The sequence below is a fragment of the Streptococcus sp. AS14 genome (genome assembly GCF_000286495.1).
In the GTDB taxonomy this organism is placed as follows: Bacteria; Bacillota; Bacilli; order Lactobacillales; family Streptococcaceae; genus Streptococcus; species Streptococcus sanguinis_P.
Window position 1 is genome coordinate 1 of the sequence record NZ_ALKI01000001.1, and the last position, 99,851, is coordinate 99,851.

96 protein-coding genes, 1 tRNA gene, 2 rRNA genes, 1 other RNA gene and 2 pseudogenes are annotated in these 99,851 nt (G+C 43.9%); 84 read left to right on the forward strand and 18 right to left on the reverse strand.

Features of this window, described 5'->3' with window-relative positions; genetic code table 11:
• The 3 genes from HMPREF1150_RS0111020 to HMPREF1150_RS11010 all read left to right on the forward strand — a co-directional run.
• Positions 1 to 839, forward strand: a 23S ribosomal RNA gene (locus HMPREF1150_RS0111020); the annotation flags it as partial.
• Positions 840 to 955: 116 nt separating this feature from the next.
• Positions 956 to 1,071: ribosomal RNA gene (rrf, locus tag HMPREF1150_RS11015) — 5S ribosomal RNA — on the forward strand.
• 5 nt (positions 1,072 to 1,076) lie between these two features.
• A tRNA-Asn gene (locus tag HMPREF1150_RS11010) sits at positions 1,077 to 1,150 on the forward strand.
• Positions 1,151 to 1,381: 231 nt separating this feature from the next.
• Here the strand turns inward: HMPREF1150_RS11010 and HMPREF1150_RS11005 are convergent.
• A complete protein-coding gene (locus HMPREF1150_RS11005) occupies positions 1,382 to 2,746 on the reverse strand; it encodes an aspartate kinase (RefSeq protein WP_009659040.1) in 1,365 nt (454 codons plus the stop codon).
• Between the two features lie 250 nt (positions 2,747 to 2,996).
• On the opposite strand from HMPREF1150_RS11005, the gene HMPREF1150_RS11000 reads away from it, so the two are divergent.
• From HMPREF1150_RS11000 to HMPREF1150_RS10925, 16 genes are all read left to right on the forward strand, one after another.
• A complete protein-coding gene (locus tag HMPREF1150_RS11000; protein ID WP_002908889.1) occupies positions 2,997 to 3,788 on the forward strand; it encodes an enoyl-CoA hydratase in 792 nt (263 codons plus the stop codon).
• 141 nt (positions 3,789 to 3,929) lie between these two features.
• A complete protein-coding gene (locus tag HMPREF1150_RS10995; RefSeq protein WP_002901186.1) occupies positions 3,930 to 4,364 on the forward strand; it encodes a MarR family winged helix-turn-helix transcriptional regulator in 435 nt (144 codons plus the stop codon).
• The gene (locus HMPREF1150_RS10990; protein ID WP_002908891.1) at positions 4,364 to 5,338 is read left to right on the forward strand and encodes a beta-ketoacyl-ACP synthase III; all 975 of its coding nucleotides are present in this window, start codon (positions 4,364 to 4,366) and stop codon (positions 5,336 to 5,338) included. The genes HMPREF1150_RS10995 and HMPREF1150_RS10990 overlap by 1 nt, the downstream gene beginning before the upstream one ends.
• 55 nt (positions 5,339 to 5,393) lie before the next feature.
• Positions 5,394 to 5,618, forward strand: a complete 225-nt coding sequence (locus HMPREF1150_RS10985; RefSeq protein WP_002893611.1) for an acyl carrier protein — start codon at positions 5,394 to 5,396, stop codon at positions 5,616 to 5,618.
• Positions 5,619 to 5,753: 135 nt separating this feature from the next.
• On the forward strand, positions 5,754 to 6,728 hold the full coding sequence (gene fabK, locus HMPREF1150_RS10980; RefSeq protein WP_002896881.1) for an enoyl-[acyl-carrier-protein] reductase FabK: 975 nt from the start codon (positions 5,754 to 5,756) through the stop codon (positions 6,726 to 6,728).
• Positions 6,721 to 7,641 (forward strand): ACP S-malonyltransferase, encoded by a 921-nt coding sequence (fabD, locus tag HMPREF1150_RS10975; protein ID WP_009659042.1) that lies wholly within the window; start codon positions 6,721 to 6,723, stop codon positions 7,639 to 7,641. The genes fabK and fabD overlap by 8 nt, the downstream gene beginning before the upstream one ends.
• Positions 7,642 to 7,653: 12 nt before the next feature.
• Positions 7,654 to 8,388 carry a 3-oxoacyl-[acyl-carrier-protein] reductase gene (fabG, locus tag HMPREF1150_RS10970; RefSeq protein ID WP_002896883.1) on the forward strand — a complete coding sequence of 245 codons (735 nt, stop codon included), beginning with the start codon at positions 7,654 to 7,656 and terminating at the stop codon, positions 8,386 to 8,388.
• Between the two features lie 64 nt (positions 8,389 to 8,452).
• On the forward strand, positions 8,453 to 9,685 hold the full coding sequence (gene fabF, locus HMPREF1150_RS10965; protein ID WP_002927619.1) for a beta-ketoacyl-ACP synthase II: 1,233 nt from the start codon (positions 8,453 to 8,455) through the stop codon (positions 9,683 to 9,685).
• A 6-nt stretch (positions 9,686 to 9,691) separates the two neighbouring features.
• Complete coding sequence (gene accB, locus HMPREF1150_RS10960) at positions 9,692 to 10,180, forward strand: acetyl-CoA carboxylase biotin carboxyl carrier protein (RefSeq protein ID WP_009659022.1); 489 nt, start codon at positions 9,692 to 9,694, stop codon at positions 10,178 to 10,180.
• Complete coding sequence (gene fabZ / locus HMPREF1150_RS10955; protein ID WP_002896886.1) at positions 10,177 to 10,599, forward strand: 3-hydroxyacyl-ACP dehydratase FabZ; 423 nt, start codon at positions 10,177 to 10,179, stop codon at positions 10,597 to 10,599. The genes accB and fabZ overlap by 4 nt, the downstream gene beginning before the upstream one ends.
• Positions 10,600 to 10,617: 18 nt before the next feature.
• The gene (accC, locus tag HMPREF1150_RS10950; protein WP_009659062.1) at positions 10,618 to 11,985 is read left to right on the forward strand and encodes an acetyl-CoA carboxylase biotin carboxylase subunit; all 1,368 of its coding nucleotides are present in this window, start codon (positions 10,618 to 10,620) and stop codon (positions 11,983 to 11,985) included.
• Positions 11,986 to 12,084: 99 nt separating this feature from the next.
• Positions 12,085 to 12,948, forward strand: coding sequence for an acetyl-CoA carboxylase, carboxyltransferase subunit beta (accD, locus tag HMPREF1150_RS10945; RefSeq protein ID WP_002901174.1), 864 nt, complete (start codon positions 12,085 to 12,087; stop codon positions 12,946 to 12,948).
• Positions 12,945 to 13,715, forward strand: a complete 771-nt coding sequence (locus HMPREF1150_RS10940) for an acetyl-CoA carboxylase carboxyl transferase subunit alpha (RefSeq protein WP_009659018.1) — start codon at positions 12,945 to 12,947, stop codon at positions 13,713 to 13,715. Before accD ends, HMPREF1150_RS10940 begins: the two co-directional genes overlap by 4 nt.
• 200 nt (positions 13,716 to 13,915) lie before the next feature.
• Complete coding sequence (locus HMPREF1150_RS10935; protein WP_009659051.1) at positions 13,916 to 14,464, forward strand: carboxymuconolactone decarboxylase family protein; 549 nt, start codon at positions 13,916 to 13,918, stop codon at positions 14,462 to 14,464.
• A gap of 18 nt (positions 14,465 to 14,482) precedes the next feature.
• Positions 14,483 to 15,547: an acyl-CoA dehydrogenase family protein gene (locus HMPREF1150_RS10930; RefSeq protein ID WP_009659063.1), complete on the forward strand. Its 1,065-nt coding sequence runs from the start codon at positions 14,483 to 14,485 to the stop codon at positions 15,545 to 15,547.
• Positions 15,548 to 15,619: 72 nt separating this feature from the next.
• Entirely contained in the window at positions 15,620 to 16,537 is a 918-nt protein-coding gene (locus HMPREF1150_RS10925) for a TDT family transporter (protein WP_009659049.1), read from the forward strand.
• 119 nt (positions 16,538 to 16,656) lie between these two features.
• Here the strand turns inward: HMPREF1150_RS10925 and serS are convergent, their stop codons facing one another.
• Positions 16,657 to 17,934, reverse strand: a complete 1,278-nt coding sequence (gene serS / locus HMPREF1150_RS10920; protein WP_009659002.1) for a serine--tRNA ligase — start codon at positions 17,932 to 17,934, stop codon at positions 16,657 to 16,659.
• A 311-nt stretch (positions 17,935 to 18,245) separates the two neighbouring features.
• On the opposite strand from serS, the gene HMPREF1150_RS10915 reads away from it, so the two are divergent.
• The 3 genes and pseudogenes from HMPREF1150_RS10915 to HMPREF1150_RS0111025 all read left to right on the forward strand — a co-directional run bounded on the left by HMPREF1150_RS10915 (position 18,246) and on the right by HMPREF1150_RS0111025 (position 20,021).
• On the forward strand, positions 18,246 to 18,803 hold the full coding sequence (locus HMPREF1150_RS10915) for a TetR/AcrR family transcriptional regulator (protein WP_009659007.1): 558 nt from the start codon (positions 18,246 to 18,248) through the stop codon (positions 18,801 to 18,803).
• The gene (locus HMPREF1150_RS10910; protein WP_009659058.1) at positions 18,796 to 19,374 is read left to right on the forward strand and encodes an NAD(P)H-dependent oxidoreductase; all 579 of its coding nucleotides are present in this window, start codon (positions 18,796 to 18,798) and stop codon (positions 19,372 to 19,374) included. Before HMPREF1150_RS10915 ends, HMPREF1150_RS10910 begins: the two co-directional genes overlap by 8 nt.
• Positions 19,375 to 19,387: 13 nt before the next feature.
• Positions 19,388 to 20,021: pseudogene (locus HMPREF1150_RS0111025) on the forward strand (GNAT family N-acetyltransferase).
• Between the two features lie 186 nt (positions 20,022 to 20,207).
• Here HMPREF1150_RS0111025 and HMPREF1150_RS10905 read toward each other — a convergent pair.
• From HMPREF1150_RS10905 to HMPREF1150_RS10880, 6 genes are all read right to left on the reverse strand, one after another.
• Positions 20,208 to 20,570: a DUF956 family protein gene (locus tag HMPREF1150_RS10905; RefSeq protein WP_002908911.1), complete on the reverse strand. Its 363-nt coding sequence runs from the start codon at positions 20,568 to 20,570 to the stop codon at positions 20,208 to 20,210.
• 70 nt (positions 20,571 to 20,640) lie between these two features.
• Positions 20,641 to 21,660 carry a PTS system mannose/fructose/sorbose family transporter subunit IID gene (locus HMPREF1150_RS10900; protein WP_009659011.1) on the reverse strand — a complete coding sequence of 340 codons (1,020 nt, stop codon included), beginning with the start codon at positions 21,658 to 21,660 and terminating at the stop codon, positions 20,641 to 20,643.
• Positions 21,661 to 21,678: 18 nt separating this feature from the next.
• Positions 21,679 to 22,482, reverse strand: coding sequence for a PTS mannose/fructose/sorbose transporter subunit IIC (locus HMPREF1150_RS10895; protein ID WP_002908109.1), 804 nt, complete (start codon positions 22,480 to 22,482; stop codon positions 21,679 to 21,681).
• A gap of 44 nt (positions 22,483 to 22,526) precedes the next feature.
• Entirely contained in the window at positions 22,527 to 23,522 is a 996-nt protein-coding gene (locus HMPREF1150_RS10890) for a PTS sugar transporter subunit IIB (protein ID WP_002893577.1), read from the reverse strand.
• A 461-nt stretch (positions 23,523 to 23,983) separates the two neighbouring features.
• Positions 23,984 to 25,003, reverse strand: coding sequence for an alcohol dehydrogenase AdhP (gene adhP, locus HMPREF1150_RS10885; protein ID WP_002901354.1), 1,020 nt, complete (start codon positions 25,001 to 25,003; stop codon positions 23,984 to 23,986).
• A 217-nt stretch (positions 25,004 to 25,220) separates the two neighbouring features.
• Positions 25,221 to 26,033 (reverse strand): Cof-type HAD-IIB family hydrolase, encoded by an 813-nt coding sequence (locus HMPREF1150_RS10880; protein WP_002908111.1) that lies wholly within the window; start codon positions 26,031 to 26,033, stop codon positions 25,221 to 25,223.
• 96 nt (positions 26,034 to 26,129) lie between these two features.
• Here HMPREF1150_RS10880 and HMPREF1150_RS10875 point away from each other — a divergent pair, with 96 nt between their 5' ends.
• The 5 genes from HMPREF1150_RS10875 (at position 26,130) to HMPREF1150_RS10855 (ending at position 30,666) form a co-directional block, all read left to right on the forward strand.
• Entirely contained in the window at positions 26,130 to 26,759 is a 630-nt protein-coding gene (locus tag HMPREF1150_RS10875) for a DUF1361 domain-containing protein (RefSeq protein ID WP_083842606.1), read from the forward strand.
• Between the two features lie 145 nt (positions 26,760 to 26,904).
• The gene (locus tag HMPREF1150_RS10870; RefSeq protein ID WP_009659041.1) at positions 26,905 to 28,326 is read left to right on the forward strand and encodes an NCS2 family permease; all 1,422 of its coding nucleotides are present in this window, start codon (positions 26,905 to 26,907) and stop codon (positions 28,324 to 28,326) included.
• Between the two features lie 139 nt (positions 28,327 to 28,465).
• Positions 28,466 to 28,906, forward strand: coding sequence for a tRNA (adenosine(37)-N6)-threonylcarbamoyltransferase complex ATPase subunit type 1 TsaE (gene tsaE, locus HMPREF1150_RS10865; protein ID WP_002896905.1), 441 nt, complete (start codon positions 28,466 to 28,468; stop codon positions 28,904 to 28,906).
• A complete protein-coding gene (locus HMPREF1150_RS10860; RefSeq protein ID WP_009659005.1) occupies positions 28,899 to 29,420 on the forward strand; it encodes a GNAT family N-acetyltransferase in 522 nt (173 codons plus the stop codon). The genes tsaE and HMPREF1150_RS10860 overlap by 8 nt, the downstream gene beginning before the upstream one ends.
• Positions 29,421 to 29,427: 7 nt before the next feature.
• Positions 29,428 to 30,666, forward strand: coding sequence for an LCP family protein (locus HMPREF1150_RS10855; protein WP_002893568.1), 1,239 nt, complete (start codon positions 29,428 to 29,430; stop codon positions 30,664 to 30,666).
• Between the two features lie 117 nt (positions 30,667 to 30,783).
• Here the strand turns inward: HMPREF1150_RS10855 and HMPREF1150_RS10850 are convergent, their stop codons facing one another.
• Positions 30,784 to 31,074, reverse strand: a complete 291-nt coding sequence (locus HMPREF1150_RS10850) for a hypothetical protein (protein ID WP_009659025.1) — start codon at positions 31,072 to 31,074, stop codon at positions 30,784 to 30,786.
• Between the two features lie 9 nt (positions 31,075 to 31,083).
• Entirely contained in the window at positions 31,084 to 31,494 is a 411-nt protein-coding gene (locus tag HMPREF1150_RS10845; RefSeq protein ID WP_002920089.1) for an HIT family protein, read from the reverse strand.
• Positions 31,495 to 31,562: 68 nt separating this feature from the next.
• Here HMPREF1150_RS10845 and HMPREF1150_RS10840 point away from each other — a divergent pair, with 68 nt between their 5' ends.
• The 23 genes and pseudogenes from HMPREF1150_RS10840 to HMPREF1150_RS10730 all read left to right on the forward strand — a co-directional run bounded on the left by HMPREF1150_RS10840 (position 31,563) and on the right by HMPREF1150_RS10730 (position 57,915).
• A complete protein-coding gene (locus HMPREF1150_RS10840; protein WP_009659036.1) occupies positions 31,563 to 32,294 on the forward strand; it encodes an ABC transporter ATP-binding protein in 732 nt (243 codons plus the stop codon).
• Positions 32,291 to 33,337 (forward strand): ABC transporter permease, encoded by a 1,047-nt coding sequence (locus HMPREF1150_RS10835; protein WP_009659034.1) that lies wholly within the window; start codon positions 32,291 to 32,293, stop codon positions 33,335 to 33,337. The genes HMPREF1150_RS10840 and HMPREF1150_RS10835 overlap by 4 nt, the downstream gene beginning before the upstream one ends.
• 50 nt (positions 33,338 to 33,387) lie before the next feature.
• Positions 33,388 to 34,182, forward strand: a complete 795-nt coding sequence (gene ccrZ, locus HMPREF1150_RS10830; RefSeq protein WP_002893562.1) for a cell cycle regulator CcrZ — start codon at positions 33,388 to 33,390, stop codon at positions 34,180 to 34,182.
• Entirely contained in the window at positions 34,179 to 34,817 is a 639-nt protein-coding gene (gene trmB, locus HMPREF1150_RS10825) for a tRNA (guanosine(46)-N7)-methyltransferase TrmB (RefSeq protein ID WP_009659027.1), read from the forward strand. Before ccrZ ends, trmB begins: the two co-directional genes overlap by 4 nt.
• A 198-nt stretch (positions 34,818 to 35,015) precedes the next feature.
• Positions 35,016 to 35,504, forward strand: coding sequence for a ribosome maturation factor RimP (rimP, locus tag HMPREF1150_RS10820; protein ID WP_032905327.1), 489 nt, complete (start codon positions 35,016 to 35,018; stop codon positions 35,502 to 35,504).
• A gap of 59 nt (positions 35,505 to 35,563) precedes the next feature.
• Positions 35,564 to 36,820 carry a transcription termination factor NusA gene (gene nusA, locus HMPREF1150_RS10815; protein ID WP_223321919.1) on the forward strand — a complete coding sequence of 419 codons (1,257 nt, stop codon included), beginning with the start codon at positions 35,564 to 35,566 and terminating at the stop codon, positions 36,818 to 36,820.
• 10 nt (positions 36,821 to 36,830) lie between these two features.
• Positions 36,831 to 37,127, forward strand: coding sequence for an RNase P modulator RnpM (rnpM, locus tag HMPREF1150_RS10810; protein WP_002893558.1), 297 nt, complete (start codon positions 36,831 to 36,833; stop codon positions 37,125 to 37,127).
• Positions 37,120 to 37,416 (forward strand): YlxQ-related RNA-binding protein, encoded by a 297-nt coding sequence (locus HMPREF1150_RS10805; RefSeq protein WP_002893557.1) that lies wholly within the window; start codon positions 37,120 to 37,122, stop codon positions 37,414 to 37,416. The genes rnpM and HMPREF1150_RS10805 overlap by 8 nt, the downstream gene beginning before the upstream one ends.
• Before the next feature lie 19 nt (positions 37,417 to 37,435).
• Positions 37,436 to 40,228: a translation initiation factor IF-2 gene (gene infB, locus HMPREF1150_RS10800; protein WP_009659028.1), complete on the forward strand. Its 2,793-nt coding sequence runs from the start codon at positions 37,436 to 37,438 to the stop codon at positions 40,226 to 40,228.
• A gap of 176 nt (positions 40,229 to 40,404) precedes the next feature.
• Positions 40,405 to 40,755 (forward strand): 30S ribosome-binding factor RbfA, encoded by a 351-nt coding sequence (gene rbfA, locus HMPREF1150_RS10795; protein WP_002908125.1) that lies wholly within the window; start codon positions 40,405 to 40,407, stop codon positions 40,753 to 40,755.
• Between the two features lie 240 nt (positions 40,756 to 40,995).
• Positions 40,996 to 42,147: an N-acetylglucosamine-6-phosphate deacetylase gene (gene nagA / locus HMPREF1150_RS10790; protein ID WP_032905336.1), complete on the forward strand. Its 1,152-nt coding sequence runs from the start codon at positions 40,996 to 40,998 to the stop codon at positions 42,145 to 42,147.
• A gap of 158 nt (positions 42,148 to 42,305) precedes the next feature.
• On the forward strand, positions 42,306 to 42,500 hold the full coding sequence (locus HMPREF1150_RS10785) for a hypothetical protein (protein WP_002903311.1): 195 nt from the start codon (positions 42,306 to 42,308) through the stop codon (positions 42,498 to 42,500).
• Positions 42,501 to 42,576: 76 nt separating this feature from the next.
• Positions 42,577 to 43,422: an aldo/keto reductase gene (locus HMPREF1150_RS10780; protein WP_009659033.1), complete on the forward strand. Its 846-nt coding sequence runs from the start codon at positions 42,577 to 42,579 to the stop codon at positions 43,420 to 43,422.
• Positions 43,423 to 43,784 (forward strand): annotated as a pseudogene (locus tag HMPREF1150_RS10775) (acetyltransferase).
• A gap of 530 nt (positions 43,785 to 44,314) precedes the next feature.
• Complete coding sequence (locus HMPREF1150_RS10770; protein ID WP_002908133.1) at positions 44,315 to 45,472, forward strand: toxic anion resistance protein; 1,158 nt, start codon at positions 44,315 to 44,317, stop codon at positions 45,470 to 45,472.
• A gap of 5 nt (positions 45,473 to 45,477) precedes the next feature.
• Positions 45,478 to 46,167: a hypothetical protein gene (locus tag HMPREF1150_RS10765; RefSeq protein WP_032905330.1), complete on the forward strand. Its 690-nt coding sequence runs from the start codon at positions 45,478 to 45,480 to the stop codon at positions 46,165 to 46,167.
• A 13-nt stretch (positions 46,168 to 46,180) separates the two neighbouring features.
• Entirely contained in the window at positions 46,181 to 47,836 is a 1,656-nt protein-coding gene (locus HMPREF1150_RS10760) for a VWA domain-containing protein (protein WP_009659013.1), read from the forward strand.
• Between the two features lie 63 nt (positions 47,837 to 47,899).
• On the forward strand, positions 47,900 to 48,577 hold the full coding sequence (locus tag HMPREF1150_RS10755; protein WP_009659035.1) for a hydrolase: 678 nt from the start codon (positions 47,900 to 47,902) through the stop codon (positions 48,575 to 48,577).
• Positions 48,578 to 48,886: 309 nt separating this feature from the next.
• Positions 48,887 to 53,407, forward strand: a complete 4,521-nt coding sequence (locus HMPREF1150_RS10750; protein WP_009659008.1) for a S8 family serine peptidase — start codon at positions 48,887 to 48,889, stop codon at positions 53,405 to 53,407.
• A gap of 313 nt (positions 53,408 to 53,720) precedes the next feature.
• Positions 53,721 to 54,482, forward strand: a complete 762-nt coding sequence (locus HMPREF1150_RS10745; RefSeq protein ID WP_009659017.1) for a peptidase MA — start codon at positions 53,721 to 53,723, stop codon at positions 54,480 to 54,482.
• A 195-nt stretch (positions 54,483 to 54,677) separates the two neighbouring features.
• Positions 54,678 to 55,595 (forward strand): glycine--tRNA ligase subunit alpha, encoded by a 918-nt coding sequence (gene glyQ, locus HMPREF1150_RS10740; RefSeq protein WP_009659044.1) that lies wholly within the window; start codon positions 54,678 to 54,680, stop codon positions 55,593 to 55,595.
• Between the two features lie 2 nt (positions 55,596 to 55,597).
• A complete protein-coding gene (gene glyS / locus HMPREF1150_RS10735; protein ID WP_009659064.1) occupies positions 55,598 to 57,637 on the forward strand; it encodes a glycine--tRNA ligase subunit beta in 2,040 nt (679 codons plus the stop codon).
• 20 nt (positions 57,638 to 57,657) lie between these two features.
• A complete protein-coding gene (locus tag HMPREF1150_RS10730; protein ID WP_009659009.1) occupies positions 57,658 to 57,915 on the forward strand; it encodes a DUF896 family protein in 258 nt (85 codons plus the stop codon).
• 57 nt (positions 57,916 to 57,972) lie between these two features.
• Here the strand turns inward: HMPREF1150_RS10730 and HMPREF1150_RS11440 are convergent, their stop codons facing one another.
• From HMPREF1150_RS11440 to HMPREF1150_RS10715, 3 genes are read right to left on the reverse strand one after another with little or no spacing between them, the layout of a single operon-like run.
• Positions 57,973 to 58,149, reverse strand: coding sequence for a hypothetical protein (locus HMPREF1150_RS11440; RefSeq protein ID WP_009659056.1), 177 nt, complete (start codon positions 58,147 to 58,149; stop codon positions 57,973 to 57,975).
• Positions 58,146 to 58,688, reverse strand: a complete 543-nt coding sequence (locus HMPREF1150_RS10720) for a DUF3278 domain-containing protein (protein ID WP_009659023.1) — start codon at positions 58,686 to 58,688, stop codon at positions 58,146 to 58,148. Before HMPREF1150_RS10720 ends, HMPREF1150_RS11440 begins: the two co-directional genes overlap by 4 nt.
• Before the next feature lie 47 nt (positions 58,689 to 58,735).
• The gene (locus tag HMPREF1150_RS10715) at positions 58,736 to 58,951 is read right to left on the reverse strand and encodes a helix-turn-helix transcriptional regulator (protein WP_009659010.1); all 216 of its coding nucleotides are present in this window, start codon (positions 58,949 to 58,951) and stop codon (positions 58,736 to 58,738) included.
• 200 nt (positions 58,952 to 59,151) lie between these two features.
• Between HMPREF1150_RS10715 and rsmH the strand changes: the two genes are divergently transcribed.
• From rsmH to pepC, 13 genes are all read left to right on the forward strand, one after another.
• Positions 59,152 to 60,102, forward strand: a complete 951-nt coding sequence (rsmH, locus tag HMPREF1150_RS10710) for a 16S rRNA (cytosine(1402)-N(4))-methyltransferase RsmH (RefSeq protein ID WP_009659053.1) — start codon at positions 59,152 to 59,154, stop codon at positions 60,100 to 60,102.
• Between the two features lie 7 nt (positions 60,103 to 60,109).
• Positions 60,110 to 60,433 carry a cell division protein FtsL gene (ftsL, locus tag HMPREF1150_RS10705; protein WP_009659000.1) on the forward strand — a complete coding sequence of 108 codons (324 nt, stop codon included), beginning with the start codon at positions 60,110 to 60,112 and terminating at the stop codon, positions 60,431 to 60,433.
• Positions 60,423 to 62,714 carry a penicillin-binding protein PBP2X gene (gene pbp2X, locus HMPREF1150_RS10700; RefSeq protein WP_009659030.1) on the forward strand — a complete coding sequence of 764 codons (2,292 nt, stop codon included), beginning with the start codon at positions 60,423 to 60,425 and terminating at the stop codon, positions 62,712 to 62,714. The genes ftsL and pbp2X overlap by 11 nt, the downstream gene beginning before the upstream one ends.
• A 1-nt stretch (position 62,715) precedes the next feature.
• Entirely contained in the window at positions 62,716 to 63,699 is a 984-nt protein-coding gene (gene mraY, locus HMPREF1150_RS10695) for a phospho-N-acetylmuramoyl-pentapeptide-transferase (protein WP_002911286.1), read from the forward strand.
• A 104-nt stretch (positions 63,700 to 63,803) separates the two neighbouring features.
• Positions 63,804 to 65,147 carry a DEAD/DEAH box helicase gene (locus HMPREF1150_RS10690; RefSeq protein ID WP_009659060.1) on the forward strand — a complete coding sequence of 448 codons (1,344 nt, stop codon included), beginning with the start codon at positions 63,804 to 63,806 and terminating at the stop codon, positions 65,145 to 65,147.
• A gap of 246 nt (positions 65,148 to 65,393) precedes the next feature.
• On the forward strand, positions 65,394 to 66,203 hold the full coding sequence (locus HMPREF1150_RS10685) for an amino acid ABC transporter permease (protein ID WP_312023384.1): 810 nt from the start codon (positions 65,394 to 65,396) through the stop codon (positions 66,201 to 66,203).
• Positions 66,203 to 66,946: an amino acid ABC transporter ATP-binding protein gene (locus HMPREF1150_RS10680; protein WP_009659004.1), complete on the forward strand. Its 744-nt coding sequence runs from the start codon at positions 66,203 to 66,205 to the stop codon at positions 66,944 to 66,946. The genes HMPREF1150_RS10685 and HMPREF1150_RS10680 overlap by 1 nt, the downstream gene beginning before the upstream one ends.
• Before the next feature lie 171 nt (positions 66,947 to 67,117).
• The gene (locus HMPREF1150_RS10675; protein ID WP_002896945.1) at positions 67,118 to 67,342 is read left to right on the forward strand and encodes a DUF4059 family protein; all 225 of its coding nucleotides are present in this window, start codon (positions 67,118 to 67,120) and stop codon (positions 67,340 to 67,342) included.
• A 65-nt stretch (positions 67,343 to 67,407) separates the two neighbouring features.
• Entirely contained in the window at positions 67,408 to 68,322 is a 915-nt protein-coding gene (trxB, locus tag HMPREF1150_RS10670) for a thioredoxin-disulfide reductase (RefSeq protein WP_002926539.1), read from the forward strand.
• A gap of 107 nt (positions 68,323 to 68,429) precedes the next feature.
• Entirely contained in the window at positions 68,430 to 69,890 is a 1,461-nt protein-coding gene (locus HMPREF1150_RS10665) for a nicotinate phosphoribosyltransferase (RefSeq protein WP_009659050.1), read from the forward strand.
• A complete protein-coding gene (nadE, locus tag HMPREF1150_RS10660) occupies positions 69,887 to 70,711 on the forward strand; it encodes an ammonia-dependent NAD(+) synthetase (RefSeq protein ID WP_009659054.1) in 825 nt (274 codons plus the stop codon). Before HMPREF1150_RS10665 ends, nadE begins: the two co-directional genes overlap by 4 nt.
• Positions 70,712 to 70,758: 47 nt before the next feature.
• Complete coding sequence (locus HMPREF1150_RS10655; RefSeq protein ID WP_009659038.1) at positions 70,759 to 71,319, forward strand: GNAT family N-acetyltransferase; 561 nt, start codon at positions 70,759 to 70,761, stop codon at positions 71,317 to 71,319.
• Between the two features lie 78 nt (positions 71,320 to 71,397).
• Positions 71,398 to 72,732, forward strand: a complete 1,335-nt coding sequence (pepC, locus tag HMPREF1150_RS10650; RefSeq protein ID WP_009659021.1) for an aminopeptidase C — start codon at positions 71,398 to 71,400, stop codon at positions 72,730 to 72,732.
• A gap of 77 nt (positions 72,733 to 72,809) precedes the next feature.
• Here the strand turns inward: pepC and pbp1a are convergent, their stop codons facing one another.
• Positions 72,810 to 74,948, reverse strand: a complete 2,139-nt coding sequence (gene pbp1a, locus HMPREF1150_RS10645) for a penicillin-binding protein PBP1A (RefSeq protein WP_009659029.1) — start codon at positions 74,946 to 74,948, stop codon at positions 72,810 to 72,812.
• Positions 74,941 to 75,543 (reverse strand): Holliday junction resolvase RecU, encoded by a 603-nt coding sequence (gene recU / locus HMPREF1150_RS10640; RefSeq protein ID WP_009659046.1) that lies wholly within the window; start codon positions 75,541 to 75,543, stop codon positions 74,941 to 74,943. The genes pbp1a and recU overlap by 8 nt, the downstream gene beginning before the upstream one ends.
• A gap of 67 nt (positions 75,544 to 75,610) precedes the next feature.
• Between recU and HMPREF1150_RS10635 the strand changes: the two genes are divergently transcribed.
• The 5 genes from HMPREF1150_RS10635 (at position 75,611) to HMPREF1150_RS10620 (ending at position 79,880) form a co-directional block, all read left to right on the forward strand.
• Positions 75,611 to 76,138, forward strand: a complete 528-nt coding sequence (locus tag HMPREF1150_RS10635; protein ID WP_009659061.1) for a DUF1273 domain-containing protein — start codon at positions 75,611 to 75,613, stop codon at positions 76,136 to 76,138.
• A gap of 71 nt (positions 76,139 to 76,209) precedes the next feature.
• On the forward strand, positions 76,210 to 76,572 hold the full coding sequence (gene gpsB, locus HMPREF1150_RS10630) for a cell division regulator GpsB (RefSeq protein WP_009659012.1): 363 nt from the start codon (positions 76,210 to 76,212) through the stop codon (positions 76,570 to 76,572).
• Positions 76,573 to 76,593: 21 nt separating this feature from the next.
• Positions 76,594 to 76,961: RNase P RNA component class B (gene rnpB, locus HMPREF1150_RS11445), an RNA gene on the forward strand.
• A gap of 285 nt (positions 76,962 to 77,246) precedes the next feature.
• Positions 77,247 to 78,401, forward strand: a complete 1,155-nt coding sequence (locus HMPREF1150_RS10625; RefSeq protein ID WP_032905333.1) for a class I SAM-dependent RNA methyltransferase — start codon at positions 77,247 to 77,249, stop codon at positions 78,399 to 78,401.
• A gap of 12 nt (positions 78,402 to 78,413) precedes the next feature.
• On the forward strand, positions 78,414 to 79,880 hold the full coding sequence (locus HMPREF1150_RS10620) for a cell division site-positioning protein MapZ family protein (RefSeq protein WP_009659052.1): 1,467 nt from the start codon (positions 78,414 to 78,416) through the stop codon (positions 79,878 to 79,880).
• Positions 79,881 to 79,983: 103 nt separating this feature from the next.
• Here HMPREF1150_RS10620 and HMPREF1150_RS10615 read toward each other — a convergent pair whose 3' ends face one another.
• Positions 79,984 to 80,466, reverse strand: coding sequence for an S-ribosylhomocysteine lyase (locus HMPREF1150_RS10615; RefSeq protein ID WP_002893508.1), 483 nt, complete (start codon positions 80,464 to 80,466; stop codon positions 79,984 to 79,986).
• 365 nt (positions 80,467 to 80,831) lie between these two features.
• Here HMPREF1150_RS10615 and HMPREF1150_RS10610 point away from each other — a divergent pair, with 365 nt between their 5' ends.
• The 13 genes from HMPREF1150_RS10610 (at position 80,832) to HMPREF1150_RS10550 (ending at position 95,250) form a co-directional block, all read left to right on the forward strand.
• The gene (locus HMPREF1150_RS10610; protein WP_009659039.1) at positions 80,832 to 82,445 is read left to right on the forward strand and encodes a ribonuclease Y; all 1,614 of its coding nucleotides are present in this window, start codon (positions 80,832 to 80,834) and stop codon (positions 82,443 to 82,445) included.
• A gap of 186 nt (positions 82,446 to 82,631) precedes the next feature.
• A complete protein-coding gene (gene gmk / locus HMPREF1150_RS10605) occupies positions 82,632 to 83,264 on the forward strand; it encodes a guanylate kinase (protein ID WP_002893505.1) in 633 nt (210 codons plus the stop codon).
• Between the two features lie 25 nt (positions 83,265 to 83,289).
• Positions 83,290 to 83,604, forward strand: coding sequence for a DNA-directed RNA polymerase subunit omega (gene rpoZ / locus HMPREF1150_RS10600; RefSeq protein ID WP_002893503.1), 315 nt, complete (start codon positions 83,290 to 83,292; stop codon positions 83,602 to 83,604).
• Between the two features lie 60 nt (positions 83,605 to 83,664).
• Positions 83,665 to 86,052 carry a primosomal protein N' gene (locus HMPREF1150_RS10595; RefSeq protein WP_009659059.1) on the forward strand — a complete coding sequence of 796 codons (2,388 nt, stop codon included), beginning with the start codon at positions 83,665 to 83,667 and terminating at the stop codon, positions 86,050 to 86,052.
• 83 nt (positions 86,053 to 86,135) lie between these two features.
• Positions 86,136 to 87,071, forward strand: a complete 936-nt coding sequence (gene fmt, locus HMPREF1150_RS10590) for a methionyl-tRNA formyltransferase (protein WP_032905334.1) — start codon at positions 86,136 to 86,138, stop codon at positions 87,069 to 87,071.
• On the forward strand, positions 87,061 to 88,377 hold the full coding sequence (gene rsmB / locus HMPREF1150_RS10585; protein ID WP_009659069.1) for a 16S rRNA (cytosine(967)-C(5))-methyltransferase RsmB: 1,317 nt from the start codon (positions 87,061 to 87,063) through the stop codon (positions 88,375 to 88,377). Before fmt ends, rsmB begins: the two co-directional genes overlap by 11 nt.
• A gap of 18 nt (positions 88,378 to 88,395) precedes the next feature.
• Complete coding sequence (locus HMPREF1150_RS10580; RefSeq protein ID WP_009659003.1) at positions 88,396 to 89,136, forward strand: Stp1/IreP family PP2C-type Ser/Thr phosphatase; 741 nt, start codon at positions 88,396 to 88,398, stop codon at positions 89,134 to 89,136.
• Positions 89,133 to 90,980: a Stk1 family PASTA domain-containing Ser/Thr kinase gene (gene pknB / locus HMPREF1150_RS10575; RefSeq protein WP_009659016.1), complete on the forward strand. Its 1,848-nt coding sequence runs from the start codon at positions 89,133 to 89,135 to the stop codon at positions 90,978 to 90,980. Before HMPREF1150_RS10580 ends, pknB begins: the two co-directional genes overlap by 4 nt.
• 146 nt (positions 90,981 to 91,126) lie before the next feature.
• Positions 91,127 to 91,822 carry a cell wall-active antibiotics response protein LiaF gene (gene liaF, locus HMPREF1150_RS10570; RefSeq protein WP_002893496.1) on the forward strand — a complete coding sequence of 232 codons (696 nt, stop codon included), beginning with the start codon at positions 91,127 to 91,129 and terminating at the stop codon, positions 91,820 to 91,822.
• On the forward strand, positions 91,819 to 92,838 hold the full coding sequence (locus HMPREF1150_RS10565) for a sensor histidine kinase (RefSeq protein ID WP_002893495.1): 1,020 nt from the start codon (positions 91,819 to 91,821) through the stop codon (positions 92,836 to 92,838). The genes liaF and HMPREF1150_RS10565 overlap by 4 nt, the downstream gene beginning before the upstream one ends.
• Positions 92,816 to 93,448 (forward strand): response regulator transcription factor, encoded by a 633-nt coding sequence (locus tag HMPREF1150_RS10560; protein ID WP_009659067.1) that lies wholly within the window; start codon positions 92,816 to 92,818, stop codon positions 93,446 to 93,448. Before HMPREF1150_RS10565 ends, HMPREF1150_RS10560 begins: the two co-directional genes overlap by 23 nt.
• Before the next feature lie 39 nt (positions 93,449 to 93,487).
• Positions 93,488 to 94,888: a bifunctional Cof-type HAD-IIB family hydrolase/peptidylprolyl isomerase gene (locus HMPREF1150_RS10555; protein WP_009659048.1), complete on the forward strand. Its 1,401-nt coding sequence runs from the start codon at positions 93,488 to 93,490 to the stop codon at positions 94,886 to 94,888.
• The gene (locus HMPREF1150_RS10550; protein WP_002901252.1) at positions 94,888 to 95,250 is read left to right on the forward strand and encodes a S1 RNA-binding domain-containing protein; all 363 of its coding nucleotides are present in this window, start codon (positions 94,888 to 94,890) and stop codon (positions 95,248 to 95,250) included. The genes HMPREF1150_RS10555 and HMPREF1150_RS10550 overlap by 1 nt, the downstream gene beginning before the upstream one ends.
• Before the next feature lie 107 nt (positions 95,251 to 95,357).
• Here HMPREF1150_RS10550 and cysK read toward each other — a convergent pair whose 3' ends face one another.
• Together cysK and HMPREF1150_RS10540 are read right to left on the reverse strand one after the other, a co-directional pair.
• Positions 95,358 to 96,287 carry a cysteine synthase A gene (cysK, locus tag HMPREF1150_RS10545; RefSeq protein WP_009659037.1) on the reverse strand — a complete coding sequence of 310 codons (930 nt, stop codon included), beginning with the start codon at positions 96,285 to 96,287 and terminating at the stop codon, positions 95,358 to 95,360.
• Between the two features lie 100 nt (positions 96,288 to 96,387).
• Positions 96,388 to 97,020 (reverse strand): YigZ family protein, encoded by a 633-nt coding sequence (locus HMPREF1150_RS10540; RefSeq protein WP_032905335.1) that lies wholly within the window; start codon positions 97,018 to 97,020, stop codon positions 96,388 to 96,390.
• 56 nt (positions 97,021 to 97,076) lie between these two features.
• On the opposite strand from HMPREF1150_RS10540, the gene HMPREF1150_RS10535 reads away from it, so the two are divergent.
• The 3 genes from HMPREF1150_RS10535 to raiA all read left to right on the forward strand — a co-directional run bounded on the left by HMPREF1150_RS10535 (position 97,077) and on the right by raiA (position 99,661).
• Complete coding sequence (locus tag HMPREF1150_RS10535) at positions 97,077 to 98,375, forward strand: DEAD/DEAH box helicase (RefSeq protein WP_009659043.1); 1,299 nt, start codon at positions 97,077 to 97,079, stop codon at positions 98,373 to 98,375.
• Positions 98,372 to 99,037, forward strand: a complete 666-nt coding sequence (locus HMPREF1150_RS10530) for a ComF family protein (protein ID WP_009659032.1) — start codon at positions 98,372 to 98,374, stop codon at positions 99,035 to 99,037. Before HMPREF1150_RS10535 ends, HMPREF1150_RS10530 begins: the two co-directional genes overlap by 4 nt.
• An 81-nt stretch (positions 99,038 to 99,118) precedes the next feature.
• Positions 99,119 to 99,661: a ribosome-associated translation inhibitor RaiA gene (gene raiA / locus HMPREF1150_RS10525; protein WP_002893481.1), complete on the forward strand. Its 543-nt coding sequence runs from the start codon at positions 99,119 to 99,121 to the stop codon at positions 99,659 to 99,661.
• Positions 99,662 to 99,851 lie beyond the last annotated feature (190 nt).

The window sequence follows — 99,851 nt, forward strand, 5'->3', positions numbered from 1 at the left end:
GACCCCATGGAGCTTTACTGCAGTTTGATATTGAGTGTCTGTGCCACATGTACAGGATAGGTAGGAGCCTATGAAATCGGGACGCCAGTTTCGATGGAGGCGTTGTTGGGATACTACCCTTGTGTTATGGCCACTCTAACCCGGTAGGTTAATCATCTACGGAGACAGTGTCTGACGGGCAGTTTGACTGGGGCGGTCGCCTCCTAAAAGGTAACGGAGGCGCCCAAAGGTTCCCTCAGACTGGTTGGAAATCAGTCGCAGAGTGTAAAGGTATAAGGGAGCTTGACTGCGAGAGCTACAACTCGAGCAGGGACGAAAGTCGGGCTTAGTGATCCGGTGGTTCCGCATGGAAGGGCCATCGCTCAACGGATAAAAGCTACCCTGGGGATAACAGGCTTATCTCCCCCAAGAGTTCACATCGACGGGGAGGTTTGGCACCTCGATGTCGGCTCGTCGCATCCTGGGGCTGTAGTCGGTCCCAAGGGTTGGGCTGTTCGCCCATTAAAGCGGCACGCGAGCTGGGTTCAGAACGTCGTGAGACAGTTCGGTCCCTATCCGTCGCGGGCGTAGGAAATTTGAGAGGATCTGCTCCTAGTACGAGAGGACCAGAGTGGACTTACCGCTGGTGTACCAGTTGTCTTGCCAAAGGCATCGCTGGGTAGCTATGTAGGGAAGGGATAAACGCTGAAAGCATCTAAGTGTGAAACCCACCTCAAGATGAGATTTCCCATAACGCAAGTTAGTAAGAGCCCTGAGAGAAGATCAGGTTGATAGGTTAGAAGTGGAAGTGTGGTGACACATGGAGCGGACTAATACTAATCGCTCGAGGACTTATCCTAGAATAAGAAATTCATCAGAGTGCAGCGGATGGTTTAGAGAATTGTGAGATTTGATATTGTATTCAATTTTGAGTTGACAAGGCTTGTCTGAGAGGACAGGACAGTTAATTCAATAGTTAAGTGACGATAGCCTAGGAGATACACCTGTACCCATGCCGAACACAGCAGTTAAGCCCTAGAACGCCGGAAGTAGTTGGGGGTTGCCCCCTGTGAGATATGGAAGTCGCTTAGCGTTTATCCGCCATAGCTCAGTTGGTAGTAGCGCATGACTGTTAATCATGATGTCGTAGGTTCGAGTCCTACTGGCGGAGTTTGAAAGAGGTTTTACCTCTTTTTTTGTACTTTTTGGTATTATTTACAATGGGAGATAATTCTATGATTGTGAGTGGTAGTGTTAAAAGCTATTGTTTTTCAGATAGTCTGTGAATTAAATGACAGTATTTAGCAGTTAAATCAAAAAGGCAGAAGTTAGTGCGTAACTAACTTCTGCCTTTTTCGATTATCGAGTGATTGTATGATAAAAATGCTTCTGAGATTTGCATTTATGATTCTGTATTGACTTCAAAGAAGGCTCTGTATAAAGCACGAATGGCCGCTTTTTCTTGATTTTTTTTAACAACAAACATGATAGATACTTCGCTTGAGCCTTGGGACATCATTTGAATGTTGATATTGTTTTCTGAAAGAGCTTTAGTTGCAGTGGCAGTTACACCAATATGGCTTTTCATTTTTTCACCAACAATCATTATAATGGAAAGGTCGTGTTCAATTTCTGCATGATCAACCTCTGCTTTTTGGACAAGCTGACGAAGGATTTCTTCCTCTTTGATAGGAGTTAATTCGCGTTCCCGCAAGATAATGGAGAGGTCATCAATTCCTGTAGGCATATGCTCCCAACCAATATTCAAATCTTCTAGAATTTGAAGGACGCGTCTACCAAAACCGATTTCTCTGTTCATCAGGTACTTAGACATGTTAATACTGACAAAGCCTGCATCTCCAGCAATACCAACGACCGGTAAGTGATCCTTACTGTGTTTATGAACAATTTTAGTACCTGGATGTTCTGGGTTGTTGGTATTTTTAATAACCAGTGGGATTTTGCCGCGGTATGCTGGAAGCAGAGCTTCATCATGGAGAACAGTAAAGCCTGCGTAGGCTAATTCACGCATTTCACGATAGGTTAGCTCGGGAATGGAATGCGGTTTGTGGACAATGCCGGGATGGGCTGCAAAAATTCCATCAACATCGGTAAAGTTTTCATAAATATCTGCTTTAACACCCGCAGCAATGATAGAACCTGTAATATCGGAACCACCACGGGAGAAAGTACAGATTTGACCATCTTGAGTAACACCAAAGAAACCTGGGATAACTAGAACTTCGTCAGAATTGTTGAGTTCTTCAATCTTATCATAGCTGGAAGGAAGAATTCTTGCATTGCCAGGCTCACTGGAAACGACGAGTCCTGCTTCTCTCGGATGAACGTAGCTAGCTGGAATGCCATTTTGACTGAAATAAGCTGCAATTAATTTGGCGTTGTTGTTTTCTCCTGCAGCAAGAAAAGTATCATAAAGAAATGCGTTATCTTCAATTGGCAAGGTTGCAAGGCTTGTGATGCTTTTGGAAATTTTCTCCAGAACTTTTGGTTTCAAACCTAATTCTGCAATCATATCTGCATAGCGATTGATAATCCACTGTTGGTTAGGTGTGACATCATTTCCTGCAATATATTCTCGGTAATATTTAATCAGGGCATCGGTTACTTTGATATCGTCATCATGGCGTTTTCCTGGCGCTGATACTACAACAAATCGGCGTTCAGGATCAGATTTGACAATGTTCAAAACTTTTTCTAATTGAGTCGCAGAAGCCAGTGAACTTCCACCAAATTTTACAACTTTCATTGGTTCTCCTATCTTATTTTAAAAATTATAACAAAATTCTGAAAATTATTCAAACGCAGTTTTTATACTATTTTTATCCAAATTACTACTTTTACACTTCAAATTTGAAGAACATCTAATTTTTCCCATTTTTTATTTTCTTTCTTTTATATTTTATGATAAAATATAAGTTGTTTATAATTTGAATATCAAATTATTTAAGAATAAAACAAAACGGCTGATTTGAGATCGGGTCGGGAATGGAGCTGAAATGACATTTAATGGAATTCTCTATCATGTAGCAGATGAGGTAGCAACGATTACTTTCAATCGTCCTGAAGTTTCAAATGGCTTTAATATCCCTATGTGTGAGGAAATTTTAGAGGCTATTGAACTTGCTGCTAAGGATGAGTCCGTCAAATTTTTAGTTATCAATGCGAATGGTAAGGTTTTTTCAGTGGGTGGTGACTTAGCTGAGATGCAGAGAGCTGTCAGTGATGATGACGTCCAATCCTTGGTGAAAATCGCTGAATTGGTCAATGATATTTCTTTTGCTATGAAACGTCTTCCTAAGCCTGTCATCATGAGTGTTGATGGTCCTGTTGCTGGTGCGGCTGCTAATATGGTCGTTGCAGCTGATTTCTGTATTGCCACTGAAAAATCCCGCTTCATTCAGGCCTTTGTTGGGGTCGGTCTGGCGCCAGATGCTGGTGGTCTTTACTTACTGACTCGTGCTATCGGGGTGACTCGGGCGACCCATCTGGTCATGACTGGGGAAGCTCTGACTGCAGAGAAAGCTCTGGATTATGGCTTGCTTTATAAAGTCTGTGAAGCAGAGAAATTGGAAAAAACAACGGAACAGTTACTGAAGAAACTGAAACGAGGCTCTCTGAATTCTTACAGAGCCATGAAAGAAATGGTCTGGAAGAGTTTGTTCAGCGGCTGGTCTGAGTATGCTGAGCTAGAGTTGGAACTGCAGAAATCGCTGGCTTTCACAGAGGATTTCAAAGAAGGGGTTCGGGCTTATTCTGAGAAGCGTCGTCCAAACTTCACAGGTAAATAATGTATTGGTTCAAGGTTGCTTATTTTGCAAGTTGTTTACAAAAATATTTGAAAATCAAATTAATTTTCAAAAAAGCTTGCAAATTACTTTTCTATCTGATAAAATTTGATTGTCAAAGTATTTTCTTAAGGAGGTCTGGTTTTGAATTTTCAGTTAGTAAATGATTACTTAACGTCTATTTTCAATAATGTCTTGGTTATTGAAGAATCGAGCCTAAGAAGCAGTCGCTTCAACGATGTCTCCATTAAGGAAATGCATACAATAGATGTTATCGGCACAACCCCAAATGCTACTCCAAGTGATATATCACGAGAATTGATGGTGACTTTGGGAACTGTTACGACTAGTTTGAATAATCTGGAGCGTAAGGGTTATATTGAGCGGCGTCGGTCGGAAGTTGACCGTCGCGTGGTGCATCTGAATTTGACAAAGAATGGGCGGCTTTTGTATCGTCTTCACAAGCGATTCCACAACCGTATGGTCATGCAGGTAGTGGATGGGATGAGTCCAGAAGAGAGACAAGTGATGCAAAAGGGCCTGCAAAATTTATATAGTTTCCTAGAGGATTTGAAATAATGAACTATGCTAAGATTAGCCAGGTGGCTCATTATGCTCCCCGTCAGGTTGTCAGCAATGATGATCTGGCCGAGATTATGGATACCAGTGATAAGTGGATTTCAAGTCGAACTGGGATTAAAAACCGCCATTTATCGTCAGATGAAACGACCAGTGATTTAGCTACAAAAGTAGCAGAGAATTTGCTGCAAAAGTCAGGGATTTCTGCTCAAGACCTAGACTTTATCATTGTTGCCACCATTACGCCGGATTCTTTAATGCCTTCAACGGCTGCGAGAGTACAGGCCAATATTGGTGCTAAGAATGCATTTGCCTTTGATTTGACGGCGGCCTGCAGTGGCTTTATCTTCGCCTTATCGACTGGAGAAAAATTAATTTCTTCAGGTCGTTATCAAAAAGGTCTGGTTATAGGAAGTGAGACGCTCTCTAAGACTGTAGATTGGTCGGATCGTTCAACGGCTGTTCTCTTTGGAGATGGCGCTGGCGGTGTCCTGTTGGAAAGTGCTTCAGAACAGCATTTTTTGGCAGAAAGTCAGTTTACGGACGGATCTCGCGGAGATAGTCTGACCTGCGGAAAAATTGGTTTGTCTTCACCTTTTTCTGAAAAGGGTGAGAATCAGCCTTATCTGACAATGGACGGTCGAGCTATTTTTGATTTTGCTATTCGTGATGTTGCTCGTTCTATCAAAGAAACCATTGAAAGCAGTCAGCTTTTAGCGGAAGATTTGGATTTTCTGTTGTTGCATCAGGCCAATATCCGTATTTTGGATAAAATGGCTAAGAAGCTTGGTGTTGCGCGGGAGAAGCTTCCAGCCAATATGATGGAATATGGTAATACTAGTGCAGCTAGCATCCCGATTTTATTATCTGAGTGTGTGGAGCAAGGACTAATCAAACTGAACGGAAATCAGACAATTTTGATGTCAGGTTTTGGTGGGGGTTTGACATGGGGCACGCTTATTGTTACAATTTAGTTAATCAAGTGGAAACACATGATAAAAAATATTTTATTTTTAAAGGAGTCTATCCATGGCAGTATTTGAAAAAGTACAAGAAATTATCGTTGAAGAACTTGGCAAAGAGCCATCAGAAGTTACTCTTGAGTCAACTTTCGATGATCTTGAAGCAGATTCATTGGACTTGTTCCAAGTGATTTCAGAAATTGAAGATGCATTTGACATCCAAATCGAAACTGAAGAAGGTTTGAACACAGTTGGTGATTTGGTTGCTTATGTAGAAGAAAAAACTAAATAAGCAAGTAACTGAGAGTATCGAAAGATATTCTCTCTTGTTTAGGTAATAGTTTGACTGTCAAAGTAAAGAAAATACACCAGTATGTGATAGTTTGAGATCAAGCTATTACTTAAGCAATGATAAAAGGAAGGTATTATGCAAACACGTATTACAGAATTATTGAATATTGATTATCCTATTTTTCAAGGCGGGATGGCCTGGGTTGCTGACGGTGATTTGGCTGGTGCAGTTTCAAAAGCTGGTGGTCTTGGTATCATCGGTGGCGGAAATGCACCTAAGGAAGTAGTAAAGGCTAATATTGATAAGATTAAGTCCTTAACAGACCGTCCTTTCGGTGTTAATATCATGCTCCTGTCTCCTTTTGCGGACGATATTGTTGATCTCGTCATTGAAGAGGGAGTAAAAGTAGTAACAACTGGTGCAGGTAATCCAAGCAAGCACATGGCTCGTTTCCATGAAGCGGGGATTACAGTTATCCCTGTTGTGCCAAGTGTGGCCTTGGCTAAGCGGATGGAAAAAATCGGTGCGGATGCAGTCATTGCAGAAGGTATGGAAGCCGGTGGCCACATCGGGAAATTGACTACCATGTCCTTGGTTCGTCAGGTTGCAGAAGCAGTCAGCATCCCGGTTATTGCTGCCGGTGGTATTGCGGACGGTTCTGGGGCTGCAGCTGGATTTATGCTGGGAGCCGAGGCCGTTCAGGTCGGAACTCGCTTTGTCGTCGCTAAGGAATCTAATGCCCATCAGAACTACAAGGACATGATTTTGAAGGCTCGCGATATTGATACGACTATCTCTGCCCAGCATTTTGGTCATGCGGTTCGTGCTATCAAGAATAAGCTGACGCGTGATTTCGAAAAGGCAGAAAAAGAAGCCTTCAAGCAAGAAAATCCAGATTTGACTGTTTTTGAAAATCTTGGAGCTGGTGCGTTAGCCAATGCGGTTGTTCGCGGAGATGTGGAAAATGGTTCCGTCATGTCTGGTCAAATTGCTGGTTTAATCAGTAAGGAAGAAACAGTCGAAGAAATCCTCAAAGATATCTATTATGGTGCTGCTGAGAAGATTCAGCAGGAAGCAAAACGTTGGGCAGGAGTAACTAGAAATGACTAAAAGAGCCTTTCTCTTTGCCGGTCAGGGAGCGCAGTACCTTGGAATGGGGCGTGAGCTTTATGATCAGTATGAGCTTGTGCGGTCAACTTTTGATGAGGCTAGCCAAGTTCTAGGCTATGATGTCCGAGCTTTGATCGATCAGGATGAAGAAAAGCTCCATCAAACTCGCTACACGCAACCGGCTATTTTAACGACTTCAGTAGCTATTTATCGCCTCTTAGCTGATAAGGGAATAGAGCCTGACATGGTAGCTGGTCTCTCTCTTGGAGAATATTCTGCTTTGGTGGCTGCGGGCGCCCTTGATTTCAAGACGGCGGTGGCCTTGGTTGCTAAACGCGGTAGCTTTATGGAAGAGGCAGCTCCAGCTGGTTCTGGGAAAATGGTCGCAGTTTTAAATGCAGAAGTTTCTCTCATTGAAGCAGTCTGTCAAGAAGCAAGTGCTATTGGTGTAGTCTCACCAGCCAACTATAATACGCCTAGTCAGATTGTTATTGGCGGAGAAGTGGCAGCGGTGGACAAAGCTGTGGAGCTTTTGAAAGATGCCGGTGTCAAGCGCTTAATCCCACTTAATGTATCTGGACCATTCCATACGGCGCTTTTAAAGCCAGCCAGCGAGCGATTGGCAGAAGTCTTGGAAACAGTTGAGTTTTCAGATTTTGTCCGGCCATTAGTCGGAAATACAGAAGCAACTGTGATGGAAAAAGAGAGAGTCAAAGAGCTTTTGACTCGTCAGGTAATGGAGCCAGTGCGTTTCTATGACAGCATTGCTAAAATGCAGGAAGCTGGTGTGACTGAGTTTATCGAAATTGGTCCTGGCAAAGTTCTGTCTGGTTTTATTAAGAAAATTGATAAGTCTGCGGATGTCCGCCAAGTTGAAGATGTAGAAAGTTTAAATGCTCTTCTAGAAAAATAATGAGGAATCATCATGGAATTACAAAACAAGAATGTATTAATTACTGGGTCCGCTCGCGGAATTGGATTGGCAATTGCGCATAAATTTGCTAGTGTCGGTGCCAATATCATCTTAAACGGACTAGCGGAGATTTCTGATGATGTTTTGGCTGGATTTGCCGGCTATTCTGGGAAAGTTGTGACTGTTATTGGAGATGTTTCCAAAGCTGAAGATGCCCAGCGAATGGTAGAAGAAGCCGTTGCAGCTTTGGGATCTGTTGATGTACTGATCAATAACGCTGGTATTACACGTGATAAGCTAATGCTGAAAATGACGGAAGAAGATTTTGAGCAGGTGCTGAAAGTGAATCTTACTGGGGCATTCAATATGACACAATCAGTCCTGAAACCGATGACAAAAGCTCGTCAGGGTGCTATCATCAGTCTGTCAAGTGTCGTTGGTCTGGCAGGGAATGTAGGTCAGGCTAACTATGCTGCTTCCAAGGCTGGTCTGATTGGTTTTTCTAAATCAGTTGCCCGTGAGGTAGCAGCGCGTAATATCCGTGTCAACTGTATTGCCCCTGGCTTTATCGCATCTGATATGACAGATGTACTTCCAGAAAAAGTAAAGGCTGCGTCTCTGGCACTCATTCCAATGAAGCGTTTTGGTACTCCAGAAGAAGTTGCAGATGTTGCGCTCTTCTTGGCAGGTCAAGAATATCTGACGGGACAAGTCCTCACGATTGATGGCGGCTTTACAATGCAGTAAGTCACAGTTTTTGAATATTAACGAGTATAAAATCAGTTGATTCATCTAAATAAAGGAGCTCAATATGAAACTTAATCGAGTTGTTGTAACAGGATACGGTTTAACTTCACCTATCGGGAATACTCCGGAAGAATTCTGGAATAATTTAAAAGAAGGCAATATTGGAATCGGTCCAATTACTAAATTTGATCATAGTGAATACAGTGTTCACAATGCGGCGGAAATTCAGGATTTTCCATTTGATAAATATTTTGTCAAAAAGGATACCAACCGTTATGATAATTACACTCTTTATGCGCTTTATGCCTCTCAAGAAGCAGTGAATAATGCTCACTTAGATGTAGATGCGTTGGATAAGGATCGCTTTGGTGTCATTGTGGCTTCAGGTATCGGTGGGATTCAGGAAATTGAAGAGCAGGTTGTTCGCTTGCATGAAAAAGGTCCTAAACGTATCAAACCTTTGACCTTGCCAAAAGCTCTGCCAAATATGGGGGCAGGAAATGTGGCTATGCGCTTTGGAGCCAATGGTATCTGTAAGTCTGTCAATACGGCCTGTGCCTCAGCCAACGATGCGATTGGTGAAGCTTTCCGCTCAATTAAGTTCGGTTATCAAGATGTGATGCTGGTTGGTGGTTCAGAAGCTTCTATTACACCATTTGCGATTGCTGGTTTCCAAGCTCTGACTGCTCTTTCTACCACAGAAGATCCTAAGCGTGCTTCTATTCCTTTTGACAAGGACCGCAATGGCTTTGTCATGGGTGAAGGTTCTGGTATGCTGGTCCTGGAAAGTTTGGAACATGCTGAGAAGCGCGGAGCTACTATCTTGGCTGAGGTGGTAGGATACGGTCATACTTGCGACGCTTACCATATGACTTCTCCGCATCCAGAAGGTTTGGGAGCTATCAAGGCTATCAAACAGGCGGTTGAAGAAGCTGAAATTGAGCCAAAAGATGTGGCTTATGTCAATGCTCACGGTACATCAACCCCTGCTAACGAAAAAGGCGAAAGCGGAGCCATTGTTTCTGTCTTTGGTAAAGACGTAGCGGTGTCTTCTACTAAATCCTTTACAGGACACCTGCTCGGTGCAGCGGGCGCGGTTGAGGCTATTGCAACGATTGAAGCAATGCGTCATAGCTATGTGCCAAAAACAGCTGGTACAACAGAGCTGCCAGACTATATTGAAGCCAACGTTATTTACGGTCAAGGTAAGGAACAGGAAATCCCTTATGCGATTTCCAATACATTTGGCTTTGGCGGCCACAATGCCGTTCTTGCCTTTAAACGCTGGGAGGCTTAAAAACCTATGAATATCAATGAAATTAAAGATTTAATGGCACAGTTTGACCAGTCTAGTCTGCGTGAGTTTTCTTACAAAAATCAGAGCGATGAGCTAACTTTTAGTAAGAATGAAGGTCAGGTTGCAGTTCCAACAGCCAGTGCAGCTCCAATTGCTGCACCTTTGCAGGCTGCAAGTTCGCCTGTGATTGAGCCAACTCCTCAAGCAGCTCCGTCTGCAGAGCCAGAACCAGCTTCAGAAGTTCCGGCACCTGCTGCTGAAGGTGATGTAGTGGAAAGCCCTTTAGTTGGTGTGGCTTACTTAGCAGCAGGTCCAGACAAACCACCGTTTGTATCTGTTGGAGACCAAGTTAAAAAAGGTCAAACCCTGATGATTATTGAAGCAATGAAAGTCATGAATGAAGTTCCAGCACCTAAAGATGGTCTGGTTACAGAAATTCTGGTTCAGAATGAAGAAATGGTTGAATTTGGGAAAGGGCTGGTACGCATCAAATGATTGATATTAATGCAATAAAAGAAGCACTTCCGCACCGCTATCCGATGCTTTTGGTAGACCGCGTTTTGGAAGTTAGTGAAGATGAGATTGTTGCTCTGAAAAATGTGACAGTCAATGAGCCTTTCTTTAATGGACATTTTCCTCAATACCCTGTTATGCCAGGTGTCTTAATCATGGAAGCTCTGGCTCAAACGGCTGGAGTGCTGGAATTGTCTAAAGAAGAAAATAAGGGCAAATTGGTCTTCTATGCTGGCATGGACAAGGTTAAGTTCAAGAAGCAAGTTGTACCAGGTGACCAACTGATTATGACAGCTAAGTTTGTCAAGCGCCGCGGAACGATTGCGGTTGTAGAGGCGAAAGCAGAAGTTGACGGAAAGCTTGCAGCCAGCGGTACCTTGACCTTTGCGATTGGCCAGTAGATAAAAGGAGCTTTCACCATGTTTCGTAAAATTTTAATTGCTAACCGTGGGGAAATTGCGGTCAGAATCATTCGTGCAGCCCGCGAGTTGGGAATTGATACGGTAGCTGTTTATTCAACAGCTGACAAGGAAGCACTCCATACCCTACTGGCTGATGAGGCTGTCTGTATCGGTCCAGCCAAGTCAACTGATTCTTATCTAAATATGAACGCTGTCCTGTCTGCTGCTGTTCTGACAGGTGCAGAAGCCATTCATCCTGGTTTTGGTTTTTTGAGCGAAAACTCTAAATTTGCGACCATGTGCGAAGAAGTCGGCATTAAATTTATTGGGCCTTCAGGTGCTGTTATGGACATGATGGGGGACAAGATTAATGCTCGGGCTCAGATGATTAAAGCGAAAGTACCAGTTATCCCAGGTTCTGATGGAGAAGTTCATACCTCTGAAGAAGCTTTGGAAGTTGCAGAAAAGATTGGTTATCCAGTCATGCTTAAAGCTTCTGCTGGAGGCGGCGGCAAAGGCATTCGTAAGGTTGAAAAGGCTGAGGATTTAGTAGCTGCCTTTGAGTCTGCTTCTAGCGAAGCCAAAGCGGCCTTTGGTAATGGTGCCATGTATATGGAGCGAGTCATCTATCCAGCGCGCCATATTGAAGTGCAGATTTTAGCTGATCAGCAGGGGCATGTAGTCCACTTGGGCGAGCGGGATTGCTCTTTGCAGCGTAATAATCAGAAAGTACTGGAAGAAAGTCCATCTGTGGCAATTGGGAAAACCTTGCGTCAGCAGATTGGTGAAGCAGCTGTTCGGGCTGCTCAGTCTGTCGGCTATGAAAATGCTGGTACAATTGAGTTTCTGCTTGATGAAGCCAAGGGTGAATTCTACTTTATGGAGATGAACACTCGGGTGCAGGTTGAGCATCCAGTCACCGAGTTTGTTACCGGTGTGGATATTGTAAAAGAGCAAATCAAGATTGCAAACAGTCAAGAACTGTCCTTCAGTCAGGATAATGTTGAAATCCGAGGGCATGCAATTGAGTGTCGGATCAATGCTGAAAATCCAGCCTTTAACTTTGCGCCGAGTCCTGGTAAGATTTCAAATGTTTATCTGCCAAGCGGTGGAGTGGGGCTGCGCGTGGATTCAGCCGTCTATCCTGGCTATACCATCCCGCCTTACTACGATAGCATGATTGCGAAGATAATTGTTCATGGGGAAAATCGCTTCGATGCTCTGATGAAGATGCAACGTGCACTCTATGAACTAGAAATTGACGGTGTTGTGACCAATAGTGGCTTCCAACTGGACTTAATCTCAGATTCTAATGTAATTGCTGGTGATTATGACACAGCCTTTCTCATGGAGAAGTTCCTTCCGGCTTATCAAGAGAAACAATAGATACGACATGTAAGAGCTGCTCTGTAAACTCGAAAGACAGTGGCTCTTGCAGTTTGATGTGCCTGAGTATAAAATCTTGCAAAGGAGAAGACGTAAACGATGGCTTTGTTTTCAAAGAAGGATAAATATATCCGTATCAATCCTAATCGAGCGAGTCGGGAAAAGCCTCAAGCAAAGCCTGAGGTACCAGACGAACTCTTTTCGAAATGCCCAGGTTGTAAGCATACCATTTACCAAAAAGATCTTGGAAATGACAGTGTGTGTCCTAACTGTGGCTATAATTTCCGTATTTCTGCTCATGAGCGCTTAAACCTAACCGTAGATGAGAATAGTTTTGAGGAGATGTTCACTGGAATTGAAACCAAGGATCCTCTGAACTTCCCTAATTATCAAGAAAAATTGGCTCTTACCCGAGAGAAGACAGGCTTAGATGAGGCGGTTCTGACTGGAACAGCTAGTATCAAGGGGCATAAAACGGCTCTTGGAATCATGGATTCAAACTTTATCATGGCTTCTATGGGGACAGTTGTGGGTGAAAAGATTACCCGTCTCTTTGAGTATGCAACAGAGCATAAATTGCCGGTCGTTCTGTTTACGGCTTCTGGCGGTGCCCGCATGCAGGAGGGCATTATGAGCTTGATGCAGATGGCTAAGGTCTCTGCGGCTGTTCAGCGGCACTCTGCAGCAGGTCTCTTCTATCTGACCGTCTTGACAGATCCGACGACTGGTGGTGTTACAGCCTCTTTCGCAATGGAAGGTGATATTATTCTGGCTGAAACACAGGCTCTGGTTGGATTTGCGGGGCGTCGGGTTATTGAATCCACGGTTCGTGAGAAGCTGCCAGATGATTTTCAAAAGGCTGAATTTCTCATGGAGCATGGTTTTGTAGATGCCATCGTCAAGCGTGGGGACATGAGAGATACACTTGCTACCTTATTAGCATTCCATGGAGGTCAAGCATGACAAAAATCACTCGGATTATTAAAGAAGCGCGTGATCAGGCTCGTTTGACTGCGCTGGATTTTGCACAAGGAATTTTTGATAACTTCGTTGAGCTGCATGGAGATCGCTCTTTTCGAGATGACGGTGCGGTGATTGGAGGTATCGGGACGCTAAACGGTCAGCCTGTAACGGTGGTCGGTATTCAAAAGGGACGCAATTTGCAGGACAATCTGCGCCGAAACTTTGGACAGCCACATCCGGAAGGCTACCGTAAGGCCCTGCGCCTCATGAAGCAGGCGGAAAAATTTGGCCGTCCTGTGGTAACTTTCATCAATACGGCTGGTGCCTACCCTGGTGTCGGTGCTGAGGAGCGCGGTCAAGGGGAAGCCATTGCCCGTAACTTGATGGAAATGAGCAATCTCAAAGTACCGATTATTGCCATCATCATTGGTGAAGGTGGCTCTGGTGGGGCTTTGGCTTTAGCTGTAGCAGACAAGGTCTGGATGCTGGAAAACTCTATGTATGCAGTTCTCAGTCCAGAAGGCTTTGCTTCTATCCTCTGGAAAGACGGCAGCCGCGCTATGGAAGCGGCAGAGCTGATGAAAATTACTTCACACGAGCTCTTGCAGATGGAAGTGGTGGATAAGGTTATTCCTGAAAGAGGATTTAACAACCATGAATTACTGGCTGCAGTGAAAGAAGAAATCGCAACGGAGTTGGATAGTCTGTCTCAGCTTCCTTTGGAGCAATTATTGGAAAATCGCTACCAGCGATTCAGGAGATATTAAAAAAATCGAAGCCAGAAGGCTTCTTTTTCTCGTTTCGGATTCTTATTTGGAATTGATGTGGAGCTACCTCACGAGGGAAATATATTTTAGTTTGAAAAATCGCATTATATTCTCTTTATAGGACTTATATAAAATATATATTATACAAGCCATTGATCCTATGTTAAGATAGTTTCTAATTAAAAGAAATGAGGTTTCATATGTCAGAATTTACTATCCACACGATTGAGTCCGCACCAGCTGAGGTAAAAGAAGTCCTGGAAACTGTTCAAAAAGATAATGGTGGCTACATTCCCAATCTTATCGGTCTTTTGGCCAATGCACCAACTGCCTTGGAAACGTATCGGACGGTTGGAGCCATCAATCGCCGTAACAGTCTGACACCGACTGAGCGTGAAGTAGTGCAGATTACGGCTGCAGTTACCAATGGCTGTGCTTTCTGTGTGGCGGGTCATACAGCCTTTTCAATCAAACAGATTCAAATGAATGATGATCTTTTGGAGGCTCTGCGCAATCGTACTCCGATTGATACAGATCCGAAGCTAGATACGCTTGCTAAATTTACCATTGCTGTCATTAATACTAAGGGACGGGTCGGAGACGAGGCTTTGGCAGACTTCCTAGAAGCAGGCTATACACATGAGAATGCTCTAGATGTAGTTCTGGGTGTCAGCCTTGCGACCCTTTGCAATTATGCCAATAATTTGGCCAACACGCCAATTAATCCGGAATTGCAACCTTATGCTTAGTCTTTGAGGAGGTGGCAAATGACATTTTTTTCAGAAGAGTTTATCAACTGGTTGGATAATCACGCTGACCAAATTGACAAAGAATCCTGTGCAGCGGGTAACCAACTGATTGAGCGTATCGCCGCTGAAGGAGCCTTTAGGGTTGGCGTTCCAGAAGAGCTGGGAGGCCGAGGTGGCAATGATACGGATGTGATTGAAGTGCTCAAGGAGCTGGCTCACCATTCCTTGACCGCTTCCTTTATCTCTTGGGGACAAAGGACCTTTATTGATAACATTTTAAAATCTCCTAATCCCTACTTTAGAGACCCCTATTTGGAAGGGCTCCTGTCAGGGGAATATGCAGGTGCGACAGCCCTGTCCAATGCTGTCAAATTCCTGTCGGACCTAGAGGAGTTAAATGTCTCTATTGTGGAGGAAGACGGGCAGCTTTATCTCAAGGGGCGTCTGCCTTGGGTAACCAATGCTCGAGCGGATCGCTTCCTCAGTATATTTGTTGCCGGTTTCGAAGACGGGAGCCGCCAGCCTCTGGTTCTGGCTGTGCCGTCTGACGCAGAGAATTTCTCCCGTTCAGCGGATTTAGAGTTTGTATCCTTGCAAGGGGGAAATACAGCTGCCCTGACCTTTAACCATGTGCCTTTGCAAGAGAAATGGATTCTCGCTCGAGATGCCCAGACCTTTTTGGCAGAAAATCGCCCAGCTTTTCTAGGTTATCAGTTTGGTCTGGCTCTTGGCCTAGCGGAGAAATCGCTGGCGGAGGTCGAAGCTAATCTGTCAGTCCGCTCTATTTTGAGAGAGGAGTGGGAGGAGCAAGTGGCTGCTCTGACTGCGATCCAGGATCAGCTCTATAGAGGTCTTCTTCAGCCTGGTTATTTTGTTGAGCGTCCTAAGGAGCTCTTCCAGCTGCGAATTGATATAGTTGATGTGGTGGCCCAAAGTCTGCTCTTAGAGCTGCAGGCTAGTGGAGGCAGAGGATATTTGAGTAATTCGACTTCTGGCTTTATTCGCCGTTGGAACGAAGGAGCTTTTCTTCCCATTGTCTCACCGAGTGCAGTCCAGCTACGGCATATTTTAGAAGTTTCATAGAAATGATAGCAAACAAACGTTTGATTGTCATTGAAAAGGGACTTCAAGACATTACTATAAAGGAGTTGCATCGTGAACAGCAAACGACCGCCCATTCTCTTATCCGGGTTGATTCTTGGCCTATTTGGTTTAGCTAATCTTTTACTGAACTACCATTCTATCTTTTTCCACTTCTTGAATGGTCTGGCTTTGATACTTTGGCTTTATCTGACACTGGCTTTAGTGCTGTCATTTTCGTACTATCGACAGGATTTGCAAAAGGCCCCTTTCTTATCGAGCTTTGCGACTTATCCTATGGCTAGTATGCTCTTAGCTGCTTACCTAAGCAAGCTTGGCTTATTTTGGGTGAGTCAGTTGCTTTGGTACATGGCCTTGCTGCTGCATGTTTTTCTAATAGTTATCTTTACTTGGAAGAATGTGTTTAAGGCCGAAGGATTATCTTTAACCCCGAGCTGGACGGTCCTATATGTTGGATTAGCCATGGCAAGCTTGACTCAGGGTGTAGTTCATCAGCCGCTTTTGGGCTATTTGGCTTGGTTTTTTGCTCTGCTACTGAGTTTGCTTCTCTATCCCTTGTTTTACAAGGTTAGGCGGACACAAAGGCTGCCAGATACTTTAAAGCCACAGTGGGCCATTTACTGTGCGCCTTTCTCGCTCCTGCTGGGAAGTTATATCCGTCTGGCTGGTTCTGATGCTGAAGGTTGGTTTGTTGCCTTGCTGCTCCTCTTATCGCAGGCCTTTTATCTCTTGGTCCTATGTCTTTTACCTCGCATTTTCCGACTGGGGCCTCAGCTTAGCTGGTCAGCCTTGACCTTTCCTCTTGTCAATACAGCTTTTGCCCTGAAACTGGGACTTGATTATCTAGGTTGGACCTGGCTTGTTTGGCTAAGTCATGCAGAAGCTCTGCTAGCTTTCGCAATCGTCCTCTATGTTTGTTTTTACTATACAGTCTCATTGCGAGCTAGAAAGATAACAAAAAATCCGAGATGATACTCTTTGAAAATCTGTTTTTGATTTTCTCTGAGTTGATCTCGGATTTTTTAATTTTAGCAAAATAAGTCTTTGTATAGACCTAATGATACAGGTAAAGTATCAGGATGATCTGATTTTTATTTTGGCGCGATGACTTCTAATCCACCCATGTAAGGACGCAGAACCTCTGGGATAGTTACAGAACCATCTTCGTTTTGGTAATTCTCTAAGATAGCTGCCACCGTACGTCCGACAGCCAGTCCAGAACCGTTGAGAGTATGAAGGAGTTTGACCTTACCATCTGCTTCATCACGGTAGCGGATTTGAGCTCGACGAGCTTGGAAATCTTCTGTGTTAGAGCAGCTAGAGATTTCACGGTAGGTGTTTTGAGCCGGAATCCAAACTTCCAAGTCGTAGGTCTTAGCAGCTGAGAAGCCCATATCTCCAGTACAGAGTGCTACAACGCGGTAAGGCAGATTCAGCTTTTGCAGGATGTTTTCTGCGTTGGCAGTCATCTTTTCCAGCTCTTCATAAGATTCTTCTGGCTTGGCAAATTTCACCATTTCAACTTTGTGGAACTGGTGCAGACGGATTAGACCGCGCGTGTCACGACCAGCAGAACCCGCTTCAGAGCGGAATGATGGGCTCATAGCCGTGAAGTAGATTGGCAATTCTTTTCCGTCGAGAATTTCGTCTCGATAATAGTTGGTCAGTGGAACTTCAGCAGTCGGAATCAGAACGAAGTTGGTATCGCTTAGCTCAAACGTATCTTCTTTGAACTTAGGATATTGCCCAGTCCCAAACATGGAATCGTGGTTTACCATATAAGGAGTGATGACTTCAGTATAGCCTTCTTTGCCATGCTCGTCCAGCATAAAATTGTAGATGGCACGCTCAAGTCTTGCTCCCAGCCCCTTATAGAAGAGGAAGCGAGCACCAGTAACTTTTGCCCCACGTTCCCAGTCTAAGATGTCCAAATCCTCACCCAAATCCCAGTGAGCTTTGGCTTCAAAGTCAAATTGGCGCGGTGTGCCCCAGCGACGAACTTCAACGTTTTCGTCTTCATCCGCTCCGACAGGAACACTTTCGTGCGGGATATTAGGCAGAGTGGTAGTGAACTCGGTCAACTTAGCGTCTAGCTCAGCCAAGGTTGCGTCTAAGTTCTTGACTTCAGCAGAAAGTTTTTGCATAGCAGCAATCTTGTCATCAGCATTTTCTTTGTTGCGTTTAGCTTGGGCAATTTCAGCAGAAACAGTATTGCGCTCTGCCTTGAGTTCTTCGACCTTGACTAACAAATTCCGGCGTTCTTTGTCAATGGTTTTCATTTGGTTGAGTGTAGCAGCGTCAACACCTCGCGTAGCCAATTTTTCAGCGACAGAATCAAAATCTGTACGGATGCGTTTTAAATCTAACATAAGTACCTCCAAAAATAAAAAGCGCTTTATGAAACTGTTGGAGCGGCATAACCGCGGTTCCATCCAACTTCACAAAAGTGCACTTGCTTAATTATTCATTTTTAAAACTAACGGTAGAATTTCCTATTTTCTCCCTATCTGCTCACAGCCGCCGCAGACTTTCTGAAAAGTGCCCAATAGTACTTATCCGTTTCGACTATTATACAGGATTTTCCGGAAAATGTAAATCCTAGGATAGGAAAAATCTTGACAGAAAAAGATAACTATGTTATCTTTAGATAAAGGTAACATAGTTATCTAAAGGAGTTCTTATGGTAAAACAAACAACGCGCGACCGTATGATTGAGAAGGCAAGCCAGCTTATCAGAGAGTATGGCTATCAGAATATCCCCCTGAGAAAACTGGCATCTCTGCTGGGGGTTACGACTGGTGCTTTTTACAAGGCTTTTGAGAATAAGGAGGATATTTATTATCAGGTCTGTCTTTTGGAAAACCAGAGCCAGCTTAGACGTTTAGAGGAGCAGTATCTTGACGGAGTATCTGATCCTTTGGATTGCATTTGGCAGATAGGACTCTTTCTTTTATCAGAATATGAGACCAACAGTCGGATGATGGATTTTCTCTTTTTCAGTCCTGTGGCGATAGAGGCTTACCGGAAAGGTGAGCTTCTGGAAATCGGGAACAAGACGGTGGTTTATCTGGATCAGCTGCCTATTGAGAGTCAGAAAGAGAAAAAGATTCTTTTGCTCAAGCTGGACACCTTCATCACAGGCTATGGGCATTTTATTGCCAAAGGTTTGGAGCCTTTTGATGAGGAAGTCTATCGCTCAATGTTCAATGATTTACTAGGAGGTTACAAATATGAGTAAAAATCTCATTGTTTATGCACATCCCTATGATAAAAGCTTTAACCATGCTATTTTAGAGCAGGTTCAGGACTTGTTGGAGAAGAAAGGTCAGACCTATGAACTGATCGATCTCTATGAGGATGGTTTTAATCCTGTCTATACCAAGGAAGAGCTAGCGCTTTTTAATAAAGGTCAGGCACTAGACCCGCTGGTTTTAAAATATCAGGAAGCTCTTGCGTCCTGTGACCGCCTTATCATGATTTTTCCTATCTGGTGGGCGGATATGCCAGCTATTGTCAAGGGCTTTGAAGATAAGGTCTTTTTGAAAAATAAGATTTACGAGGAGACGAAGACTCGCCAGTTAGTTGGTCGTTTGACCAATATTAAAGAGGTATTGGCTATTACTACCTCTGCAGCACCGACCTTCTATCTTAAATATTTCTGTGGTGATGTCGTCAAGAAAGCTATGTTGGGCCATACCTTTAAGTCTATCGGTGCTAGACAGCGCCGTTGGATGAATTTCGGGAATATTTCTCAGTCTACAGCTGAAAAACGTCAAGCTTTTTTAGAAAAATTAGCAGAAAAGATTTGAAGAGGTAGCTATCATGATTCGTTTTAGAAGAGCAGATGAAAGGGATCTTGCTGCTGCGGTCTCGGTTTTAACTGCTGCTTTTGCGGAGCATGAGGTCTACAGAGAAAAATTCCGTCCTCTCTTTGGCAGCAGCTGGTCTTATATTGATTTTCTAAATAGATTGCATGCAGTTATGGTTAAGGCGGCGATGCGTCATCATATTTGCCTGCTTGCTGAAGTGGACGGGCGTCTTATGGCGGTCGCTACTATTCATAAGCTCGGTAGCCATCCTGTCGGTATACTTTCTTTTTTGCGGGCAGGAGCATGGAGGATGTGGCAATATATTCCCCAGCTTTTAGCCTTTCAAAAAGTCTTTGGGGAGGGGAGTAAAGAAGCTAAGAAAAAGGGGGGGGTCAACTCTATATCTTGAACTGCTGGGTGTGCTGCCTGATTATCAAGGACAGGGAGTTGGCGGTCTTTTTATCTCAAAGGGACTTGAACTACTTGCCAAAGAAGAGAAATGCCAGCGGCTTACTTTGATTACTCATACAGAAAGCAACTGTCGTTTTTACAAAAAGAACGGATTTAAACAACTAGATGTCCGTGATGTTGAAGGTGTTAAGACATGGACTTTCGAGAAAAATTTAGCTGATGTTTATACTTTTTAAAAATCTAATGATGCGGTTTTGCATTGATAATGTTAGCTTACCCCACCCTATCATTTCAAGGGGCTGAAATAGTGCATTCTCAGATTGTTTCACTTTCCAATTTTTTGTGCTAGCTCCATCTTGCTGATACAAGCAGCTTTTATCTTAGTCGAAAATATAAAAAATAAGGTTGAAACTTTTTCAACCTTATTTTTTCTTCTTAAAGATTCCAGCAATTTTTTGTAACAGAGTCGGCAATCTAACGACCTTGTCATTACCAATATGCTCCCGCGCAATTTTGAGTATCTTACCAGAGTCTTTGGAGGCAAAGAGAAACTTTCCTTTATCAGTCCAGATTTCAAAGTGGCGGCTGACTTTCTTACCAGAAACATTAGCACCGATAGCAGTGATGCTAGTCCAAGGCAGCTGGATATAGTCTTCTACATTGGCATCAGCGTAAAACTCCAGCGCTGTCTCGCCGATTAAAAATTTCCCAACCTTTCCGCCTAATCCAAGATAGGATACGCCAGTAGTATTAAACTCAACTGTTTTGTTTTGTGACTGTGCCATAGAGTAACTCCCTTTTAAATAATATAGCTATTATACCACAATAAAAAGAAGGCCGAAACCTTCTTTTTGATTACATCAAACCAACTACATGAGCTAGAATGCCGACTACGAAGAGAGCAACGATGATAGTGATTGGTGAAACTTTCTTCTTAAGCAACCACATGCAGAGGAAAGTCAGAATCAATCCCATTAAACCTGGAATCAAAGAGTCTAAGTTTTGTTGGAAAGTTGTGACCTTTTCAGGAGTTTGAGAAGCCCCCTCAGCTACTTGTTTAAAAGCACTGTGTATTCCATTATTAATAGACGATTGGAAATTTGTTATTTCCTCAGGAGATAGTCCTTTGCCTCCGCTCAATTTGTCAGTCAATTCTTTACTAAAGGAAACAAGCTTATCCCAATGAATATAGGCTTTGTCTTCTAACTTGACAGATGATACGTTAAAGATAAATTTAATAGATACCCATTGTTTGATAAGAACACCAATAATAAACATACCTAAAATCGATGCACCTTTAGTAATATCTTGGAGAATTCCTCCAGAAAGATCCTTAGTGATTTCTGAACCAGCCTTGTATCCCAATTCTTGTGTGTACCACAAGAAAGCCATCCGGATAGCATTCCAAGCTAGGAAGAAGATAACAGGGCCAAGAATATTTCCTGTTAAAGCAAGAGATGCTCCCAGAGCTCCAAGAATAGGACGAACTGTAAACCAGAAGACAGGGTCTCCGATACCAGCCAGAGGTCCCATCATACCAATTTTAACCCCTTGGATAGCTACATCGTCAATTTCAACTCCATTAGCCTTTTCTTCTTCTAATGCTAAGGTTACGCCTAGAATTGGAGCTGCAACATATGGGTGAGTATTGAAGAATTCCAAGTGACGTTCAAGAGCAGCAGCTTGATCTTCTTTTTTAGTGTAGAGTTTTTTGATGGCAGGAATAAGCGCATATGCCCAACCCAAGTTTTGCATCCGTTCATAGTTCCAAGAACCTTGCAAGAAAGTAGAACGCCACCAAACTTTTTGACGGTCAGCCTTTGAAAGAGTCAATTTTCCTGACTCATCAGGTTTTACAGTATTTAATTCTGTCATGATAGTGTATCTCCTTTCTTAATAATCTTCTAGGATATCACCGATTGGGTCATTAGAAGTAGTTGCTCCACCGCCACCATTTCCTCCTTTTTTAGAGAGGTTGATGTAGATAAGAGCTAAAGCTACTCCAATTGCTCCAAATGCGATTAAAGTCAGTTGACTTACAGCGGCGAGAGCAAAACCTATAGCAAAGAAAGGCCACACTTCGCGACTAGCCATCATATTAAGAACCATTGCGTAACCGACAGCCACGACCATTCCTCCACCAATTTCCATACCTTTTGATAACCATTCAGGCATTAATCCTAAGTAATGTTGAACAGTTTGAGCAGGAATAGCTAGTAGGAGGATTGCAGGGACTGCAATGCGAATACCTTGAAGAAAGAGAGCTGTGAAGTGGGCGCGTTCAACGGCTTTGAAGTTCCCTTTTTTAGCTGCAGCGTCTGCCCCGTGAACTAACCCAACTGAAATTGTACGAACAATCATAGTCAAGAAGAGTCCAGCAACACCAAGTGTTACAGCTAATCCTTGAACAACTCCAAGGCGCTCTGGAGTAAATTCACCACCTTTGATAAAGATAATTGCAGCGGCAACAGAAGCGAGGGCAGCATCAGGTGCTACAGCAGCTCCGATATTAGCCCAGCCAAGAGCAATCAGCTGGAGAGAGCCGCCCAGCATAACACCGGCAGCCAAATTACCAGTTACCAGTCCAATCAAGGTACAAGCAACCAGTGGTTGGTGGAATTGGAATTGGTCCAAGATACCTTCTAGACCAGCTAAGAAGGCAACAAAGACTACTAAAACCATAGAAATAATAGACATGTTCTAAATCCTTTCGTAAATTAATAAAAGCAAAACGTTTGATTCTACTGCACGTTGGCTTTCTTAATCAAATCAAACAAATCTTTTTTAGAGTCATTTGGTACTTTACGTACGTCGAATTCAACGCCAAGGTCACGCAGCTTTTCATAAGTAGCAACGTCTTCCTTGTCCATTGAAAGTACGTTGTTGACCATTGTTTTACCAGTTGAGTGAGCCATGGAACCAACATTAAGGGTCTTGATTGGCACACCGCCTTCAACAGCACGAAGGGCGTCTTGAGGAGTTTCAAACAGAATCAAGGCATGTGTATTGCCAAAGCGAGGGTCTTTTGAAACAGCAATCAATTTGTCGATTGGGACTACATTGGCTTTGACATTACCTGGTGCAGCCTGCTTAATCAATTCTTTACGAAGTTCATCTTGAGCTACTGAGTCAGAAGCAACGATAATACGGTCTGCTTTTGAATCTGGCGTCCAAGCTGTTGCTACCTGACCGTGTAGCAAGCGTGTGTCGATCCGGGCAAGGTTGATTTTGAGCTTGCCGTCACCGATTACAGTCCCTTCAGGGATTGCTGCTTGGGCAACTGGAGCAGCTGCAGCAGGAGCATTTGCTTCTTCAGCAGCAGGGTTCAGCTCTTCAGGCAGAGCTTTGACTCCTTCCTTGGCTTCTTTGATGATGTTAGCAACAACAGCTTCAACGCCGGCATTGGCATCCATCATCCTTTCTGTATAAGCTTGAATCAGCATAGGCAGGTTCAAGCCTGTAATGATAGCGAACTTGCGGTCTGGATTTTCACCCATGACACGGCTAGCTTGGTTGAATGGAGAGCCACTCCAAAGGTCAGCCAAGACCAACACTTCATCGTCCGCATCAAACGAAGCCACAGCGTCATTGAACTTTGCATAGAGATCATCTGGTCCTTCGTTGGGCATGAAAGTTACAACTTGTACTTTTTCCTGCTCACCGAAAATCATAGAACCTGATTGATGAATACCAGCAGCAAATTCACCGTGGCTAGCAATAATGATTCCGATACTCATTATTGACATTCCTCCTTATAAAATGTTTGACTTAAGTTTTAAGAAAACTTTAAGGCAAGTTTATTATAAAACGTTTTCATGAAAAATGCAAGCGTTTGTTCCTAAAAACGACTTTTTCTTTCAAAAATGTCAGTATTTGTTGAACACCTGATAAATATAGGTATAAGCAAACCTTAGCTATAGAAATGTTTTAATAAATTAGGAAAACAGAAAATACAACAGATTAATATATGAAAAAATGTTGAAATAATATGAAAGAGACTTTTGAAATGAAAGAAAAGAATCGTGTTTGAGAAAGTGTTTATTTATCAAAAAAGAAAGAGGAGGACCAAAGACAAAAAATCGTATCTTATGTCTTTAGTCTCCCTCTATAATGGCAAAAGTTTCTAAATAATATCAAGTCTGTCCATCATACGTTTCCAAGAGCTTGGTAAATGTTGGGACTGGCATGCTTTAAAGGATTAGTGTGTAAAGTCAAGTACCATACGTCCCTGAATGGTACCCGCTTCCATTTCGTCAAAGACATCCACTGCATCTGAAACTGGGCGTTTTTGAACGACAGGAACTACCAAACCTTCAGCGCCAAACTGGAAGGCTTCTTCCAAGTCCTTGCGTGTTCCAACGAGGGAACCGATGACTTGGATACCATCTAAAACGGTTTTGACAATGCTTAGATCCATCATTTCAGATGGTAATCCAACGGCAACTACCCGACCGCCAGCACGAACAGAGTCAACAGCTTGGTTGAAGGCAACTTTAGAAACGGCTGTTACTACTGCAGAATGCGCACCGCCAGTTTTTTCTTGGATAAGAGCAGCGACATCTTCAACTTCATGGCCGTTGATGACGATATCAGCACCTACTTCTTTGGCCAAAGCTAGCTTATCATTGTTGATATCAACAGCGACAACATGGGCATTAAAGACTTTCTTGGCATATTGAACCGCTAGGTTACCCAATCCACCTGCTCCAAAGATTACTGTCCATTGGCCTGGTTGCAGCTGGGCTTCTTTGATAGCCTTGTAGGTCGTTACACCGGCACAAGTGATAGAAGAAGCTTGAGCAGGATCCAGTCCTTCAGGAACTTTGACAGCATAATCGGCTGTTACGATACATTGCTCTGCCATCCCACCGTCAACAGAATAACCAGCATTTTTTACAGTACGGCAAAGGGTTTCGCGTCCAGTTGTACAGTATTCACAAGCGCCGCAGCCTTCAAAGAACCAAGCTACACTGACGCGGTCTCCGACTTTGAGGTTTTTTACATCTGGAGCGATTTCTTTGACAATACCGATACCTTCATGGCCAAGAACGCGACCCGGTACCTTGCCAAAGTCACCATGCGCGACGTGCAGATCAGTATGGCAGACACCGCAGTATTCAATGTCAACGAGAGCTTCCCCTGTTTCAAGAGGACGAAGTTCCTTATTTTCGATGAGTTGGACATTGGTTCCTTCTGGATTTACAACAACTGCTTTCATAAGTAGTTTCCTCCTGTTATTTAGTTTTCAATTATGTTAATTATATCACAAACTCAAACAAATGGCAAACGCTTACAATTTCAAGTAAAAGTAACCTTTAAAACTATGGTACTGCGGATAAGCTCCGATTTTTAAAGCTTTTGAGCATGATTGAGGTCGAGAGAATACAAAAAATAAAAGACAAACTCTCGAACAGAGTTTGCCTAATTGTCTACTTTTATAAAAAGAGTTTGTTTAGCTCGTGGGCGACGCCATCTTGGTCGTTAGTCAAAGACAACTGCTGGTCGGCGTATGGCAGCAGGTCAGTATTGGCATTTTTCATGGCATAGCCGGTGCCAGCAAAGGACAGCATCTCAGTATCATTTTGCTCATCGCCAAAGGCAATCAAATTTTTACGATCTACATTGAGAACATTAAGCAGGTATTGAAGGGCGAAGGCCTTATTGACCCCTTTTGGAGCACACTCGAGAATGTTGAGCGGTCCGCCCCAAGAGTTGATGGCAAGTTCATGCTGGTAAAAAGCATTCATTTCCTCTGCCAGAGCATATTTATCAGCTGCTCGCGTCTGCAGGAGAATGGCGTTAGGATTCTCCGTTACCAAGTTGGCTTGAAACTGATTTTCAGGCTTAAAAGCATCGATGCCAAATAGCTTGGGATCAGCAATTTCTTCATTGGGATTGGTGATGTAGAACTTATTGCGGTATTCGCCGGCAATGAAATCCGCTTCAATCTCATCCCTACGCTTAACCATATCCAGCAGAAAGGACTTGTCCAGCGTCAGCGATTTTTCAAAGTCCCATTTCTTTTCTGGAATGTGAGTCAAAGAGCCATTGAAGTTGATCATGGGCGTATTGAGCTCTAATTCTTTATAATATTTCAAAGCCATTCGGTAGGGCCGTCCTGTTGTGATAATGACCTTGTGGCCCTTTTGGGAAATTTTTTTGATAGTTTCTTTAGTGAAGTCCGACAGATTGCTGTTAGAATCCAGCAAGGTGCCGTCCAAGTCCACAGCGATTACTTTTTTTGTCATGTGAGTCTCTTTTCAGTGATAATACAGACTATTATAACAGAATTCAGTGTAAATAACACGACTTATGTTATAATGGTGCTCTAATCAGTCACAATTATGACACACCAAGGAGGAGCTTTTCGTATGCGTAAACCGATCATGATTCATGCTCTTTTTCTGATAATTGCCTTTTTTATCTATATCCAATCTCTAAATGGCGGTCCGACCTATCTCATTTGGAATATGACCTTGGCCTTAATCAGCTATGATGTAGCTGTCTTGACACTTTTATTCAAGAAACAGAAATGGATCTATCCTCTTCTTTTCCTCTTGTGGTTGCTTTTCTTCCCCAACACTTTCTATATGATTACAGATTTGATTCACATGACTTGGGTGGCAGATGTTCTGAGTAAGCCAAGTGTTTTCATGCTCTTTTTAGCTTTTGTTTCCAGTATTTTATTCGCGATTTTCTGTGGGATGGAGAGCTGGTATGTCATCAAGGAAGGCTGGAAGCTTAACTGGTATTTGGACTTGTTGCTGACGGCAGCTCTGTCGGCTGTGTCCAGTCTGGCTATCTACATAGGACGTTATGATCGCCTCAATAGCTGGGATTTATTGCTTCATCCTCAGATGGTTCTACAGAAGCTCTTGCAAACTTTGCAGCCTGATCGACTGCCTTTCATTCTTGGTTTTACTTTTTTGCAGTTTATGAGTTTGGTATTTCTGATGAGAGATAATAAAAAATAAGAAAAGCGAGACATTCATCTTGAAAAAGTGAATGTTTTTTATTATAATTTAAAATATCGTTCGCAAATAAACAGATTTAAATCTGTTTTTCTTTGTTATTGAACTAGATATTAGAAATTTTACTCAAAAGGAGATTTGTTGAAAAATGGATAAATTTTTCAAACTGACCGAAAAAGGGACAGATGTCCGGACAGAAGTTTTGGCGGGTCTGACGACTTTCTTTGCCATGTCCTACATTTTATTTGTCAATCCGGCTATGTTGGCTCAGACAGGTATGCCTAAGCAGGGTGTTTTCCTAGCTACGATTATCGGGGCTGTTGCCGGAACCTTGATGATGGCCTTCTTTGCCAACCTGCCTTACGCGCAGGCACCGGGCATGGGTCTGAATGCCTTTTTCACTTTTACGGTCGTTTTTGCCTTGGGCTACACTTGGCAGGAAGCCTTGGCTATGGTCTTTATCTGCGGGATTATTTCGCTCATTATCACTCTGACCAAGGTGCGTAAGATGATCATCGAGTCAATTCCTGGCTCCTTGCGAGCAGCTATTTCAGCAGGAATCGGGGTCTTTCTGGCCTATGTAGGTATTAAAAATGCTGGCTTGCTCAAGTTTTCAATCGATCCGGGCAATTATACAGTAGCTGGCAAGGGAGCAGATAAGGCTGCAGCGGCTATTACGGCTAATTCAGGAGCAACTCCTGGTCTGGTAGACTTTAACAATCCAGCGGTCCTCGTAGCCTTGGTCGGTTTGGCCATCACAATCTTCTTTATCGTGAAAAACATCAAGGGTGGTGTTATCCTATCCATCCTAGTCACGACAGTTGTGGCTATTCTGGTTGGCCTGGTTGATTTGTCAGCCATTGACTTTGGGCAGAATAATATTGGCACTGCTGTTAGTGAATTGGGACAGATTTTTGGGGTGGCCGTAGGTCCGAAAGGTCTGGGTGCCCTCTTAGCAGATTCGGCTCGCTGGCCCCAGACATGTATGGCCATTCTGGCTTTTTCATTGACAGATATTTTTGATACCATTGGTACCTTGATTGGTACAGGTGAAAAGGTCGGGATTGTGGCGACTTCTGGGGAAAACCATGAATCAGAAGGTTTGGATAAGGCGCTTTACTCGGATCTCATCGGAACCTCTATTGGCGCCATTGCTGGAACTTCTAATGTGACGACTTATGTGGAGTCTGCAGCTGGTATCGGAGCTGGAGGCCGAACAGGTCTGACAGCCTTGGTCGTAGCCATCTGCTTTGCGGTGTCAAGCTTCTTTAGCCCACTCTTGGCTATTGTTCCTAATGCTGCAACTGCACCGATTCTCATTATCGTGGGGATTATGATGCTGGCCAGTCTGAAAAATATCCATTGGGATGATATGGCGGAGGCCATTCCAGCTTTCTTTACTTCTATTTTCATGGGATTTGCCTATTCTATCACTCACGGGATAGCAGCTGGATTTATCACCTACACTTTGGTTAAAGTTTTCAAAGGTCAAGCCAAGGATGTGCATTCTATGATTTGGATTTTGGATCTTCTCTTTATTTTAAATTTTGTAAATCTGGCTTTAAATTAGGTCTAAACATTGCTGGATTTCCTTGTGTCTAGTGAAGTTTGGATAGCTTATATTTTCAGTATAAAAAATCAGCTTTTTCTAGCTGATTTTTCTTTTGCAAAATTAAGCAGAAAAAAATTTTTTCTGGTATAATAAGAGAATGTTTAGTCATAATGAGGAAGAATTAATCCAGTGGGGTCAGCGCCTGGGCAAATTGCTTCAGGCAGGGGACGTACTGGTTTTAACGGGAGATTTAGGGGCAGGGAAGACAACCTTTACTAAGGGTCTGGCTCTAGGTTTGGGCATCAGTCAGATGATTAAAAGCCCAACCTATACCATTGTTCGGGAATACGAGGGGCGTTTGCCGCTCTATCATCTGGATGTCTACCGCATCGGAGACGATCCAGATTCCATTGATTTGGATGACTTTCTCTTTGGGGAGGGTGTGACGGTCATTGAATGGGGGGAGCTGCTGGGAGAAAATCTACCTGAAGACTATCTCAAATTAAGCCTCTTGAAAAAGGAAGACGGGCGTGAATTGGTTTTTGAAGCCCAAGGAACACGAGCCCAAGAGCTGCTTGAGGGACTGCAGAATGACTGAATATGAATTATGCTTGCGTGAAGCGGAAAAAACAGATGCTGCTGAGCTGATTGCCTTCCTCAATCAGGTCGGGTCTGAGTCAGATTATATGACGCTGGATGAAGCTGGAATTTTGATGAATCAAGAGGAGATGTCTTCATTCATTGAGCATCAGGCTGCTTCCAGTAATCAGTTTTATCTGTTGGCGCTTTTAAATGGTGAGATTGCTGGCCTTGTCAGCATCACAGCTGATTTCCATGAGCGAATTCGCCATATTGGTCAAGTCTTTGTCGTGGTGAAGAAGGCTTTCTGGAACCAAGGGCTGGGACGCATATTGCTGGAAGAGGCACTGACTTGGGCAGAAGATTCTCAAGTTATTAGACGTTTGGAATTGAGCGTTCAGGTTAGAAATGAACGAGCAGTTCACCTCTATAAAGATTTAGGATTTGAAATTGAAGGCTTACAAAAAAGAGGAGCCTATTTAAAAGAAGGGATATTTCTTGATGTTTACCTGATGGGTAAGTTGATAGACTAAAAAAGATATGTTTAAAAAGATTATAATGATGTTTCTCAGTCTCCTTGTCGTAACGACAGCTGGTATCGGTACTTATGCATGGACGATTTATGGTCAGTCAACAGATGAACTGTCCAAGACTTATAAGGGCTTGGGAAATGAGACGGATGTCATTTCTGCGACTAAGCCCATGACCATCTTGCTGATGGGAGTGGATACAGGGAGCGGCTCCCGCGAGGATACTTGGGTTGGGAACAGCGATACCATGATTCTCCTGAGTGTCAATCCCAAGACCAAGAAAACAGTCATGATGAGTTTGGAACGTGATATTTTGACTCAGATTGATGAAAACGGTCAAACAGTTGAAGCCAAGCTGAATGCCGCCTATGCGACAGGCGGAGCAGAGTTAGCCATTTCGACTATTGAGGGCTTGATGAATATCCACATCGACCGCTATGTGATGATTAATATGCAGGGCTTGGTTCAGCTAGTAGACGCAGTAGGTGGTATTGAGGTTAATAATACCTTTGACTTCCCAATTTCTATTGAGGATAATGAGCCTGAGTATACTGCTAAGGTTGAGCCTGGCAAGCAAACTATCAATGGTGATCAGGCGCTGGTCTATGCTCGCATGCGCTATCAGGATCCAGAGGGTGACTATGGCCGCCAGAAGCGTCAACGTGAAGTAATTAAGAAAGTGGTTGAAAAAGTTCTCAGTCTCAACAGTGTCAGCCATTATCAGGCTATTTTAAAAGCTGTCAGCAGCAATATGCAGACCAATATCGCACTTGATTCAAAAAGCATTCCACAATTGCTAGGCTATCAGGATGCCTTTAAGAACATCAAGTCTGAGCAGCTGCGTGGAGAAGATGCGACCTTGCCTGATGGTGGAAGCTATCAGCTGGTGACGTCAGAGCATCTGCTGAGCATGCAGAATCTAATCCGCAAGTCTCTGGGCTTGGACACAGTTAAGAGTCTGAAGACCAATGCTGTTCTCTATGAAGATATTATGGGCGGCAACAGTCTAAGAAGCAGCAATAGCAGTAGTACATCTAGTAGTACAGAAAGCTATAGCAGTTACCAGAATTCTTATAGTCAGCCTACTTATAATAATGGTTATGAGAATTATTCTTATCCGACGACAGATACAACAGTTGGAACTACGAATACGACTCCGGTTGCTCCAGCAGCTTCCTCTGCTCCAGCGGCAGATGTCAGTGTCAGCACCCCACAAAGTCAGCCAGTAGTCAATGCGACTACAGAGTAAAAAGTTAAATATAAAAAGAGGCCGGGGCAAAATGTCTCGGTCTCTTTTGGTAATGACAAGAAGTTCTTGACGCGGTGCCGGATTTGAGTTTTTGTTTCCCTATCATCCATCTTTTCTCTATTGAGACTCGTACTTTTCCCAGATGTCTTTGACTTGCTGGATCTGCACTTGAGCTTGGTTTTCAAGGACTTTATATTTATAAGTAAGATCTTGAGCGATGACTTTGACTTGCTCTTTTTGCTCTTGAATGATGGCAATATTTCGTTGGATATTGGCTAGGCTTTCCTTTACTTTGTCTAGACTATCTGTTGTTTCAATGATTTCTTCTTGAATTTTTTGTCGGTTTTCAACCAGTTTGTAACTGGCTGCTGCGGCACCAATAAATAGGAAAATATTTGAAAGTTTCATAGTCCCTCCTTAAGCTTGTGCAATCTTCTCAGCTAATTCGGCCAGAGCTGGAAAATCTGGTTCGTGGGCTGCGAAAGTAATTTTGAGATCATCTGCATCACTGTAGCGTGGTGCCAAATGCACATGGGTATGAAAGACAGTCTGTCCAGCAATTTCTTCGTTGTTGTTGATGATATTCATACCAGCTGCACCTGTGGCTTTCATCACCTTACGGGCAATGTCAGGTACGCGAGCAAAGAGCTGACTGGTGTTGTCGGCATCCATATCCAGCACATTTCGGAAATGCTCTTTAGGGACTACCAAGGTGTGACCTGGTGTTACCTGGGAAATATCCAGAAAAGCAAGGACTTTCTCGTCTTCGTAGACTTTAGAAGAAGGGATTTCTCCGGCAATAATTTTACAAAAAATACAATCAGCCATAAATGGTACCTCTATTCGCTAGATTTTGTTATAATATAAGAACCATTATACCAGAATTCGGAGAAAATATGTTAGAAATCAAAGAGCTTACGGGCGGCTATGTTAATATCCCGGTTTTAAAGGATGTCAGCTTTGAAGTGGGCAACGGCCAGCTGGTTGGTCTGATTGGTCTCAACGGCGCGGGTAAGTCCACTACTATCAATGAGATTATTGGTCTTCTGACGCCTTATAAGGGGCAGATTCAGATTGATGGACTGGAGCTGCGGACCAATCCCAGCGATTACCGCAAGAAAATCGGTTTTATTCCGGAAACACCTAGTCTCTACGAAGAATTGACCCTGCGCGAGCACATTGAGACAGTAGCTATGGCATACGACATTGAGCAGGAAACAGCTTTTGCGCGCGTGGATAAGCTATTGGAAATGTTCCGACTCAAGGAAAAATTGGATTGGTTTCCTGTTCACTTTTCAAAAGGGATGAAGCAAAAAGTGATGATTATCTGTGCTTTTGTAGTTGATCCCAGCCTTTTTATCGTAGATGAGCCTTTTCTGGGTTTGGATCCGGTAGCTATTGCAGACCTTATCCAACTCTTAGATGAGGAAAAGAAGAAGGGCAAGTCGATACTGATGAGCACCCATGTTCTGGACTCTGCCGAGAAGATGTGCGATAGTTTTGTAATCTTGCATAAGGGTCAAGTGCGGGCCAAGGGTAGCTTGACTGAGTTGCGGGCCCAATTTCAAATGCCGGATGCTAGTCTGAATGACATCTATCTAGCCCTGACAGAAGAGGCAGCGCTATGAAAGAATTATTTGCTAAACGAAAGCAGGATTTTCGTCTGCAGTGTCTGAAATACCTGCGCTATGTTTTTAATGATCATTTTGTGCTCTTTCTGCTGATTTTTATGGGATTTTTAGGCGTTCAGTACAGTCAGCTTTTGCGGCATTTTCCGACCAATCACCTACCCATTATTACTACTCTAGTTATTCTATCGCTCTTTATCCTGCCTTTTGGACGGATTGCGACCTATCTGGAAAAGCCGGATGCTCTTTTTCTCTTGGTCAGAGAAGCAGAAGTCAGGGCTTTTATCAAGGTTCAGATTCTGCGTTCCTATCTCTTGTACGCAGTTTTACAGACTGGGCTATTGCTACTGTTAGCCCCGCTTTTTCTGGCTCTGGGATTGCCTGTTTGGGGCTTCGGGCTCTACTGTCTCCTTATGCTAGTCTTGAAATGGTTTTTGTTTCAGGCTAAGGCCAAGAAGTTCTTTGCTGAAAATGGCCTAGATTGGCAGGCTCTGGTAGCTTATGAAGCAGCCCGAAAGCAGACGATTCTGCGATTTTTTGCTCTCTTTACCAATGTTAAAGGCATTTCAAACAGTGTCAAGCGCCGGACTTATCTGGATGGTTTGACGAGGCTTGTGGGCAAGCAGCATAGCAAGACCTGGCAGAATCTCTTTTTGCGCTCTTACTTGCGAAATGGAGACTTCTTTGCTCTGACCTTAAGACTGCTCTTTTTGGCTCTTTTGGCCTTGGTTTTTGTCAGTCAAGCTTGGATTGCTGCAGCTTTTGCGGTCTTGTTCAATTACCTCTTACTCTTCCAGCTGACGGCCCTGTATGAAGCTTTTGACTATCAGTTTTTGACCCAGCTTTTTCCGATAGAAATTGGGGAAAAGCTGAAAGGAGCAAGACAAATTATCACATCTATTGGCAGCAGTGTTCTCTTGACTGAAGTGCTGACTGCTCTGCTCTTTTTCCAAGACAAGACAGCAGTGCTGGCCATGCTGGGAGCAACTGCCCTGCTCTATCTGTTCTATCTGCCGTTTAAGTTACGGAGATTGGTTGACTAAAAGAGGTAAAACTAGTAAAATGATAAAGAAACTTTTTACGGAGGGGAAACATGGACTTGGTTGATAACGAGCTGACCCTGACACCGATAGCTGGTAAGAGCGGAAAGGCCTATATGGGGACTTATCCGGACGGGGGGCGCGTTTTCGTCAAGATGAATACAACCCCTATCTTAGCAGGCTTAGCTCGAGAACAAATCGCACCGCAGCTTTTGTGGAGCCGCCGGATGCCGGACGGCAACGTAATGAGCGGGCAGGAGTGGCTTTCAGGCACTATTCTGACCCCAAATGATATGTCCAAAAAGCAGGTAATCAATATTTTGACACGGCTGCATCGCTCGCGCCCATTGATGACACAGCTGACCAAGCTGGGCTATACACTGGAAACGCCAACTGATTTGCTGAATGCTTGGCTCAATCAAGTGCCGCTTGCTTTGAGAAATAATCAATATCTGCAATCAGTTATCCGCGACCTGCGCCAGACAGTACCGGCCTTTCGTGAGGATTATGCGACCATCGTTCACGGAGATGTGCGCCACAGCAACTGGGTAGAGACCGACAGCGGGCTTATTTACTTGGTGGATTGGGATTCTGTGCGTCTGACAGACAGGATGATGGATGTAGCTCATATTTTGAGCCATTATGTGCCTGATTCAGGCTGGCAAGAGTGGCTGAGTGCTTATGGCTATAAGTATAATCAGACTGTTTTCAATAAGCTATACTGGTTTGGACAGTATTCTTATCTGATGCAGATTGCTAAATACTATGAAAACAATGATTTAGAAAATGTGAACCGGGAGATTTACGCATTACGAAACTTCCGTTCCAAATACGGAAGAGGACAATGAGAGTAAGGAATCGTAAGGGAGCGACGGAACTGCTAGAGGCGCATCCCCAGTATGTGATTTTGAATCCGGCAGACGCCAAGGGCAGATGGCAGGAGATTTTTGGCAACGACCATCCCATTCATGTAGAGGTTGGCAGTGGCAAAGGAGCTTTTGTGTCCGGTATGGCCAAGGCCAATCCTGAGATCAACTACATCGGGATTGATATCCAGAAATCGATCCTCAGCTATGCCTTGGACAAGGTGCTAGCAACGGATGTGCCCAATATCAAGCTTCTCTGGGTGGACGGTTCGGATCTGACTGATTATTTTGAAGAGGACGAGATTGACCGCCTTTATCTGAACTTCTCAGATCCTTGGCCCAAGAAACGCCATGAAAAGCGCCGTCTGACTTATCAGTCCTTTCTGGCGACCTATCAGCAGATTCTGCCAGAAAATGGAGAAATCCACTTCAAAACGGACAACCGCGGTCTTTTTGAATATAGCTTAGTTAGCTTTTCACAGTATGGTATGAAGTTAAAGGGCGTGTGGTTAGATTTGCATGCCAGCGACTTCGAGGATAATGTCCTGACTGAGTATGAGCAGAAATTTGCTAACAAGGGACAAGTCATCTATCGGGTGGAAGCAGCGTTTGAATAAGAAAGAGTCTTCGGGGAAATACTCCTTGAAGACTTTTTATTGGGAAAGAATTTTACTTTAAAAAAAGAGTATTTTAAATGGCATTCTGTCTTTAAAAGCTTGCACAGCATATTTCCCTTGCATTCTGGGACTTGTCGTGCTATAATACTAGTAATGAATAAGGAAAGAGAGGCGAGGAAGTATCTTCGCCTCTTATCTGTGAGGAGGTGTCGTCATATCGCAACGATTGTTGAATTGGTGAGGGAGGTTATTGAACCAGCCATTCTGGCCCCCTATGAATTAGTCGATATTGAGTACGGAAAGATGGGCGGAGACTACGTTCTCAGTGTCTTTGTAGATAAGCCTGAAGGTATTACGGTCAATGATACAGCGGATTTGACGGATATTATCAGTCCGCTCTTGGATCAAATCAAGCCAGATCCTTTCCCAGAACAGTATTTTCTGGAAGTGACCAGTCCGGGCTTGGAGCGCCCGCTCAAGACCAGGGAACAGCTAGCCGATGCAGTCGGCAGTTATATCCATGTCAGTCTCTATAAGGCTGTTGACAAGCAGAAAGTCTTTGAAGGCACCTTGCTGAGCTTTGAAGAGGATGTTCTGCACATGGAATATCTGGACAAGACTCGCAGAAAAGAAGTCGAAATTCCCTACAGTCTGGTTTCCAAAGCCAGATTAGCCGTTAAGTTTTAGCCGCAGAAGCAATATAGAAAAGAAAGGAACACTTTTGTTTCGGCAAAAGTTACATGAAAATGAGTAAAGAAATGCTAGAGGCCTTCCGCATTTTGGAAGAAGACAAAGGAATCAAGAAAGAAGATATCATTGACGCGGTGACTGAGTCACTCCGCTCAGCCTATCGTCGTCGCTATGGTCAGGCAGACAGCGCAGCTATTGAGTTTGACGAAAAGTCAGGAGATTTCCGTGTCTATACTGTTCGCGAAGTCGTGGACGAGGTCTTTGACAGCCGTTTGGAAATCAGTCTCAAAGATGCCCTGGCTATTAGTTCAGCCTATGAGTTGGGAGACAAGATCAAGTTTGAAGAAGCGCCAGCTGAATTTGGCCGTGTCGCTGCTCAGTCAGCCAAGCAAACCATCATGGAAAAGATGCGCAAGCAGACCCGAGCAATTACCTACAATACCTATAAAGAGCATGAAAATGAAATCATGTCAGGAACTGTGGAGCGCTTTGACAATCGCTTTATCTATGTCAATCTTGGCAGCATTGAAGCGCAGTTATCGAAACAAGACCAGATTCCTGGTGAGGTTTTTGCCTCTCATGACCGCATCGAAGTCTTTGTCTACAAGGTAGAAGACAATCCTCGCGGTGTCAATGTCTTTGTCAGTCGCAGCCATCCAGAAATGATCAAGCGCTTGATGGAGCAAGAAATCCCAGAAGTCTATGACGGAACTGTGGAAATCATGAGCGTGTCACGGGAAGCAGGCGATCGGACCAAGGTAGCGGTTCGCAGCCACAACCCTAATGTGGATGCCATCGGAACAATCGTCGGACGCGGTGGAGCCAATATCAAGAAAATTACGAGCAAGTTCCATCCTGCCAAATACGATCCGAAGAGTGGCCGTATGGTGCCGACTGAAGAAAATATCGACGTCATCGAGTGGGTAGCAGATCCAGCTGAATTTATCTACAACGCTATTGCTCCTGCAGAGGTTGACCAAGTTATCTTTAACCAAGAAGATAACAAGCGGGCTTTGGTTGTTGTACCGGACAACAAGCTTTCTCTGGCTATCGGCCGTCGCGGACAGAACGTACGCTTGGCAGCTCATTTGACAGGCTTTAGAATCGATATCAAGTCTGCCACAGAGTTTGAAGAAATGGAAGCAGCCAATGAACTGGGTGGATTTGCTCAGGAAGCAGAAGAAATTCTTGCGGATGCAGATGTCCTAGAGACAGAAGTTTCAGCAGCAGAAGCAACAGACTTTGACGCAGCTGCAGAGGAAACTGTACTAGAAACAGCTGGTATAGAAAGCGAAGCTGAAGAACTAGATTAAGGGGGCTGGAATGGCAAAAACAAGAAAAATCCCTTTAAGAAAATCAGTGGTGTCCAACGAAGTGATTGACAAGCGTGATTTGCTGCGGATTGTCAAGAACAAGGAAGGTCAAGTCTTTATCGATCCGACAGGAAAGGCCAACGGCCGTGGAGCCTATATCAAGCTGGACAATCAAGAAGCTCTTCAAGCTAAGAAGAAGCGGGTCTTTAACCGCAGCTTCAGTATGGAAGTGGATGAGGCTTTCTATGATGAGTTAATCGCTTATGTCGATCATAAGGTCAAAAGAAGAGAGTTAGGTCTTGAATAAAGAGAAACTTGCAAATTTGCTGGGACTGGCTCAGCGGGCTGGCCGCATCATTTCTGGTGAGGAGCTGACCGTCAAAGCTATCCAGGAGGGAAAAGCACATCTGGTCTTTTTGGCCCAGGATGCAGCTCCTAATCTCAGCAAGAAAATCACTGATAAAAGTCGTTACTACCAAGTAGAAGTATCAACCGTGTTTTCAACACTGGAATTAAGCTCTGCCATTGGCAAGGCCAGAAAAGTGCTCGCCGTGACAGATGCTGGTTTTACAAAGAAAATGAGGTCTCTTATGTAATAGAAGAGGAGGACAAGATTTGTCTAAAGTAAGATTGTATGAAATCGCCAAAGAACTGGGAAAAGAAAGCAAGGAGGTAGTGGCTCGTGCGAAGGAGCTGGGATTGGATGTCAAAAGTCATTCATCCAGCGTAGAAGCTGACGCTGGTGAGCGAATCAAGTCCAGCTTCAAGAAAGCAGCCGCACCTCAAGCTACTGCAGAAAAGCCTGCAGCAGCTCAGCCATCACCGCAAAAAAGTCCTGCCAAAGAGGCGGCACCAGTCAAGGCAGAACAGACAGAAGCAAAAGCAGCAGCTCAGTCAGAAGCGAAAGCAGAAACGGTAGCGCCAGTCAAGCGCCCGCAAAGCCGGAACTTTAAGGCAGAGCGTGAAGCGAGAGCCAAAGAAGAGGCAGAGCGTCGTAAGCAGCAAGGCAACCGCAAGCCACAAAATAAAGAGCAAGGCAAGCGTGAGGACCGCGATAATCGAAATAAGAATCGCGGAAACCGCAACGACCGAGATAGAGGCAATCGTCCAAATGACCGTCGTGATAATCGTGGTCAAGATGGCCGCCGCAATGGTCAGAATCATCAAGGATTTAACGGTCAAAACCGCCAACAGCCTCAAGGACCGAAGATTGACTTTAAGGCTCGGGCAGCAGCTTTGAAAGCAGAGCAGAATGCTGAATACGCTCGCTCCAGCGAGGACCGCTTTAAGCAAGCTCAGGAAGCAAAAGAAGTTATGGAACGGCAAAACCGCCGCAAGGAGCAGCCTAAGGCAGAAGCAAGTGCACCAGTTCAGCCTGCACCAGCTCCATCTGCTCCGGCAGCGAATCCAAACCCAGCGCCAGCTGCTGTGGATACGCGTCGTAAGAAGCAAGCTCGACCAGATAAGAAGCGCGATGATTTTGATCGCGAAGAAGAAGGTCCAAGAAAACAACAAAAGAATCGAAGCAGTCAAAATCAAGTGAGAAATCAAAGAAATAGTAATTGGAATAAAAACAAGAAAAATAAAAAAGGAAAGGGCAACTACAATCAGGCGCCAAAACCTGTTACAGAACGTAAGTTCCATGAGTTGCCGACCGAATTTGAATATACAGACGGAATGACCGTTGCAGAAATTGCAAAACGGATCAAGCGCGAGCCAGCTGAAATTGTTAAGAAGCTCTTTATGATGGGCGTGATGGCAACGCAAAACCAATCTCTTGACGGCGATACTATTGAGCTCCTCATGGTGGACTACGGTATCGAAGCTAAGAAGAAGGTGGAAGTTGACACAGCTGACATTGAGCGCTTCTTCGTAGAAGAAGGTTATATCAACCAAGATGCCTTGGTAGAGCGTCCACCAGTTGTAACCATCATGGGACACGTTGACCATGGTAAAACAACCCTCTTGGATACCTTGCGTAACTCTCGCGTAGCTACAGGCGAAGCAGGTGGTATCACTCAGCACATCGGTGCTTACCAGATTGAGGAAAGCGGCAAGAAGATTACTTTCTTGGATACGCCAGGACACGCGGCCTTTACTTCTATGCGGGCCCGCGGTGCCTCTGTTACGGATATCACTATCCTGGTCGTAGCGGCTGATGACGGTGTTATGCCGCAAACGATTGAAGCTATCAACCACTCCAAGGCGGCTGATGTCCCAATCATCGTAGCTATCAACAAGATCGATAAGCCAGGAGCGAATCCTGAGCGCGTGATTGGTGAATTGGCTGAGCATGGTGTCATGTCAACAGCTTGGGGCGGAGATTCTGAATTTGTTGAAATCTCAGCGAAATTCAATCAAAATATCGACAGCTTGCTGGAAACAGTCCTCTTGGTGGCTGAAATCCAAGAACTCAAGGCAGATCCGACTGTTCGAGCGATTGGTACAGTTATCGAGGCCCGTCTGGATAAAGGAAAAGGTGCTGTCGCAACCCTTCTGGTTCAGCAGGGAACTCTGAATGTGCAGGATCCAATCGTTGTTGGAAATACTTTCGGTCGGGTTCGGGCTATGACTAATGACCTGGGCCGTCGTGTTAAGGTGGCAGGACCATCTACACCGGTTTCTATCACTGGTCTCAATGAAACTCCGATGGCTGGTGACCACTTTGCGGTCTATGAAGATGAAAAAGCTGCGCGTGCAGCAGGTGAAGAACGTGCCAAACGTGCCCTTCTCAAACAGCGCCAAGCTACTCATCGCGTCAGTCTGGAAAATCTCTTTGATACCCTCAAAGCTGGTGAAGTTAAGTCTGTCAATGTTATCATCAAGGCTGATGTACAAGGTTCTGTAGAAGCCCTGTCTGCTTCCCTGCAGAAGATTGAAGTGGAAGGCGTTAAGATTACCATCGTCCACTCAGCAGTTGGTGCTATCAATGAATCTGACGTGACACTGGCAGAAGCTTCAAATGCCTTCATCATCGGATTTAACGTGCGTCCTACATCTCAAGCTCGCCAGCAGGCAGAAGCTGATGATGTCGAAATCCGTCTCCACAGCATTATCTACAAGGTTATCGAAGAAATGGAAGATGCTATGAAGGGAATGCTGGACCCAGAATACGAAGAAAAGATCATTGGGGAAGCTCTTATCCGCGAGACCTTCAAGGTTTCCAAGGTTGGTACTATCGGTGGATTTATGGTTATCAACGGTAAAGTTACCCGTGATTCCAAGGTTCGCGTTATCCGTGACGGCGTCGTGATTTACGATGGGGAGCTTGCCAGCCTCAAGCACTTCAAGGATGATGTTAAGGAAGTTACTAACGGCCGCGAAGGTGGACTCATGATTGATGGCTACAATGACATCCAAGTAGATGACACGATTGAAGCCTACATCATGGAAGAAATTAAGAAATAAGATAAGAAGTCCGTTAAAAACTCGCAGTGAAAATCATTGTTGGTGGAAGTTGATACTTCTAGTTCCACATCTTTTTCACAAAGAGTTTAGATCAAATTTCATTCATTAAAACTAAAATATAAGCTAGGCTAGGCCTAGCTTATATTGCAGAAGAGAAAAATTAGAAAGGAAATCTCATGGCAAATAATTTTCGTACAGACCGTGTAGGCATGGAAATCAAGCGCGAAGTCAATGAAATCTTGCAGAAGAAAGTTCGTGACCCGAGGGTGCAGGGAGTGACCATTACCGATGTCCAAATGCTGGGCGACCTATCCATGGCCAAGGTCTACTACACGATTATGAGCAATCTGGCCTCTGATAATCAAAAAGCTCAAACCGGTCTGGAAAAAGCGACTGGTACCATCAAACGAGAGCTGGGTCACAATCTGAAGATGTACAAGATTCCAGATTTGATCTTTGTCAAGGACGAATCCATTGAGTATGGCAATAAAATCGACCAGATGCTGCGTGATTTAGAGAAAAAATAAAGCAGAAACTCAGCTATCATGGCTGGGTTTTCTGTTTTTTTAATTTAATATAACAATTTTTTGCAAAAATAGGTATATACCATTTACAAATAAAAAAGAAAGAGTTATAATATAGTTAAGAAAACTCAGAGATTCAAAAGCGGGAGTTAGAAAGCAGCTATAGAAAGATGCTAGCTCTATCACAGAATTCCGCTTTGAATGGCAGAGAATACAGAAGTCAAGAAAAAGGGAGGCAGTCTTATGCCTACATATATCAAAGCAGATCAATTTTTCTATCCTCAGGGAATCCGTCAGGGCGGTTATTTAGAGCTGATTGACGGCAAATTTGGCAAGCTGGTGCAGTCTGTTCCGCAGGATGCAGAAGTCATAGACTACAGTGGCTACTCGATTGCACCAGGTCTGGTGGACACTCATATTCACGGCTTTGGCGGTGTTGATGTCATGGACAATAACATCGAAGGAACTCTTCATACCATGAGTGAGGGTCTCTTGACTACCGGTGTGACCAGCTTTTTACCAACAACCCTGACTTCGTCCTATGAGCGGCTCTTAGCAGTAACTGAAAATATCGGTGCTCGCTATCAAGAAGCCAGTGGGGCAAAGATTCGCGGTCTCTATTTTGAAGGGCCTTACTTCACCGAGAAGTATAAAGGCGCTCAAAATCCGGCCTATATGAAAGATCCTAGCATGGATGAGTTTCGTGCTTGGCAGAAGGCCGCAAATGGCTTGCTCAATAAGATTGCTCTCGCACCAGAGCGTGAAGGCGTAGAGGAATTTGTCCGTACGCTGACTGATGAAAGTGTGACCGTTGCTCTGGGGCATTCTAACGCAACCTATGATGAAGCCAAAACTGCGGTCGAAGCAGGTGCCAGTGTCTGGGTGCATGCATACAATGGTATGAGGGGCTTGACCCACCGGGAGCTGGGCATGGTTGGTGCCATGTATGAGTTGCCTCACACCTATGCGGAACTGATTTGTGACGGCCACCATGTGGATCCTAAGGCCTGTGACATCTTGCTCAAGCAGAAGGGACATGAAAATATTGCCCTCATTACTGACTGTATGACCGCAGGAGGTCTTGAAGATGGGGACTACATGTTGGGAGAATTTCCAGTGGTTGTGGCGGAAGGAACCGCTCGGCTCAAGTCAACGGGCAATCTAGCTGGTTCTATCCTCAAACTTAAGGATGGATTGAAAAATGTGGTCAAATGGGGCATTGCCAATCCTCATCAGGCGGTCATGATGGCTAGCCTGATTCCGGCAAAATCCGTCCATATTGATGATGTCTGCGGACAGATCAAGGAAGGCTACGATGCTGACTTTATCGTTTTAGATAAAGATTTAGAGCTGGTAGCTACTTATCTTGATGGTCAAGAACGATTCCATGTATGAGAACCGCAGGTATTTTAAATTAGTCTCCTTATATTTTTCAGAAAGAGCAGGGAAACCTGTTCTTTTTGATTGGCGGACAACTTGATAACCTTCGCCTAGATTTGAATTGCTTTCTTAGGCGTGATATAATGAGACTATAATGTAAACAGGAGTAGGCTATGAAACGAATTGATGCGAAATTTCTGATAATGGGACTTGTTTTGCTGCTGGCGGGACTAATCTTTGGACGAATCTTAATCCTTGTCGCAGGAGTAGCTTTCATTATCTATAGCTTTTTCAGTAAAGGTATGGAGCCGACTAAGGAAAATATCTTTAAACCCAAGCCAATACTGAAGAAAAAGGAAAAAAAGTGAGCAGTTCTGCTCTTGTGAACACTATAGCAGCTGCCTTGCTGGAGGCATTAGATGGAACTTATAAAGGAGACATGAGATGAGAGAATATCTTTTGAACAATGGTGTTGGCATTCCGGTGCTGGGCTTCGGTACTTGGAAGGCTCAGGATGGCCAAGAAGCCTATCAAGCAACATTAGCCGCTCTTAAGGCAGGCTATCGGCATATTGATACGGCAGCTATCTATAAGAACGAAGAGAGTGTCGGACGGGCAATCAAGGATAGCGGCATTCCGCGGGAGGAGCTCTTCATCACGACCAAGCTCTGGAATGACATTCATACTTATGAGGAGGCTCAAGAGGCCTTTGCTGCCTCAATGGAGCGGTTGGGACTGGACTATCTGGACCTCTACCTCATTCACTGGCCGAATCCCAAACCCCTGAGGGAAAACGATGCTTGGAAAAAGCGCAATGCCGAAGTCTGGCGGGCTATGGAAGATCTTTATAATCTCGGAAAGATTCGAACGATTGGCGTCAGCAATTTCCTGCCTCATCACTTAGAAGCCTTGCTTGAAACAGCTCGCATGACTCCTGCTGTCAATCAAATCCGCCTGGCTCCAGGTGTCTATCAGACAGAGGCGGTGAACTTCTGCCGTGAGCATGAGATTTTACTGGAAGCTTGGGGACCATTTGGCCAAGGTGAGCTCTTCCAAAATCCAGCCGTACAGGCTGTGGCAGACAAGTATGGCAAGACCATTGCCCAAGTCGCTCTAGCTTGGAGCTTGCAGGAAGGCTTCCTGCCCCTGCCTAAGTCGGTCACTCCGAGCCGGATTGCCAGCAATCTGGACTGCTTTGGCATCGAGCTAGATGCTGCTGACTTGGAAGTGCTTAAAAATGTCAGCGGTTTGGCCGGTGGCGCACCAAATCCGGACGGGATGGATTTTTAGGTGAAAATCCGATTCTATCGAAGTTCAGATAGAGAAGCCTTGAAGAACATCAAATCGTAACCTTTCTGATCTTGGATGCTAGAGAAAAGAAGTTTACTTATGGCGGTCAGCCAGATAGCCTGCTCCTTCGTAGCTTTTCAACGGATGAAGCCTTTCGGATGCGAGGATACGGTAGTCAGACGCTGAAGCTCTTGCCTGATTTCATAAGAGAGCATTTGCCCATGTATAAAAGCATTATCTTAGGCGTCAATGAGAGAAATCAAGTCGCTTCCTATCTCTACCGAGAGACCGGCTTTAGCAAAAAGCCCCAGCGTATATTAGGACCAGCCGGCTGGCAGGAAGTGTATGAATTAAAAATCTAAAGCTATCCCCAGTTGGAAAAGAGCTGGGGATTTTTAGTTTATTAGCTAAAAAGAAATGACATAATAAATTAACTTTCGGCTACTTGTTTTAAGAGATATCAGTTAATCGATTTTAGCTTCCAAAAATTCTGCTAAATTATCCAAACATGAGTTTGAAATCTGAGAATTAAAATCTAAGTTTACCATCCTCCAAATAAGCCAACGAATAGCTTGATACTAATATTGCTCAAAGTTCCTAATTGTGTTAAAATTAAAATACGATTTGATTAAAGAGCCATTGCAATACAATTTATATTGTACTTGAGTGGATAGTTTGTTTTATATGTGAAATTCATTAGCATCTATTCTAGCAAGAGAGTTATCTCGATTTAGTGCTGTTATTGCAGTTTGGAAAAATCAAATTAAAAAACTGAAGATAAAGTAGTTAGATATGTGATTGCTTAGCTTAAAGAAGTAATTACTAATAAAATAATTTTTATCTTAAGCAAGTTTTATTTTGTTATAAACTAGGAAGGTTTGGTTTAATACATATGGCAGGATTTACAGTTGGTGATACAACAGTTGGCTCACCATTAATCACCCCTGAAATTGAAAAACAATTTAAGGAGGAAGAAAAACTAATCTCTGAAGTTACAGAAGAAACTTTTGAGCCTATTGAAAGAACTGATGAACAAAATGCGGCTGTAGAACAAGTTAAAAATGCCATCGTACTAAGTGATGAAGATCTTATTCTATCATACGGAACTCAAGAGTCTAATAGTTTGATGACACTGACAAACAAGACTTTATCGCATGTCAAGGCTTCAGATGTTGGTGACATTGGAGGACTTTTATCTAGCTTAGCTACACAATTAACTGTTTCTGAAGAGGATGCTCCAAAAGGTATTTTTGGGATCTTTAAGAAAGCTAAGGATCATATCAAGACTTTGCAAATTCGATATGAGTCTGCTAAAGAAAATATTGACCGAGTAGTTGCAACCCTTGAAAATAACCAGCTGACTTTAATTAAAAACAATAAAGACTTAGAACAGATGAAAGAAGGTAATAGAGAAAATTTCCAAAGATTGTCTGTCTATGTGGATGCTGGTAAATTAAAGATTCAAGAAGCTTATCAGTCTGAGTTGCCAGCTTTGGAAGAAAAGGCGAAAAGTGGTGACCAAACAAGTATTAATGAACTTACTGAATATAAAAACTCCTTAAATCTGTTTGAAAAACAAATCCATGACTTAGATGCGCAAATGTCTCTATCACAAGCGATGGCTATTCAGTTGGAAACATTGACCAATACTAACCGAGGTCTAATCCAAAAGATTAATCGTAGCAAAACGATTATGATTCCAGCTTGGAATATGTACATGATGGCTGCGTTTTATAATACCCAAACAGAAAAAGCTTTACAAGCAGATCAATACGTAACAGATGCTACAAACCAATTATTAAAAGATGTTACAAAGAGTTTGCACCAAACAAGTAAGCGTAGTGCAGAACAAAGTGAGCGTGCAGCGATTGATATTACAACCTTGGAGTCAATGACATCTGATATTGTTAATTCTTTGAAAGATATTGATGCGGCACAAGCCAAAGGACGAGAATATCGTGAAAGAGCGTCGCTTCGTATCGGTGAATTACGTGAAGAATTGAAAACACAGCTTGTAACAACAATCAATCAGACTGATGTGAATGGGTAGAAGTTATGATAAATAAATTTATTATAAAGCATGGTTTAGTAACTAGCGGATTAACCTTATTAACCATCATTCTGTTTAAATTAGTAATATTTAATAAGGATGATATTATTGTTGATTCAGGTATTGGAACTTTTAAAATGATAAATGTTGGTGCATACATCGCCTTGGGGCTGACCATTTTGTATGCAGTCTTTGTGATCAAGAGTTATGTTGCAAGCAAAAACAAAGAATTGCAACTCGTTGCTTTTGAAGAAGAACAACGAAAAGATCCATTGTACGATGAAGCGTCAATGATTGAAAAATTAACGGATATTCAAGGAACAATAGAAAATCCTGAATACATTGACTATGCAAAACGTATTTTAAAACAACTACTTGATGCCAAAGCATTATCTGATGATTTCGCTGAGATTGTTGAGAATAACGACCAACCGATTATTCAAAATATTGCTAAGGAATTAATTTCTATTCGCGTTCGTATTCTACAAGATGCCAAAAGCATTTATCGTCGATTAATTATTGCGAAAGATGCTGAAAATATTGAAGCTAAATTAATTCATAATAATAAGTTGCTTGATGATGCAGATAGTTTAATTGTTGAAGCGATTAACTATATTGATGTGAAAACATCAACAAGTGAAATTGATCTGAAGAACTTGACAGAATCACTCAAAGAGCTTATTAAACTTATTTAGAAGGAGTTTATTTATGAAACTTAAAAAAACCTCTCTGTTTCTTGCGCTTGGTGCTAGTTTATTTTTAACTGCTTGTTCTGGTGATGGACCTATCAATTCCAAACTATCAGAAAAAGATGCTAAAACGGAAGTCGAAGCTTACTATAAGAAAATCGATCCCAAGATTGCAGAGTTGAAAAAAGATATTTCAAATACTTCCTTGCAGGAAAATGAAGAATTGCCAGATATTGATGCAACTTATCCTTATACCGTGAAAGGTGGTGGAGAAATCAATGCTGAAATCTTTGTTAGTTCCGAAAAAGCAGGTAGCGGCAAAGATGGTATTTTGAATGAAATTGCTGAAAGTTTTAATAACCAGCACCAAACGATTGATGGGAAAACAGTCAGCGTATCGATTCGTTCTATCCCTTCAGGAACATCAGTCGATTATATTGCAAGTAAAAATCATGTGCCAGATGGCTATACTCCATCAAATCAACAATGGAATTATATTTTAAATGCACGTGGAACAGCTACCACTCAGATTTCAGAACGGTTATTCGGTAACACCAGTGGACTCTTAATGAAAAAAAATGTCTATGATGAGATTAAGAAAGCCTATGGTGACGTGACTGTTGAAAACTTAGCCAAAGCTGTGAAAGACGGGAAATTGCTAGGCTATACAAATCCTTACACCTCATCAACAGGTTTGAGTTTGTTATCGCAATTACTGTTTACCTTTGATAAAGAAAATCCAATTAGTGACAAAGCTAAAACAGAGTTCCAACAATTTCAAAATAACATTCCATCTACATTTGTAACGACAACTCAGTTGCGCGAAGCAGCAAAAAATGGTAGCGCTGATATTCTGTCTATTTCATATCAAACTTATATCAATACTCCGGAATTCAGTGATTATGAATATGTTCCTTTTGGTATTCGTCAGGATTCACCGCTTTATGCAACAACAAATGATGCTACTAAACAAGAAGTATTGAAGAAATTCTCTAGCTATATTCTTGAAGGAAATAATCAATCAAAAGCGACATCATATGGTTTTAATAAACTGGATGATTATAGTTTTGAAGAACAAACGACTGACGGAAATCTGCTGATGTCCATGCAGAACCTTTGGAAAAAGAATAAGAATAATAGCCAACCTATTGTCGGTGTATTTGTAACAGATGTATCTGGCTCTATGGATGGTGAGCCGATGAACAATTTGAAGAAGTCATTGCTAAATTCCCTGCAATATATCAATGAAGAAAATCAAATAGGTCTAGTTTCATATAGTGATGATGTGACTATTAATGTTCCGATTGACACTATGAATAGCACGCAAAAATCATACTTCACATCTGCCATTAAAGGATTGACGCCATCTGGTGGAACAGCCACTTATGATGGAACGCTTGTAGCGGTGAAGATGATTTTGGATAAAATGAAAGAAAATCCAGGTGCTAGACCTGTTATCTTTGTTCTATCAGACGGTCAGACTAATGGCGGCTATGAATTTGAACGAGTTGAACCCATTATTAAAGCTTTAGGTATTACGGTTAATACCATTGGTTACAATGCAGATTTGAAAGAATTAACCAAGCTGTCTAAAATTAATGAATCTGTTTCTATTGATGCATCAAATGATGATGTTATATATAAATTAAAAGAATTGTTTAATGCTGAATTTTAATAAATTCAGCTTTAAATTTGAGTGTTAGATTATTATTAAATAAAGGATTAGTGTAAAAAAATAATGACAAGTAATAAAAAAATTCCAGTTGTAACCAGCCCCTTGCGTGATTCTATTATTGCAATGCCATCTTGTATCAAGGAGGCGTCAGGGATCATAATCTATGGGAAACGTATTAAATCAATTGTCTATTCCCTAGATGTTTCTCTTATTGCCAATACGAATGCAGATGCTATTCTATGTGTGTACCCCTTTACACCAAATACCCAGATTTTAAATGCAGTTTCACTAGTTGCGAAGGCTCCGATTTTAGTTGGTGTTGGAGGTGGTTTGACTAGTGGTGATCGTTCAGCTCGACTAGCCTCTCACGCAGAAGAAAACAATGCTGGGGGAATTGTACTCAATGGACCAGTTGACATTGAAACAACAAAAGCTGTCCGGACCTATGTCGATATCCCCCTGATTTATACAGTAATTGATAAATCTCGACCGCTGGGACCTTACCTTGAGGCTGGTGTGAATATTTTCAATGTCAGCGGCGGAAAAGATACGGTTGAATTAGTAAAATGGGTAAGAGAACAATACCCAGATGTTCCTATTATTGCTTCTGGTGGTAAAACAGAAGAAAATATCTTAGACACCATTGCAGCTGGTGCCAATGCAATTACCTATACTGCTTATGGAATGATGGAACGGTACTTCCATAAGAAAATGGAAATTTATCGTAGTGATAGTGAATAACATTTCAGGATTAATAAGCCCTAAAATTACTAGTCATTGGTCGGTTTAGTTTCAATGAGTTTTAGGTACTATTTACAATATAAAATAAATCTCTCGGTCATAAATGAATCGAGAGTTTTTCTTATTTCCGGATTTTAACATGTATTTGTTCTGTATTTCAAATAAATAGATGATTGAAACTTTATCATATAGCTTTTCTTGACTATAACGTTCGTCATTATTACGTTTTTGTTACATTTGTTATATGTGTATGAATTGTCAGAAAATTTTTATTATAATATGGTTTATAAATAAGGTAAGGAGACTTCTATGCAAAGACAACGTTTTTCACTCCGTAAATACAAGTTCGGTTTGGCTTCTGTTCTGTTGGGAACCGCTCTGGTTTTTGGTGCGGGACAGGCTCAGGCGGATGAGCAGGCGGCCACTAGTTCGTCAGGGCAAGGTCAGCCGACTGCTGCTGTGGTATCAGCGACTGAGTCTGCTTCTCAAGCAGCAACACCTGAGAGTCAGCCGTCAACTCAAGCCCCTGTGGAGAAAGCAACGCCAGCTTCTTCTGAATCGGCTACTTCAAGTACAGAGCATGCTAGCCAGCCTTCTACGGCAGAGGCTAAGGAAGCAGCCGCAGCTCCTGTAGAAAAAGGAGCGACTTCTTCATCAGAAGAGGCTTCTTCAAGTGCTGAGAAGGTAACTCAGCCTTCTGCCACAGAGACCAAGCCGACAGCTCCAGCTAGTCCGACAGCAGAGTCTCTGTCAGCCGCAAACTCAGACAAGCCAGCATCTAAACCTGATGCAGTAGCAGAGTCACCAACTTCTCAAGATGCTAAGCCAAACAGCATCAGTACCAATGAGATTATCAAGGTCCCTCAGACCTGGTCACAGGGTTATAAAGGTCAAGGCCGTGTGGTAGCCATTATCGACTCAGGTCTGGATGTCCATCATGAGGTTCTGAAGATCTCTGACCCGTCAAAGGCCAAGTATCAGACAGAGGCAGCTCTGGAAGAGGCTAAGAAAAAGGCCGGTATTGACTACGGGAAGTGGTACAACAGCAAGGTTGTCTATGCCTATAACTATATCGACGGTGATGACAATATCAAGGAAAAGAACAGTTACTCGCATGGTATGCACGTAACAGGGATTACAGCGGGAAATCCCAACAAGAAAGCTCCTAATGATGAGTATGTCTATGGTGTTGCGCCAGAAGCACAAGTTATGTTTATGCGGGTCTTCTCAGACCGTCAACGCACAACTAGCGACGCTATCTATATCAAAGCCATTGATGATGCAGTAGCTCTGGGAGCTGATACCATCAATATGAGTCTAGGCTCAGCAACAGGTTCGACGGTTGATGTCAGCCCTAGTTTGCAGGCGGCTATTGAGCGTGCTCGGGCCAAAGGAGTGAGTGTGATCATTGCGGCGGGTAATGACAATACCTTCGGAAGTGAATACTCTAAACCGCTGGTTGAAAATCCAGACTATGGTCTAGTTGGCAGTCCTTCAACAGCAGAAAGCTCTATCTCAGTCGCTTCTGTCAATAACACAGTTCTGACAGAGGAAGTCATGGAAGTTCGTGGTCTGGAAAAGAACGATAAGCTTTTGAACGGTCATTTCAGCTACTCCATGGGTGAGACAAATGCAACCTTTGAAAAGGGCAAGGAATATGAGTATGTCCATATTGGTCTTGGTCGTGAAGAGGACTTTGCTGGTAAGGATCTGACAGGGAAGCTGGCTCTTATCCAGCGTGGTTCCTTTACCTTCGCTGAAAAGGTTAGAAATGCCATCAGCCATGGTGCTGTTGGTGCTCTGATCTACAATAATGTCGACGGAGCTAACCTAACGATGAGCCTGGATAGTGAATCTAAAAAGGTTCCGTCAGCCTTTATCAGTAAGGAATATGGAGAGGCTTTGGCAGCTGGTAATTACAAGGTGGTCTTTAATGGTCTTAAGGTCAATCGGCCACATCCAGGAGCAGGTAGTCTGTCTGACTTCTCTAGTTGGGGTGTGACGACAGATGGTTTGCTCAAGCCAGATGTGACAGCACCAGGTGGCGATATCTACTCATCGCTTAATGACAATACCTATGGCTCTATGAAGGGAACCAGTATGGCTACGCCTCATGTGGCTGGTGTTGCAGCTTTAGTCAAGGAATATCTCCTTCAGCACTATCCAGACTTGACGCCTGCCCAGAATGCCGATTTGGTCAAAGCGCTTATCATGTCCACAGCTAAGCTGCACGTCAACAAGGAAACTGGTGTCTATACCTCTCCGCGTCAGCAGGGAGCTGGTATCGTGGATACGGCAGCGGCTATTTCTACCGGTCTCTATGTGACAGGGGATAACCAATATCCTAGCGTTTCCTTAGGCAATGTCCAAGACAGCTTCACCTTTGATGTTACGGTTCATAATATCACGGATAAGGATCGGACACTGAAGATGATTGTCAATACCAACACGGATGCGGTCAAGGATGGCTACTTTACCCTGACACCTCGCAAACTAACCGAAACGGTCTGGCCAGAAGTTACCGTCAAGGCTCATAGCAGCCAGAAAGTGACGGTCAAGGTAAATACTGCTAAGTTTGCGGAAGAGTTGATCAAGCAGATGCCGAACGGCTATTTCTTAGAAGGCTTTGTCCGCTTTGTGGATCCAGCGGATGACGGCGATGTGGTTAGCCTGCCATTTATGGGCTTCCGTGGGCAATTCCAAGATCTTCCAGCTGTAGAAAGACCAATCTATGATCTGGTCCAAGAAGGCAAGTCAGGCTTCTATTATCCAGTGCCAGAGGACAAGAGTATCCTATCTGATGACAATGTCTCTTCCCTTGTGACAGAGTCAAATGATACACTCTACTCTACCGGTCGAACAGCTGCTCGCAGCTCAATTGTACTGGGAACTGCAGAAAATGCGGATGGTAAGCATGTGCTGCAGCTGGGAGCGGATGGCAAGATTCGTCTGGCCTTCTCACCTAATGGTGATGGCAATCAGGACAGCATCCAGTATCGGACAGTTCTCTATCGTAATATCAATAATCTGACAGCTAGTGTCTATACGGCAGATGATAAGGACTATCGCTTCCCAATCTGGCAGAGCAGCACGATTAGAGAAAGCCGCAAGAACTATTATAGTGGTCGGTCAGACAATCCTAAGTCCTACCTACTAGAAGATACATACTGGGATGGTCGTGATAGCAAGGGTGAGAAGCTGGAAGATGGCCTCTATACCTATGTGGTTCGCTATACGCCAGATGTACCAGGTGCTAAAGAGCAGCAGATTAGCTTTAACCTGCAGATTGATAATCAGAAGCCTTTGATTAGCTCAGGCTATATCAGTACCAAGGATGGTGCGGAAACCTTTACGGCTCGTAAGCCAAAAGATGTTGGCAACGGCGGTATTTTGAGAGAACAGGTCTTCTATCTGCAAGCAGATGAAAAAGGGAAAGAGACCTATAAAGCAGTGGATGATTTTGGCATTGAGCGTGATTACGAGCGTCGGGTTTACATCTCAGCCAATGCGGATGGCAGCTACACCTTGCCAAAAGGAGTGGACAAGTCTAAGATCTTCTATGTGGTAGAGGACTATGCGGGTAACCGTGATGCCATAGCTTTGTCAGAGCTAGTCAGTGCTGAAAATGATGGGCGCATCCGTGTCGCTCTGGTGGATGCCAATACGCGTCAAGATGTGCATTCGACCTTTATCTATCGGATCAAGGACAGCAAGGGCAAGTATGTCGAACTGGACAAGGGCAAGAAAATCAATGCTCTGCCGTTTGGACGCTACACAGCTGAGATCTTTACTTATGATAAGGATGAGCTTCGTTTCTACAGCGCTCTGACTCAGGAGTTTGAGCTGACAGCCCAAGATAGCTTTAAGACGATTGAGTTTCTGGTCAAGAAGCTGGTCTTTGCACCGGTCAGCGTTGCCTTTGATCAAGCTGTTCCGAAGAATACCCAAGTGGTTCTCAAGAATAATAATGGCGATGCTTATACGCTTCCAGCAGAACTGTTTGGCAAGCATGCCTTCGGAAGATCCGTAGCATCTGGATTCTACTCTGTCTTTGTCAACCTGCCGACCGGCTACGAGCTCTGGGAAACTGAGCCGACTGTCGAGGTCAAAGAGGGCAAAAACAACCTGCTGAAACTGGGAGTTATCGTCAAGTCAGGCTTGCTGGCGGCTGTCAATCAGCAGTCTAGTCTGGTCGGCACTGCTCAGTATTACAATGCTTCTGCAGCGAAGCGCACAGCCTACGACCAAGCCTATCAGGCAGCCAAGGAAGCTTTGACAAGCAAACTGACCCAAACGCAAGTTGATGCCGTAAGAGCAAAACTAGAAACAGCATCTGCTAATCTAGACGGCAAGGACTCTGATATTGCTGCGGTTAAGGCGGCTGTGGAAGCTTATGCAGCTACCACTAAGACAGGGGCTTATGCCAATGCTAAGGATAGGACTCGCCGTGCTTATGACAAGGCCTTCCAAGCAGTGGCTCTGCTCTTGGTGCAGGACAAGGTTACCCAGGAGCAAATCGATACAGCTCTGGCTCAGCTGGCTACAGCAGAGAAGAAGCTGGATGGTAAGGCGACTAACTTTACCAATCTTAAGAAGCTAGTCGATGATGAGGTGCATTACCAAGCCATCAGCAATAAGTTTATCTATGCGACTGATACGGTGAAGGCGGCTTATCTAGAAGCTTATGCACAGGCTAAGGAAGTTTTGGCTAATCCAGGTGCCAGCCAGGAAGATGTCAAAGAAGCCATTGCCAATCTCAGAGCAGCCAAGAGAAAACTTGATGGCAGAAAGCCAAGAGTAGTCAGACCGAAAAAACCTAAACAAGTCTAATTGGTTTTCAAGTCAGTTAAAATCCCTTAAGTTGAAACTTGAGGGATTTTTCGATAAGTATTTTACATTGGCCCTATTTTCTGCTATAATCTTTTTTAGAAAGAATTCTCATTGTCTACTTTTTAGCGAGTTCGGGATAGTGTGAGCCGGATAGGGAAGCAGTGCAGATGGCGCTTTCGGTTATAATTTTTAAAGTAATGAAGTAATAAATTAGGGTGGAACCGCGTCTTGACGCCCCTAGGTTGAAGAGCCTAGGAGTGTCGGATGTGGTTCTTTTGCGTACTGAGTCTATTGTTCGAAAGAAAGGAGATTCGTGGAGAACCTTTATCTTGTAAAAGACGAGAACCAATTAGCAGCTTTTCGAGATTTCGTCGCAAAGAATTCCGCAAAGTTGCAGGATTATCTAACATTTTTAAAAGACGAGTTTGCGGTTTATGACTTGCCGCAAGCCATCATTTGGTCCGATTTTGATTCTGCTACGCAGATCATTCGGGAAATTCCTGTACCAGCCTATACAAATGATAGGCGGATGGTTATGACTCCCGAATTGACGGTTTGGAAAGATTTGTATCTCCTTCAGTTGGAGAATTACGAGTCCGCTCACCAAACTCAAGCAATAGCAAACCACTATCAGTCTTTGTCTGAAAATTTTCTCTTGCAGATTGTGGGCCATGAGTTAGCTCATTGGTCGGAGCATTTTTCAGATGATTTTGATGGATACGGTGCCTATATCTGGTTTGAAGAAGGGATGGTTGAGTATATTAGCCGCAAGTATTTCTTTACAATTGAGGAATTTCGAGTGGAAAAAGCTTGTAATCAGGCTCTCGTAAAGCTCTTTCAGAAAAAGCACGGTTGGCACTCATTGAATGATTTCGGTACTTCGACTTATCAAGGGAATTATGCTAGTATTTTTTACGAATACTGGCGCAGTTTTTTGACCGTTGACAAGCTAGTAGAAAATCTAGGCAGTGTGCAAGCGGTCTTTGATTCTTATCATCGGTGGGCAAACACAGATAAAACACTTCCCTTGTTGGATTGGTTCATACAGCAGAAAATAATAGACAAAGAGATATAAACAAAAGGAGTAACTAATGTCCAAGAAACTTACCTTTCACCTCGCCAAAGTCAATTGCGAACCTAAAGGTTCGATTGACTGACGACAACCGCTATGGGCGGTTTGTCTAGGCGATGTACTAGCTTTTCAAAAGGGAAATAATCGTTCCCTTTTGAACGCTTCGCAAGAAATCTAAATAAACTAAAGGAGTAAAAAATGTCTAAGAAATTAACCTTTCAGGAAATTATCCTGACTCTACAACAGTTCTGGAATGATCAAGGTTGTATGCTCATGCAGGCTTATGATAATGAGAAGGGGGCGGGAACGATGAGTCCTTATACCTTCCTGCGAGCTATTGGTCCTGAGCCTTGGAATGCGGCCTATGTCGAGCCGTCTCGTCGCCCAGCAGATGGACGATATGGGGAAAACCCTAACCGTCTTTACCAGCACCACCAATTTCAGGTGGTTATGAAGCCATCTCCAAGTAATATCCAAGAACTTTACTTGCAGTCTTTGGTGCTCTTGGGCATCAATCCGCTGGAGCACGATATCCGCTTTGTCGAGGATAACTGGGAAAATCCGTCAACTGGATCAGCTGGTCTGGGCTGGGAAGTATGGCTGGATGGCATGGAAATCACTCAGTTCACTTACTTCCAGCAGGTTGGAGGTCTGCCAACTCAGCCGGTGACTGCTGAGGTGACTTATGGTCTGGAGCGTCTGGCTTCTTATATCCAAGAAGTGGACTCAGTCTACGACATTGAGTGGGCTGATGGCGTTAAGTACGGCGAAATTTTCACTCATCCTGAGTATGAACATTCCAAGTACAGCTTTGAGGTCAGCAATCAAGACTTGCTCTTGGGGAATTTTGAGAAATTTGAAGCGGAAGCTAAGCGCTGTCTGGACGAGCATCTGGTGCACCCAGCCTATGACTATGTTCTCAAATGCTCGCATACCTTTAACCTCTTGGATGCGCGTGGAGCCGTATCTGTGACAGAGCGGGCTGGTTACATTGCCCGTATTCGTAACCTGGCGCGTGTTGTGGCTAAGACCTTTGTGGCTGAGCGTAAGCGTCTGGGCTATCCGCTTTTGGATGCAGAGACTCGCGAGAAACTCTTGGCAGAGGAGGGAGAATAATCATGGTAAAAAATTTATTAGTTGAATTAGGCTTGGAGGAAATGCCAGCCTATGTCGTGACACCGAGCATGAAGCAGTTGCGCGACAAGATGGGAGCCTTCCTGACAGACCATCGTCTGACCTTTGAGAAAATTGAAATGTTCTCTACGCCTCGCCGTTTGGCGGTGCGCGTGGTTGGCTTGGCGGACAAGCAGTCTGATTTGACCGAAGATTTCAAAGGCCCTTCTAAGAAAATTGCTCTGGACGCAGATGGCAACTTTACCAAGGCTGCTGAAGGCTTTGTCCGTGGCAAGGGCTTGACGGTTGAGGACATTACTTTCCGTGAAATCAAAGGGGAAGAATACGTCTATGTGACCAAGGAAGAAATCGGCCGCCCGGTAGAGGAGATCACCCCAGCAGTGACGGAAGTTCTGCAAGCTTTGATCTTCCCTGTCAGCATGCACTGGGCCAACAACACCTTTGAATACATCCGCCCGGTCCACACCTTGACTGTACTCTTAGATGAGCAGGCCTTTGATTTGGATTTCTTGGATATCAAGAGCGGCCGTACTAGCCGAGGACACCGTTTCTTGGGGCAAGAAACGGAGATTGCTTCAGCGGATTCCTATGAAGATGACTTGCGGGCTCAGTTTGTCATTACCAGTCCTCTTGAGCGGGGAGATATGATTGTCGAGCAGATTCGAGCACTGGAAGAGGAGCACGGAGTTTCTATCGAGATTGACGAAGACTTGCTCAATGAAGTGTTGAATCTGGTAGAATATCCAACTGCTTTCTTAGGTAATTTTGATTCTAAATACTTAGAGGTTCCAGAAGAAGTCTTAGTAACTTCCATGAAAGAGCACCAGCGTTACTTTGTTGTGCGTGATAGTGAAGGTAAGCTTTTGCCACACTTTATCTCTGTCCGCAACGGAAATGCAGAGCACTTAGAAAATGTCATCAAGGGAAATGAAAAAGTCTTGGTGGCTCGTCTGGAAGATGGGGAATTCTTCTGGAGAGAAGACCAGAAGCTGGCTATTGCCGACTTGGTTGAAAAGCTGAGCAATGTGACCTTTCACGAAAAGATTGGCTCTCTGGCAGAGCACATGGAGCGGACTGGCAAGATTGCTGCTCTCTTGGCGCAAGAAGCAGGATTGGATGCTGATGAGACGGCTGACTTGGCCCGTGCAGCGGCTATTTATAAGTTTGACCTGCTGACTGGCATGGTTGGTGAGTTTGATGAGCTGCAAGGTATCATGGGTGAGAAGTATGCTCTTCTGGCTGGTGAGAATGCTGCGGTGGCAGCTGCCATTCGGGAGCACTATATGCCGACTTCAGCAGATGGGGAATTGCCTGACACCAAGGTCGGAGCAGTCTTGGCTCTGGCTGATAAGCTGGATACTATTCTGTCCTTCTTCTCAGTTGGGCTGATTCCAAGTGGTTCTAATGACCCGTATGCATTGCGCCGTGCGACTCAGGGTGTCGTGCGTATCTTGGACAAGTTTGGCTGGAACATTGACTTGGCTCAGCTTCTTGGTCGACTTTACGAACTCAAGTTTGATAGTCTAAGCTATGACAATCAAGAGGCCGTGCTGGACTTCTTCCGTGCTCGTGTTGAGAAAATGATGGATCGAGGCATTCCCAAAGACATCGTGACGGCTGTTCTTCAAAGCACTAACTTTGTCGTACGCGATTTGGTAGAAACAGCTGCACTCCTAGCAGAAAAAGCTCAGGAAGACAACTTCAAGTCAGCAGTCGAAAGCCTGTCTCGGGTCTTTAATCTAGCTGAGAAAGCTCAAGGGCAGACAGCTGTCAATCCAGCACTCTTTGAAAATCAAGAGGAAAAAGACTTGGCAGCTGCTATTGAAAAAGTGGAGCTGACGCCTGACTTAGCTGCCAATCTGGACCAACTCTTTGCTCTCAGTCCAGTTATTGACGCTTTCTTTGACCATACCATGGTCATGGCAGAAGATGAAGCTGTGCGTAACAACCGCCTAGCTCTCCTGGCGTCTTTGACGGCCAAAGCGGGACAGCTGGCCCAGTTTAATCAGATTAATACCAAATAAAAGGTAAGAGAGGTAGAATCATGGATCCTAAAAAAATTGCCCGTATTAATGAACTGGCTAAGAAGAAAAAAACAGAAGGTCTAACTGCTGAGGAAAAAGTGGAACAAGCCAAGCTTCGTGAAGAGTACATCGAAGGCTACCGTCGTTCTGTTCGCCATCACATCGAAGGCATCAAGATTGTTGATGAGGATGGCAATGATGTGACACCTGAGAAGTTGCGTCAAATTCAGCGCGAGAAAGGCCTTCACGGCCGTAGTCTGGATGTCCCAGAGTCTTAAAGTAATATAAAAGAATCCCTCGCTAGGAAGCTAGAAAGTTCCTGTCGAGGGATTCTTTTATTCTTGTTTATGTTTTTTCAAAATGCGGAGGGCTACATAGATGCAGCTAACGATGATTGCTACATCCAGCCAGAAAATCCAAGGCTCTGTAATACGGAAAAAGAAATAAACAGCGATGGCAATAATGAGGGACAGAATGCCTAGATCCATTTTTTCTTTGAGATTGAGTCTCATAGGTCTTCTTCCTCCTTTTTTTGTGCTTGACGAATCTTTCCTTTGGCAATGAAATGCATAATCAGTCCAAATCCAAGGCCTGCAGCTAATCCTGTTATAATGAGTTTAGGTTGAAGTAAAATTTGTAGGATATCTTTCTTTTCCATGACAGCTATCATGATGCCGAAGAGAGGGTAAAAGAGCAGCCAATAGGAGAAACCTGCTTTGAGACCAGCATGTTTCATAGCTTTTTCTTCTTTTTCATCCTGAAGTCCTAGCTCTAGGTCATCAATTCCTTTGCGCCGTGCTTGAATGACTATATAGACACAGAAGCCGAGGATAAGGATTTCCAGCAGGATAGGATAGGCAACAGCGATAATTTTGGGCCAGCGAAAGGCTAGGGGAAAGGCGATGGCATTGCCAAAAATCAGAATAAAGAAAAGCCAAATGAAGCCTATATTTCCTAGATGCTCAGCCTGTTGGCGCTTTTGCTCGTCCAAAGGTCCGGTAATGCCGTAAAATCGTTTAATCATCTTGTCTGAGAATGTTTCTTTTTTCATGTTTGTTTCCTTTCTTTAGGTATGAATGTTGCTGCAGGGAAGAATTCTTAGTCATTTGACTCTTCATCTGTCAGCTGGGGCTCCCAAAAGAGGGCGTTGAGGTCAGTATCCAGCGCTCTAGCCAGATTGATACAGAGCTCGAGGGTGGGGTTGTATTTGTTGTTTTCAATCATATTGATAGTTTGCCGCGATACCCCGATAGACTTGGCCAACTCTAGCTGAGACATCTTTTTTTCTTTTCGAAATTCTTTGACACGATTCATTACACCCTTCCTTTCTAATTCTATAACTGATAACTTCCAGTAAGTTTGTCAGTTATATTTGACTTTTATTTTATGCTAGTATAATACTTTTTGGAAAAAGTGTCAAGTATATCTGACAAAAAATTTAAAAAAGGATTTCATCCGCTTACTTTTTCTTTTAAATTTTTTTTTGCTTTTGAATGTGATATAATAAGTAAGATATGACAAACGAATTTCATCACATTACGGTTCTTCTTCATGAAACGGTTGACCAGCTGGCGGTTAAGCCTGACGGCATCTATGTCGATGCGACCCTTGGCGGTGCTGGTCACAGCGAATATCTTTTGAGTCAGCTCGGAGACGAAGGGCATCTCTATGCCTTTGATCAGGACCAGACGGCTATTGACAATGCTAAAAAGCGCTTGGCTCCTTATGTAGAGCGGGGGATGGTGACCTTTATCAAGGACAATTTCCGCCACCTCAAGAGCCGTTTGCAAGAAGCCGGTGTAGAAGAAATTGATGGGATTTGTTATGATTTAGGCGTTTCCAGCCCTCAGCTGGATCAGCGTGAGCGTGGTTTTTCCTATAAACAGGATGCGCCTTTGGATATGCGCATGAACCGCGATGCAGCCTTGACAGCTTTTGAGGTTGTCAATCATTATAGCTATCAGGATTTGGTACGAATCTTTTTTAAATACGGCGAAGATAAGTTTTCTAAGCAGATTGCCCGCAAGATTGAGCAGGCTAGAAGTATCAAGCCTATTGAAACAACGACAGAATTGGCTGAAATTATCAAGTCAGCTAAGCCAGCTAAGGAGCTGAAGAAGAAAGGCCACCCGGCCAAGCAGATTTTTCAAGCTATTCGGATTGAAGTCAATGATGAATTGGGCGCAGCGGATGAGTCTATTCAGCAGGCCATTGATCTGCTAGCGGTGGACGGCCGGATTGCGGTCATTACTTTTCATTCGCTGGAAGACCGTCTGACCAAGCAGCTTTTCAAGGAGGCGTCAACAGTAGATGTTCCTAAGGGCCTGCCCTTCATCCCAGATGAACTGCAGCCTAAGCTGGAGCTGGTCAGCCGCAAACCAATTTTACCAAGCAAAGAAGAATTAGAAAGCAATAACCGGGCTCATTCCGCCAAGCTGCGCGTGGCCCGTAAGATACACAAGTGAGGAAGAAATGTCAGAAAAAAGACCAAACCCGCTTCAAGATCAGATGCGAAAATTTTCCCGAGTTGAGAAGGCCTTTTACGGCTCCATCGTTTTGACTGCCATTATTTTAGCGGTCAGCATCGTCTTTATGAAGACCAAGCTATTGCAGGTGGACCGGGATTTGACGGAAGTCAATACGCAGATTGAGGCGGAGCAGACAGAACTGGCCGACATCAAGCAGGAAGTCAATGAACTGACCCGCTATGAAAGGCTGTCCCAGCTGGCCAGCTCTCAGGATATGAAACTCCAGAAGGGAAATCGTAAAACGGTGAGTTCAACGGATGAAGAATAGAATTTTTGAAAGAATTAAAAAATACGCCCTGAAAAATAGGCAAACCCCTGAATACAATCGGCGGCAAGTGGGAAAGAGCATGAGCATCTTAGCTATCTTTCTCTTTTTCGTTTTCTTGATTAATTTTGCCATTATTATCGGGACAGACCAGAAGTTCGGTGTTAATTTATCAAAGGGAGCAGAAGTGGTCCATCAAAAGACTGTCACAGTCGCTGCCCGGCGTGGAACGATTTATGACCGAAATGGAGTTCCCATTGCAGAGGATGCCACGACTTATAATGTTTATGCCATTATTGACAAGAGTTACAAGTCAGCTACCGGCAAGATTCTCTATGTAGAAGAATCCCAGTACGATAAGGTGGCAGAGATTTTCAATCAATACCTAGAGCTGGATAAGGACTACGTCAAAACCCAGCTGTCTCAGAAAAATCTCAAGCAGGTTTCCTTCGGGGCCCAGGGCAATGGCATTACCTACAGTAATATGAATGCCATGCGGGAAGCCTTTGAAGCTGCTGGTATTGAAGGGATTGACTTTACTACTAGTCCCAACCGCAGTTATAGTAACGGTGTCTTTGCCTCCCAGTTTATCGGTCTTGCCCAGCTGCAGGAGGATAAGGAAGGTAATAAGACGCTAAAAGGGACTTCTGGCATGGAGCAGGCACTGGATAGGATTCTTGCTGGTCAGAATGGAATTGTGACCTACGAAAAAGACCGAAATGGTAATGTTGTCCCTGGGTCGGAAAAGGTCTCTGTACAGGCAGAGGATGGCAAGGATGTCTACACAACCCTTTCTGCGGAACTTCAAACCTATCTCGAAACGCGTATGGATGTCTTCCAAGAAAAGGTGAAAGGTAAATATGTCAGTGCGACCCTGGTCAGTGCCAAAACAGGGGAAATCCTTGCAACGACGCAACGTCCAACCTATAATGCAGATACCAAAGAAGGCTTGGATATTAAGAATCTGAGAACCTGGAACACGATTCTTTATCAAGATCAATATGAACCTGGTTCAACCATGAAGGTAATGTTATTAGCTTCGGCGATTGATCATGGGACCTTCCCAGCCTATAATGAGGTATACTACAGTAACGAACTACAGGTAAAAGATGCGACCATCCGTGACTGGGATGTCAATATGGGACTGTCTGAAGGTCGCTATATGAATATTGCCCAAGCTTTTGCCTTTTCAAGTAACATTGGGATGACCAAGCTAGAACAGAAGATGGGAAATGCTGTCTGGATGAATTACCTCAAACTCTTTAAGTTCGGACTTCCTACACGTTTTGGAATGGGAGACGAAGGTTTTGGAGGCCTACCAGGAGATAACTATGTCACTCAAGCCATGTCTTCTTTCGGTCAAGGGATTTCGGTGACCCAAACGCAGATGTTGCGTGCATTTTCTGCCATTGCAAATGATGGGGAAATGTTGGAGCCTAAATTTATCAGTGCGATTTACGACGGCAAGCATGAAACTGCTCGTAAATCACAAAGAGAGATTGTCGGCAATCCAGTACCCGCTTCGGTTGCCCAACAGACCCGTAATTACATGATTACGGTAGGGACTGATCCTCAATTTGGTACCCTCTATTCATCGGATGGTCCCATTATCCAAGTAGCTGGACAAAATGTTGCTGTTAAATCGGGGACAGCCCAAATTGCGACGGCTAACGGGTATTTGGATGGAGAAAATAACAATATCAACTCCATTGTAGTCATGACGCCTGCCGAGGATCCAGATTTTATCATGTATGTGACAGTTCAGCAGCCTGAGGAAAAATTCCAGCCAATATTCTGGCAGGAAGTGGTCAATCCGGTCTTGGAAGAAGCAGTCGCTCTCAAAGACAGCCTTAATCTGACAACGGAAGCGACTCCGGCTCTTGAAACAGTCACTGAAGAAACCAGTTATAAAATGCCATCACTGGAAGAACTGACCAAGCAACTAGGTCTGAAACATCAAGTCAGTCCTGGCGGTCTGGCAGATGAATTGCGCCGCAACCTCGTCCAACCAATTGTGCTGGGAACAGGTGGCAAGATTAAAAAAGTATCTGTCAAAGAAGGTAAAAATCTTAAGGCCAACCAGCAGGTTTTGATCTTGTCAGATGATTTAGACAGTCTGCCTGATATGTACGGCTGGACCAAGGCCAATGTCGAACGTTTTGCCAAGTGGCAGGACATCGAAGTCACTTTCAAAGGAGAGGGCTCCAAGGTCGTCAAGCAGAGCGAGAAGACCAATACTTCGCTGAAAAAACTCAAGAAAATAACAATTACAATGGGAGACTAATATGCTTATTGCTCTTATTGCAGGAATCGTAACTTTTATCCTAACTATCATCGGCATTCCTGCCTTTATTCGTTTTTACCATAAGGCTCGTATCACAGGCCAACAGATGCACGAAGATGTTAAGCAGCATCAGGCCAAGGCCGGAACACCAACCATGGGTGGTACTGTCTTTCTTTTGACATCTGTTCTGGCCAGCTTTGTTATCGGTCTGTTTTCGCATCAGCTGTCCAACGGCCTCATCATGATTCTTTTTATCTTGGTCCTGTATGGCGTTGTCGGCTTTTTGGATGATTTCCTTAAGGTGTTTCGTAAGATCAACGAGGGTCTTAATCCCAAGCAGAAACTGTTTCTGCAGCTAGTCGGTGGAGTTGTCTTTTACTTCTTTTATAATCAGCACGGTGCAGGTGACCAGCTGAATATCTTCACCGTTCCTGTCCAGATAGGCTTCCTCTATGTCTTTTTCGTCCTTTTTTGGCTGATTGGCTTCTCCAATGCTGTCAATCTGACGGATGGAATTGATGGTTTGGCCAGCATTTCGGTGGTCATTAGCTTGGTGGCCTATGCTGTGATTGCTGTTGAGCAGAAGCGTTTTGATATTTTGATTGTCATCATCAGTATGATTGGTGGCTTGCTAGGCTTCTTTGTTTTCAACCATAAGCCTGCTAAAATCTTCATGGGAGATGTAGGAAGTCTGGCTTTGGGCGGTATGCTGGCTGCTATCTCTATTTCCCTTCACCAAGAGTGGACCCTGCTCTTGATTGGAATCGTCTATGTGTTTGAGACGACCTCGGTCATGATGCAGGTGACCTACTTCAAGCTGACTGGTGGCAAGCGGATTTTCCGGATGACCCCGGTTCATCACCACTTTGAGCTGGGAGGCCTAACTGGCCACGGCAAGGAGTGGAGCGAGTGGAAGGTCGATTTCTTCTTCTGGGGAATCGGTATCGTGGGCAGTCTTTTGACCCTAGCTATCCTATATCTATAGCAAGAAGCGAGTCTCTGGCTCGCTTTTCTGCTTCTTAGATTTGAGGGTAAGCAGGATGGTTATTTTTTTGGTATAATAGTTAGGATAATAGAATAGAGGACAAGATGAAATTTACAGAATTTAAGTTTAAAGATTATATTCAAGAAGCGCTCAGGGATTTGAACTTCGTTGAAGCGACTCCAGTCCAAGAGAAGCTGATTCCAGTCGTATTGTCAGGTCGGGATTTGGTTGGGGAGTCCAAGACAGGCTCTGGTAAGACCCATACGTTTTTGCTGCCGATCTTTCAAATGCTGGATGAGGAAGCAGACAGCGTGCAGGCTGTTATTACAGCCCCAAGTCGGGAGCTGGCAGCGCAGATTTATCAGGCCGCTCGGCAGTTAGCTAGCTTTTCTGAAAGAGAGATTCGGGTGGCCAATTATGTTGGTGGGACAGACAAGGCTCGTCAGATTGGAAAGTTAGAGTCCAGTCAGCCTCATATCGTCATCGGAACGCCTGGTCGGATTTATGACTTGGTAGAGTCAGGCGATTTGGCTATTCACAAGGCCAAGACCTTTGTCGTTGACGAGGCAGATATGACACTGGACATGGGCTTTTTGGCGACGGTTGATAAGATTGCAGGCCGGTTGCCTAAAGACCTGCAGTTTCTCGTTTTCTCAGCGACCATTCCGCAGAAGCTCCAACCTTTTTTGAAAAAATACCTGTCTAATCCAGTGATTGAGCAGATTAAGACCAAGACGGTCATTGCGGACACCATTGAAAACTGGCTTCTGTCAACCAAGGGGCGAGACAAGAATGCCCAGATTTATCAAATCAGTCAGCTCCTGCAGCCTTATCTGGCTATGATTTTTGTCAATACCAAGATGAGGGCAGATGAGCTACACAGCTATCTGACAGCTCAAGGGCTCAAAGTTGCTAAAATTCATGGCGATATTGCTCCGCGGGAGCGCAAGCGCATCATGAATCAGGTCAAGAATCTGGATTTTGAGTATATTGTCGCTACTGACTTGGCTGCGCGGGGGATTGATATCGAAGGTGTCAGCCATGTTATCAACGATGCCATTCCTCAGGACTTGTCTTTCTTTGTCCATAGGGTAGGCCGAACCGGCCGTAATGGTCTTCCTGGTACAGCCATTACTCTCTACCAGCCGAGCGACGACTCAGATATTCGGGAGCTGGAAAAGATGGGGATCAAATTCACTCCCAAGATGATAAAAGATGACGAGTTCCAGGATACCTACGACCGAGACCGTCGGACCAATCGGGAAAAGAGTCGGGAGAAGCTGGATACGGAAATGCTGGGGCTGGTCAAGAAGAAAAAGAAAAAAATCAAACCAGGCTACAAGAAAAAAATCCAGTGGGCAGTGAACGAGAAGCGCCGCAAGACCAAGCGAGCAGAGAATCGTGCACGTGGCCGGGCAGAGCGTAAGGCTAAGCGCCAAAGCTTTTAGTGATATACTTTTCTTATCGCTGTGATAAGAAAAATATATTAGTCTTTGTGAGATAGATATGATAGACTAGTGAAACTAGTCTATTTTTATATTGGGCTTAGTGTGGCTTATTTGATATTTAGGAACACGAGATTTGCATTAGCTACTCATGTTTTGACTGCTAAAAGACAGTAAAAGCGAAGCAAATTCTTTGTTTTGTTCCAGAATTGTGTTAAAATATTTCATTATCAAGAAAAGGAAGTAATAATAGTGGTTACAACTTATCTTCTGACAACTGGTTGGTATGAGGAGATCCTCAAGTTCATTCCAGATGGTAAATTATTTAGTTTAAGGGCTGTTTTTGAGGCTATTCCTGGCATTTTGCAAAATCTACCAATCACCCTTCTCTTGACAGCGGGTGGTGCAGTCTTTGGTATTCTGCTTGCCATGGTTTTTGCTATCGTCAAGATTAATCGGGTTAAAGTCCTGTATCCGATTCAGGCTTTCTTTGTCAGTTTTCTGAGAGGAACGCCTCTGCTGGTCCAGCTCATGCTGACCTATTTTGGGATTCCTTTATTGCTCAAGGCTATCAATCAGAAGTATGGGACAAGCTTTAATATCAACGAGATTCCAGCGTCTGTCTTTGCGATTGTTGCCTTTGCTTTCAACGAAGCGGCTTATGCCAGTGAGACCATCCGGGCAGCAATTTTGTCCGTAGATCCGGGAGAAATCGAGGCTGCTCGCAGCTTAGGAATGACCAACAAGCAGGTTTATATGCGTGTCATTATCCCCAATGCAGCAGTAGTCGCGACACCTAGTCTGATTAATTCCCTGATTGGCTTGACCAAGGGAACATCTCTGGCTTTTAGTGCTGGTGTAGTGGAAATTTTTGCCAAGGCACAGGCTATCGCGGGGGCAGATTACCGTTACTTTGAGCGTTTTATCTCGGTGTCGCTGATTTATTGGGCAGTCAATATTCTCATTGAGCAACTTGGCCGCTGGATCGAAAAGATGATGGATATCAAGCAGCCGGATAAATTTGAATCGCTTCAGCAAGCAGAAGGAGAAGGAATCTGATGATTAATATTTCACATTTAAGTAAGACTTTTTCAGGTCAAAAGGTTCTGGATGATCTCAGTTTGGACATTCAAAAAGGCGAAGTGGTAGCTTTGATTGGCTCTTCGGGTGCTGGGAAATCAACCTTTCTCCGCAGTCTCAACTATCTGGAACAGCCTGATAGCGGAAAGATTACTATTGACGGCTTCAAAGTGGATTTTTCAAGGATTTCCAAAGATGAGATTTTGCTGCTGCGCCGCAAGCTAGCCATGGTTTTTCAGCAGTTTAACCTCTTTTCCCGTCGGACGGCTCTGGAAAATGTCAAGGAAGGTCTACTGGTAGTTAAGAAATTGTCAGACCAAGAAGCGACTAAGCTAGCCAAGGAAGAGTTAGCAAAGGTTGGCTTGTCAGACCGAGAAAATCACTATCCTAGACATCTGTCAGGCGGTCAGAAGCAGCGGGTGGCTTTGGCAAGGGCTTTAGCTATGAAGCCAGATGTTCTTTTGCTAGACGAGCCGACCTCAGCCTTGGATCCTGAGTTGGTCGGAGAAGTAGAGAAATCGATCGCTGATGCAGCCAAGTCTGGCCAAACAATGATTCTGGTCAGTCATGATATGTCCTTTGTCGCTCAGGTTGCGGATAGAGTACTCTTTTTGGACAAGGGGAAAATCATAGAGTCTGGGACACCAGATGAAATTATTCATCATCCAAAGGAAGAAAGAACCAAGGAATTTTTTGCTAGTTACAAACGGACCTATATTTGATATAATAGAGACAGTGAAGGCTCAGTTGGCTAGACCAGCTGAGTTTGTTTTCAGTCTTAGCATACTGTGGAGCAGACTTTCTTATCTAGTTGGTGTTTTATGCTGACGGTTAGATTTGGAGTTGTTACCTTTCTTTGCACTACGAGGCTGATTGACCTTTGAGGAGTTGACATGTTAGATCAAATATTTGCACTTTATATCGAGAGTCTGATTTATACTGCAGTCGGTGTAGGGATCATTGCGGGTTTATGGATTGGACTGCGGATGATTCGCCGCAAGGACAAGACGGCTAAGGAGCGCCAGAGTCATCTGTACGATGTCCTTCTGATTGTCATTATGACGATTCCAGTCCTGTCTTTTGCGACGTTGGGCCTGCTCATTGTCCTAAAAGCTTAAATGCTTGTAAAACTGTAGAAAAGTTGTTAGAATAATTCTAGTTACAACAAGGAGAAAGAAGAGTTATGTACGATACAATTATTATTGGAGCTGGGCCTGCCGGCATGACAGCTGCCCTCTATGCAGCCCGCAGTAACCTAAAAGTTGCCCTGCTGGAGCGTGGTATTCCTGGCGGTCAGATGAACAATACAGCTGACATTGAAAACTATCCAGGCTATGCTAATATCAGCGGTCCTGAGCTAGCAGAGAAAATGTTTGAGCCTCTTGAGAATCTAGGGGTTGAACATTTATTTGGCCTAGTAGAAAAAATTGAAGACCGAGGTGATTTCAAGGAAATCATCACAGAGGATGAGCGTTTTGAAGCTAAAACAGTCATCATTGCTTCTGGTGCCAATCATCGTCATCTGGGGGTTCCTGGCGAGGAAGACTACAACAGCCGCGGGGTTTCTTACTGCGCGGTCTGTGATGGCGCATTTTTCCGTGATGAAGACCTGCTGGTTGTCGGTGGTGGCGACTCAGCGGTAGAGGAAGCTATTTTCCTGACGCGCTTTGCAAAAAGTGTGACCATTGTTCACCGTCGTGATGAGCTACGAGCACAAAAGGTGCTGCAGGATCGCGCCTTTGCCAACGAAAAGATTCGCTTTGTCTGGGATTCTGTGGTGGAAAGTATCCATGGTGATGAACGTAAGGTGACTGGTGTAACTTTCAAGAATGTCAAGACAGGTGAGGTTAGTCAGGCAGAGTTTGGCGGTATCTTTATCTATGTTGGCCTAGATCCAGTTAGTGAATTTGCTGCGGACTTGGGCATCACTGATGAGGCTGGCTGGATTCTGACGGATCATCAGATGAAGACATCTGTAGCTGGCATCTACGCTGTTGGTGATGTTCGCCAGAAAGACCTGCGCCAGATTACGACAGCTGTTGGCGATGGTGCCATTGCCAGTCAGGAAGCCTACAAATACCTTACAGAGCAAGCATAAAAATATAAGCTAAGCAAGTGTGTCTATTCAAGTGAGTTGACAGGATTTGCTTAGCTTTTTTGGAATTATGATATAATATAAGGTATCTAGCATAAAGGAGCAAGAAGATGTACCCAGATGATAGTTTAACGCTGCACACTGATTTGTACCAAATCAACATGATGCAGGTTTATTTCAAGCAAAATATTCACAACAAGCATGCAGTTTTTGAAGTTTTTTTCCGTAAGAATCCTTTTAATAACGGCTACGCTGTCTTTGCGGGCTTAGAAAGAATTATTTCCTATCTCAATAATCTGACGTTCAGCCAGAGCGATTTAGATTATTTGCAAACCTTGGGCTATCATGGAGAGTTTCTGGATTATTTGCGAAATCTCAAGATGAGCTTGACAGTAAGATCTGTTCAGGAAGGTGATTTGGTTTTTGCCAATGAGCCAATCGTGCAGGTGGAAGGCCCTCTAGCTCAGTGTCAGCTGGTTGAGACTGCCCTGCTCAATATCGTTAATTTTCAAACCCTGATTGCCACCAAGGCAGCTCGTATCCGCTCTGTTATCGAAGATGAGCCCCTGATGGAGTTCGGTACGCGCCGAGCCCAGGAAATGGATGCAGCTATCTGGGGAACTCGTGCTGCTGTGATTGGCGGAGCGAACGGTACCAGTAACGTCCGGGCTGGCAAGCTCTTTGATATTCCAGTCTTGGGAACGCATGCTCATGCCCTTGTTCAAGTCTATGGAAATGATTATGAAGCCTTTAAAGCTTACGCTGAGACTCATCATGATTGTGTATTCTTAGTAGACACTTACGATACATTGCGTTTGGGTGTTCCGGCAGCCATTCGGGTGGCGCGTGAGCTAGGAGACAAGATTAAGTTTCTGGGTGTCCGCATTGATTCGGGAGACCTTGCTTATATTTCTAAGAAAGTTCGGCAGCAATTAGATGAAGCTGGCTTCCCAGATGCTAAGATCTATGCGTCCAATGATCTGGATGAAAATACCATTCTCAACTTGAAAATGCAAAAGGCCAAGATAGATGTCTGGGGTGTGGGAACCAAGCTCATTACGGCCTATGATCAGCCGGCTTTAGGAGCAGTTTATAAGATTGTTGCTATTGAAGATGAGAATGGAGAATTACGCAATACCATCAAGCTGTCCAATAATGCCGAAAAAGTTTCTACTCCAGGTAAGAAGCAAGTTTGGCGCATTACTAGCCGCGAAAAAGGGAAGTCTGAGGGAGACTACATTACCTATGACGGCCTTGATGTCAATGGCTTGGAAGAGCTGGAAATGTTCCATCCGACCTATACCTACATCAATAAAACGGTCAAAAATTTTGATGCCGTACCGCTTTTGGTGGATATTTTCCAAGAGGGGAATTTGGTCTATGATCAGCCGAGCCTGACCGAGATTCAAGCCTATGCCCGTAAGGAATTTGATAAACTTTGGGATGAGTACAAGCGAGTTCTCAATCCACAGGATTATCCTGTTGACCTGGCTAGAGATATTTGGCAGGATAAGATGGACTTGATTGACCAGATGCGCAAGAAAGCCTACCAGACAGGAGCAGAAAAATGAGTCTACAAGAAGAAATTATCGCTCAACTGGGCGTCAAACCAAACATTGACCCGGAGGAAGAAATCCGCAAGTCGGTGGACTTTCTCAAGGCCTATCTGAGGAAGCACCCTTTTTTGAAAAGTTATGTTCTGGGAATTTCTGGTGGTCAGGACTCAACTTTGGCTGGTCGCTTGGCTCAGATGGCTGTAGAGGAAATGCGGGCTGAGACTGGAGATGATAGCTACCGCTTTATTGCCGTTCGCCTGCCTTATGGTGTTCAGGCAGATGAAGATGATGCCCAAAAGGCTCTGGCTTTTATCCAGCCTGATGTCAGTCTGACAGTTAATATCAAGGAATCTGCTGATGCCATGACAAAGGCTGTGGAGGCAACGGGTGCTAAAGTCTCTGATTTTAACAAGGGCAATATTAAGGCCCGCAGCCGTATGATTTCCCAGTATGCTTTGGCTGGTTCGTACAGTGGGGCTGTCATTGGGACCGATCATGCTGCAGAAAATGTCACCGCCTTTTTCACCAAGTTTGGGGATGGCGGAGCAGATATCTTACCGCTTTACCGCCTCAATAAACGACAAGGTAAGCAGCTTTTGGCCGCTTTAGGAGCAGATCCGGCTCTCTATGAAAAGGTGCCGACGGCTGATTTGGAAGAGGAAAAACCTGGGATTGCGGATGAAGTCGCTCTGGGCGTGACTTACAATGAAATTGATGACTACCTCGAAGGCAAGTCCGTTTCAGCCCAAGCCCAAGAAACTATCGAATCTTGGTGGCATAAGGGACAGCACAAACGGCATTTGCCGATTACAGTTTTTGATGAATTTTGGAAGTGAAAATCTCTATCGAACCTTTTTAGTCCGAGCCAAGAAATGAGGAAGCTATGAAAAAGATAGGTACACAGTCCATTGAAACCAAACGTCTTTTACTAAGACCTTTTCTGGAATCGGATGCTCAAGCTATGTATGACAACTGGGCTTCTCGTCCGGATAATTTGCTGCATGTGACATGGGATGCTCACGAGAGTCCTGAAGTCACCCAACAGTCTATTGCTCGCTGGGTTGAGAATTATCAAAACATGGATTTTTACAAGTGGACCATCTGCCTGAAAGAAAATCCTGAACAAGTGATTGGCGATATTAGTGTGGTGGATAGAGATGAAGTAGTTAATGCTTGCGAAGTCGGTTATATTTTAAGTAAAGACTATTGGGAGCAGGGGCTGATGACAGAAGCTTTGAAAGCTGTTTTAATCTATCTCTTGCAAGACGCAGGATTCAATCGTGTCACAGCAAGATTTGTAACAGCCAATCCAGCTTCGGGACGTGTCATGGCCAAAGCTGGCATGAGCTACGAAGGAACTTTCCGTCAGGCTGTATTTCATAAAGGACGAGTCAAAGATTTTTCCGTCTATGGAATCCTAAGATCTGATTTAGAAAAAGGCTAGGGCTCTTTTGTCCAGCCTTTTTACTTGCACTCCTTTTTTAAAGTTCTATAATAGATGTATAATGACAAGGAGGGTTCTATGCATTCGTTAGAACAAGATTTTACAGATAAGCTGTATGCTGCTTATGAGGCCAATTCCAAGTTTGCAGCAATGGAAAATGCCATCAGCCACAATGGTCTCTTGACATCCTTGGAGAAGCGAAGCGCTGCCGTGGAAAATACACCTATCTTTTCACTGGATCTCACTAAGGACAAGGTCAGTGACCAGAAAGCTTCAGGACGCTGTTGGATGTTTGCAGCTCTTAATACCTTCCGCCACAAGATGATTGCTGGTTTCCAATTGGAAGATTTTGAGCTATCTCAGGCCCATACCTTCTTTTGGGATAAATATGAAAAATCCAACTGGTTCTTGGAGCAGGTGATTGCGACAGCTGACCAAGAATTGACCAGCCGTAAGGTCAAGTTTCTCTTAGATACGCCACAGCAGGATGGCGGTCAGTGGGATATGGTTGTTTCCCTCTTTGAAAAATATGGTGTCGTGCCCAAGTCAGTCTACCCGGAGTCTATCTCATCCAGCAATAGCCGTGAACTCAATCAGATTCTCAATAAACTCCTGCGTCAAGATGCGCAGATTTTACGAGAATTAAGAGAGAAAGGGGCAGAATCGTCAGAACTTCAGGCCAAGAAAGAAGAACTTCTCCAAGAAGTCTTTAACTTCCTAGCTATGAATTTAGGCTTGCCACCTCGCCAGTTTGACTTTTCTTATCGAGATAAGGACAATCATTTCCACAGCGAGAGCGGATTGACACCTCTGACTTTCTATCAAAAATATGTCGATCTTAAGCTAGATGACTATGTCTCTATCATCAATGCGCCGACTGCAGACAAGCCTTATGGTCGGTCCTATACAGTCGAGATGTTGGGAAATGTCGTTGGCAGTAAGCCAGTCCGTTATTTGAATGTTGAAATGGATCGACTAAAAGAGCTGGCAATTGCGCAAATGAAGGCTGGCGAGACCGTTTGGTTTGGCTCGGATGTTGGTCAGTCTAGCAATCGTAAGGCAGGTGTTATGGCTGAAGGGATGCACGATTTCACTGCTAGCATGGATATCCGACTGACTCAGGATAAGGCTGGCCGTTTGGACTATAGCGAAAGTCTGATGACCCATGCAATGGTTTTGACAGGGGTGGACTTGGATGAAAATGGAAAAGCCAAGAAATGGAAGGTCGAAAACTCCTGGGGAGAAAAGGTTGGTAACAAGGGCTATTTCGTAGCCTCTGACGCTTGGATGGACGAGTATACCTATCAAATCGTCGTCCGAAAGGAGTTTCTGACAGCCGCAGAATTAGCTGCTTATGAAGCAGAGCCTCTTGTCCTAGCTCCGTGGGATCCTATGGGGGCTTTGGCAAAGTAAGCTTTGATGAGAGAATAAGAAAAGAGTAAGAATTTTTCATTCTTACTCTTTTAGTTTGTATTTTAATCTTCGTCACTCTAGTCATCTCCACCGTTACCGGAAGATGAGTCGTTGTGGTTAGAAGAGCTATTGTTTGAATCACCAGAATGCTCACTGGAAGCTGATGTGTCAGAGCTAGCTTCTGTACTGTAACTGCTATAGCTAGAATAGTTATAGTACTGCTGGTTATTGTAGTAACGGTTATAGCCAGTACCACTGTTGAGGTAGACATAAGAGCCACTGCGGTAGAGACCATCTGGCATTTCCCAATCTTCTGAAGCAGAGCCATCTTGAGCTAGGTAAAGCATCATTTCGCGGTAGACATCTGTTGCTACCTTAATCCCATCATCAAGGATTGGTGTCAGGCGGTTAGAGTAGCCAGTCCAAACAGCCATGGAATACTTAGGCGTGTAACCAACGAAGAGCTCGTCTGGTGTGACAATGCTAGAGTAGTAGTAAGGCTTGGTCAGCTTGGCTAATTCATCATCAGCATAGTTGGAGGTTCCGGTCTTACCGGCCTGATAAACCCCAGAGATAGCAGCGTTTGTACCTGAACCAGACTGCAAGACTGTTTTCATCATATCGGTCATCATGTAGGCTGTCGTTTCCTTCATAGCCTTGGAACCATTGTTGGAGAAGGTCTTCTCTGTTCCGTCACTGAAGACGACGCGATTGACATACTGAGGTTTGTAGTAAGTACCGCCATTGGCAAAAGCAGCATAGGCAGCAGCCATTTTTTCACTGCTGGCTCCGTACTCGTTGCCGGATTTGCTGGTATTACTTGAAATGGCATTAACATAGAACATTTCAGGATAGTTAATCCCAATACGATTTAGGAACTTGAGGGACTCATCCAAACCAACGGCTTCCAGCGTTTTCACGGCAGGAACGTTCCGGGATTCCTGAATAGCGTATTGAATCGTCATCCCGCCGTAGTATTTCTTATCCCAGTTATAGACTGGTGTGCTGGAATACGGGAAGTTATATGGAGCATCCGTGATAGGAGCAGCAGTTGAAGTATAGACTTCATTTTCAAGAGCTGGAGCATAATCGGTGATTGGCTTCATTGATGAACCGAAGTCGCGGTTGGTTTCAACAGCTTGGTTGGTACCAAAGGATACGTTGGTAGATTGGTTACGAGAACCGAGCTGGGCAATGACTTTACCAGTTTGCACATCCATAACGGTGGACGCAACCTGCATTTCGTCATCTGGATAAGCTACATAGTCTCCTGTGTTGTAAATATCCCAGAGTTTCTTTTGGGCATCAGTGTTGACATTTGTATAGACTTCCATACCAGTTGTCAGGACATTGTAGCCAGTCTCTTCTTCTACTTGTTCAATTACTTCCTTAAGATAATTATCCATGTAAGCAGGATAACTAGTAGAAGCTTTCAAACTTTGAAGTCCGTCGGTTACAGGTGTGTTTTTGGCTTGCTCATACTGTTCATCTGTGATGTATTTGAGATCATGCATTTCTCGAAGTACCAGATTACGGCGATTGGTTGCAGCCTCTGGATGGGTGTAAGGGTCGTATTGGTTAGGTGCCTGAGGCATACCTGCCAGCAGAGCCGTTTGGTGTAAGCTTAAATCTTTTAGATCCTTGCCATAGTAACTTCGGGCTGCTGTCTGCATACCGTAGTTACTATTAGACATGTAGACTTTATTGACATAATAGGTCAAGATTTGCTGCTTGGTCGCTTTACGCTCAAGCTGAGCGGCCAGCCAAGCTTCTTGGATTTTACGTGAAAGGGTCGCGTCCGAAGAAGAGGTTGAGAAATAGGACAGCTTAATCAATTGCTGGGTCAGAGTTGATCCCCCTTGGCGACCTCCGCGGATGTTGCTAACAAGGGCACCTGCAATCCGAATAAAGTCTACCCCGCGGTGATTGAAGAAGCGATGGTCTTCAATGGCGACAATGGCGTTGACCAAATCCGTAGGAATTTCACTTGTTTCAGCATTGACCCGCTTTTCAGCGCCTAGGTCTGCAATCAAATTGTTATTGCTGTCAAAAATCTTACTGGATGTGGTCGCGATTAGGTCTTTTTCAGAAAGCTTAGGAGCCTTGACCGCATAGTAGGTAAATACTAAACAGCCAATCACGAATCCAATCATAAGCAGGGTTATAAGTGCACTTGCAAGATATTTCAAAGCCTGCATAAGAGTTTGTTTATTCATTTATAATACCACCTAGTAGTTTTTGTTCGATAATTTCAAGATAAGGGATGCTAGGAAGCTGCTGCATTTCAATCGGATAACCATGCTCTTGAATGTAGGTTAAGGGCATGGACTTTCCTCCCTTGTCGATCTTGTAAAACTCAATTAAATAAGAAGCGGGAAGTAGGTAAGTCTTCCTTAAGCTGGAAAAATGCAGTAAGACAAAACAGATGCCCTTTTGCTCAAGGACTGCCTCCATATGCTCAATCTGATGCGAATGAAAATTTTTCATGGGCATCGATTTTTTCTGTCGGGTTTCCTTGGCTTCAAAGTCAATATAATGGCCCTTGTAGACACCAGAATAGTCTGTTGTGGAAGCTTGCCGAAAGTAAGCCTCTACAATCTTGGCTCGGCTGCGGTGCGGATAATCAACCTTGACAATCTGAATGGGGGTGGGCTTTTTATGGATGACAGCGAGTCCTCTGCTTAGATAGTAGTTGTTGGATTCATTGATCATCTTTTCAAAAGACATCCCACGATTGGCAAAGTTAATCATGCCGGAAACTGGCCTATTGATACTGCTTTTTGCCTTTAGCTTATGCGGATAGTTGACCATAAAACTCCTTATTGGTACAATAGCATCACTCTATTATACCACAAAAAACTTTTTTAAGGGAGAATAAATGACCAGTCTACTAATAACAGGCTACAAAGCCTTTGAAATCGGCGTTTCGACGGAAAAAGATATGAGAATAAATATCATAAAAGAAGCCGCTAAGAGGGATTTAATCCGTTTTTTGGAAGAAGGAGTAGATTGGCTAGTTTTTATGGGCAATCTGGGCTTCGAGTCTTGGGTTTTGGATCTAGCTAATGAATTGAAAAAAGACTATGAATTTCAGACGGCAACCATCTTTCTCTTTGAGAATCAAGGTGAAAATTGGAATGAAGCCAATCAAGCCAAATTAGCTGCTTTTAAGCAAACCGATTTCGTCAAGTATGCTTATCCGAACTACCAAAATCCTAGTCAATTTCGTGATTACAATCAATTCGTCATTCAAAATACAGACGGAGCCTACTTGTTTTACGATGAAGAACAGGAGACAAAATTGAAATATCTTTACCAAGAAATGAAAAAACAAGAACAGTATTTTATCAAAAAATTAACATTTGATGACCTAAATGAAGTGGCCGAAAATTTTTCGGGAAATTAGATAATAAATCTTGATTTTTATAGTGCATTTTGTTTATAATTGAATATGATAAACTAGATTGGAGAGAGAAGATGGCAAGTATTATTTTTACAGCAAAAGATATTTTTGATCAGGATTTTAAACGTGAAGTACGTGGCTATAGTAAGTCCGAAGTGGATGAGTTTTTGGACGATATTATCAAGGATTATGAGACTTATGCAGCCTTGGTCAAGGAGCTGCGTGAGGAAAATCGCCGTCTCAAGGAAGAGTTGGTTGCGAAGCCGGTTGAAAAAGCAACGGTTCAGCCGACTCAGCCTGTCCAATCAACACAAGCTACTCAGTCGACTGTGGAAAGCTTCCCTCAGATGACTTCTGCGACTAACTTTGATATCTTGAAGCGCTTGAACCGTCTTGAAAAGGAAGTATTTGGGAAACAAATTTTGGATCGTGAATAATGGTTCTTATAGAACAGTGCAATTTTTGGATAATCGCGTGGAAATTTTAGATTTTCATGAGGAAAGTCCATGCTAGCACTGGCTGTGATGCCGGTAGTGTTTGTGCTAGGCGAAGAAATAAGCCTAGGGACGGATTTTTCCGTTACGGCGACTGAAAGGGCTAAGTCTTTGGATATGTCTGATTAGGTCTGAAAGTGCCACAGTGACGTAGTTCTTTTGGAAACAGAAGAAGTGGAACGCGGTAAACCCCTCAAGCTAGCAACCCAAACTTTGGTCGGGGCATGGAATGCGTGGAAACGAACATTGCATTCTGACTGGAAACAGTAGACAGATGATTATCGAAGGAAATGGTACCTAGTCATTTCCGGAACAAAACATGGCTTACAGAAAATTGCATATAGGCTGAGGCTAGGACGTCAAGTCCTGTCCTCTTTAAATTTTATAATAGAATAGCAAGAGAGTGGCTGAGCGCTCTATTCTCTGCCAAGTTCAACTAGCTGTTGCTTCATTTGTCTGATGGATATTTCAAGGAATGAGCTAGCTGACAAATGGCAGCGAAACCTTCTCAGCCCAAAATTTAAAAAGGGAGAGTGAGGAAAATCGATGTGACGAAATCACGATTTTTGTCTCACTCCCTTTGTTTGTATAGATTGGAATCCATTAAAAAAGCCAATATGAAAGAAAAATTTAATTTAATTGCGACCGCAGCGGCAGGGCTAGAAGCTGTCGTCGGCCGTGAAATCAGAGAGCTGGGGCTTGATTGTCAGGTTGAAAACGGTCGGGTTCGCTTCGAGGGTGATGTCAGTACCATTATTCAGACCAATCTCTGGTTGCGCGCGGCCGATCGGATTAAGATTGTAGTTGGCAGTTTTCCAGCCAAGACTTTCGAAGAGCTCTTTCAGGGAGTTTTTGCTCTGGATTGGGAGAATTATATACCGCTAGGAGCTAAATTTCCTATTGCCAAGGCCAAATGTGTCAAGTCAAAACTTCACAATGAGCCTAGCGTTCAGGCTATTTCTAAAAAGGCGGTTGTCAAGAAGCTGCAGAAGCATTATGCACGTCCGGAAGGGGTTCCTTTGCAGGAAAATGGAGCTGAGTTTAGGATAGAGGTTTCTATTCTAAAAGATGTAGCGACGGTCATGATTGATACAACAGGGTCTAGCCTCTTCAAACGTGGCTATCGTGTCGATAAAGGCGGTGCACCGATTAAGGAAAATATGGCAGCGGCCATTTTACTCCTGTCCAATTGGTATCCAGATAAGCCTTTGATAGACCCGACTTGCGGCTCTGGTACTTTTTGTATCGAGGCTGCTATGATCGGGATGAAGATGGCGCCGGGACTCCATCGTTCCTTCGCTTTTGAAGACTGGAATTGGGTGGATAAAGACTTGGTAGCACAGGCTCGCTCAACTGCACTCAGTCAGATTGATCAGACCATTCAGCTGGATATTTCTGGCTCGGATATCGATGGCCGTATGGTAGAACTAGCTCGAAAAAACGCTGAGCAAGCAGGAGTTGCAGAGCAGATTCACTTCAAGCAGATGCGTCTGCAGGATTTGCATACAGATAAGATTAGTGGTGTGATTATCTCTAATCCGCCGTATGGGGAGCGCCTCCTAGATGATGAGACTGTGACTCGTCTTTATCAGGAAATGGGAGAAACCTTTGCTCCGCTCAAAACCTGGAGCAAGTTTATCCTGACTAGCGATGAAGCGTTTGAAAGCAAATACGGCAGTCAGGCCGATAAAAAACGCAAACTTTATAATGGTACTTTAAAAGTTGATTTATATCAGTATTTTGGCCAGCGGGTCAAACGTCAGTTAGATTAGAAAGGATTTGCCGTGACGAAAGAAGAAAACTACTCACCGGAAGAAGAAAAGAAAGAGTCTGTCCTTGATTTTGAAGAGGCCAAGGAAATGACAGTCGGACAAGCCACTCGTAAGAAAGAGGAGCTGGAAGCCGGTGTGAATGAAAGCGATAATGTGCTGGATAAGTATATCAAGCAGCACCGTCAGGAAATCGAAGCTGGAAAATTTGAAACCCAGAAAATCAGAAAACTGCAGGAGCAGGAAGCAGCTCAGGCTGAGCAAGCCTTTTCTGATTTGACCGACTTCATCAAAGAAAGACGGCAAGAGGTTGAAAGTGAACAGGAGATTCCAACAACTCAGTCGACAGCCACCGAGACTGCAAGTGAGCCAGAAGCAGTTCCAACCCCCTTAACCCCCTTAGGTTCTCGCAGTCAACGCTCAGAGCAGGAAGATGCGGTTCCTGCTGCTCCCGTTCAAAAGACATCTTACGGTCCTATTCCAGAACCACTTGATGAGAAGGAATTACAGGTTCCTAAGACACCTTTCTACAAGAAAAAAGCTTTCCTTTATCCAGTTTTAGGACTTTTCGGGATTGTTGTAGCGGGCACAGGGCTTTACTTTGCTCTGGGGCATAATTGGGGGCACAAGACCGTTACAAGCTCCAGCTCTTCAACATCGCAGTCCAGCAAAAAGAGTTCGTCTTCCTCTAGCTCTGATAATACTGCCAAGGATCTGAAGTCCTTTAATGATGAGTATGCTGCATTTTTCACAGATAGCAATCAGACAGCTGTCAAAAACAGTAAATTCGGCGACTTGGAAAAATTAAAAACCTTACTTGAAAAGCTAAAAGGCAGCAAAGACTATGATGCAGCCAAGAGCAAGTATGATTCCTTAGTCAAGCAGATTTCGGCTATTCAAAGTGTCAATTCGCAGTTTGATGGTGGAGCGATCACTGACGGTGTCTTGAACAAGGATGCCAAGGCTAATACAAATGCGACCTTCTCAGATGTATCAAGTGGCAATGCTAAATTAGATGAAGTTCTAAAGGCAGCGATTGCCCAAGGACGTAGCCAACAGGTGCCAACACCAGCTCCTGCTACTGATCAGGGAGGCACTGGTGCGGGTACAAGTGGCAGTTCAAGCGCATCTGCTTCTGGTTCAGGAGCTTCCAGCTCATACTCTGGTTATGGTCTTCCTAGCAATGGAGTAAATCTGCAGAGAGATCTCAGTCGTGTCCCTTATAACCAAGCAGCTATTGATGACGTCAACAATCCAGCTTGGACATTCAATCCGGGTGTTCTGGAGAAGATTTTGCAAACTTCTCGTGAGCGCGGCTACATTTCTGGAGACAACTATATTCTGGAACGCGTCAATATTATTAAAGGAAACGGCTACTATAATCTCTTCAAGCCAGACGGCACCTACCTCTTCAGTATCAACTGTAAGACTGGCTACTTCGTCGGAAATGGACCAGGTCATGCTGACTTACTTGATTTCTAGTCATCTTTGAACATTTCTTCAGCAGCTGACTTTTCTAGTTTGTTGATGGATTTCATTATACATGCACAAAAAAAGTTCTCGATTTCGAGAACTTTTTATTGTTTTAAATCACATGGCGTTCAAAGGCATCATCTGAGATTCCTTGGCTGAGAATAAGTTTAGCCCATTCTTTGGCTGAGAAGAGGCTGTGATCCTTGTAGTTTCCGCAGGATTCAATGGTTGTTCCAGGGACATCTTCCCAGCTAGTTGACTCAGCGATTTCTTCCAGACAGGATTTGATGACCTGAGCAATCTGGCTGGAGCTGTGTTGGCCCCACATAATCATGTGAAAACCGGTGCGGCAGCCAAAAGGCGAGCAGTCAATCATACCATCAATGCGCTTGCGAATCAACATGGCCAGCAAATGCTCGATGGTATGTAGACCGGCTGTCGGGATTGAATCTTCGTTAGGCTGAACCAAGCGGATATCAAAATTGGAAATGATGTCGCCTTTAGGGCCAGTTTCTTCTCCGATAAGGCGGACATAAGGCGCTTTGACAATGGTGTGATCCAGCTCAAAGCTTTCGACGATAACTTCTTTAGACATGGTTTCTCCTTTACAATGTAGTGAGTGCGAGAAGGTTTTTCTAGTGAGATCAAGCCATAAGTTTGTCTTGTTAGGTAAGAAAAAGCCCGTCTCATTGACACCTTTTCTTCTCTGATTATAGCATAAAAAATTTTTATTTGGGAATAAAGTTTGCGTCTTAAAGGAATGAAAAATTTGAACAATCTTGCTTATCTCTTGAAAAAAGTTTTGGTACTCAGGCTTCTACAAACTTTGATGATTTTGTCGGTGAAAATTGGACAAAAGCTTTCTTGAATTTCAAAAAATAGGTTTGTGAATTTTTTAGATTTGTGATAGAATAGTATGGAATTTTGAATTCAACAATTAAATAGATTTGGAGTAAAAACATGGACCTATTTCCTATAATTATGTCTGTTTTTGCTGCCATCATTGGTTTAGTGATTGGATATGTAAGTGTCTCAGCTAAGATGAAATCATCTAAAGAAGCTGCAGAGCTTACTCTTTTAAATGCTGAACAAGAAGCAACCAATTTACGCGGACAGGCTGAACGCGAAGCTGATTTGATTATCAAAGAAGCCAAGCGGGAAACAAGTTCGCTTAAAAAAGAAGCACTTTTGGAGGCAAAAGAAGAAGCCAGAAAATATCGTGAACAAGTTGATGCAGAATTTAAGTCTGAACGTCAAGAGTTGAAACAAATCGAAAGCCGCTTAACAGAGCGTGCTTCGACCCTTGACCGCAAAGACGATAATTTAAGCAACAAAGAAAAGGCTTTGGAGCAAAAAGAACAAAGTCTCTCAGATAAATCTAAACACATTGATGCGCGTGAAGAACAAGTAGCGGAACTTGAAAAGCAGAAGGCAGCAGAGCTGGAGCGAGTTGCTTCGCTATCGCAGACAGAAGCGCGTGATATTATTTTGACGCAGACCGAAGACAAGCTTTCTAAAGAGATTGCGACTAGGATTCGGGATGCGGAGCAAGATATCAAAGAGCGGTCTGACAAGGTTGCGAAGAATATCTTGGTCCAAGCCATGCAGCGTATTGCCGGTGATTATGTCGCTGAGCAAACCAATTCAACGGTGCATCTGCCAGATGACAGTATGAAGGGTCGGATTATTGGCCGTGAAGGTCGCAATATCCGAACTTTTGAAAGTCTGACTGGTATTGATGTCATCATTGATGATACGCCTGAAGTGGTTACTCTCTCAGGTTTTGATCCGATTCGTCGCGAAATTGCTCGTATGACCATGGAAGCACTCTTGAAAGACGGCCGTATTCACCCAGCTCGCATCGAGGAGTTGGTTGAGAAGAACCGTCTGGAAATTGACAATCGTATCCGTGAGTACGGGGAAGCCGCAGCTTATGAAATCGGAGCTCCTAACCTGCATCCTGATTTGATGAAAATCATGGGGCGCTTGCAGTTCCGAACTTCTTATGGTCAGAACGTCCTTCGACACTCTATTGAGGTGGCCAAGCTTTCCGGTATCATCGCTGCTGAGTTGGGTGAAAATGCTAATTTAGCCCGCCGTGCTGGATTCCTCCATGATATTGGCAAGTCTATTGACCGTGAGGTTGAAGGCAGCCATGTGGAAATCGGGACAGAACTGGCTCGTAAGTACAAGGAGCATCCAATCGTTGTTAATACGATTGCCAGCCACCACGGAGATGTGGAAGCAGAAAGTGTCATTGCCGTTATCGTAGCTGCCGCAGACGCCCTCAGTGCCGCTCGGCCAGGTGCCCGCAGTGAATCTCTGGAAAGCTATATCAAGCGTCTCCAAGATTTGGAAGAAATCGCTAATAGTTTCAAGGGTGTCAAGAACAGCTTTGCTTTACAAGCCGGCCGGGAAATCCGGATTATGGTTCAGCCGGACAAGATTAAGGATGACAAGATTACGATTTTGGCTCACGATGTTCGTGAAAAGATCGAAAACAACTTGGAATATCCGGGCAATATCAAGGTAACGGTTATCCGTGAGATGCGGGCCGTTGACTACGCAAAATAAAGAAAAAATGCAGTCTGTTAACAGATTGCTTTTTTCTTGAATGTTCTGCCGGTCTATTTGGTTTTCCGTATGATTGCTTGCTTATTTTTCTATTTTCTCAAAACTCTAGACACATACATTTCTTCCTATCCTCTTGAAATATCAGTCTAATTTTGTTACACTAGATAGAAAGACTGTGAAGGAGACATGATGACGGAACGAGGCTTACTAATCGTCTTTTCTGGTCCCTCTGGTGTAGGAAAAGGGACTGTTAGACGAGAAATTTTTGAAAGCACTGATAATCAATTTCAGTACTCGGTATCCATGACGACTCGTCCTCAACGTCCAGGCGAAGTGGATGGAGTTGACTATTTCTTCCGCACTCGCGAGGAGTTTGAAGAGTTGATTCGTCAGGGACAGATGCTGGAGTATGCAGAGTATGTAGGAAACTACTATGGGACGCCTCTGACTTATGTCAATGAAACGCTGGATAAAGGTATCGATGTCTTCCTAGAGATTGAAGTTCAGGGAGCTTTGCAAGTCAAGAAAAAAGTTCCAGATGCCGTCTTTATTTTTTTGACTCCTCCAGACTTAGAAGAACTCAAAGACCGCTTGGTCGGCCGTGGGACAGACAGTGCTGAGATTATCGCTCAGCGCATTGAAAAGGCCAAAGAAGAAATTGCCCTCATGCGCGAGTATGATTATGCCATTGTCAATGATCAGGTGCCGCTAGCTGCCGACCGTGTCAAGCGCGTGATTGAAGCAGAGCATTTCCGAGTAGACCGTGTTATCGGCCGTTATCAGGACATGCTTCCAAAAAATGAAACGATTATTCGATAGAAAGTTAGAAATTAGGTAGAAAATTATGATGTTAAAACCGTCTATTGACACTTTGCTGGACAAGGTTCCGTCAAAATATTCCTTGGTTATTTTAGAAGCTAAGCGTGCGCATGAGCTTGAAGCTGGAGCTCCCGCTACGCAGGAATTCAAGTCTGTCAAATCCACTCTTCGTGCTTTGGAAGAAATTGAATCCGGCAATGTCGTTATCCATCCAGATCCAGAAGGCAAGCGCGAGGCAGTTCGCCGTCGGGCAGAAGAAGAGCGTCTGCGTAAAGAAGAAGAAGAACGCAAGATTAAAGAGCAAATCGCTAAAGAAAAAGAAGAAGGTGAGAAGATTTAAGGTTGGGGATGCTCAATCTTATTTTTTCTGTAATGACGTTTAGGAAAGTGGGGTGAGAATATGAAGGTGGCAAAGATTATTGTGGATGTTCCTCTGATGCAGACGGACAAGCCCTATAGTTATGCTATTCCAGAAGAGTTTGCAGGAGTGCTGACAGCTGGCATGCGAGTCCATGTCCCTTTTGGGCAGGGAAATCGCCTGATTCAGGGGATTGTGGTCGGCTTTGATGAGACGGGAGGCCAAGAAGAGCTGAAGGAAATTGCGGAAGTCCTTGATTTCAGGCCAGTGCTAAACCAGGAACAGCTCTGGTTGGCGGATGAGCTGCGCAAGTCAGTCTTTTCTTATAAGATTACCCTTTTAAAGGCCATGCTGCCTAGTCTTCTCAACTCCAGCTATGATAAACTACTCTATCCGACGGAGCTGCTGAATGATGAGGAGCGTTCAGCTATCTTTGGTCAGGAGGACAGTCTTCGCTTTTCTGATTTGGACAAGAAAAGTCAGGCCAAGCTGATGCGACTGACCCAGACTGGCCGCATTCGACTGGAGTATCAGGCGACGGACAAGAAGCATATTAAGACTGAGAAATGGTATCGGGTCAATCATGCCGCTCTGCAAAATCATGACCTTCCCCGACAAGCCAAGAAAAAACAAGAATTAAAAGAAGTGCTGCTCAGCCAGCAGGACAGTCGGCTCTTGGCTGATTTGCGAGAAAACTTTTCGCGCGATGTTATCAATTACTTTATCAAAGAAAACCTAATTAGCATTGAAGATAGAGAAGTTAGCCGTTCTGCTGCTTATTTCCAAAAGGAGCGTCAGCAGCAAAGTCTGACCTTAAACGATGAACAAGCCGCAGCGGTTGCGGCAATCACTCAGAAAATTGGTCAGAGTCATTCTCAGCCAGTCCTCTTAGAAGGGGTCACAGGCAGTGGGAAGACCGAAGTTTACCTACAGGTCATCGCAGAGGCACTGGACCAAGGCAAGACCGCTATCATGCTGGTTCCAGAGATTTCTCTGACTCCGCAGGTAACCGATCGCTTTATTTCTAGGTTTGGCGACCAAGTTGCAATTTTGCATTCAGGTCTGTCTGACGGTGAGAAATATGATGAATGGCGCAAGGTGGAGCGAGGAGCTGCCCAGGTTGTTGTCGGCGCGCGTTCAGCTATTTTTGCTCCCTTGACAAATATTGGAGCCATCATCATTGATGAAGAGCATGAATCTTCCTACAAGCAGGATTCTAATCCTCGCTATCATGCCAGAGAGGTGGCTCTCCTGCGAGCTCAGTACAATCAAGCTGTCTTAGTGCTGGGTTCGGCGACTCCGAGTTTGGAGAGCCGTGCCCGAGCAAGCCGTGGTGTCTATGATTTTCAGCTGCTCAGTAAGCGTGCAAATCCGCTGGCGCAGATTCCTCAAGTGGAAGTGGTGGATTTTCGAAATTATATCGGACAGCATGAGGCCAGTAATTTCACCCCGGTCCTGCTAGAGGCTATTCAAGATCGTCTGGATAAGGGAGAGCAAACGGTTCTTATGCTTAATAGGCGGGGGTATTCCAGCTTTGTCATGTGTCGGGAATGTGGGACAGTTGATAGCTGTCCTAACTGTGATATTTCTCTAACCCTGCATATGGACACTAAGACCATGAACTGCCATTACTGTGGCTTTACTAAGAACATTCCTCAGTCTTGTCCTAACTGTGCCAGTCGTAGCATTCGCTATTATGGTACAGGGACGCAGAAAGCTTATGATGAGTTGGTTCAGCTCTTTCCACAGGCTCGCATTTTGAGGATGGATGTAGATACGACACGTAAGAAAGGCAGCCATGAAGCCATTTTAGAAAGCTTTGGCCAGGGGCAGGCGGATATTCTCTTAGGAACCCAGATGATTGCCAAGGGACTAGATTTTCCAAACGTGACGCTGGTTGGTGTTCTCAATGCAGACACAGCTCTTAATCTGCCGGACTTTCGCTCTTCAGAGCGAACCTTCCAGCTGCTAACTCAGGTGGCTGGCCGGGCTGGTCGGGCTGAAAAGGCTGGTCAGGTCTTTATCCAGTCCTACAATCCTCATCATTATGCTATTGAATTTGCCAAGCAGCAGGATTACGAGGGCTTTTATGCTTATGAAATGGGAATCCGCCGGCAGCTGGGCTATCCGCCTTATTACTTTACGGTCGGTCTAACCCTGTCCCACAAGGACGAAGAGACAGCAGTGCGAAAAGCCTATGAGGTTATGGATATTCTGCGGAGCGGTCTGTCAGAAAAAGTGCAAATCCTAGGTCCAACGCCGAAGCCGATTGCCCGTACCCACAATCTCTATCATTATCAGATTTTGCTCAAATATCGCTTTGAAGACAAGCTGCAGGCGACACTAAATCAAGTCTTGGACTGGACACAGAATCGGAACAATAAAGATTTACGCTTGACAATTGATAATGAACCACAAAATTTTATGTAAAGCTTTTTAGCCGAGATTAAGGTTGTTGTAGGCGACTTCTGATATAATAAGGGAATGAACAAAGAAGGAATCAATAGTTGAAAATGATGAAAATAATATTTATGGGAACGCCGGACTTCTCAGCGACTGTCCTAAAAGGACTGCTGGACAGCGGTCAATACGAAGTATTAGCAGTGGTGACGCAGCCGGACCGGGCCGTCGGCCGTAAAAGAGAGATCCGCATGACTCCGGTAAAAGAGCTGGCCTTGGAATACAAGCTACCGGTTTATCAACCGGAAAAACTGGCTCAAAGCTCGGATTTAGAGGAGTTGATGAACTTAGAAGCAGATGGTATTGTCACAGCTGCTTTTGGGCAGTTTTTGCCTAGCCGCTTACTAGACAGTGTTGACTTTGCGGTGAATGTTCATGCCTCCTTGCTGCCTAAATACCGAGGTGGTGCGCCTATTCACTACGCTTTGATCAACGGCGATGAGCAAGCGGGTGTTACGATTATGGAAATGGTCAAGGAAATGGATGCTGGAGACATGATAGCCAGCAAGGCGACGCCGATTGAAGAGACTGACAATGTTGGAACTCTCTTTGAAAAATTGGCCCTTATCGGCCGGGACCTGTTATTGGATGTTCTGCCAGCTTATAGGGCAGGGCAGATTATACCTCAGCCGCAGGATCCTAGCCAGGTCACTTTCTCTCCGAATATCAGCTCAGAAGAAGAGCGGATAGACTGGAGCAAAACAAACCGCCAAATTTTCAATCAAATTCGTGGCATGTATCCTTGGCCGGTAGCTCATACCTTGCTGCAAGGGCAGCGCTTTAAGATTTACGAAGCAGAAATGGCGACTGGCGACGGTAAGCCTGGACAGATATTGTCTATTAGTAAAAAAGAACTGGTGGTCGCAGCTGGTCAGGGAGCTCTCTCGCTGAAGACGGTTCAGCCTGCTGGTAAGCCCAAGATGGCTATCGTTGATTTTTTGAATGGACTGGGCCGCAGCCTGTCCGTAGGAGATACTTTTGGAAAGTAAGCAAAAAACGGCCCGTTGGCAGGCCTTGGAAATTTTGGAAGAAGTTTTTGAAGAAGGAGCCTATTCCAATATCGCCTTAAACCGAGCTCTGAGTCAAAGTCCGCTGAGTCAAGCAGATAAAGGTCTGGTAACAGAGCTGGTTTACGGCACAGTTGCTCGGAAAATCACTCTGGAATGGTATCTTTCCCATCTGATTGAGGATAGGGACAAATTAGATAACTGGCTCTACATTCTGCTTATGCTCAGTCTGTACCAGATGCTCTATCTGGACAAAATCCCTCAGCATGCAGCTGTTCATGAGGCTGTTGAAATTGCGAAAATCCGTAAGCGCGGCAGCGAAAAATTTGTCAATGCCTTGTTACGTAGGGTTGAGCGTGAGGGTGTAGCTGATTTTAAAACAATCAAGCGCAAAAATAAGCGCTATTCGATCCAGTATTCTCTGCCGGTCTGGTTGGTAAAAGCCCTGATAGAAGAGTATGGCGAAGAAAGAGCTTTAGCTATCTTTGCCAGTCTCTTTGTTCGCAGCAAGGCTAGTATTCGCGTGACAGATATGTCGCGCAAGGCAGAGCTTCGCCAGCTTTTAGGGGCTGAGGACTCACTCTTATCTCCGTCAGCCTTGGTTAAGAAACAGGGGCATTTTGCTGGGCATCAGCTCTTTGAAAGCGGAGCGATTACGATTCAGGATGAGTCTAGCCAGCTTGTGGCTCCGACTCTGGCCATCGAAGGAGAGGAGCAGATTCTGGATGCCTGCAGTGCACCGGGCGGCAAGACTGTTCACATGGCTTCCTATCTGACAAGCGGTCACATTATAGCCTTGGACCTCTACGATCATAAGTTAGAGCTCGTAGAAGAAAATGCAGAACGGCTGGGCCTGGCTGATAAAATCACTACTAAAAAGCTAGACGCGACCAAGGTGTTTGAGACTTTTGGCCCAGATGCTTTCGATAAAATTCTGGTGGACGCTCCTTGCTCTGGTATTGGCTTAATTCGCCGCAAACCAGATATAAAATATAATAAAGAAAATGCTGATTTTGAGAATTTACAAAAAATTCAGCTGGATATACTAGACAGCGTTTGTCAAAGTCTACGTAAAGGTGGTATAATAGCTTATAGTACTTGCACGATTATGGCCAAAGAGAATTTTGAGGTTGTTGAGAAATTTCTGGCCAGTCATCCGAACTTTGAGCAAGTCTTATTAGACCATGAAAGAAAAGATATCGTCAAAGACGGCTGTATCTTGATTACGCCGGAATTATATGAAAGCGACGGATTTTTTATCAGTCAATTTAGGAAGATATCGGAATAAGAGGAGGAAACTGACAGTATGGAAATTTCATTATTAACAGATGTTGGTCAAAAGCGTACAAATAACCAAGATTATGCCAATCTTTTTGTGAATCGGGCGGGCAAGACCCTGATCATCTTGGCAGATGGTATGGGCGGTCACAGAGCTGGAAACATTGCCAGCGAAATGGCTGTGACAGACTTAGGAGCTGCCTGGGTTGATACACAGATTGATTCGGTGAATCAGGTGCGTGAATGGTTTGCGGAGCACTTGGAAGAGGAAAATCAGCGCATCCATAACTTTGGACAAGATGAAGAATACAAGGGTATGGGCACGACTTTGGAAGCCTTGGCTATCATTGATAATCAAGCCATCTATGCCCATATTGGCGATTCTCGTATCGGCTTGATTCGCGGTGATGAATACCGTCAGCTGACTAATGATCACTCGCTTGTTAATGCTTTGTTGAAAGCTGGACAGATCACTCCAGAAGAAGCAGAGCGTCATCCGCAGAAGAATATCATTACCCAGTCTATTGGTCAAAAAGACGAAGTACAGCCTGACTATGGCATGATTACCTTGGAAGATGGTGACTACCTTCTGCTCAACAGTGACGGTCTGACCAATATGATTTCAGACAGTGAAATTTGTGACATTGTCACCAGCGATATCAGCCTGTCTGAAAAAACACAAACCTTAATTCGCTTTGCCAACAATGCTGGAGGGCTGGATAACATCACAGTTGCTCTGGTTCGCTTTGACAAGGAGGATAAGGCATGATTCAAATCGGCAAAATCTTTGCCGGGCGATATAAAATCATCAAGCAGATTGGCCGTGGAGGCATGGCAGATGTCTATCTGGCCAAGGACTTGATTTTGGATGGTGAAGAAGTTGCGGTAAAGGTTCTTAGGACCAATTACCAGACAGATCCTATCGCTGTCGCACGTTTCCAGCGGGAAGCTAAGGCGATGGCTGACTTGGACCATCCGCACATCGTTCGGATCACTGATATTGGGGAAGAAGACGGTCAGCAATATCTGGCTATGGAATACGTGGCGGGTCTTGACCTCAAGCGCTATATCAAAGAGAATTCTCCGATTTCAAATGAAGAAGCAGTCAGAATCATGGGACAAATCTTGCTGGCGATGCGCTTAGCGCATACACGAGGTATTGTCCATCGTGACCTGAAACCACAAAATGTCCTCTTGACCCCAGATGGTAATGCCAAGGTAACAGACTTTGGAATTGCGGTGGCCTTTGCGGAGACAAGTCTGACTCAGACTAACTCAATGCTAGGCTCGGTTCATTATCTATCGCCTGAGCAGGCACGTGGCTCTAAAGCAACTGTTCAGAGTGATATTTATGCAATGGGGATTATTTTTTATGAGATGCTGACTGGTCACATTCCTTATGATGGGGATAGTGCCGTTACGATTGCCCTGCAGCATTTCCAAAAGCCGCTGCCATCCATCATTTCTGAAAATCCTAATGTGCCTCAGGCCTTGGAAAATGTTGTCATTAAGGCAACAGCTAAAAAACTGACGGATCGTTATCAGTCAGTTGCAGAGATGTATGTTGACTTGTCCAGCAGCTTATCCTATGAGCGCCGCAATGAAAAGAAATTAGTCTTTGATGATGTTGCGAAAGCAGACACCAAGACCTTGCCAAAAATCTCACCTGTACCTCAGCCGGTAGTTCCACCTGTTAAGTCAACACCGCCTAAAGCGGAAGCGGATGAAGTTAAGGAAGAGACAGCTGATGCGGTTAAGAAAGTTCCAAAGAAACGTCGCTTGAGAACGCGTTACAAGGTACTTTTCTTTGCAGTCCTATTGGTTTTGGCGGCTTTTGTTGTCCTTCTTTATAATAGCCCATCCAATACCAGCGTGCCAGATGTTTCTGGTCAGACTGTGGCAGAGGCTCGCTCCGCTATCGAATCTAAGAAGCTGGTTGTCGGAGAGGAAAAGGAAGAATACAGCGACAATGTCGAATCTGGCAAAGTCATTAAAACCGATCCACAGGCCAACAGTCAGCGCCGCGAGGGCAGCAAGATTGACCTGATTATTTCCAAGGGACCCAAGACCTTTGTAATGGAAGATTATGTCGGACAAGCAAAATCAGCTGTGGTTGAAAATCTGAAAACAAACTATAATGTTTCTGAGAAATTGATTGAGATTGTTGAGGAAGAATCGGACGAGTACGAGCCAGGTCAGGTGATTCGCCAGTCACCGGCAGCTGGTTCGACCTATGATTTGACTTCTAATCATAAGATCAAGCTGACAGTGGCCAAAGAAGTAACTAGTGTGTCCATGCCTGACTTTGGCAGCATGCAGTATACCTACGCTAATGCACGTTCTTACTTGATTCAAATGGGAATTTCTTCTTCCCGAATTGAGCGAGTTGTTGACCGTTCGGTCACTTCGACTCAGGCTGACTTGGTAACTTCCCAGTCACCAGCAGCAGGCCAGACAATCGACCTCAAGTCAAATGAAAAAATCACTCTTTACGTGACAGAAGCAACGACACCATCGTCATCTAGCTCGTCATCATCATCTAGCAGTTCAAAGAGCAGTTCATCGTCCGATGATGAAAGTCATTCTAGTAGCTCTAGTTCTTCAGAACATTGATGAAACTAGGCCATCCTTTTAAGCTTTCTGGCTTGAAAGGATGTTTTTTTTCTTTTTTGCTGGACAAATTTCCCCATTTCATGCCTTGGACGGAGGATTTTTGGCCTAATTTTGTTAAAATAGGAAGGTAGAGAAAGGAAACGGCTATGTGGAAGGTTCAATTATTTGTCTTTGTTGAAACAGTCTTATTATCCATGGCATTGGTTACCATGTTGGCAGCTGATTTTTCACGTGTTGTCATTATCTTGGTCCTTTTTTTGCTGCTGCTCTATTATTACTTCGGCAAGCAAAAAGGGAATTTTCTGCTGGTCGCTTCCATGATTATGCTGTTTTTCATTATCATGCTCAATCCCTACGTCATTGCTGCCCTTTTATTCGCGCTGGTTTATGGAATGATTGTGGCCTACCCATACATTTATAAGGAAAATCAAGAAACCCATCTCGTTTACGAAGAAGATGTGGAAATTCAGAGTGAGAAGAATCGCTGGTTGGGGGACCTGCAGCATTTTTCTAAGGATAGCTGTCAATTCCACGACATCAATCTCTTGCGCATTGTTGGGAAAGACACCATTCATTTGGAAGACGTGATTTTGGTCAACCATGATAATGTCATTGTCATTCGAAAGGGGTTTGGTGATACCAAGATTATTGTGCCGCTGGATGTGGAAATTCAGCTGCAAATCAATACTCTTTACGGGGAACTGAACTTTCTGCATCATCCATCCCGCAAGCTGCGCAATGAAACCATTTCGCTGACGACACCAGACTATAAACGGGCCAATAAGACAGTGAAGATTGTCCTCGTCAGCTTCTTAGGAAATGTGGAGGTTGTCAGAAAGTGAAGAAATCAAATTATTTTCTCATTCTCCTCTATACTTTCTTTGTCTTATTTATCATCTTTCACTATATTTTCAATATTTTTGATTTTACTTGGCAGGAGCTCTTTGATGATTTGGAGTTGTTGCAGTCATTTGTTTTCTTTGTTGTGATTATTGGTTTATCACTGACCATTCTGATTGTGATAGCAGCCCGCTTGATACAATATCTGTCGGTAGCCCATGTGCAAAAAAATCTTCGGCGTTTGCTGGATGGACGGAGGCTGGAGCCGACAGATCAGCCTGAACTGGATAGCTCTCTGCATCAGCTTGAGAGAAGGCTGCACCGTCTGACAGAAAATCTCCAAAAGTCTGAGAACCAAACCCTGCAGACGGAAGAGAAAATTATCGAAAAAGAACGGCGGCGGATTGCGCGCGATTTGCACGATACTGTCAGTCAGGAATTATTTGCAGCCAATATGATTCTTTCAGGAGTGGCTGGAAATGTAGAACGGCTTGATGGAGAAAAGCTGCAAAAACAGCTCAAGGGGATTGCCGATATTCTTGACACAGCCCAGAAGGATTTGCGGATTCTTCTGCTCCATCTACGGCCTACAGAGTTGGAAAATAAGACTCTGGTAGAAGGCATGGATGTGATTATCAAGGAGCTGACTGATAAAAGCGACATTGATGTTCACTTCAATCATCAGGTTGGGCATCTACCCAAACAGATGGAGGAGCATGTTTTCAGAATCATGCAGGAAATTATTAACAACACATTGCGCCATGCCCAGGCCAGTCGGCTGGATATTTACCTCTATCAGGCACCTAATGAACTTAAAATCAAGGTGTCTGATAATGGCGTCGGTTTTGATCCGTTGGCTCAGGATGAACTCAGCTACGGCTTGAAAAATATGGAAGACCGTGTACGGGATATGGCGGGTACCTTTAAGCTTTTGACAGCCCCCAGAAAAGGTCTTTCTATTGAAATCACGATACCTTTACTAGAAGGAGAAGATCATGAAGATATTGTTAGTGGATGACCACCAGATGGTCAGATTGGGATTGAAAAGTTACCTGGAACTGCAAGATGGTATAGCTGAAGTATCTGAAGCAGTCAATGGTAAAGAAGGCGTTGAGCAAGCTTTAGCAAGTCGTCCGGATGTGATTATCATGGATATCGTCATGCCTGAGATGAATGGGATTGAAGCGACACTGGCCATTTTGAAAGAGTGGCCGGAAGCAAAGATTCTGATTTTGACTTCTTATCTGGATAATGAAAAAATTTATCCTGTTCTGGATGCAGGCGCTCATGGATACATGCTCAAGACTTCCAGCGCTGAGGAAATTCTCCGTGCTGTCAAAAAAGTGGCCAAGGGAGAATTTGCCATTGAAACAGAGGTCAGTAAGAAAGTGGAGTATCATCGTAACCATATTGAGCTCCACGAAGATTTGACAGCTCGTGAGCGTGATATTTTAGGGCTTTTAGCCAAGGGTTATGAAAATCAACGGATTGCGGATGAGCTCTTCATTTCCCTCAAAACGGTCAAGACCCATGTCTCCAATATCCTGTCTAAACTGGAAGTGAGCGACCGTACTCAGGCAGTTGTTTATGCTTTTCAGCACCATCTTGTCCCACAAGAAGACTTTTAATGGTATAATAGAAAAGATTAAGATTGGACAAGGGGAGATATGGACGCGAAATTAAAGTATAAGGCAAAAAAGATAAAAATTGTCTTTTTCGATATAGATGATACCCTGCGGGTCAAGGATACAGGTTTTATCCCAGACTCTATCCAGATAGTTTTCAAGCAGTTGAAAGACAAAGGGATTTTGACGGGTATTGCGTCTGGGAGAGGAATGTTTGGTGTCGTGCCGGAATTGAGAGCTTTGCAGCCAGACTTTTTCGTTACCCTGAACGGAGCCTATGTCGAAGACAGCAAAGGGAAGGTTATTTCTCAGACGGTTATCCCGTCTGATAGAGTGAAGTCCTATATTGCTTGGGCTCAGGAGGAAGGGATTGACTATGGTCTGGTCGGTAGCCATGGAGCAGCCTTGTCCAATCGAAATTCTCTGATTTCAGAGGCCATTGATGTAGTTTATCCAGATTTGCCTGTTAACCCAGACTTTCATTTAGACAAGGATATTTATCAGCTTTGGACCTTTGAAGATAGAGGAGATAGCCTGCAGCTGCCAGACGCGTTAGCGGAGCATCTGCGTTTGGTTCGCTGGCATCCTCATTCGTCAGACGTGGTACCGACAGAAGGTTCCAAGGCAGCCGGAGTTTCCAAGGTTGTCGAGCATCTAGGCTTCAAACCTGAAAATGTCATGGTTTTTGGCGACGGGCTCAATGATCTGGAATTGTTTGACTATGCAGGAATCGGAATTGCCATGGGCGTTTCCCATGAAGAACTGCGAAAAAGAGCAGATTATATTACAAAAACAGTAGAAGAAGACGGTATTTTTGCCGCTTTAGAGGAGTTAGGTATGGTAGAAAAAGAATTACATTTCCCACAAGTAGAACCTGCAGCAGCTGAAGGTCCAAAAGCGACTATCAAGACTAATCATGGTGACATGACAGTTCATCTGTTTCCAGAACAGGCACCAAAAACAGTAGCTAACTTTATTGCCCTTGCTAAAGATGGATATTATGACGGTGTGATTTTCCACCGCATTATTCAGGACTTTATGATTCAGGGTGGCGATCCTACTGGTACCGGTATGGGCGGTCAGTCTATCTATGGTGAGAAATTTGAAGATGAGTTTTCACCTGAACTGTACAATATTCGTGGAGCTCTTTCCATGGCAAATGCTGGACCGAATACTAACGGCAGTCAATTTTTCATTGTTCAAAATAAAAATCTTCCTTATTCAGCTAAGGAATTGAGCCGCGGCGGCTGGCCTGAAGCTATCGCTGAAGTCTATGCCAGTCAGGGAGGAACACCGCATTTGGATCGGCGCCACACTGTCTTTGGTCAGCTGGCTGATGAAGCGTCCTACCAAGTTTTGGACAAGATTGCAGCTGTTGAGACGGGGGCTATGGATAAGCCGGTGGAAGATGTTGTGATTGAGACAATTGAGGTAGAAGACTGATGAAAATCGGTGACAAATTAAAAGGCAAAATCACTGGGATTCAGCCTTATGGAGCTTTTGTTGAGCTGGAAAACGGAACGATTGGCCTGATTCATATTTCAGAAATTCGTCCGGGCTATATTGAAAATATCCATGATAGTGTAAAGATTGGCCAGCAAGTCTTGGTACAGGTTGTGGACTATGATGAATTTTCTGGGAAGTCCAGTCTGTCCATGCGGACCCTAGAAGAAGAAAAGCACCGCCTCCCTAGACGCCACCGCTTTTCAAACGACCGCTGTAAAATTGGTTTTGAGCCTTTAGGCAGACAGCTGCCTATCTGGATTAAAGAGGCAAAAAAATTCTTAAAAGAAGAAAAAGTTTAAAAAATATCCTGTTCCATAAGAGAACAGGATATTTTTGTTTTAGGTAGAAATGTCGTTCAATTCATAGCCAACTGCTAAGTTGAAACGGACTTGTTTTTCAAAAAATACTAAGCATCAAATTCATAGAGGGCAGTAGACAGGTAGCGTTCGCCGTTATCAGGTGCCAGAGCAAGGACTTTCTTGCCAGCTCCTAGTTTTTTCGCTACTTCAATAGCTGCGAAAATAGCAGCAGCAGATGAGATTCCCACTAAGAAGCCTTCCTGACCGCCAATATAGCGTCCGAATTCCAGTGCTTGATCAGAAGTTACGCGGACAATACCGTTGTAGGCTGCTGTATCCAAAGTCTCTGGAATGAATCCAGCTGAAAGTCCTTGGATTTTGTGAGGACCTGGCTTCTCACCAGAAAGGATAGCAGATTCATCTGCTTCAACTGCATAGGTTTGGATGTCTGGATTAACTTTTTTGAGAGCGTGAGATACACCGGAAATAGTTCCGCCAGTTCCGACACCGCCAACAAAGGCATCCAGTCCAGTTTCACCGAAAGCAGCGATGATTTCTGCTCCTGTTGTTCGTTCGTGAACCTCTGGATTGGCCGGGTTGTTAAACTGCAGCGGCAGCCAGCCATTTCGTTCTTGGGCGATTTCTTGTGCTTTTGCAATGGCACCTTTCATTCCTTCACTACCTGGAGTCAAGACTAACTCAGCACCATAAGCTTGGATAATCTTGCGCCGCTCCACACTCATGGTCTCTGGCATAACAATGACAACCTTGTAACCTTTAGCTGCTCCAACCCAAGAAAGACCAATACCGGTATTTCCGCTGGTTGCTTCAACGATGGTATCGCCAGGATTGATAAAGCCATCGCGTTCAGCCGCCTCAATCATGCTGAGAGCAATCCGGTCTTTGACAGAAGAGCCAGGATTGAAAGCCTCTAACTTCACATAAACCTCAGCAGCTCCTTCTGGAACCAAGTTGTTCAATTTGACGATGGGAGTTTGCCCAATTAGTTCTGTAATGTTTTGATAAATACGTGACATAGAATACATACCTCAATATAATTTAATAGAATTAGTATAAAATGAAACAAGAGCTTTGTAAAATATAAAAAAGCTATGAGAGCCATAGCTTTTCTTTATGTCAAAACGTCGAGGGGACTTCTACTTGGCGCAGTCCTTGATCCATCATCTCCAATTTGCCCTTAAAAAACTCAGTCAGTTTATCTTTGAGCAGCTCTCTTTCACCTTTGTCAACGAAAAGAAGAGTGGAGACGGTATCTGTAAATTCAGTATCGTATTCAGCAAGATTTTCTGCCTTAAGAAAATTCGTAAAATCCTGATATTGGCTGTAAGACAGTTTTAAGCGCAGGCCAACCTGTTCTTTTATTTCAACCAGTCCAATCTCCTTAATAGCCAGAGCAACACTGCCGGCATAAGCCCGAATCAGACCGCCGGCTCCTAGTTTAATACCGCCAAAATAGCGAGTAACGACCACGCAAAGATTGGTCAATTCATGCTTTTCTAGAACTCCCAGCATAGGAACTCCGGCTGTTCCGCTAGGCTCCCCATCATCGCTGGTTCGTTTAATATCGCTCTTTTCTCCAATGATAAAAGCAGAGCAGTTATGGGTAGCCTTGTAATGTTCTTTTTTTATAGCAGCGATAAAAGCGCGAGCCTCTTCCTCGGAGTAAACTCTTTTCACATGGCAGATAAAGCGGGATTTTTTAATTTCCTCTTGAACCATACCATCTTCTTTAATTGTCTTAAATTCCATAACTATATTTTACAAAAAAAAGACGAATTTTGCCAAAAAATTACGAATAAATAAGTATGTTAGAGTTACAAGATTGTTTAGGACGGATATTTACAGAAAGTCAGTTAGAGCCTAGCTTGCGAGCACAAGCAAAAGCAATTCCCAGTATCCGAGAAGAAAAAGGCAAGCTCCTATGTGGACGCTGTAACAGCTTGATTGAACGAGAAAATCAACTGCCGGTTGGAGCTTATTATTGTAGAGAATGCTTAATCTTGGGCCGGGTACGGAGTGACCAAAAACTTTACTATTTTCCTCAAGAGGATTTTCCTAAGAATCAGGTGCTTAAATGGCAGGGGCAACTGACAGAGTTTCAGGGGAAGGTCTCCAAAGGCTTACTGGATGCGCTAGAGAAAAGACAGAATACGTTAGTGCATGCTGTTACTGGCGCTGGAAAAACAGAAATGATTTACCAAGTGATTGCAAGAGTTATTGATAGAGGAGGAGCTGTTTGCTTGGCCAGTCCGCGGATTGATGTTTGTTTAGAGCTTTATCGGCGCCTTAAAGAAGATTTTTCTTGTGAAATAGCCCTTCTGTATGGGGAGTCAGAAGCTTATTTCCGCAGTCCCTTGGTGATTGCCACCACCCACCAGCTCTTAAAATTTTATCGGGCTTTTGATTTGTTGATTGTGGACGAGGTAGACGCTTTTCCTTATGTGGATAATCCCATGCTGTATCACGCTGTAGAGCGTTCTGTGAAAGAGGATGCTACAACTATTTTTCTGACAGCCACTTCCACAGATGAACTGGATAAAAGAGTTCAAAAAGGCCAGCTGAAACGCCTGAGTCTTCCCAGAAGATTTCATGGTAATCCCTTGACTATCCCTCAGAAAGTTTGGTTATCTGATTTTCAAAAATATCTTCAGAAGAAGAAAATAACACCTAAGCTTTTAAAATATATAGAAAAACAGAGGCAGACTCAATTTCCTCTCTTGATATTTGCTGCAGAAATTCAAAGAGGAGAGGATGTTGCACAGGCTTTGCAGATTGCTCTGCCAGATGAAAAGTTGGCTTTTGTCGCCTCCACAACAGAAAATCGTCTGGAAATTGTCGAACAGTTTCGTCGCAAGGAGATTACTATTTTGGTGACAACGACTATTTTAGAGCGTGGGGTAACCTTTCCTGGCGTAGATGTTTTTGTCTTGGAAGCCAATCATCGCTTGTTCAGCCGTAGTGCTCTGGTTCAGATTTCAGGCCGAGTTGGCCGCAGTATGGATAGACCTACTGGACAGTTGCTATTTTTTCATGATGGGACTACCCTTGCTATGGAAAAGGCAATTCGAGAAATGAGAGATATGAATAAGGAGGCAGGATTGTGACAGAGTGTCTTTTATGTAAAGGGCAAATTGAGGAGAAAGGTAGTTTTTTGCAGCTTTTTCTATTAAAAGGAGAAGGAGCAAGCTGCTGCTCCACTTGTTATCAAAATTTTGAACGCATATCTGAAGAGTATTGCCCTCGCTGTTTTCGCAACGGGAAATCAGATTTATGCACAGATTGTCAAAAATGGGAGAAAGAGGGAAATCAAGTCCAGCATCAGTCACTATTTACCTATAATGATGCAATGAAGGCTTATTTCAGCCAATACAAGTTTCAGGGAGACTATGCATTGCGTTTTGTATTTGCAAAAGCAGCTAAAAAAGCAGTCAAAATGTTTAGAGAGCATACCATTGTTCCGATTCCAGTGAGTAACGAAAAATTTCAAGTGAGAGGTTTTAATCAAGTGCAGGGGATTTTAGATGCTGCAAACTTGTCATATAGAAATATCTTAGAGAAAAAAGACACCCTAGCACAGTCGAGCAAGACACGTGAGGAGCGTCTGCAGACGCAGCAGGCTTTTGAAATTAGGAAAGGAATTGATTTGCCAGATAAAATTTTGCTGGTTGATGATATTTATACGACTGGCAAAACCTTGCAATTAGCCAAGCAAATCTTGCTGGAAGCAGGAGTGAAAGAAATTTTGACATTTTCAATCGCAAGATAAGAAAAAATTTGCAAAAAAAGAATGAAAGCGTTATAATGATATTGTAAATAAAACATTTATGTTTAGAAAGAAGGTACTTATATGCTTAAATATAGTATCCGTGGTGAAAACCTAGAAGTAACAGATGCTCTCCGTGACTACGTAGTTTCTAAACTTGAGAAGATTGAGAAGTATTTCCAAGCAGAGCAAGAACTTGATGCGCGTGTGAATCTCAAGGTTTACCGTGAAAAGACTGCGAAAGTGGAAGTGACAATTCCGCTAGGCTCTATCACTCTTCGTGCAGAAGATATCTCTCAGGACATGTATGGATCAATTGATTTGGTCACAGATAAGATTGAGCGCCAAATCCGCAAAAATAAGACCAAGATTGAAAGAAAGAATCGCAATAAGGTTGCTACAAGTCAGCTTTTTACAGATTCCTTTGCTGAAGAGGCAGAAGAAATTCCGTCAAAAGTTGTCCGTTCAAAACATATCGATTTGAAGCCGATGGACTTGGAAGAAGCGATTCTGCAGATGGATTTATTGGGCCATGATTTCTTTATCTATTCTGATGCAGAGGACAGCAGCACGAATGTTATATACCGTCGAGAGGATGGAGATATTGGCCTGTTAGAAGTCAAATAAATGAGAAAAGAAGGTTGAGAACATGATTCTCAACCTTTTTATTTTATAGAAAGTTATACTGTCAGATGATATAAACAAGCCCCTACTTACAAAGAATTAACTTTATACTTAGTAAAAAAATAAAATTTTTAAAAAAAATTAGAAAAGGTATTGACAGGTTGGTGGTATAGGTGATATACTAATATAGTTG

Bases quoted from the DNA above. Each gene is read 5' to 3' on its own strand.
- fmt (WP_032905334.1), top strand. From the start codon at position 86,136: ATGATGAAAATAATATTTATGGGAACGCCGGACTTCTCAGCGACTGTC.
- recU (WP_009659046.1), bottom strand. From the start codon at position 75,543: ATGGTCAACTATCCGCATAAGCTAAAGGCAAAAAGCAGTATCAATAGG.
- HMPREF1150_RS10940 (WP_009659018.1), top strand. From the start codon at position 12,945: ATGACAAAAATCACTCGGATTATTAAAGAAGCGCGTGATCAGGCTCGT.
- glyQ (WP_009659044.1), top strand. From the start codon at position 54,678: ATGTCTAAGAAATTAACCTTTCAGGAAATTATCCTGACTCTACAACAG.
- glyS (WP_009659064.1), top strand. From the start codon at position 55,598: ATGGTAAAAAATTTATTAGTTGAATTAGGCTTGGAGGAAATGCCAGCC.
- HMPREF1150_RS10985 (WP_002893611.1), top strand. From the start codon at position 5,394: ATGGCAGTATTTGAAAAAGTACAAGAAATTATCGTTGAAGAACTTGGC.
- mraY (WP_002911286.1), top strand. From the start codon at position 62,716: ATGCTTATTGCTCTTATTGCAGGAATCGTAACTTTTATCCTAACTATC.
- HMPREF1150_RS10755 (WP_009659035.1), top strand. From the start codon at position 47,900: ATGACAAGTAATAAAAAAATTCCAGTTGTAACCAGCCCCTTGCGTGAT.
- rsmH (WP_009659053.1), top strand. From the start codon at position 59,152: ATGACAAACGAATTTCATCACATTACGGTTCTTCTTCATGAAACGGTT.
- HMPREF1150_RS10730 (WP_009659009.1), top strand. From the start codon at position 57,658: ATGGATCCTAAAAAAATTGCCCGTATTAATGAACTGGCTAAGAAGAAA.
- HMPREF1150_RS10690 (WP_009659060.1), top strand. From the start codon at position 63,804: ATGAAATTTACAGAATTTAAGTTTAAAGATTATATTCAAGAAGCGCTC.
- HMPREF1150_RS10580 (WP_009659003.1), top strand. From the start codon at position 88,396: ATGGAAATTTCATTATTAACAGATGTTGGTCAAAAGCGTACAAATAAC.
- trxB (WP_002926539.1), top strand. From the start codon at position 67,408: ATGTACGATACAATTATTATTGGAGCTGGGCCTGCCGGCATGACAGCT.
- HMPREF1150_RS10850 (WP_009659025.1), bottom strand. From the start codon at position 31,074: ATGAAACTTTCAAATATTTTCCTATTTATTGGTGCCGCAGCAGCCAGT.
- pbp1a (WP_009659029.1), bottom strand. From the start codon at position 74,948: ATGAATAAACAAACTCTTATGCAGGCTTTGAAATATCTTGCAAGTGCA.
- HMPREF1150_RS10905 (WP_002908911.1), bottom strand. From the start codon at position 20,570: ATGGCACAGTCACAAAACAAAACAGTTGAGTTTAATACTACTGGCGTA.
- fabK (WP_002896881.1), top strand. From the start codon at position 5,754: ATGCAAACACGTATTACAGAATTATTGAATATTGATTATCCTATTTTT.
- rbfA (WP_002908125.1), top strand. From the start codon at position 40,405: ATGGCAAATAATTTTCGTACAGACCGTGTAGGCATGGAAATCAAGCGC.
- HMPREF1150_RS10870 (WP_009659041.1), top strand. From the start codon at position 26,905: ATGGATAAATTTTTCAAACTGACCGAAAAAGGGACAGATGTCCGGACA.
- HMPREF1150_RS10715 (WP_009659010.1), bottom strand. From the start codon at position 58,951: ATGAATCGTGTCAAAGAATTTCGAAAAGAAAAAAAGATGTCTCAGCTA.
- HMPREF1150_RS10835 (WP_009659034.1), top strand. From the start codon at position 32,291: ATGAAAGAATTATTTGCTAAACGAAAGCAGGATTTTCGTCTGCAGTGT.
- nagA (WP_032905336.1), top strand. From the start codon at position 40,996: ATGCCTACATATATCAAAGCAGATCAATTTTTCTATCCTCAGGGAATC.
- HMPREF1150_RS10760 (WP_009659013.1), top strand. From the start codon at position 46,181: ATGAAACTTAAAAAAACCTCTCTGTTTCTTGCGCTTGGTGCTAGTTTA.
- liaF (WP_002893496.1), top strand. From the start codon at position 91,127: ATGTGGAAGGTTCAATTATTTGTCTTTGTTGAAACAGTCTTATTATCC.
- HMPREF1150_RS10655 (WP_009659038.1), top strand. From the start codon at position 70,759: ATGAAAAAGATAGGTACACAGTCCATTGAAACCAAACGTCTTTTACTA.
- gmk (WP_002893505.1), top strand. From the start codon at position 82,632: ATGATGACGGAACGAGGCTTACTAATCGTCTTTTCTGGTCCCTCTGGT.
- adhP (WP_002901354.1), bottom strand. From the start codon at position 25,003: ATGAAAGCAGTTGTTGTAAATCCAGAAGGAACCAATGTCCAACTCATC.
- HMPREF1150_RS10610 (WP_009659039.1), top strand. From the start codon at position 80,832: ATGGACCTATTTCCTATAATTATGTCTGTTTTTGCTGCCATCATTGGT.
- HMPREF1150_RS10680 (WP_009659004.1), top strand. From the start codon at position 66,203: ATGATTAATATTTCACATTTAAGTAAGACTTTTTCAGGTCAAAAGGTT.
- HMPREF1150_RS11000 (WP_002908889.1), top strand. From the start codon at position 2,997: ATGACATTTAATGGAATTCTCTATCATGTAGCAGATGAGGTAGCAACG.
- pbp2X (WP_009659030.1), top strand. From the start codon at position 60,423: ATGAAGAATAGAATTTTTGAAAGAATTAAAAAATACGCCCTGAAAAAT.
- nadE (WP_009659054.1), top strand. From the start codon at position 69,887: ATGAGTCTACAAGAAGAAATTATCGCTCAACTGGGCGTCAAACCAAAC.
- pepC (WP_009659021.1), top strand. From the start codon at position 71,398: ATGCATTCGTTAGAACAAGATTTTACAGATAAGCTGTATGCTGCTTAT.
- HMPREF1150_RS10890 (WP_002893577.1), bottom strand. From the start codon at position 23,522: ATGAGTATCGGAATCATTATTGCTAGCCACGGTGAATTTGCTGCTGGT.
- HMPREF1150_RS11440 (WP_009659056.1), bottom strand. From the start codon at position 58,149: ATGAGACTCAATCTCAAAGAAAAAATGGATCTAGGCATTCTGTCCCTC.
- HMPREF1150_RS10550 (WP_002901252.1), top strand. From the start codon at position 94,888: ATGAAAATCGGTGACAAATTAAAAGGCAAAATCACTGGGATTCAGCCT.
- HMPREF1150_RS10635 (WP_009659061.1), top strand. From the start codon at position 75,611: ATGACCAGTCTACTAATAACAGGCTACAAAGCCTTTGAAATCGGCGTT.
- gpsB (WP_009659012.1), top strand. From the start codon at position 76,210: ATGGCAAGTATTATTTTTACAGCAAAAGATATTTTTGATCAGGATTTT.
- HMPREF1150_RS10880 (WP_002908111.1), bottom strand. From the start codon at position 26,033: ATGACAAAAAAAGTAATCGCTGTGGACTTGGACGGCACCTTGCTGGAT.
- HMPREF1150_RS10895 (WP_002908109.1), bottom strand. From the start codon at position 22,482: ATGTCTATTATTTCTATGGTTTTAGTAGTCTTTGTTGCCTTCTTAGCT.
- nusA (WP_223321919.1), top strand. From the start codon at position 35,564: ATGAGTAAAGAAATGCTAGAGGCCTTCCGCATTTTGGAAGAAGACAAA.
- HMPREF1150_RS10595 (WP_009659059.1), top strand. From the start codon at position 83,665: ATGAAGGTGGCAAAGATTATTGTGGATGTTCCTCTGATGCAGACGGAC.
- HMPREF1150_RS11005 (WP_009659040.1), bottom strand. From the start codon at position 2,746: ATGAAAGTTGTAAAATTTGGTGGAAGTTCACTGGCTTCTGCGACTCAA.
- trmB (WP_009659027.1), top strand. From the start codon at position 34,179: ATGAGAGTAAGGAATCGTAAGGGAGCGACGGAACTGCTAGAGGCGCAT.
- HMPREF1150_RS10675 (WP_002896945.1), top strand. From the start codon at position 67,118: ATGTTAGATCAAATATTTGCACTTTATATCGAGAGTCTGATTTATACT.
- HMPREF1150_RS10910 (WP_009659058.1), top strand. From the start codon at position 18,796: ATGAGTAAAAATCTCATTGTTTATGCACATCCCTATGATAAAAGCTTT.
- HMPREF1150_RS10860 (WP_009659005.1), top strand. From the start codon at position 28,899: ATGACTGAATATGAATTATGCTTGCGTGAAGCGGAAAAAACAGATGCT.
- HMPREF1150_RS10930 (WP_009659063.1), top strand. From the start codon at position 14,483: ATGACATTTTTTTCAGAAGAGTTTATCAACTGGTTGGATAATCACGCT.
- serS (WP_009659002.1), bottom strand. From the start codon at position 17,934: ATGTTAGATTTAAAACGCATCCGTACAGATTTTGATTCTGTCGCTGAA.
- HMPREF1150_RS10845 (WP_002920089.1), bottom strand. From the start codon at position 31,494: ATGGCTGATTGTATTTTTTGTAAAATTATTGCCGGAGAAATCCCTTCT.
- HMPREF1150_RS10785 (WP_002903311.1), top strand. From the start codon at position 42,306: ATGAAACGAATTGATGCGAAATTTCTGATAATGGGACTTGTTTTGCTG.
- HMPREF1150_RS10915 (WP_009659007.1), top strand. From the start codon at position 18,246: ATGGTAAAACAAACAACGCGCGACCGTATGATTGAGAAGGCAAGCCAG.
- fabD (WP_009659042.1), top strand. From the start codon at position 6,721: ATGACTAAAAGAGCCTTTCTCTTTGCCGGTCAGGGAGCGCAGTACCTT.
- HMPREF1150_RS10900 (WP_009659011.1), bottom strand. From the start codon at position 21,660: ATGACAGAATTAAATACTGTAAAACCTGATGAGTCAGGAAAATTGACT.
- ccrZ (WP_002893562.1), top strand. From the start codon at position 33,388: ATGGACTTGGTTGATAACGAGCTGACCCTGACACCGATAGCTGGTAAG.
- HMPREF1150_RS10535 (WP_009659043.1), top strand. From the start codon at position 97,077: ATGTTAGAGTTACAAGATTGTTTAGGACGGATATTTACAGAAAGTCAG.
- rnpM (WP_002893558.1), top strand. From the start codon at position 36,831: ATGGCAAAAACAAGAAAAATCCCTTTAAGAAAATCAGTGGTGTCCAAC.
- accC (WP_009659062.1), top strand. From the start codon at position 10,618: ATGTTTCGTAAAATTTTAATTGCTAACCGTGGGGAAATTGCGGTCAGA.
- ftsL (WP_009659000.1), top strand. From the start codon at position 60,110: ATGTCAGAAAAAAGACCAAACCCGCTTCAAGATCAGATGCGAAAATTT.
- HMPREF1150_RS10750 (WP_009659008.1), top strand. From the start codon at position 48,887: ATGCAAAGACAACGTTTTTCACTCCGTAAATACAAGTTCGGTTTGGCT.
- HMPREF1150_RS10780 (WP_009659033.1), top strand. From the start codon at position 42,577: ATGAGAGAATATCTTTTGAACAATGGTGTTGGCATTCCGGTGCTGGGC.
- fabF (WP_002927619.1), top strand. From the start codon at position 8,453: ATGAAACTTAATCGAGTTGTTGTAACAGGATACGGTTTAACTTCACCT.
- HMPREF1150_RS10990 (WP_002908891.1), top strand. From the start codon at position 4,364: ATGAACTATGCTAAGATTAGCCAGGTGGCTCATTATGCTCCCCGTCAG.
- HMPREF1150_RS10840 (WP_009659036.1), top strand. From the start codon at position 31,563: ATGTTAGAAATCAAAGAGCTTACGGGCGGCTATGTTAATATCCCGGTT.
- HMPREF1150_RS10540 (WP_032905335.1), bottom strand. From the start codon at position 97,020: ATGGAATTTAAGACAATTAAAGAAGATGGTATGGTTCAAGAGGAAATT.
- cysK (WP_009659037.1), bottom strand. From the start codon at position 96,287: ATGTCACGTATTTATCAAAACATTACAGAACTAATTGGGCAAACTCCC.
- tsaE (WP_002896905.1), top strand. From the start codon at position 28,466: ATGTTTAGTCATAATGAGGAAGAATTAATCCAGTGGGGTCAGCGCCTG.
- HMPREF1150_RS10875 (WP_083842606.1), top strand. From the start codon at position 26,130: ATGACACACCAAGGAGGAGCTTTTCGTATGCGTAAACCGATCATGATT.
- HMPREF1150_RS10555 (WP_009659048.1), top strand. From the start codon at position 93,488: ATGGACGCGAAATTAAAGTATAAGGCAAAAAAGATAAAAATTGTCTTT.
- pknB (WP_009659016.1), top strand. From the start codon at position 89,133: ATGATTCAAATCGGCAAAATCTTTGCCGGGCGATATAAAATCATCAAG.
- HMPREF1150_RS10855 (WP_002893568.1), top strand. From the start codon at position 29,428: ATGTTTAAAAAGATTATAATGATGTTTCTCAGTCTCCTTGTCGTAACG.
- HMPREF1150_RS10665 (WP_009659050.1), top strand. From the start codon at position 68,430: ATGTACCCAGATGATAGTTTAACGCTGCACACTGATTTGTACCAAATC.
- HMPREF1150_RS10625 (WP_032905333.1), top strand. From the start codon at position 77,247: ATGAAAGAAAAATTTAATTTAATTGCGACCGCAGCGGCAGGGCTAGAA.
- HMPREF1150_RS10935 (WP_009659051.1), top strand. From the start codon at position 13,916: ATGTCAGAATTTACTATCCACACGATTGAGTCCGCACCAGCTGAGGTA.
- HMPREF1150_RS10615 (WP_002893508.1), bottom strand. From the start codon at position 80,466: ATGTCTAAAGAAGTTATCGTCGAAAGCTTTGAGCTGGATCACACCATT.
- HMPREF1150_RS10770 (WP_002908133.1), top strand. From the start codon at position 44,315: ATGGCAGGATTTACAGTTGGTGATACAACAGTTGGCTCACCATTAATC.
- accD (WP_002901174.1), top strand. From the start codon at position 12,085: ATGGCTTTGTTTTCAAAGAAGGATAAATATATCCGTATCAATCCTAAT.
- accB (WP_009659022.1), top strand. From the start codon at position 9,692: ATGAATATCAATGAAATTAAAGATTTAATGGCACAGTTTGACCAGTCT.
- fabZ (WP_002896886.1), top strand. From the start codon at position 10,177: ATGATTGATATTAATGCAATAAAAGAAGCACTTCCGCACCGCTATCCG.
- HMPREF1150_RS10560 (WP_009659067.1), top strand. From the start codon at position 92,816: ATGAAGATATTGTTAGTGGATGACCACCAGATGGTCAGATTGGGATTG.
- fabG (WP_002896883.1), top strand. From the start codon at position 7,654: ATGGAATTACAAAACAAGAATGTATTAATTACTGGGTCCGCTCGCGGA.
- rpoZ (WP_002893503.1), top strand. From the start codon at position 83,290: ATGATGTTAAAACCGTCTATTGACACTTTGCTGGACAAGGTTCCGTCA.
- raiA (WP_002893481.1), top strand. From the start codon at position 99,119: ATGCTTAAATATAGTATCCGTGGTGAAAACCTAGAAGTAACAGATGCT.
- HMPREF1150_RS10720 (WP_009659023.1), bottom strand. From the start codon at position 58,688: ATGAAAAAAGAAACATTCTCAGACAAGATGATTAAACGATTTTACGGC.
- HMPREF1150_RS10765 (WP_032905330.1), top strand. From the start codon at position 45,478: ATGATAAATAAATTTATTATAAAGCATGGTTTAGTAACTAGCGGATTA.